The organism is Pedobacter suwonensis, assembly GCF_007833675.1.
Lineage (GTDB): Bacteria > Bacteroidota > Bacteroidia > Sphingobacteriales > Sphingobacteriaceae > Pedobacter > Pedobacter suwonensis.
In genome coordinates, this window is the sequence record NZ_CP031708.1 from 461,373 (window position 1) to 576,715 (window position 115,343).

At 39.9% G+C, this 115,343-nt stretch carries 90 protein-coding genes, 1 pseudogene and 1 riboswitch (1 of these 92 only partly in view); of the genes and pseudogenes, 31 read left to right on the top strand and 60 right to left on the bottom strand.

The genetic code is table 11. The features are described from left to right. The 6 genes from DV942_RS01820 to rpsO all read right to left on the bottom strand — a co-directional run. Positions 1-1,269, bottom strand: the 5' portion of a protein-coding gene (locus DV942_RS01820) for a TonB-dependent receptor (protein ID WP_145854779.1). 1,152 nt of this gene lie to the left of the window's left edge; 1,269 of the gene's 2,421 nt are visible here — the first part of the coding sequence; its start codon is at positions 1,267-1,269; its stop codon lies beyond the left edge, outside the window. 149 nt (positions 1,270-1,418) lie between these two features. Then, complete coding sequence (gene rpe, locus DV942_RS01825; protein WP_145854782.1) at positions 1,419-2,090, bottom strand: ribulose-phosphate 3-epimerase; 672 nt, start codon at positions 2,088-2,090, stop codon at positions 1,419-1,421. After that, positions 2,091-2,288: a hypothetical protein gene (locus DV942_RS23615; RefSeq protein WP_222431146.1), complete on the bottom strand. Its 198-nt coding sequence runs from the start codon at positions 2,286-2,288 to the stop codon at positions 2,091-2,093. A gap of 281 nt (positions 2,289-2,569) precedes the next feature. After that, positions 2,570-2,749 carry a hypothetical protein gene (locus tag DV942_RS01835; protein WP_145854784.1) on the bottom strand — a complete coding sequence of 60 codons (180 nt, stop codon included), beginning with the start codon at positions 2,747-2,749 and terminating at the stop codon, positions 2,570-2,572. A 120-nt stretch (positions 2,750-2,869) separates the two neighbouring features. After that, positions 2,870-5,005 (bottom strand): polyribonucleotide nucleotidyltransferase, encoded by a 2,136-nt coding sequence (gene pnp, locus DV942_RS01840; RefSeq protein ID WP_145854786.1) that lies wholly within the window; start codon positions 5,003-5,005, stop codon positions 2,870-2,872. A 176-nt stretch (positions 5,006-5,181) separates the two neighbouring features. After that, positions 5,182-5,466: a 30S ribosomal protein S15 gene (rpsO, locus tag DV942_RS01845; RefSeq protein ID WP_090979643.1), complete on the bottom strand. Its 285-nt coding sequence runs from the start codon at positions 5,464-5,466 to the stop codon at positions 5,182-5,184. A gap of 149 nt (positions 5,467-5,615) precedes the next feature. Between rpsO and DV942_RS01850 the strand changes: the two genes are divergently transcribed. The 7 genes from DV942_RS01850 to DV942_RS01880 all read left to right on the top strand — a co-directional run bounded on the left by DV942_RS01850 (position 5,616) and on the right by DV942_RS01880 (position 12,744). After that, the gene (locus DV942_RS01850) at positions 5,616-6,170 is read left to right on the top strand and encodes a hypothetical protein (RefSeq protein WP_145854789.1); all 555 of its coding nucleotides are present in this window, start codon (positions 5,616-5,618) and stop codon (positions 6,168-6,170) included. Positions 6,171-6,456: 286 nt separating this feature from the next. After that, on the top strand, positions 6,457-6,876 hold the full coding sequence (locus DV942_RS01855) for an acyl-CoA thioesterase (protein WP_090979647.1): 420 nt from the start codon (positions 6,457-6,459) through the stop codon (positions 6,874-6,876). 297 nt (positions 6,877-7,173) lie between these two features. Then, positions 7,174-8,598, top strand: a complete 1,425-nt coding sequence (locus DV942_RS01860) for an MATE family efflux transporter (RefSeq protein ID WP_145854791.1) — start codon at positions 7,174-7,176, stop codon at positions 8,596-8,598. Between the two features lie 305 nt (positions 8,599-8,903). Beyond that, positions 8,904-10,691, top strand: coding sequence for a translation elongation factor 4 (gene lepA / locus DV942_RS01865; protein WP_090979653.1), 1,788 nt, complete (start codon positions 8,904-8,906; stop codon positions 10,689-10,691). An 84-nt stretch (positions 10,692-10,775) separates the two neighbouring features. Beyond that, complete coding sequence (locus DV942_RS01870; protein ID WP_090979656.1) at positions 10,776-11,657, top strand: bifunctional 5,10-methylenetetrahydrofolate dehydrogenase/5,10-methenyltetrahydrofolate cyclohydrolase; 882 nt, start codon at positions 10,776-10,778, stop codon at positions 11,655-11,657. A 403-nt stretch (positions 11,658-12,060) separates the two neighbouring features. Continuing rightward, on the top strand, positions 12,061-12,321 hold the full coding sequence (locus DV942_RS01875; protein WP_145854794.1) for a DUF6364 family protein: 261 nt from the start codon (positions 12,061-12,063) through the stop codon (positions 12,319-12,321). Between the two features lie 3 nt (positions 12,322-12,324). Further along, positions 12,325-12,744, top strand: a complete 420-nt coding sequence (locus DV942_RS01880; RefSeq protein ID WP_145854796.1) for a PIN domain-containing protein — start codon at positions 12,325-12,327, stop codon at positions 12,742-12,744. 216 nt (positions 12,745-12,960) lie between these two features. On the opposite strand, the gene DV942_RS01885 is transcribed toward DV942_RS01880, so the two are convergent. Then, positions 12,961-13,296 (bottom strand): Rieske (2Fe-2S) protein, encoded by a 336-nt coding sequence (locus DV942_RS01885; protein ID WP_145854798.1) that lies wholly within the window; start codon positions 13,294-13,296, stop codon positions 12,961-12,963. Between the two features lie 106 nt (positions 13,297-13,402). Between DV942_RS01885 and DV942_RS01890 the strand changes: the two genes are divergently transcribed. The 4 genes from DV942_RS01890 (at position 13,403) to DV942_RS01905 (ending at position 17,365) form a co-directional block, all read left to right on the top strand. After that, positions 13,403-14,026 carry a 7-carboxy-7-deazaguanine synthase QueE gene (locus DV942_RS01890; protein WP_145854801.1) on the top strand — a complete coding sequence of 208 codons (624 nt, stop codon included), beginning with the start codon at positions 13,403-13,405 and terminating at the stop codon, positions 14,024-14,026. Positions 14,027-14,063: 37 nt separating this feature from the next. Then, positions 14,064-15,950 carry an OmpA family protein gene (locus DV942_RS01895; protein WP_145854804.1) on the top strand — a complete coding sequence of 629 codons (1,887 nt, stop codon included), beginning with the start codon at positions 14,064-14,066 and terminating at the stop codon, positions 15,948-15,950. Between the two features lie 148 nt (positions 15,951-16,098). Then, a complete protein-coding gene (locus DV942_RS01900; protein ID WP_145854806.1) occupies positions 16,099-16,515 on the top strand; it encodes a DUF6526 family protein in 417 nt (138 codons plus the stop codon). A 205-nt stretch (positions 16,516-16,720) separates the two neighbouring features. Further along, complete coding sequence (locus DV942_RS01905) at positions 16,721-17,365, top strand: YceH family protein (RefSeq protein ID WP_145854809.1); 645 nt, start codon at positions 16,721-16,723, stop codon at positions 17,363-17,365. 181 nt (positions 17,366-17,546) lie between these two features. Here the strand turns inward: DV942_RS01905 and fabF are convergent, their stop codons facing one another. The 3 genes from fabF to DV942_RS01920 all read right to left on the bottom strand — a co-directional run bounded on the left by fabF (position 17,547) and on the right by DV942_RS01920 (position 20,459). Further along, complete coding sequence (gene fabF, locus DV942_RS01910) at positions 17,547-18,797, bottom strand: beta-ketoacyl-ACP synthase II (protein WP_145854812.1); 1,251 nt, start codon at positions 18,795-18,797, stop codon at positions 17,547-17,549. 218 nt (positions 18,798-19,015) lie between these two features. Then, positions 19,016-19,786 carry an SDR family oxidoreductase gene (locus tag DV942_RS01915; protein WP_145854814.1) on the bottom strand — a complete coding sequence of 257 codons (771 nt, stop codon included), beginning with the start codon at positions 19,784-19,786 and terminating at the stop codon, positions 19,016-19,018. Positions 19,787-19,871: 85 nt separating this feature from the next. Then, the gene (locus DV942_RS01920) at positions 19,872-20,459 is read right to left on the bottom strand and encodes a TetR/AcrR family transcriptional regulator (protein ID WP_145854816.1); all 588 of its coding nucleotides are present in this window, start codon (positions 20,457-20,459) and stop codon (positions 19,872-19,874) included. 147 nt (positions 20,460-20,606) lie between these two features. On the opposite strand from DV942_RS01920, the gene DV942_RS01925 reads away from it, so the two are divergent. The 3 genes from DV942_RS01925 to DV942_RS01935 all read left to right on the top strand — a co-directional run bounded on the left by DV942_RS01925 (position 20,607) and on the right by DV942_RS01935 (position 23,779). Next, on the top strand, positions 20,607-21,518 hold the full coding sequence (locus DV942_RS01925; RefSeq protein WP_090979678.1) for a helix-turn-helix domain-containing protein: 912 nt from the start codon (positions 20,607-20,609) through the stop codon (positions 21,516-21,518). Positions 21,519-21,606: 88 nt separating this feature from the next. Further along, positions 21,607-22,440: an SDR family NAD(P)-dependent oxidoreductase gene (locus DV942_RS01930; protein ID WP_342354896.1), complete on the top strand. Its 834-nt coding sequence runs from the start codon at positions 21,607-21,609 to the stop codon at positions 22,438-22,440. Between the two features lie 493 nt (positions 22,441-22,933). Continuing rightward, positions 22,934-23,779, top strand: coding sequence for an SDR family oxidoreductase (locus tag DV942_RS01935; protein WP_145854821.1), 846 nt, complete (start codon positions 22,934-22,936; stop codon positions 23,777-23,779). 169 nt (positions 23,780-23,948) lie between these two features. Here DV942_RS01935 and DV942_RS01940 read toward each other — a convergent pair whose 3' ends face one another. Next, complete coding sequence (locus DV942_RS01940; RefSeq protein ID WP_145854823.1) at positions 23,949-26,234, bottom strand: GH92 family glycosyl hydrolase; 2,286 nt, start codon at positions 26,232-26,234, stop codon at positions 23,949-23,951. Positions 26,235-26,552: 318 nt separating this feature from the next. Here DV942_RS01940 and mnmA point away from each other — a divergent pair, with 318 nt between their 5' ends. After that, positions 26,553-27,644, top strand: a complete 1,092-nt coding sequence (gene mnmA, locus DV942_RS01945) for a tRNA 2-thiouridine(34) synthase MnmA (protein WP_145854825.1) — start codon at positions 26,553-26,555, stop codon at positions 27,642-27,644. Positions 27,645-27,836: 192 nt separating this feature from the next. Here mnmA and DV942_RS01950 read toward each other — a convergent pair whose 3' ends face one another. The 3 genes from DV942_RS01950 to DV942_RS01960 all read right to left on the bottom strand — a co-directional run bounded on the left by DV942_RS01950 (position 27,837) and on the right by DV942_RS01960 (position 30,258). Further along, positions 27,837-28,151 (bottom strand): hypothetical protein, encoded by a 315-nt coding sequence (locus tag DV942_RS01950; protein WP_134203646.1) that lies wholly within the window; start codon positions 28,149-28,151, stop codon positions 27,837-27,839. Positions 28,152-28,851: 700 nt separating this feature from the next. Next, complete coding sequence (locus DV942_RS01955; RefSeq protein WP_145854827.1) at positions 28,852-29,448, bottom strand: FMN-dependent NADH-azoreductase; 597 nt, start codon at positions 29,446-29,448, stop codon at positions 28,852-28,854. 120 nt (positions 29,449-29,568) lie between these two features. Further along, a complete protein-coding gene (locus DV942_RS01960; RefSeq protein ID WP_145854830.1) occupies positions 29,569-30,258 on the bottom strand; it encodes a DUF4142 domain-containing protein in 690 nt (229 codons plus the stop codon). Positions 30,259-30,420: 162 nt separating this feature from the next. Between DV942_RS01960 and DV942_RS01965 the strand changes: the two genes are divergently transcribed. Continuing rightward, positions 30,421-30,723 carry a hypothetical protein gene (locus DV942_RS01965; RefSeq protein ID WP_145854832.1) on the top strand — a complete coding sequence of 101 codons (303 nt, stop codon included), beginning with the start codon at positions 30,421-30,423 and terminating at the stop codon, positions 30,721-30,723. 121 nt (positions 30,724-30,844) lie between these two features. Here DV942_RS01965 and DV942_RS01970 read toward each other — a convergent pair whose 3' ends face one another. Beyond that, positions 30,845-31,696 (bottom strand): SDR family oxidoreductase, encoded by an 852-nt coding sequence (locus DV942_RS01970; RefSeq protein WP_145854834.1) that lies wholly within the window; start codon positions 31,694-31,696, stop codon positions 30,845-30,847. 318 nt (positions 31,697-32,014) lie between these two features. Between DV942_RS01970 and DV942_RS01975 the strand changes: the two are divergent. From DV942_RS01975 to DV942_RS01990, 4 genes and pseudogenes are all read left to right on the top strand, one after another. Beyond that, positions 32,015-33,228 (top strand): annotated as a pseudogene (locus DV942_RS01975) (alpha-L-fucosidase). 128 nt (positions 33,229-33,356) lie between these two features. Beyond that, positions 33,357-34,076 (top strand): DUF481 domain-containing protein, encoded by a 720-nt coding sequence (locus tag DV942_RS01980; RefSeq protein ID WP_145854836.1) that lies wholly within the window; start codon positions 33,357-33,359, stop codon positions 34,074-34,076. Positions 34,077-34,411: 335 nt separating this feature from the next. Further along, complete coding sequence (locus DV942_RS01985) at positions 34,412-34,612, top strand: hypothetical protein (protein WP_090979701.1); 201 nt, start codon at positions 34,412-34,414, stop codon at positions 34,610-34,612. 645 nt (positions 34,613-35,257) lie between these two features. Further along, positions 35,258-35,839: a DUF4142 domain-containing protein gene (locus DV942_RS01990; RefSeq protein WP_145854838.1), complete on the top strand. Its 582-nt coding sequence runs from the start codon at positions 35,258-35,260 to the stop codon at positions 35,837-35,839. A 494-nt stretch (positions 35,840-36,333) separates the two neighbouring features. On the opposite strand, the gene DV942_RS01995 is transcribed toward DV942_RS01990, so the two are convergent. Next, the gene (locus DV942_RS01995) at positions 36,334-37,008 is read right to left on the bottom strand and encodes a competence protein (RefSeq protein ID WP_244950801.1); all 675 of its coding nucleotides are present in this window, start codon (positions 37,006-37,008) and stop codon (positions 36,334-36,336) included. 497 nt (positions 37,009-37,505) lie between these two features. On the opposite strand from DV942_RS01995, the gene DV942_RS02000 reads away from it, so the two are divergent. The 3 genes from DV942_RS02000 (at position 37,506) to DV942_RS02010 (ending at position 41,493) form a co-directional block, all read left to right on the top strand. After that, positions 37,506-37,724: a DUF6965 family protein gene (locus DV942_RS02000; protein ID WP_145854841.1), complete on the top strand. Its 219-nt coding sequence runs from the start codon at positions 37,506-37,508 to the stop codon at positions 37,722-37,724. Between the two features lie 482 nt (positions 37,725-38,206). Further along, complete coding sequence (pta, locus tag DV942_RS02005) at positions 38,207-40,294, top strand: phosphate acetyltransferase (protein WP_145854843.1); 2,088 nt, start codon at positions 38,207-38,209, stop codon at positions 40,292-40,294. 2 nt (positions 40,295-40,296) lie between these two features. After that, on the top strand, positions 40,297-41,493 hold the full coding sequence (locus DV942_RS02010) for an acetate/propionate family kinase (RefSeq protein WP_145854845.1): 1,197 nt from the start codon (positions 40,297-40,299) through the stop codon (positions 41,491-41,493). Positions 41,494-41,557: 64 nt separating this feature from the next. Here the strand turns inward: DV942_RS02010 and DV942_RS02015 are convergent, their stop codons facing one another. Both DV942_RS02015 and DV942_RS02020 read right to left on the bottom strand, forming a co-directional pair. Then, entirely contained in the window at positions 41,558-41,941 is a 384-nt protein-coding gene (locus DV942_RS02015; protein WP_145854847.1) for a VOC family protein, read from the bottom strand. Positions 41,942-42,033: 92 nt separating this feature from the next. Continuing rightward, complete coding sequence (locus DV942_RS02020) at positions 42,034-42,513, bottom strand: DinB family protein (RefSeq protein ID WP_244950802.1); 480 nt, start codon at positions 42,511-42,513, stop codon at positions 42,034-42,036. A 109-nt stretch (positions 42,514-42,622) separates the two neighbouring features. Here DV942_RS02020 and DV942_RS02025 point away from each other — a divergent pair, with 109 nt between their 5' ends. Further along, entirely contained in the window at positions 42,623-43,696 is a 1,074-nt protein-coding gene (locus DV942_RS02025) for an aminotransferase class V-fold PLP-dependent enzyme (RefSeq protein ID WP_145854850.1), read from the top strand. Here the strand turns inward: DV942_RS02025 and DV942_RS02030 are convergent. The 5 genes from DV942_RS02030 to DV942_RS02050 are packed head-to-tail and all read right to left on the bottom strand — an operon-like array spanning position 43,693 to position 49,730. Then, entirely contained in the window at positions 43,693-44,667 is a 975-nt protein-coding gene (locus DV942_RS02030) for an L-histidine N(alpha)-methyltransferase (protein ID WP_145854852.1), read from the bottom strand. The two genes, DV942_RS02025 and DV942_RS02030, sit on opposite strands and share 4 nt — an antisense overlap. Before the next feature lie 7 nt (positions 44,668-44,674). Beyond that, positions 44,675-45,823: an ergothioneine biosynthesis protein EgtB gene (gene egtB / locus DV942_RS02035; protein WP_145854854.1), complete on the bottom strand. Its 1,149-nt coding sequence runs from the start codon at positions 45,821-45,823 to the stop codon at positions 44,675-44,677. Continuing rightward, a complete protein-coding gene (locus tag DV942_RS02040; RefSeq protein ID WP_145854856.1) occupies positions 45,823-47,394 on the bottom strand; it encodes an ABC transporter permease/substrate-binding protein in 1,572 nt (523 codons plus the stop codon). Before DV942_RS02040 ends, egtB begins: the two co-directional genes overlap by 1 nt. After that, positions 47,387-48,346, bottom strand: a complete 960-nt coding sequence (locus DV942_RS02045) for an ABC transporter ATP-binding protein (protein WP_145854858.1) — start codon at positions 48,344-48,346, stop codon at positions 47,387-47,389. Before DV942_RS02045 ends, DV942_RS02040 begins: the two co-directional genes overlap by 8 nt. A 1-nt stretch (position 48,347) precedes the next feature. Beyond that, the gene (locus tag DV942_RS02050) at positions 48,348-49,730 is read right to left on the bottom strand and encodes a mercuric reductase (RefSeq protein WP_145854860.1); all 1,383 of its coding nucleotides are present in this window, start codon (positions 49,728-49,730) and stop codon (positions 48,348-48,350) included. 175 nt (positions 49,731-49,905) lie between these two features. Here DV942_RS02050 and DV942_RS23945 point away from each other — a divergent pair, with 175 nt between their 5' ends. Then, complete coding sequence (locus DV942_RS23945; protein WP_280525549.1) at positions 49,906-50,040, top strand: hypothetical protein; 135 nt, start codon at positions 49,906-49,908, stop codon at positions 50,038-50,040. Positions 50,041-50,376: 336 nt separating this feature from the next. On the opposite strand, the gene DV942_RS02055 is transcribed toward DV942_RS23945, so the two are convergent. The 9 genes from DV942_RS02055 to DV942_RS02095 form a co-directional block, all read right to left on the bottom strand. After that, entirely contained in the window at positions 50,377-52,938 is a 2,562-nt protein-coding gene (locus DV942_RS02055) for a M1 family metallopeptidase (RefSeq protein ID WP_145854862.1), read from the bottom strand. Positions 52,939-52,949: 11 nt separating this feature from the next. After that, the gene (locus tag DV942_RS02060) at positions 52,950-54,134 is read right to left on the bottom strand and encodes an NRAMP family divalent metal transporter (protein ID WP_145854865.1); all 1,185 of its coding nucleotides are present in this window, start codon (positions 54,132-54,134) and stop codon (positions 52,950-52,952) included. Further along, positions 54,131-54,892: a 5-oxoprolinase subunit PxpA gene (locus DV942_RS02065; protein ID WP_145854867.1), complete on the bottom strand. Its 762-nt coding sequence runs from the start codon at positions 54,890-54,892 to the stop codon at positions 54,131-54,133. Before DV942_RS02065 ends, DV942_RS02060 begins: the two co-directional genes overlap by 4 nt. Next, the gene (locus DV942_RS02070; protein WP_145854869.1) at positions 54,889-55,887 is read right to left on the bottom strand and encodes a 5-oxoprolinase subunit C family protein; all 999 of its coding nucleotides are present in this window, start codon (positions 55,885-55,887) and stop codon (positions 54,889-54,891) included. Before DV942_RS02070 ends, DV942_RS02065 begins: the two co-directional genes overlap by 4 nt. Further along, positions 55,868-56,575, bottom strand: a complete 708-nt coding sequence (gene pxpB / locus DV942_RS02075; protein WP_244950803.1) for a 5-oxoprolinase subunit PxpB — start codon at positions 56,573-56,575, stop codon at positions 55,868-55,870. Before pxpB ends, DV942_RS02070 begins: the two co-directional genes overlap by 20 nt. A 222-nt stretch (positions 56,576-56,797) precedes the next feature. Continuing rightward, complete coding sequence (locus DV942_RS02080) at positions 56,798-58,081, bottom strand: ATP-binding protein (RefSeq protein WP_145854873.1); 1,284 nt, start codon at positions 58,079-58,081, stop codon at positions 56,798-56,800. Between the two features lie 495 nt (positions 58,082-58,576). Next, positions 58,577-59,449 carry a cysteine synthase CysM gene (gene cysM / locus DV942_RS02085; RefSeq protein WP_145854876.1) on the bottom strand — a complete coding sequence of 291 codons (873 nt, stop codon included), beginning with the start codon at positions 59,447-59,449 and terminating at the stop codon, positions 58,577-58,579. 11 nt (positions 59,450-59,460) lie between these two features. After that, positions 59,461-60,273 carry a serine O-acetyltransferase EpsC gene (gene epsC / locus DV942_RS02090; RefSeq protein ID WP_145854878.1) on the bottom strand — a complete coding sequence of 271 codons (813 nt, stop codon included), beginning with the start codon at positions 60,271-60,273 and terminating at the stop codon, positions 59,461-59,463. 391 nt (positions 60,274-60,664) lie between these two features. Continuing rightward, positions 60,665-63,271 carry a DUF7133 domain-containing protein gene (locus DV942_RS02095; protein ID WP_145854880.1) on the bottom strand — a complete coding sequence of 869 codons (2,607 nt, stop codon included), beginning with the start codon at positions 63,269-63,271 and terminating at the stop codon, positions 60,665-60,667. A 355-nt stretch (positions 63,272-63,626) separates the two neighbouring features. Between DV942_RS02095 and DV942_RS23375 the strand changes: the two genes are divergently transcribed. The 3 genes from DV942_RS23375 to DV942_RS02105 all read left to right on the top strand — a co-directional run bounded on the left by DV942_RS23375 (position 63,627) and on the right by DV942_RS02105 (position 65,583). Further along, on the top strand, positions 63,627-63,797 hold the full coding sequence (locus DV942_RS23375) for a hypothetical protein (protein WP_159435178.1): 171 nt from the start codon (positions 63,627-63,629) through the stop codon (positions 63,795-63,797). Positions 63,798-64,201: 404 nt separating this feature from the next. After that, complete coding sequence (locus DV942_RS02100; protein ID WP_090979746.1) at positions 64,202-64,789, top strand: GDSL-type esterase/lipase family protein; 588 nt, start codon at positions 64,202-64,204, stop codon at positions 64,787-64,789. Between the two features lie 65 nt (positions 64,790-64,854). Next, positions 64,855-65,583, top strand: coding sequence for an esterase family protein (locus tag DV942_RS02105; protein WP_186462396.1), 729 nt, complete (start codon positions 64,855-64,857; stop codon positions 65,581-65,583). A gap of 19 nt (positions 65,584-65,602) precedes the next feature. Here DV942_RS02105 and DV942_RS02110 read toward each other — a convergent pair whose 3' ends face one another. Continuing rightward, positions 65,603-66,130 (bottom strand): hypothetical protein, encoded by a 528-nt coding sequence (locus DV942_RS02110; protein ID WP_145854895.1) that lies wholly within the window; start codon positions 66,128-66,130, stop codon positions 65,603-65,605. Between the two features lie 367 nt (positions 66,131-66,497). Here DV942_RS02110 and DV942_RS02115 point away from each other — a divergent pair, with 367 nt between their 5' ends. Next, positions 66,498-67,280 carry an HAD-IIA family hydrolase gene (locus DV942_RS02115; protein ID WP_090979750.1) on the top strand — a complete coding sequence of 261 codons (783 nt, stop codon included), beginning with the start codon at positions 66,498-66,500 and terminating at the stop codon, positions 67,278-67,280. Between the two features lie 591 nt (positions 67,281-67,871). Here the strand turns inward: DV942_RS02115 and DV942_RS02120 are convergent. The 9 genes from DV942_RS02120 to DV942_RS02160 all read right to left on the bottom strand — a co-directional run bounded on the left by DV942_RS02120 (position 67,872) and on the right by DV942_RS02160 (position 85,412). Further along, entirely contained in the window at positions 67,872-70,082 is a 2,211-nt protein-coding gene (locus DV942_RS02120; protein WP_244950804.1) for an alpha-galactosidase, read from the bottom strand. 43 nt (positions 70,083-70,125) lie between these two features. Further along, positions 70,126-72,174, bottom strand: coding sequence for an alpha-galactosidase (locus DV942_RS02125; RefSeq protein ID WP_145854897.1), 2,049 nt, complete (start codon positions 72,172-72,174; stop codon positions 70,126-70,128). Positions 72,175-72,180: 6 nt separating this feature from the next. Next, positions 72,181-74,514 (bottom strand): glycoside hydrolase family 95 protein, encoded by a 2,334-nt coding sequence (locus DV942_RS02130; RefSeq protein WP_145854899.1) that lies wholly within the window; start codon positions 74,512-74,514, stop codon positions 72,181-72,183. A gap of 166 nt (positions 74,515-74,680) precedes the next feature. After that, positions 74,681-75,901 (bottom strand): DUF4998 domain-containing protein, encoded by a 1,221-nt coding sequence (locus tag DV942_RS02135; protein WP_145854902.1) that lies wholly within the window; start codon positions 75,899-75,901, stop codon positions 74,681-74,683. 33 nt (positions 75,902-75,934) lie between these two features. Beyond that, positions 75,935-77,170, bottom strand: a complete 1,236-nt coding sequence (locus DV942_RS02140; protein WP_244950805.1) for a DUF5000 domain-containing lipoprotein — start codon at positions 77,168-77,170, stop codon at positions 75,935-75,937. A gap of 17 nt (positions 77,171-77,187) precedes the next feature. Then, positions 77,188-79,119 (bottom strand): RagB/SusD family nutrient uptake outer membrane protein, encoded by a 1,932-nt coding sequence (locus DV942_RS02145; RefSeq protein WP_186462397.1) that lies wholly within the window; start codon positions 79,117-79,119, stop codon positions 77,188-77,190. Further along, positions 79,119-82,418: a SusC/RagA family TonB-linked outer membrane protein gene (locus DV942_RS02150; RefSeq protein ID WP_145854904.1), complete on the bottom strand. Its 3,300-nt coding sequence runs from the start codon at positions 82,416-82,418 to the stop codon at positions 79,119-79,121. The genes DV942_RS02145 and DV942_RS02150 overlap by 1 nt, the downstream gene beginning before the upstream one ends. Before the next feature lie 369 nt (positions 82,419-82,787). Further along, complete coding sequence (locus DV942_RS02155; RefSeq protein ID WP_145854906.1) at positions 82,788-84,380, bottom strand: solute:sodium symporter family transporter; 1,593 nt, start codon at positions 84,378-84,380, stop codon at positions 82,788-82,790. A gap of 9 nt (positions 84,381-84,389) precedes the next feature. Next, positions 84,390-85,412, bottom strand: coding sequence for a GntR family transcriptional regulator (locus DV942_RS02160; RefSeq protein WP_145854909.1), 1,023 nt, complete (start codon positions 85,410-85,412; stop codon positions 84,390-84,392). 260 nt (positions 85,413-85,672) lie between these two features. Here DV942_RS02160 and DV942_RS02165 point away from each other — a divergent pair, with 260 nt between their 5' ends. Continuing rightward, positions 85,673-85,873, top strand: coding sequence for a YtxH domain-containing protein (locus DV942_RS02165; RefSeq protein ID WP_145854911.1), 201 nt, complete (start codon positions 85,673-85,675; stop codon positions 85,871-85,873). Positions 85,874-86,016: 143 nt separating this feature from the next. Here DV942_RS02165 and DV942_RS02170 read toward each other — a convergent pair whose 3' ends face one another. Together DV942_RS02170 and DV942_RS02175 are read right to left on the bottom strand one after the other, a co-directional pair. Continuing rightward, a complete protein-coding gene (locus tag DV942_RS02170) occupies positions 86,017-87,450 on the bottom strand; it encodes a SusD/RagB family nutrient-binding outer membrane lipoprotein (RefSeq protein ID WP_145854913.1) in 1,434 nt (477 codons plus the stop codon). A gap of 12 nt (positions 87,451-87,462) precedes the next feature. Beyond that, positions 87,463-90,627 (bottom strand): SusC/RagA family TonB-linked outer membrane protein, encoded by a 3,165-nt coding sequence (locus tag DV942_RS02175; protein WP_145854915.1) that lies wholly within the window; start codon positions 90,625-90,627, stop codon positions 87,463-87,465. Between the two features lie 319 nt (positions 90,628-90,946). Beyond that, positions 90,947-91,053: riboswitch (SAM riboswitch) on the bottom strand. Positions 91,054-91,190: 137 nt separating this feature from the next. On the opposite strand from DV942_RS02175, the gene DV942_RS02180 reads away from it, so the two are divergent. Then, on the top strand, positions 91,191-92,459 hold the full coding sequence (locus DV942_RS02180) for a peroxiredoxin family protein (protein WP_145854918.1): 1,269 nt from the start codon (positions 91,191-91,193) through the stop codon (positions 92,457-92,459). 1,373 nt (positions 92,460-93,832) lie between these two features. Here the strand turns inward: DV942_RS02180 and DV942_RS02185 are convergent. The 16 genes from DV942_RS02185 to DV942_RS02260 form a co-directional block, all read right to left on the bottom strand. Continuing rightward, positions 93,833-95,509 (bottom strand): S1C family serine protease, encoded by a 1,677-nt coding sequence (locus DV942_RS02185; RefSeq protein ID WP_145854920.1) that lies wholly within the window; start codon positions 95,507-95,509, stop codon positions 93,833-93,835. A 26-nt stretch (positions 95,510-95,535) separates the two neighbouring features. Next, positions 95,536-96,669, bottom strand: coding sequence for a TlpA disulfide reductase family protein (locus tag DV942_RS02190; protein WP_186462398.1), 1,134 nt, complete (start codon positions 96,667-96,669; stop codon positions 95,536-95,538). Positions 96,670-97,057: 388 nt separating this feature from the next. After that, positions 97,058-98,476: a PKD-like family lipoprotein gene (locus DV942_RS02195; protein ID WP_186462399.1), complete on the bottom strand. Its 1,419-nt coding sequence runs from the start codon at positions 98,474-98,476 to the stop codon at positions 97,058-97,060. Between the two features lie 10 nt (positions 98,477-98,486). Beyond that, the gene (locus tag DV942_RS02200) at positions 98,487-99,296 is read right to left on the bottom strand and encodes a DUF4843 domain-containing protein (protein ID WP_145854927.1); all 810 of its coding nucleotides are present in this window, start codon (positions 99,294-99,296) and stop codon (positions 98,487-98,489) included. A 30-nt stretch (positions 99,297-99,326) separates the two neighbouring features. After that, on the bottom strand, positions 99,327-100,817 hold the full coding sequence (locus DV942_RS02205; RefSeq protein WP_145854928.1) for a RagB/SusD family nutrient uptake outer membrane protein: 1,491 nt from the start codon (positions 100,815-100,817) through the stop codon (positions 99,327-99,329). Positions 100,818-100,851: 34 nt separating this feature from the next. Further along, positions 100,852-104,184 carry a SusC/RagA family TonB-linked outer membrane protein gene (locus tag DV942_RS02210; RefSeq protein ID WP_145854929.1) on the bottom strand — a complete coding sequence of 1,111 codons (3,333 nt, stop codon included), beginning with the start codon at positions 104,182-104,184 and terminating at the stop codon, positions 100,852-100,854. A gap of 276 nt (positions 104,185-104,460) precedes the next feature. Beyond that, positions 104,461-105,579 carry a FecR family protein gene (locus tag DV942_RS02215; RefSeq protein ID WP_145854930.1) on the bottom strand — a complete coding sequence of 373 codons (1,119 nt, stop codon included), beginning with the start codon at positions 105,577-105,579 and terminating at the stop codon, positions 104,461-104,463. A 146-nt stretch (positions 105,580-105,725) separates the two neighbouring features. Continuing rightward, positions 105,726-106,340, bottom strand: coding sequence for an RNA polymerase sigma factor (locus DV942_RS02220; protein ID WP_244950806.1), 615 nt, complete (start codon positions 106,338-106,340; stop codon positions 105,726-105,728). A gap of 362 nt (positions 106,341-106,702) precedes the next feature. Continuing rightward, positions 106,703-107,287 carry a biliverdin-producing heme oxygenase gene (locus tag DV942_RS02225; RefSeq protein WP_145854932.1) on the bottom strand — a complete coding sequence of 195 codons (585 nt, stop codon included), beginning with the start codon at positions 107,285-107,287 and terminating at the stop codon, positions 106,703-106,705. A gap of 27 nt (positions 107,288-107,314) precedes the next feature. After that, on the bottom strand, positions 107,315-109,675 hold the full coding sequence (locus tag DV942_RS02230) for a TonB-dependent receptor (RefSeq protein WP_145854934.1): 2,361 nt from the start codon (positions 109,673-109,675) through the stop codon (positions 107,315-107,317). A gap of 32 nt (positions 109,676-109,707) precedes the next feature. Then, positions 109,708-110,988, bottom strand: coding sequence for a S41 family peptidase (locus DV942_RS02235; RefSeq protein ID WP_145854936.1), 1,281 nt, complete (start codon positions 110,986-110,988; stop codon positions 109,708-109,710). Between the two features lie 5 nt (positions 110,989-110,993). Beyond that, positions 110,994-111,971 carry a DUF5018 domain-containing protein gene (locus DV942_RS02240; protein ID WP_145854938.1) on the bottom strand — a complete coding sequence of 326 codons (978 nt, stop codon included), beginning with the start codon at positions 111,969-111,971 and terminating at the stop codon, positions 110,994-110,996. 185 nt (positions 111,972-112,156) lie between these two features. Next, on the bottom strand, positions 112,157-112,744 hold the full coding sequence (locus tag DV942_RS02245) for a hypothetical protein (RefSeq protein WP_145854940.1): 588 nt from the start codon (positions 112,742-112,744) through the stop codon (positions 112,157-112,159). An 88-nt stretch (positions 112,745-112,832) separates the two neighbouring features. Then, the gene (locus DV942_RS02250; protein WP_145854942.1) at positions 112,833-113,798 is read right to left on the bottom strand and encodes a hypothetical protein; all 966 of its coding nucleotides are present in this window, start codon (positions 113,796-113,798) and stop codon (positions 112,833-112,835) included. A 29-nt stretch (positions 113,799-113,827) separates the two neighbouring features. Continuing rightward, entirely contained in the window at positions 113,828-114,586 is a 759-nt protein-coding gene (locus DV942_RS02255; RefSeq protein ID WP_145854944.1) for an HmuY family protein, read from the bottom strand. Between the two features lie 5 nt (positions 114,587-114,591). Continuing rightward, complete coding sequence (locus tag DV942_RS02260; protein WP_222431147.1) at positions 114,592-115,320, bottom strand: HmuY family protein; 729 nt, start codon at positions 115,318-115,320, stop codon at positions 114,592-114,594. Positions 115,321-115,343: the final 23 nt, after the last annotated feature.

Below are 115,343 nucleotides of genomic sequence, written 5' to 3' on the forward strand. Positions count from 1 at the left end.
TGAAGCAAAAACCTGAGTATTTAAACTGTTCCGGCCATAATTGTAGTAAGTGCCTATACCTCTGCTTTTGCTAACCTGTCCAAAGTTTTCACCATTAAAATTCTTATCTACCTCAGCAAAAACATAGCTTCCATTAATATCGAAACGCTCGCGTTCAATGGTATTAAAATAACTGTTTATAAATTTAACCACTAAATTGGGTTTGGGCGAATAAGCAGCTGTAATGGCATTTCCAAAAGTTTGGTAGTCATCTATTTCCTGTCCGGTATAATCAACATCCAATTTCAGCGTGGTACTTAGCGTGCCAAACTGTGTTTCGCGATTGGTAGGCAATAACTTAAACTGACCAATATTGAAATTGCTTAAAAAGCTGATGCTGAATTTAGGGGAAAAATCGTATTGATAAAGCACCTGCGCATCGGCATAATTAGGATTGTAGCTTCCCTTTTCATCCTGCTTAACCAGAACACTGGTGTTATTCTTGTACCGCAAACCCGCCAATAGAAAACTGCGTTTAAATACCCGCTTAGTACTTAATGACGTATTTAATAAACTTGTACTCAATATGGTTTGATTGCTATCTGGCTTCTCATACCTGATATCCAGAACAGAGGAAAGTTTGTCTCCATATTTTGCTTCGAAACCACCTGCTGAAAATCTCGCTTTACTCACCAGATCAGCATTGATAAAGCTTAACCCTTCCTGCTGCCCGTTACGGATCAATACAGGTCGGTTAATTTCCACATCATTAATATAAATCAGATTTTCATCAAAATTACCTCCGCGAACACTGTACTGAGCACTTAATTCATTATTTGTAGATACACCGGGCAGGGTTTTAAGCATGGTTTCAAAATTTCCGGAAACCAATGGAATGGAAGAGACATCGCCTATATTGATTGTAGTGGTATTGCTTAACTGGTTCTGTTTATTGGCAATATTGACCTGCTCCAATTCATTAATATTGGCAGTTAAGCTAACCTGCCTGGTAATTCGCGCACCGGAGCGCTCACTAAATTCAATTATTTGAGGCTGGTAGCCCAAAAGCGAATATTTGATACTAAATGTTTTCGATTTTGAATAAATCGTATAAACGCCAAATTCATCTGTAACGGTAGATTGTGCTTGCCCCACCACCGTTACAGTAACTTGTGCCAGGGGCAACTTTTCGTCACTATAAACTATTCCTGATACCCTAACCAAAGGTTGGGCTACAACAAAACTGCAACCGGTAACTAAAAGGAATAGAATAAGCCGAAATTTGAGCATTTTTAGTATCAAGCCGTAAGCGTATCAAGATAGAAGTATGAAGTATCAAGATAATAGTATCAAGTATCGAGATAATAGTATCGAGATAAGGGTATTAAGTATTAAGATAACTAAACTCTTATCATTTGAACAATTTAGCAATAAAACAATTAAATGTTTATGCTAGTAATTAACTGTTGTTTCATTTCAGCAATCGTTTCTGTCGGATCATCTGTGGCAAAAATTGCATTTCCAGCTACAAAAGCATTGGCTCCTGCCGATACCAGTGCAGCAATATTCTGTAAGCCTACTCCACCATCAACCTCTATAATCAAGTTTTCATTTACACCCTGGATTAAAGTTTTTAAGTCCTTTATCTTTTTGTAGGTATTGTGAATGAAGGCCTGTCCGCCAAATCCGGGATTAACCGACATAATTAACACCAGATCAAGATCTTCAATTACATCCTGAAGTAGTGTGACCGGTGTATGCGGATTTAAAGCTACACCTGCTTTACAACCTGAAGACCTAATTAACTGTATGGTTCTATGTAAATGCGTGCAGGCCTCATAATGTACCGTAATTCTATCTGCACCTGCCCTGGCAAATTCCTCAATGTATTTATCCGGCTCTACAATCATTAAATGTACATCCAATGGTTTAATGGCATGTTTTTTTACAGCCGCCATTACCGGAAAACCGAAAGAGATATTCGGAACGAAAACGCCGTCCATTACATCAACATGAAACCAATCGGCATCACTTTGATTAATCATTTCAATGTCGCGCTGCAAATTGCCAAAATCGGCAGAAAGTATGGATGGGGCTATGATGTATTTCATTTAATCGTTTCTTAATTTTTTAATATTTTCTAATTCAATTATATCAATATGGTCTTTCGGGCGATTTGCAGCTTTCTTCGAATCAATTAATTGATTAATATGCAGAAAAGGAATTTCCAATTCATAAATTGTTGCTATAGATGCATATTCTAAACACTTATCAAAACCAAATTCCTCCAAACCTTTAACAGTAGTCATGATATCCATCCGTAAACTATTATCCAAATAAAAATCCGTTCAACCTGGAATAAAAACTAAAGTTTCTAAATTTTTGAAATCTCCCAAACAATATTCTTTAAATGCAGCTCGTAAATTCTGTCTGTTCTCAAGATTATCTTTAATCCAAATATCTATACGTCTGTTGTTCTATGTAAGCCATGCAAATTTGTTGCAACACCACCAATCACAATAAAACGAACATTATTATTCAGCAATGAATGCCACAATTTTAAAATCTCATCATCAAAAACCTCCATTTATTATTCGATTTTTTTATGAGTAATTTTTACAAATTTTAATATCATATTTAGCTTCATCAATCTTGCCATGGTGTGAAAACGCTCTGTATAAGTACTTGATAAGCCTTTTTTCAGTAAATCTTCTTCAGCCTTTTTATAATCAGCAATAGGCTCTTCAACGATGTGAATATCTTTTTTCATCTGTAATGCAAGTTACAAAATCATTGTTAAACAAAATAGCCATCAACAAAAAACCCTTTCAGTAACCTGAAAGGGCTTGTATTTGAGCTGCTGAAACAAGTTCAGCAAGCCGATTACCAATTAAGCTTTTGGCGCAGCTGGTTTTTCTGGTCTTGGCAATAAAACTTTACGTGAAAGTTTCATTTTACCCTGTTTATCGATGTCTAACAATTTAACTTCGATTTTATCACCTTCTTTTAATACACCGTCCATAGTTTCTAACCGCTCCCATGAAATTTCGGAGATGTGTAATAAACCATCTTTACCTGGCATTACTTCAACAAATGCACCAAACGGCATAATTGATTTTACTTTACCCTGGTAAATTTCACCTATTTCCGGTTTGGCAACAATATTACGGATACGGGTAACTGCTGCATCAATTGCCGTTTTGTTATCGGCAAATACTTCAACGATACCTTTACCGTCAACTTCTTCAATTGAGATGGTAGCTCCGGTTTCGCGTTGCATTTCCTGGATAATTTTACCTCCAGGGCCAATAATGGCACCAATGAATTCTTTATCAATAGTTAAAGAAACAATACGAGGTGCATGCGGTTTGTAATCCTCATTAGGCTGACTGATGGTTTTCTTCATCTCGTTTAAGATGTGTAAACGACCTTCTTTAGCCTGTAATAACGCTTTGGTTAATACTTCGTAAGATAAACCATTGATTTTTAAATCCATCTGGCAGGCAACAATACCATTTTCGGTACCGGTTACTTTAAAATCCATATCACCTAAGTGATCTTCATCACCTAAAATATCAGAAAGGATAGCGTATTTACCCGTTTTTTCATCGGTAATCAAACCCATCGCGATACCAGAAACCGGTGCTTTAATTTTAATACCTGCATCCATCAGTGCCAATGTACCTGCACAAACAGTTGCCATTGATGATGAACCATTAGATTCTAAAATATCAGATACGACACGGATGGTGTAAGGATTTGCCTCGCCTTGAGGTAATACCTTTTTCAACGAACGCTGAGCCAGGTTACCGTGACCAATCTCGCGACGGCCGGCGCCTCTGTTTGGTCTAACTTCGCCAGTAGAAAAACCTGGGAAATTATAATGTAACAAGAACTTTTGGTAACCATTAAAGAAAGCACCATCAATCATTTGCTCATCATCTTTACCACCCAAAGTAACCGAAGTTAACGATTGGGTTTCTCCCCGCGTAAATACAGCTGAACCGTGTGCAGCAGGCAAATAACCCACTTCACTCCAGATCGGACGGATTTCGGTAGTTTTACGGCCATCTAAACGGATGCCTTCATCCAACAACAGGTTTCTGATTGCATCATACTGAACATCATGGTAATAATGTTTAGCCAATGCTTTGGTCAAATCGGCAGTATCTTCAGGCATGGCCTCAAAGAACTCGTTGATGATCGCTGTGAAACCTTCTTTACGCACATCCTTATTACCGCCAGCTTTAGCCACGGCATAAACTTTATCATAAGTATCAGCGTAAACCTTTGCTTTTAAATCGGCATCATGGTCTTCATGATTGTATTCACGTTTAACGGTTTTACCGGTTGCTTCGGTTAATTCAACCTGAATAGCGCATTGAACTTTAATCGCATCGTGTGCAAATTTTAAAGCTTCCACCATTTCATCCTCCTGAATTTCGTCGCATTCGCCTTCCACCATACAGATATCGTTGGCAGAACCTGCCACCATAAATTCAAGTGTTGCACGCTCTAAATCGCTGGCAAATGGATTGATTACCAGTTTACCATCAATTTTAGCCACACGTACTTCAGAAATTGGCCCGTTGAAAGGAATATCAGAAACGGATAATGCAGCCGATGCGGCTAAACCCGCCAAACAATCTGGCATGATATTTTTATCAGCAGAGATTAAAGAAATCATTACCTGTGTATCGGCATGATAATCTGAAGGGAACTGTGGACGTAAGGCCCTGTCTACCAAACGGGAAATTAACACCTCATAATCAGATAATCTTGCCTCACGACGTAAAAAGCCACCTGGAATACGGCCGGTTGCCGCATATTTTTCCTGATAATCAACCGATAACGGTAAAAAATCAGTACCTGGTTTAGCACCAACAGTAGATACAACTGTTGCCAGTAACATGGTATCGCCCATTTTTACTACAACCGAACCATCTGCCTGTTTAGCCAGTTTACCTGTTTCAATTTCTACAATTCTACCATCGCCCAAATCGAACGATTTTTTTATTACATTCATTTAATTAGAATTATGGTGCGTTTTCCTCTTTCTACACACCGTTGTTTATATATGTTTTTGTTTTTGCAAACGAAGATAGGATTAAAAAGGCCTATCATAACAAATCCTGTTAAAAAAAATTAACAGGAAATTAAAAAGCCACTCCCTTAAGAATGGCTTTCGTTGATAAAATTCGCTTATTTTTGTTTAATGATATCACGAAGCGATAAAGCTTTGATGATAGCACGATAGCGCTCAATATCTTTTTTGTACAGGTAAGCCAAAATACCGCGGCGTTTACCTACCAATTTTTGAAGTGACAACTGTGTAGAGAAATCTTTACGATTTTTCTTTAAGTGTTCTGTTAGGTGCGCAATACGGTATGTAAATAACGCTACCTGACCTTCTGCAGAACCAGTGTTGGTTTCTACTTCGCCGTGTTGTTTAAAGATTTCGGCTTTCTTTTCTGAACTTAAATACATTCTTGAATAATATTAAAGCAATAAATTAATTAATTGTGGCGCAAAGATAATGCTATTTTTAATGATAAGCAAGCGTGTTGTGACAGAAATATTTATCTTTCTAAAATCCTTTTTTTTATTTTAGATTGAATTTTAAAAACAGCTTAGCGATGCATAAACCTAAAACCCAAAATAATAATAAAATTTCACTTGATACAATTGTTGGTTTGTGCGCTATCGTAACCAGTATTTGTGCCATTATTATCACTTTATACCAAACAAGACTGCAAAAGGTGCAACAATATGCATCGGTAAAGCCTCTGCTCATGAATTATTCGCAGAGTTTTTCAGGTGGTGATGGTAAAAATGGCAAATCCTATCATTATGAATTTATAATCGTAAACCAAGGCTTGGGTCCCGCAATAGTTTCAAATTATTCTTACTCCTACAACTCCAAACGTTTTGAAAACATAGCAGAAATCCTACAACAAATTAAAAAAGAAAACCGATTGGATTCTACAAAGTCAGTGGCATTGGCAAATATCTGGAAGAATGAAATTTTACCTGTTGGTGAGAAGTTAAGTTTAATCAATATAGACGATGACCGTTTAGCTCCGCTGGTAGAAAAGGCCGATATTAAAATTACGATTGAGTATAAATCGCTCTACGGTCAAGAATGGAGGTTTATCAGTAATGATAAATCCGAACCTCAGGAAATTGACTAGCATCTTTTTTGTCAATATTCAATTTTATCAACTGTTCTGCTGCCGCGTTCCAACTCTAAAACATTGTTCATGGCAACTGAAATGTGATTGAGTTTCAGAACGCAAAAAAAAACGCTGTTCAGGGGTATTGGCTCAAATAAATAGCAGCACGCTCCTCAATGATGGTTCGCGTGGAATATTAATATCATATAACTTAAGCTTTCCCATTCTTCTGAAATATACAAAAAGCAAGTAATACTTGACATTGCAAATATTAAATCCCTTAATTTGCACAAAACTTCAACCTTTGGAAAAGAATCAATACAGCATATTTGAAAGCGAATTACGTGTCCGTCCGGATGATATAGACATGTTTAACCATGTACATAACAGCAAATACCTGGATTATGTACTGGCTGCCCGTTATGAGCAGATGGAAAAGTTCTACGGCATGCCCTGGGAGCATTTTACCCAGCAAGGTTTGGGCTGGGTGGTCAGCCATGTGGATATCAATTTCAAGCGCCCCTTATTAATGAACGATTTAATGTTGATCCGGACAGGCATTTTAATGATGCACGATAAAGGCTGCTCGGTTCAATTCGAAATCATCAACAAAAAAACTGGCAAGGTAGCTTCAGATGGCATTTTTGATTATGTACTTATCGATTTAAATACAGGCAGAGGAACCAAAGTTAGCGAAGAAATGATTGTAGCATATAGCATATAACTTTATTAAGCCGTCGTTTCGAGCTAAGCCGGAAAATCTTTATTAGGAACTGCGCTTCAGTCGAAAGGATAAAATTCGCGAGTTCTGTGTTTCTGGTGCAAAAATCTGAAAATCAATGCTCAAAATTTGATAATAAAAATTTTTACTTATCTTTGCCACATCAAAACGACCAGAACCATGATAGTATCTGCAATCCGTTTGAGGTTCTAAGCAACCGAGGATTCCCTCCCATTTTAATTAGATATGTACGCTTAATGGCGTATCATTGGTTTATACACTATTCATTATTATAATTATATGTCACAGTCTACAAAGACACAGGGCAAACTATCGGCTTTTTTCGATATTCTCGTTCAGTCTTTAAAAGGTCATGAGGTTGACTTAACTTCAATCAGTATTAAACGCGCCATTATCTTACTGGCCATTCCAATGATGTTGGAAATGGCTATGGAATCGGTTTTTGCTTTGGTGGATCTTTATTTTGTTGGCCACCTGGAAAATAGCAGTCATGCTATCCAAACAGTGGGATTAACAGAATCGGTTTTAACCATTATCTATTCATTAGCCATTGGTTTAAGTATGGCTGCAACTGCGGTAGTTGCGCGGAGAATCGGCGAGAAGAATCCAGAAGCAGCATCAAAAGCTGGTATTCAGACCATTTTGATAGCCGTTTTTGTCAACATTATCATCAGTATCCTTGGTTTAATTTACGCCAAAGATATCCTGTTGCTTATGGGAGCTTCAACAGAAACAGCCGGGCAAGGTGTTGCATTCGTTCGTATTATGATGGGCGGAAGTATCATTATCGTCCTGCTATTCTTAATTAACGGGATTTTCCGTGGCGCAGGTAATGCGGCGATTGCTATGCGCAGTTTATGGATCGCCAACATTGCTAACATTGTCCTCTGCCCTGCTTTGATCAATGGTTTAGGCCCGATACCCGCATTGGGTTTAACAGGTGCAGCCATTGCCACTACCATTGGTCGTGGTTTAGGTGTTACCTATCAGGTATATCATCTGTTTAATGGTAAAAATGCTTTAAAAATCCGCCTTAGCCACTTTATTCCTGATTTGGAACAGGTTAAAGCCATTATAAAAATTGCTGCTCCAGCTATTTTTCAATTCGTTATTGCCAGCTGCAGCTGGGTATTTCTGACCGAACTGGTTGCTACCACAGGTGGAGATACCGGCTCGGCAGGTTATCAAACTGCACTGCGCCTGATGATGTTTTTTATGCTACCGGCATGGGGTTTAAGTAATGCCGCTGCCACTTTGGTTGGGCAGAATTTAGGTGCGGGCCACGTAGACCGCGCAGAAAAATCGGTATTCCAGACCTTAAAATACATCGTGATTTTTATGGGCGTGGTAACTGTATTGTTCTTAACCTGCGGACATTTGTTCGCAGCATTTTTTACTGAAGATGAAAATGTGATTGCCGTTGCCGGTGAGGCTTTAAAAATTTTAAGTATCGGCTTTGTGATTTATGGAGCCGCAATGGTATTCAATAGCGCATTTAACGGTGCCGGAGATACCTGGACGCCTACCAAAATTAATGTATTCGCCTTTTGGCTCTTCCAGATTCCTTTAGCATATTTTTTAGCAAAGTATTTAGAAATGGGTCCAACAGGCGTTTTCATTGCCATCCCTGCAGCCGAAGCAGGTATTGCGGTAGCTGCATTTATTTTGTTTAAAAAAGGAAAGTGGAAGAAAACGGTTGTGTAGACAGTGAAAGAGTATCCGGAGATCAGATTTTGTTTTCGGCAGGGAAACCGACCCAAGAACCACTGTCTGCTGTTCAATAAACCTGACTACAGCGACATCCTTTTTGGCCAGGCAATTTTGATAACTTTGATCTCATTTTACCAAAAAGATATAGCGAAAGGCAGGACTGACTGATGCGAAAAGCAACTGCCTTTGTTTTTCGGATCAAACAAAAACATCTCCGCTTTAAACCGTATAAAAATTCAGGAATATCACTTTCAGTAACAACTTACAATTTCCATTAAAAAACATATCTTTGCGCAAAGATGAAGCATATACGTAATTTTTGCATTATTGCACATATTGACCATGGTAAAAGTACCCTGGCTGATAGGTTATTAGAATATACAGCGACGATTTCGCAGCGTGAAGCGCAGGCGCAATTGCTCGATAATATGGATTTGGAGCGCGAGCGGGGCATTACTATTAAAAGTCATGCCATACAAATGAACTATAAAGTTGGTGGTGAAGAATATGTTTTTAACTTAATTGACACTCCTGGACACGTAGATTTTTCGTACGAGGTTTCGCGATCAATAGCGGCCTGCGAGGGTGCTTTACTCATTGTAGATGCTTCGCAAGGTATTCAGGCACAAACCATTTCGAATTTATACCTGGCTTTAGAGCACGACCTAGAGATTATCCCGATCCTGAATAAAATGGACCTGCCAGGCGCCATGCCAGAGGAAGTTAAAGATCAGATTATTGATTTAATCGGCTGTGACCGTGACGATATTATTCCCGCTTCAGGTAAAACAGGAATGGGCATACCCGATATTTTACAGGCGATTGTTGATCGGGTTCCGGCTCCGGTTGGCGACACCGAAGCGCCATTACAAGCATTGATTTTCGACTCGGTTTTTAATTCATTTAGGGGCATTATTGCTTATTTCAAAGTGGTAAATGGCGAAATTAAAAAGGGAGACAAAGTAAAATTCATCAATACCGGCAAGGAATACCTGGCTGACGAAGTTGGTATTTTAAAACTGGATATGGCTCCGCGCAACGTGGTAAAAACCGGTGATGTAGGCTATATTATTTCAGGAATTAAGGAAGCACGCGAGGTAAAGGTTGGTGATACCATCACAACCGTTGGCAGGCCGGCAGACAGTGCAATTCAAGGTTTTGAAGAGGTTAAGCCAATGGTATTTGCCGGTATTTACCCGGTTGATACAGAGGATTTCGAAGAATTACGCGAAGCCATGCACAAGTTGCAGTTAAATGATGCCTCTATCGTTTTTGAACCTGAAAGTTCTGCTGCTTTAGGCTTCGGTTTCCGTTGCGGTTTCCTAGGCATGTTGCACATGGAAATTATTCAGGAGCGTTTGGAACGCGAATTCGACATGACCGTAATTACGACGGTACCTAACGTATCGTATGTTGCACACACCACCAAAGGTGTCGAAATTACGGTAAACAATCCGTCCGATTTACCAGACCCAAGTAAACTGGATTCGGTTGAAGAGCCTTTTATCAAAGCCAATATTATTACCAAAGCAGAATTTGTCGGTCCGGTAATGTCACTTTGTATTCAAAAAAGGGGGATTATTGTCAATCAATCCTATCTGACCTCTGATCGGGTTGAACTGGTTTTTGAAATGCCAATGGGCGAAATTGTATTTGATTTTTATGATAAATTAAAAACCATTTCTAAAGGTTATGCCTCTTTCGATTACCATCAGGTTGGTTACCGTAAATCGGATTTGGTTCGTTTAGATATGCTTATTAATGAAGAACCTGTTGATGCCTTATCTTCATTGATTCACCGCAGTAACGCCTACGATTTCGGCAAGAAAATCTGCGAGAAGTTAAAAGAACTGATCCCGCGTCAGCAATTTGAAATAAAAATTCAGGCTTCGATCGGTGCTAAAGTTATTGCCCGCGAAACATTGAGTGCCCTACGTAAAGATGTAACCGCAAAATGTTATGGTGGTGATATTTCCCGTAAACGTAAGTTGTTGGAGAAACAGAAAAAAGGTAAAAAACGCATGCGCCAGGTGGGTAACGTAGAAATTCCACAATCTGCATTTATGGCGGTTTTGAAATTAGATTAATATAGATTTGAGATGTTAGATTTGAGATTTGAGACAAAACCGTTAATCTCAGATCTAACATCTCGTATCTCACATCTCATAAATATGAAATTATTAGACGGTAAATACGTATCAGAAAAAGTTAAAGTTCAGATTGCTGAAGAGGCAGCTGAGTTTTTGAATAAAACCGGTCGCAAACCACACCTTGTAGCCATTTTGGTTGGTAACGATGGTGGCAGTGAAACTTATGTGGCCAGTAAGATGAAAAACTGCGAAAAAGTTGGTTTTAAGTCTTCACTACACCGTTATGATAACTCGGTTACCGAAGCCGAATTACTGGCGAAAATAGAGGAAATTAATCAGGACGCTGATGTAGATGGTTTAATTGTACAATTGCCGTTACCTAAACACATTGATCCCGAAAAAGTGACCGAAAAGATTGATTATCGAAAGGACGTAGATGGTTTCCATCCGGTAAACCTGGGAAGGATGATGCGTAACCTGCCTTGCTTTATTCCCGCAACTCCTTACGGCATCTTGTTAATGTTGCAGGAATACAATATCGATACTACAGGAAAACATTGTGTGGTAGTAGGCCGAAGTAATATTGTGGGCAGTCCTATGAGTATTTTAATGGCTCGTAATGCCAATCCGGGCAACTGTACGGTAACACTCACCCACTCACGTACAAAAGATTTAAAAGAACAGGTTTTGCAGGGAGATATTGTAATAGCGGCAATTGGTAAAAAGAACTTTGTTACCGCTGATATGGTTAAACCTGGTGCCATTATCATTGATGTAGGCATTAACCGTGAAAATTCTACCGAAACCAAATCGGGTTTTAAATTGTATGGGGATGTAGACTTTGAAAATGTTGCACCAATATCATCGTACATTACTCCGGTACCAGGTGGTGTGGGTTTAATGACGATAGTTGGTTTATTGAAGAATACACTGGCTTCTGCAAGGAAAGAAATATACGCTTAAAGGTAGAGGGTGGTGCGGCGAAGGTAGAAAGGCGGAAGGTTAAAGGTAAACCCCACAACTGAAAATTATAGAAAGCAATTCCTTTTTGGATTGCTTTTTTTATTTAAAGACATTAAAGGTAGAAGGTAGGAAGGCGGAAGGTTAAGTAAACCCCACGACTAAAAAATATTGAAAGCAATTCCTTTTTGGATTGCTTTTTTTATTTCAAGACATCAAAGGTAGAAGGTAGGAAGGCGGAAGGTTAAGTAAATACCACAACTGAAAAATATAGGAAAGCGTAGGGCGCTTCAAGATTAGATCAGCAAATTGGTACTGTTCTTCAATGCATTAGCTTGCTTTTATTACGTATAAAATTTTAAATTTACACGTATATATGTAATTTTGTTTTTATAACGATAAGATAATGGATGCGAAACTCACCTTAAGCTTTAATCAGGATGTTGTTGCCAAAGCGAAGAAGTATGCAGCAGACAATAACATTAGTTTATCACGTTTAGTAGAACACCTGTTAACTCAGGTTACCGCTAAAAAATATAAATCTTTAGAAGATTTCCCGGTTGCTGATTGGGTAAGCATGGTTGCTGAAGGTGAGGTAATATATAAAAAAACTTCAAAAAAAACGGCTAAGCAATCCAAAGAAGAATTTTTTAATGCTCAGAAATAATTAATGAGGGTATTTTTGGATGCAAATGTGTTGGTTTCTGTATTAAATAAGGAATATCCTCTTTTCACTTACTCTTCGAGGATTTTAAGCCTGGCAACACATCCAAAATTTGAAATTTATACTTCACCGATGTGTCTGGCGATTGCTTTTTATTTTGCTGAGAAAAAACATAAAACACAGTTGGCCAAACAAAAAATCGATTTGCTTTGCCAATATCTGAAGATCGCCGGTCATTCATCAAAAGGTGTATTAGATACATTATCGAATAAGAAAATACATGACTTTGAAGATGGTCTGGAATATTACGCTGCACAATCTGTTGATTGTAAATGCATCATTACAGAAGATGTGGAGGGCTTTTATTTCTCTGACATTGAGGTATTAAGCTGTCAGGCGTTTTTTAAAAGATATTTGCTTAGTTAATATAATCATAAATATTTACCAGAATTGTCATCCTGAATGCAATGAAGGATCTTTATAGATGATAGATTTCTCTCCCGAACGTTCGGGACTGCGCTTCAGTCGAAAGGACGAGTTTTCTTTCTCCATAAAAGTACGAAGGCACAAAATTTATTTTTACATCTGCTAAGAAGACCTAATTTCTCTGTATACCAATGACAAATGAACTAATGAACCTAACTATCCCCACAATTTACTCCACCAGCTTTCCTCAAAGCCAATATACAGGCCATCTTCACGTAATGCTGTTGGATAGATATTGATATAATCGCCCTGCCCTTCCGCTCCCCTTCCTGTTTTCAAATTGTATTCGTAACGATGAATCGGGCAAACCAGGTTTCCGTTTTTACACCAGCCACCACTAAAATGGCCACCCGCGTGCGGACAATGTGATTGCGTAGCGATAATTTTATCCTCATGATGAAGTACACAAATCTGTTTGCCATTAACAGAAATGGTTTTAATGTCATCAGGATTTGGAATTTGATTGTTATTCAAAGCTTTAAACCACTTCATACAGCTAAATAGGGGAAACAAATATCAGTATTATTTCATCTTTCTGCTAAATTTAGAAATAGAAACTGCTTCCCCATATTTTTTTAGGATATTTGCATCCTCAAAAATGAAACAGGCAATACCAGAAGACGGCACATTACTTCCTTTGATGGAAGAATTTTACACCATACAGGGGGAAGGATTTAACACAGGTAAAGCAGCCTATTTTATCCGCTTGGGCGGTTGCGATGTGGGTTGCCACTGGTGCGATGTTAAAGAAAGCTGGGATGCGGAAATGCATCCGCTTACTGCTTCGGATGTTATTGTGGAAAATGCGAGTCGATTTCCTGGTAAGGCTGTTGTAATTACCGGTGGTGAACCTTTAATTTATAACCTTGATTACCTGACCAATAAACTTAAAGAAAGAGGAATACTCACGTTTATTGAAACATCAGGTGCCTACCCCCTTTCAGGCAACTGGGATTGGATCTGCCTATCGCCTAAAAAGTTTAAAGCGCCAAGGCCAGATATCACGCCTTTCGCTAACGAGTTAAAAGTAATTGTTTTTAATAAAAGTGATTTTAAGTGGGCTGAGGAATATGCGGCAATGGTATCTCCAAACTGCAAACTATATCTTCAACCTGAATGGTCCAAATCAAAAGAAATTACACCGTTGATTATTGAGTATGTAATGGCTAACCCTAAATGGGAGATTTCTTTACAAACACACAAATTTTTAAATATTCCTTAAATTAGTTTACATTAGCTTTGATACCAATGTTAATGTAATGAAATTTTGTTTAATCCTCTCCTTTAGCATACTAAGCTTTTATTGTTTTGGACAAAGTTCTCCAAATAAAAAAGCGCAGGTCTATTTTGAAAAAGCAGGTCCGTTTATTGATAAATTTGATTACTCCTCTGCTGAGCAGCTATTAAAGAATGCGGTAGAATCAGACCCGCTATTCCAGAACGCCTATATCTTACTTGCTGGTGTTTATAAAGCTCAAAAAAAATACCAGGAAGCCAGAATGACTTACGAAAAGGCGATATTAATTAATAAAACGGTTGCTCCCGACGTAATTTATGGACTCGCAGAAACTGTATTTGCTACGCAGGATTATGTAAAAGCAAAACAACATTTTACTGAGTTTTTGGTACTGGATTCTTCATCTGAAAAAGCGAGAAGAGCAAAGAAATACCTCCTGGATTGCGATTTTGCAGATTTAGCAATAAAGAAGCCTGTAAAGTATAACCCCATAAATTTAGGTGAAGGCGTGAATACACCTGATGCTGAATACTTTCCTGCGATAACTGCTGATGGTGAAACATTGGTTTTTACCCGCCAGGTAAATGGTAATGAAGACTTTTGGACCGCCCAGTTTAAAAATAATGCGTGGGGCCTTGCTACACCATTATCCAACAAGATAAATACAGAAAAATATAATGAAGGTGCACAAACCATTTCTCCTGATGGAAAGTATTTGTTTTTTACCGGATGTAACCGACCTGATGGCTTAGGCAGATGTGATATTTATGTTTCTCACCGTGAAGGAAAAGATTGGGGTGAACCCTATAATGTTGGTCAGCCCGTTAATTCGGAGTTCTGGGAATCGCAGCCGGCTATAAGTCCTGATGGACGTACATTGTATTTTATCAGCAACAGACCTGGCGGGTTCGGGGGGTATGATATCTGGAAAAGCACCATTACCGATGATGCAAAATGGGGACCAGCCATTAATCTGGGACCTGAGATCAACACCCCTTTTGATGAAAATACTCCTTTTCTGCATGTAGATGGTAAAACACTATATTTTTCATCAAATGGCTGGCCAGGGTTTGGGAATAAAGATATTTATTTTAGCAGACTGGGTAATGATGGCCAATGGCAAAGGCCAATCAATATTGGTTATCCGATCAATTCTTTTGAAGATGAAAGCGGCTTAATAGTAAGTGCTGATGGAAATTTAGGGCTGTTCTCTTCAAATTTAAAAGGTGGTTACGGCATGCAGGACATTTATAGCTTTGGCATTCCAGAAACGGCCAGACCTTTAAGGATTTCTTACGTAAAAGGAATTGTAAGAGACCGTGATACCAAAAAAACAATCGAAAGCAATGTGCAGGTAATAGATCTGAAAACGAATAAAACTGTTTTTGATGATTACACCGATTCCGAAACCGGTCAATTTTTGGCGGTAATGCCCATAGGGAGTAATTATCTGTTTAATGTAAATGCCGAAGGTTATCTATTTTACTCGGAAAACTTCGAACTTAAAAGTGGCGATATTAATAAACCTTACCAAATTGAAGTCTACATTGAAAAAATAAAACAAGGCGGAAACGTAACCTTAAAAAATATTTTCTTCGACACCAATAAATTTAATCTTTTACCTGCTTCTATCCGCGAACTTGACCTGCTGATCGAGTTTTTGCATCAAAATGAACACGTACAGATTGAGATTCAAGGCCATACAGATAATGTCGGCGATGATCAGTTGAATGAAAAATTATCTTTTAATCGGGCTAATGCTGTTTACGAATACCTGGTTAAAAACAGCATAGATTCAAAACGGCTTACTTTTAAAGGCTTTGGAGCCAGTAAACCCATTGCAGATAATAAAACTGAAGCAGGGAGAAAGATTAACAGAAGAACATCATTTGTAATTACGAAAATATAGCATACTGTGAAGGGCTATTATATTAAATGCAGGTGACCAATTAGTAAACCGGTGTGAAAATATTCAAGGTGCAGCAGTTGTGAGGCCCTTTAAAAATGGGCTTAAATTTCAAAAAACAAAAAGAAGTAATAGAATTTAATCATTAAATATGTCTCAAAACTACGAAAACCATAAAAGATTTTATCCGCCGTTCCATTTCTTCGCGGTACCGCTAACAGTTATAGGACTGTGTTTTTCCATATATTCCTGTATTGCCATCCCTACTATCATTACGGGCTTGTTGGTGCTTGCATTTTTCCTGATTGCGATTATAGCGGTAATGGCCAGGATGTTTGCACTTAAAGTCCAGGACAGAGCAGCAAGGGCTGAAGAGAATCTGCGTTATTATATGCTGGCCGGCAGTGCACTTCCAAATGAACTAAGCATCAGCCAGATCCTCGCTTTACGTTTTGCAGGAGATGAAGAATTTTTAACCTTGGTTGATCAAGCTGTTAAGAATAAATTATCTCCAAATGAGATCAAAAAAAGCATAAAAAACTGGCGGGGTGATTATCACCGGATATAATTACCCGCCTGGGATCAGGAACTACCGAAACCTCGCTTCTGATATCTTCAATATCTGATAAAAACTGCTTTTGGATTAGCTTACTAAAAGCTTATTTCAATAGCTGATTTCTTCCTCTATATCAACATTTTTTGCCATCAAATGCATAGCGCAGCTTATTACAAAATAATTTTCAAAATGTTCCGCCAATTGATACTTTTATAATATGGATAATGTAAAACCCCTACCCGATTTATCAGCAGAAGAACAACGAGTTTTAGGCGCCTTAATAGAAAAAAGCCGCACCACACCTGATTATTACCCAATGACATTGAATAGTTTAACTGCAGCGTGCAACCAAAAAAGTTCAAGAAATCCGGTAGTAAATTACGATGAGGAAACCGTAACCTTAACATTAAACCAACTTAAAATTAAAGGTTTAATTGCTACAGCTGCAGGCGGATCAAGCCGGGCAACTAAATACAAACATAATTTAGCGATCGTTTATCCGCTATTGCCTTCAGAGTTAGCTATAATCTGCCTTTTGCTGCTACGTGGCCCTTTAACGCCCGGGGAAATTAACAGTAATTCAGGAAGGTTATATGAATTTGAAAGTATAGAAGAGGTTTTAGAACAACTCCAAAAACTATCGAATGATGAACCTGCCTTTGTAAAACAATTGACAAAGAAAGCAGGTCAGAAAGAGGCCCGTTTTATCCATCTTTTAGGCGAACAGGCTGAAATCACCGTCGAAACTGAAACATTTACAGCACCACAAATCGATACCACTGCATTGGAAAATCGCATTGAAAAGCTGGAGTTGGAAGTGGAAGAACTTAAAGAACTGGTAAATTTGTTGATGGACAAGTAGATTAGCCTGTTCATTTGCATTAGTTTAATGGTTTTCTACCATTAGCTTTAACTAAAGTACTTGTAGATCTTAGTGTAGTCGAAGAACCTTAAAAATTAATTTTCCTTGCTCCTATATTTCTTTGGCAAAAATTAGGTCTTAGCGAAACGCTAAGACCAGTACCAGATTTTTTTTGAGACAATTAAGCTTCGTACTTTTTAAAAATAGTACTCGCCGTGTGACCACCGAAACCAAAAGTATTGTTTAATACATAATTGATTTCCTTTTTAATCGGCTCACCCAAAACAATATTTAATCCCTTTGGAATATTTTCGTCCAGATTTTTGGTATTAATGGTAGGTGGAATGATATTATCTCTGATCGCAAGGATACTGATTACACTTTCAATTGCACCTGCCGCCCCCAATAAATGCCCGGTCATTGATTTGGTAGCCCCAATAATTACGGGCAAACCATTAAAAACAGTATGAATACCCTGCAACTCACTTAAATCACCTAATCCGGTTGAAGTAGCGTGTGCATTAATATAATCAATTTTATCCGCGGTTATTCCGGCATCTTTCAATGCTTTCGTCATACCTAAGGCCGCACCAATCCCATCGGGAGGTGTTCCGGTAAGGTGATAGGCATCTGCAGCCATTCCACCACCAACAATTTCCGCATAAATATTTGCGCCGCGCGCTAAAGCATGTTCCAACTCTTCCAAAACCAAAGCACCTGCGCCTTCGCTCATCACAAAACCATCCCTATCTTTATCAAAAGGCTTAGATGCACCCTGAGGATCATCGTTGTTTTTTGATAAAGCCTGAGCGGCATTAAATCCGCCAACAGATGACTTTGTTAGCGCTGCTTCTGAACCGCCCGCTATCATAATATTTGCTTTGCCTAAACGGATGGTATCAAAAGCATTTACGATTGCGGTATTGGACGACGCACAGGCCGAAACCGTACAGTAATTTGGCCCACGCAACTTATGACGGATGGAAATGGCACCGGCAGCAATATCAACAATCATTTTTGGAATAAAATATGGGTTAAATCTCGGCGTTCCGTCGCCGGCATGAAACTCTTCCAACTGTGCTTCGAAAGTGCCAATACCACCATTTCCGGTTGCCCAGATAACGCCGACTTCTGCCAATTCCACATCATTCATTGTTGTGAAATTCAATTCTGCATCTTTTATCGCCTGATCGCTCGAAGCAATAGCATACTGCGTAAAAAGGTCGTATTTTTTTATTTCCTTTTTCTCCAGGTATTCTTCCGGATTAAAATCCTTTACTTCACCTGCAAACTGCGTTTTAAATTTACCGGAATCAAATTTGGTAATGGGTCCAATTCCACTTTTTCCGGCCAATATCTGTTGCCAAAACTGTTCAACCGTATTACCAAGAGGGGTTATCGCACCTAAACCAGTTACTACTACTCTTTTCATTTTTAATATTTTTTAGTCAATTCCCTTGGATAAAATCAACTGTTAATTATCCAAGAGATATTTAATATAGCTGGAAGAGCTAAACACAACCTATCATTTTATTAAAGTTGATGTAAACCCAGGATTTACACTTAATGCCGCGAAAGTAACAATTCCAACATGGAAAACTGTCATCTAAATGGAAACAACAAGTTCTTTTGTTTTCCAACTATATCATTTTAGTGCTCAACAGCATCTATCCTGGCTTTTCGATTGGCGTTCATTACGTTTAAAGCATCAACTGGCGACTGTCTGAACAATTCGTAAATCTTGGCGGTATCACCTACCCTGATTTCATACTCATCATTGGCTAAAGCCGCCAGGAGCTCATCGGCCACAACTGATGGTTTAATCCCATTATGGCCACCGATTTCTTTAGAAAATTCAGTATCAACCAATGGAGGCATTAATTCAAAAACCTTAACAGCAGTTTCTTCCAGACTCAATCTTAACGATGTGCTGTATGAGTGTAATGCTGCCTTACTAGCTGCGTAAGTAGGCAATGTAATGCCCGGAACATAAGCTACTATAGATGAAACGTTTACGATAGCTGATGTTTCCTGTTGTTTTAACACAGGCAATAACTTTTGATTTATCCTAACGATAGACAGGTAATTGGTCAGCAGTTCATCTGCTGCATTTGTAAATGCATCCTGGTTTGGATCGGCCAAATTGTAGAGCAACGCTCTTCCAGCGTTGTTGATCACCATGTTTAATTCAGGAAACTCTGATTTAATTTTCTCTACCAAAAGATCTACATCATCAGCCTTACTCACGTCAGACACCACAGCGGTTACATTAGGTAATGATGCAGCTGCTGCATTTAGCCTTTCCTGGTTCCTACCTGTAATAATTACGTGGTTATCCAAAGCGGTTAACTGTTTTGCGATTTCTAAACCGATACCAGCTGTTCCGCCGATCAATAAAACGGTATTTTTTGAAGTTTTCATTTTTTATATTATTTAAATTTTTAAGATTAACAATTGCTATTTAACCCTGATAAATACCGATCGGTATATTTTAATTCAAATTTTTTTAGCCTAGGCTATTGACGTATTTTTTTAATGAATCCATGATTAAATTCCAATATGCAGGTTTCGCAGTCAATCTGGAGATCATAATTCCTCCTTCTATCATGGCAATAATGGTAAGTGCAATTTGCTCGGGATTGTGGTCTGTGTTAATTTCTTTGGAAGCAATACCTGCTTCAACCAGCTCCATAATCCTGTTCTTCCAACCAGACACCGCTTTCAGCGCCCGTGCCTTCAATTCAGGGTGGGTATCATCTGCATCAATGGCCGTATTTAAAATCGGACACCCCCCTTCTGCTACCACACCGCTAAGAAGATGTTGGTAAATATTAACGTAAACCAATAATTTACCCTTTACCTCTTTTTGTCTGTTGATTTCCTTTTCTACTCTGGATACAATATTATGTAGGTTATAATCGAAAGCAGCTAATGCTACTTCATCTTTATTGGAAAAGTTGCCATAAATACTGCCTTTGGTTAAACCTGTAGCGGCAGTAATATCATTTAAAGAAGTACCTGCATAACCCTTCATATTGAAAATGGGTGCTGTTTTCTCTACGATAAAATTTCTTGTCTTCTCTGCCTTGGTCATACTCTTTTAAATTGCCGATACAAATATATACCAATCGGTATATTAATGACAACTATTTTTATCATAGCAATCTCCTTTTAATTTATCAGAAGCTTTCCTTCAGTTTTCATTAATTTGCTTTAAGTTTGAATTTTGTAACTTTGACTTATGAACAAGCCAGAAACCATTGAAGATTTTTACCAAAACAAATTCAAGTTCCTACCTGATAACCTCCAGAATGGCGTAGGCCATTTTAACGTTTTCAAACTGGAAGATTGTTTAAGGGATGATCACAAACCAATGAGTTACAACCGCAGGGATTATTACAAAATCTGCCTGACGCGTGGCCATAACGTTTACCACTATGCGGACAGGAGTATTGAGATTAATGGTACGGCTTTAATCTTTTTTAATCCGCTCGTACCTTATACCTGGGAACTGGGCAGTGGCAAGCAAAATGAGGTAACGGGTTATTTTTGCATTTTTACAGAAGCCTTTTTTACCGAAAAGATTCGTGGAAACATTGGCGATCTGCCTATGTTTACCCATGGAGGAAAACCAGCATATATTTTAAATGAACAGCAAGACAGGCATATCGAAGCTATTTTTGCTAAAATGTTTGAAGAAATCAATTCAGATTACGTTTACAAATATGATCTGCTTCGCAATTACATTACAGAAATTACTCATTTCGCTTTGAAAACCGAGCCTTCCGAAAATTTATTCAAGCATACGGATGCCAATGCCAGGATTACTGCTGTTTTTACGGAGTTATTAGAGCGGCAGTTTCCCATTGAAACCACTACCCAAAGGTTTACCATGCGCTCCGCAAAAGACTATGCATCACAACTTTCGGTACATGTAAACCATTTAAACCGTGCGATAAAGGAAACTACGGGTAAAACCACCACCCACTACATTACAGAGCGTTTATTGAGAGAAGCTAAAGCTTTATTAAAACATACAGACTGGAATATCTCAGAAATTGGTTATTGCCTGGGATTTGAAGAACCTACCCATTTCAACAATTTTTTTAAAAAATTAACCAACCATACCCCAACTTCTTACCGGATTGTTTGAATTTCGTAATAATCAGTTTGATTAACGTAACAGCTTAAATTCATTTGCACCGTAATTTTGTCTTAACAAAAAGGATAAAACTATGGGCATGAAAAAAGTTTGGTTTATTACCGGAGCCTCAAAGGGCTTGGGATTAAGTTTAGTTCATCAACTATTGAAAGCTGGCCAATCCGTTGCGGCCACTTCAAGAAATATAAATGAACTTAAAAAAGCAGTAAATAACAATACGGAAAAATTTTTTCCACTGGCCGTTAACCTGGCTGATGAAAAAAGTGTGGAGGATGCGATACAAGCAACTATTGCAAAATTTGAAAGAGTTGATGTTGTGATCAATAATGCTGGTTATGGCATTGGGGGCAGTATAGAGGAACTGACTGATGCGGAAACAAGAAACAGTTTTGACGTAAATGTTTTCGGAACAATAAATGTCATCAGAGCCGTTTCACCTTATTTAAGAGCTCAACGGGCTGGCCACATCATCAATATCGCATCAATTGCAGGCATTGCCGGCGCAACTGGCTGGGCGATATATTCAGCAGCAAAAGCGGCAGTGATTGCGTTGTCTGAGGTTTCGGCAGACGACCTTAAGGAATTCGGGGTAAAGGTGACCGTGGTTGCTCCTGGTGCATTCAGAACAAGTTTTTTAACCCCCGATTCATTGATTTTGGCAACCAATCCAATTGCCGAATATGAAGAAGTGCGGGCAATACACCAAAAATATCTTAAAATGGACGGTCAGCAGATCGGCGACCCTGAAAAGGCCGCAGCAGCCATGATCTCATTGGCCAGTATGCCCAATCCACCTGTTCATTTACTCCTGGGAAAAGATGCTTTTCAAAGAGCCAACAGCAAAATTGACGCATTAACAAAAGAGTTTAACGACTGGAAAGCCATTACGATTTCTACAGATTTCGACAATTAATCAAATGTTAATGGCGAATTAGCAATTCAAAAAGAAGCTGTATGATAACAAAATTTCTCTAGAATTTGTCACGTTGAGCCTGTCGAAACGGCTTAAAAATCTTACGGATGGTCATTCGACAGGCTACCATTGACGTTATTTTATAATTGATTATTAATGAGCAGATTGTAGCATCATGCATTTCCGTATAGCTAGGCCATAGCACCGTATTACCGTTCTACTTAAAACCGGCCTAATAAATTTTTCGGACTGCACTGTTCTAGCCATAACACTGCCTTTGAAAGAAAAATTTTCAGCCGGCATTTTTTGTTACTTTTTGATGCCAAAAAGTAAGAGCCCTTCGGTGGCGGCGAGCCGAGGCAAGACTGTGCTGTATGACATAGGAAATCTGTTACGTCATTTATACTGATTTTTATACAATAAATTATCCCTCAGGATGACAATGTTATCATAATAAAACCCAATTAATTTATTTCATTCTAAAAACAATATCATGGAAAATCAAAAAGTTTGGTTTGTAACAGGCGCGTCCAAGGGTCTGGGATTGACCTTAGTCAAAACATTATTAAACAACGGCGTTAATGTTGCCGCAACTTCAAGAAATTTAAAAGATTTAACCAAAGCCGTAGGCGAACATGAAAACTTTTTACCTTTGGCAGTTGATCTGGTTGACGAAAACAGTGTAGAAGCTGCAGTTAGCCAAACCATCAGCAAATTTGGCCGGATAGATGTTGTGGTAAACAATGCAGGCTATGGGATGCTCGGCGCACTGGAAGAGTTAAGCGATAAGGAGTCGCGCCAAAACTTCGATGTGAATGTTTTTGGTTCACTAAATGTAATCAGAAAGGTATTGCCACAATTGCGGAAACAACAATCGGGACATATTTTTAATATTTCTTCCATAGGAGGTTTTTCTGGTAATTTCCCGGGCTTTGGGATTTATTGCGCCACCAAATTCGCAGTAGTAGGCTTTACCGAATCATTGGCTGCCGAAGTAAAATCAATGGGGATAAAAGCCACTGTAGTAGAGCCGGGTTATTTTAGAACTGAATTTCTGACAACAGGTTCTTTAGCAGTACCAGATTCTCCTATCGATGCCTATAAAGAGGTACGCGATTCGCAAGCGGCACACCAGAACGACATCAATAACCAACAGCCGGGGGATCCGGCCAAGGCAGTTGAGGTAATTATCGAAGCTTCGAAAAGCGAAAATCCACCACTTCATTTGTTCTTAGGCCCAGACGCCTATCAAATAGCTGATGCAAAAATCGCAGATGTACAGAGGGATATGGCCAACTGGAAATATTTAGCCACAGCTACCAACTTTGATCAGGAATGATTGAGAGTAGCACCTCACTGAAACAAACCTCACCTAGGGTCGTCAATCCTGAACCTGTCGAAGCATCCCTTTGGAAAGTTCCAAGGGCGTTTCGACAGGCTCATCGTGACACTGGAGATGAAAGACAACCTATGTTGCACAGGCCGTCTTTATACCAGATGATAAAAAATTATCTTTTAGGTTTTGAGCTCATGTAAAAAGTAAGCTTTCCACCGTTGGTAATATCAGCATGTTTAATCTTATGATCAGTAATCTCTTTACCATTCAATAAAACTTTTTCTACGTATACATTTTTCTCACTTTGCTTAATGGCCTCAACCGTAAAGCGTTTACCATTCTCCAGATTGATTACCGCCTGGTTTACCAATGGACTACCTAATGAATATACATCGGCACCTGGTGCTACCGGGTAAAAGCCTAGTGAAGAAAACATGTACCAGGCGCTCATCTGCCCGCAATCATCGTTTCCACCTAAACCATCAGCAGTAGGTTTGTATTGCATATTCAGGATGTGACGAACCTGTGCCTGTGTTTTCCATGGCTGATCGGCCCAGTTATAAAGGTATACAATATGGTGTGCCGGCTCGTTTCCGTGCACATAGCCACCAATAATACCCTCGCGGGTAATATCTTCTGTGTGTGCGAAAAACTCATCAGGCAGATGCATGGTAAACAAAGTATCTAATCGGGTAGCAAATTTCTTTTTACCACCCATCATTTCAATCAATGTAGCAGGATCCTGTGGCACAAAAAAGCTATAGTTCCAGCTATTGCCTTCAATAAAACCTTGTCCTTCGGTATCTTTCGGATCAAATTCTTTCTTAAAGGTTCCATCGGCCAATTTCGGACGCATAAAACCCGTTGCACTATCGTAATTATTTTTCCAGTTGTTAGAACGTTTGATAAACTCATTATAAACATCCATTCTATTTAATTTTTTAGCCAATTGTGCAATCGACCAGTCATCGTAAGAATATTCCAAATTATTGGAAACCGAAATGCCGGATTTTTCTGCAGGGATATAACCTTTATCCATGTAATAGCCAATACCTTCATAATCGCGGTGTTTCGCTGTCGCCACACAGGCATCTAAAGCTTTGTTTGCATCTCCGCTGTAAGTACCTTTAATAATGGCATCAGCAATTACCGAAACACTATGGTAACCACTCATACACCAGTTATCATTGGCATAATGCGACCAGATCGGCAACATATGCAAACTGCTCTGATCGTAATGTGCCAACATCGATTTTACCATATCGTTACTTCGCGCAGGCTGGGTAATATTAAAAAATGGATGTAAAGCACGGTATGTATCCCAAAGAGAAAAGGTGGTATAATTGGTAAACCCTTCTGCTTTGTGCACGCCCTGATCTAAACCTTTATATTCTCCATTTATATCAGTATAAGTGGTCGGGTTAATATAAGCATGATACAAAGCAGTATAGAAGTTAATTTTATTGTCGCTGGATGTATTTACCTGGATTTTGTTTAGCTCCTTATTCCAGGCGGCTTGTGCCTGTGCTTTTACTTTTTCAAAATCCCAGCCCGAAATTTCTGCCCGCATATTTTGCAGGGCATTTTCCTGACTAACCGGCGATAAAGCGAATTTAATTTTAATCTTCTCTCCTTCCCTAGTATCGAAATCGAAAAACATTTTTAACTTTTTGCCTGCAATTTCAGGGAAATTTTGTTCCTGGTTGAACTTGCCCCAGAAGCCCCTGTAAGCCTGTTTAGCATCATAGCTTTTGCGTCCATAGCTTTTAAAAGGTTTGGAAAAGCTCATTGCAAAATATACGGTTCGTGTTCTGGCCCATCCATTGGTCTGACGGTAACCGGTAACCAGGGTATCGTTTACCACACGAACATAGGTCCACACCGTTTTTTCATCGTAATTATAAATACCAGCCATCAGATCCAAAATAATGTGCGATTGATCTGATTTGGGAAAAGTATACTGGTGCATCCCTACCCTGTTGGTTGAAGTGAGTTCTGCCATAATGTTATCATCATCGAGTTTTACTTTGTAGTAACCCGCTTCAGCAACCTCATTATTGTGTGAATAGGCAGAACGGTAACCACCTTTAGGATTTGAAGCCACACCTGGGTTTAACTGCAGCTTCCCTTGTGTAGGCATAATGAGAAAATCGCCCAGATCAGAGTGACCGGTACCGCTAAAATGGGTATGACTAAATCCCGTGATGGTTTTATCTTCATACTTGTAGCCTGCACAATATTTGTATACATCGCCATTGTATTTTCCGTTTACTTCATAGGATAGGGTATCTGTTTCAGGACTTAACTGCACAGCTCCAAACGGAACAGTTGCCCCGGGATACGTATGCCCCATTTTTGATGTGCCTATAATGGGTTTAACATACTGCACCAGATTCTGCTGTGCCGATGCCATCATTGATGAAAGCAAGAAACAAGACAGGATAACGCTTTTAGTCATATCTTTTTAAGATTAGCTTGTTGATTAAAATTCTAAGGTATAAATTTATCTCCAAATATGCATAAAGCAGACACTAAAACGTTTAAGTAAATAAAAAAATACAATCTAAGCCCGGGAAATAACCTATCCTGGCGTTAAACATGATATCCGTAAATTGCGCAGGTTTAATGTTGAGCGAACAGACGCTATATATAAAAGTGATAAAAGGGAAAGCACGTGGCGAGGAAATGTTTAGTCGCCGCTTTTTACAAGTAACTGACTTCCTCTAAATAATTTCAGCTAAATAAACCTTATTTTTGCATCCTTATATTTTTTAAGATGAGTAAACACGGTAGAATTCTGGTGGCCATGAGTGGCGGGGTTGATAGTTCGGTAGCAGCTGTGATGTTGCATGAACAGGGTTATGAGGTTATTGGATTAACCATGAAGACCTGGGATTATGCCACCTCTGGCGGTAGCAGTAAGGAAACCGGTTGTTGTTCATTAGATAGTATTAATGATGCCCGTACACTTGCCGTAAATTATGGATTCCCACATTATATTCTGGATATAAGGGATGAATTTGGCGATTATGTGATTGATAACTTTGTGGACGAATATCTTGCCGGAAGAACCCCAAATCCTTGCGTTTTATGTAATACGCATATTAAATGGGAAGCACTTTTAAAACGCGCTAACAAACTGGATTGTGAATTTATTGCAACGGGGCATTACGCCAATATCCGCCAGCAGGATAGTGGTCGTTATGTGATTTCGAAAGGTAAAGACGAAAATAAAGATCAATCTTATGTACTCTGGGGGGTGTCTCAAGAGAACCTTTCGCGTACTAAATTCCCATTAGGCAGTTTTGCAAAGTCTGAAATCAGGCAGATGGCGCTGGATATGGGACAGGAAGAACTGGCCAAAAAATCAGAAAGTTATGAAATCTGTTTCGTACCCGATAACGATTATCGATCTTTCTTGAAGCATAAAGTAGCCGATTTAGAAGATCGGGTGGCTGGCGGTAATTTCATTTTAAGTAATGGAATGGTTGTTGGCCAACATAAAGGTTATCCTTTTTATACTATTGGTCAGCGTAAGGGATTAGGTGTTGCCTTTGGAGAGCCTATGTTTGTAACACAGATCCTGCCGGAAAGCAATACAGTGGTTTTAGGTAAAGCCCATGAGCTTGAACGTGGTGAAGCTATGGTACGCAATATTAATTTAATTAAATATGCAAGCATTGAAGAACCAATGAGTGATGTGATTACCAAAATACGTTACAAAGATGCGGGCATGTTGAGTACAATTGTTCAGGAAAAAGACAAAATGCGTGTCGTTTTCGATCATCATGTGTCGGCAATTGCCCCTGGTCAATCTGCTGTATTTTATGAAGGCAATGACTTATTGGGTGGAGGTTTTTTAGTTTAATAGGTTGTCAGTTCTTCTTATTGAGCATTAATATAATAAAGTTACTCCACATCTAAACGGTCGTCATTTCGAGCGGATTGCAACGCAGTAGAGAACCCGAAGGCTCAGCGAAGCTAAATCTGCCTAAATAGGTCTCTCTATTCCGCTGCGCTTCAGTCGAGATGACGATCTTTTCTATAAAGTATTTTATAACTATTCACTTCCCTTAAAAATATTAATCGATGCAGTTTTCCAGTGAATGTAACCTAAATTTCCGCAGGTTTGGGCTACAAAGTTTTCTACGTCTTCCGGCACGTCATTAACTACACGCCACCTGATTTTATATTTTGGATTATAACTGATATAAACCACTAAATCATCACTGCGTTGCCCAACGGCATGCAAAGGTTGTAAATGAATATCCTGCAGATCTGCAGCAGCATTCCTCAGTCTTTCATTCATAATTCTACCTAATGAAAGATCCGGTTTAAAATCTGTTTCGAGTATGGCTAAAACGGTAACGGTCATAGAAAAAATAAATATATTAGCAAACTAACCAAGAAAGAAGCCTTTTGTTTAAAATCATCCATTATACATCGCATAATTTCGATGATTTTCTCTTTAGTGTGTCTCTCCAAAAGCAAATCTATACTAAAAAAATTAGTATCAAAATTTATTTTTATCTTTTTTTTAGCCGAAGTAATAATTATAGAAACGCATGACATGAATTAAATCGCGGTTAGTCAGTCATAGATTGCGCAAAATGACTTAAACACCTGACAACTAGAGTTCTTACCACATACCAAGATTAAGTACATAAAAATTGCATCTATGCAACGAAGACCTGATCAAAGAGAAGAGAATTCATAACGTTTTATTATCGAAGACTCTTGCTAACTTGCCACATTTCCTGACGGAAACATGCTGGAAATCTTCAATGCTTTAAAACGAAATATCAAAACATGTCTGCCAATGCTGATATTGGCTAATAATGCGATGCGGAAGGTTACATTAACAAACCTGCTGACCTGAACGCGTTGGCCAGCAAGGTGGTTAGGTGTCTGAAAGCTCAGTTCAATAAAAAGTCATTAGTCCACAAATTAGTCTTAAGTCCTAAATTATACAGCCCCAAGTTAAAGTTTTCATTAGCATGAAAGACTTCTATTTAATGGCGGTGAAAGTAGTGAAAATAGACCAATGATCAGTGAACTAATGACTAATGCACTATCTAAATGGCTATACTTTCAATTGCTTTATCTAAAGCTAAATCCTTTAGACCGGGAATGCTTACACCTTCTGCACGATATACGGTTACATCAGTCATACCCATAAAACCCAGAACCGCCCTAAGATAAGATTCTGTAAAATCATAAGGTTTCATCGGCCCTTCTGAATAAACACCACCGGAAGAAATAGCCAAATACACTTTTTTGTTTTTCACCAAGCCTTCAGGACCATTTTCGGAGTACCTGAATGTTTTACCGGCACGTGCAATATGATCGATCCATGCTTTTAGCGTTGATGCAACACCAAAATTATACATTGGGACACCGATTACAATCACATCTGAATCTTCAAGTTCGGCAATAGCCTCGTCAGAATGTTTTATAGCTGCTGTTAATTCTGCAGTATGATTCTCTTTAGGTGTAAAAAAAGAATTGATGTGCACCTCTTCCAAATGCGGAAACGGGGTATTGGTAAGATCGTGTACGGTTAAAGTGTTTCCGGGATTTGCTTCCTGTAACTTTTCTACAATGGCATTTCCCAATTTAATACTGAAAGATGCTTCGCCCCTGGGGCTGGATATTAGATGTAATATTTTCATTTTTTTGCCTTTTAAATGTCTGGCAAAATTATAGATACACCGTATCAAAAAGCTATTACTATACTAAAGGATAGTGCTATCCTTTAGTATAGCTGCTTATTTTTTTTTAGAAAATAAAACCTATTTACCCAATTTACCAGATAAAGCATTGACCTGCTTTAAATGTTTTTTAAGGATCGGTAAATACTTTCCTGCATATTTTTTAACATCAATATCAGAAGATTGAGCAGCTTTTTCAAACAAGGCAACAGCTTGTTGATGATCGGAAACCATCATCTCTGCATAAGCTTTATCAAATGTGCCTCCACTCAGGCTGTTCAACCGGCTGATCGCATGAGTCACTTCCGCTTCCGCGTTACCTGTTTTTGGAGCTAAGCCTGTGTTACCTGCTTCGCCTCCGGCGTTCCTGGTACGGGAAGTGTCTTTCAAGTTTTCAGGAGCAGAGTCAACTCTGCCATCAGGTCTTAAACCACCTTCCGGAGTGCTCATCGGCAAGGTTACTTTTTTAAGTTTCGCCAATGCCCTCAATTCCTCATTGGCCTGGTTATGGTCGTCAACCATCATCTGTCCAAATGCCTTAATTTTTTTGTCAGTTGCTTTATCTGCAGCAAGCTTGCCGGTTAAAACTTCCTTCATTCCTGCAATTGCAGCCTGCTGCAAAAATTGCTCGGTAGTAATGGTGTCTTGCTGACGACTGTAACCAGTTAAAGTTGCATAATGCCAATCGGCATTTGCAATTGCATTAAATGAAGTAGCTGAAATGATCATTCCCACTACGGCTATTTCACGGGTTTTAAAACGTTTTTTCATAATAGATCAGTTAAGGTATAACGCACTAATAGAACCATACCGGTAATTAAAAAGTTTGAACAACCTCATCATTTAAAACCCTACAACAATAGGGTTTAAGATTTTAAATTTCTACTAAACTTAATCCATTTTTATCCTGTTCTATTATAAAAAACATAAACTATGGAAAATCAAGAAAACAACCAACCGGAAGAAGAAATTCAAAATATCGAACAGTTCCAGATTAACCGTTCGCAGGGAAATGCATCTGAAGGACATGCAACGCCCCAGCCAGATGGCGATAATGACTACACAGAAGATGAAATACCATTTGCGGATGGTGAAGGGACACAATTAGATGAAGAAATTGAGGATCCCGAAGATGATGAAGCGCTGGAAGAAAAGGATGACTACAATGAATCTGACATAGAAGAATTGGATAACGATCCTAATGCCTATGACGAGGAAGATAGCGAAATGCTATAACACATTATTATTTTACAAAAGATGCCAGACTTGCAATAGCCTGGCATTTTTTTATTTAACTACACCTCCCTAAACACCTATTTCATAAGGCATTAACATGATGAACTTTATGTTCAAATAATTATCCATTCACCACTTCTCCGCCATTAACATGCATCACCTGTCCGGTAATAAATGAGGCATCATCTGAAGCCAGGAATACGTAAGACGGACCAAGCTCCGACGGCTGCCCTGCTCTTTCCATTGCGGTTTCAGACCCGAATGACTTAATCTTTTCTTCATCAAAGGTAGACACAATGAGCGGTGTCCAAACCGGGCCAGGTGCCACGGCATTTACACGGATACCGGTTTTGGCTAAATTTGTTGCCAGTGAACGGGTAAAAGATGTTATTGCTCCTTTCGTTGATGAATAATCGATCAGGTTTGGAGAAGAACGGTAGGCGGTCACCGAGGTCGTATTGATAATGGTATCACCCGCCTTCAAATGGTTCAATGCTTCGTGGGCGAAATAGAAATAACCAAATATATTGGTCCGGAAAGTATCTTCTAATTGCTTGTCATCAATCCCTTTCGGATCTTTCTGCGGAACCTGCATTCCAGCATTATTTACTAAAACATTAATCTTTCCAAATTTTTTAACTGTTGTTTCCACAGCTTTTTTACAAAAAGCAGGTTTTTTGACATCGCCTTTAATCAACAGGCAGACTTTCCCTTCAGCTTCAACCATTTTCCGGGTTTCTTTTGCATCTATATCTTCATCCAGGTAAACAATGGCTACATCGGCTCCTTCTCTGGCAAAATGAACAGCTACCGAACGACCGATTCCACTATCTCCACCGGTAATCAATGCAACCTTATCAGCTAGTTTGCCCGATCCTTTATAATTTGCTTTAATCACTTCCGGCCTCGGATCCATTTCTGCCTCGATACCAGGCTGTTTGTTTTGTTTAGCAGGTGTTTTCTGTGTTTTCATCGCGTCTTATCTCATTAAATTTCACTTTAACCATTAAACAAGAACATCTTCTGCAAAGTTTTAAGAACCTCTCCCTTTGGCATTAAAACTAATTTAACTTAATATATTGCTCATATTGGACTATTTTTAAAGGATATACTGCAGTAAATTAGCGTATTAAATACTAACCAAAAGAAACCGAAAATGAGAAAAACTATTTTATCAGCGCTATTTATACTATGCTTAATCTTTCCTGGCCTTGCCCAAAAAAGACTGGGCAACGAAACGGCTGCCCAAAAGACAAAAAGAATGGAATGGTGGACGGATGCCCGTTTTGGCATGTTTATTCACTGGGGCTTATACGCACTGCCTGCCCGCCACGAATGGGTTAAAAGCTATGAACACATCACCAACGAAAACTACCAGAAGTACTTTGATCAATTTAACCCTGATTTATTTGATCCTAAAAAATGGGCCATGGAAGCTAAGGCAGCAGGAATGAAATACGCTGTACTCACCACTAAACATCACGAAGGGTTTACCTTGTTTGACAGTAAATACACCAATTATAAAGCAACAAATACGCAGGCAAAAAGAGATTTGGTAAAAGAATTTGTTGATGCTTTTCGCGCAGAGGGCATTAAAGTAGGCTTTTATTATTCACTTATTGATTGGCACCATCCCGATTTTACAGTGGATAGGTATCATCCCTTAAAACCCAAAAATGACAACGAAGCTGAGTACGCGGCGTTAAACAAAAACAGGGATATGGCCAGATATCGTAAATATTTATACGACCAGGTAACAGAACTGTTAACCAAATACGGCAAAATTGATATTCTCTGGGCAGACTTCTCCTATCCTGGCAAAAATGGCAAAGGTCGCGACGACTGGGGTTCGATAGCTTTACTTAAGCAGATTAGAAAACTGCAGCCAGAAATTATCGTAGATAACCGCTTGGACCTGAATGATTACGAAGACGGAACCGACTTTGAAACACCTGAACAGGTTAGTGCGAAAGAATTGGAAAAATACCATGGTAAAGTTTGGGAAACATGTCAAACCTTTTCAGGATCATGGGATACCATCGGGATGAAAACACGTGGAAGAATAACAGAACATTATTGAATCTTTTAATTACTTCGGTAGCCAACGGAGGAAATCTACTATTAAATGTTGGTCCTACCGCACGAGGTGAGTTTGACAACAGGGCAAATGTTGCGTTAGACAGCCTTGCCATTTGGATGCATGCCAATTCGAAATCTATATACCATTGTACATTTGCACCTGAAGAATTTAAAGCAGCTCAAGGAACAAAACTGACCTACAATAAAGATGCTAAAAAACTGTATATGCATCTTTTCGAGTATCCAAATACCGGATATATTAAGTTGGATGGTTATAAAGATAGCGTGAAGTACATACAATTTTTACATGACAACTCTGAAATACTGATTGATACAGAAAAATCTACCGGAAACACACTTATATTAAAACTACCTAAGAAAAAACCGGATTACGAAGTTCCTGTAATTGAATTGGCATTAAAATAATGTTATCTGCAATCATCAGCAAGTGCCTGCGAGTTCACTACTGCAGGCATTTTGTTGAAACAGTTTTTATAGTCACCCTTAATTAAATACCAGCTAAACATAATGATGGCCTGAAATGTTAAGCTTGTATGAAGTTTATTGCATTACCCTTTTGTTTTTTCCTTTGCTATCTCAAATCATATGCTCAATATACCGACAGCGTAAATTACCACGTATTGCTTACTTCAACCGGATCCATTAACAGAACAAATGAAGACAGAGCCTACCTATTAAATAATGCACTTAATTTTGGTCTGAAAAAGAAAAGTTTTGTATTAAATTCCACTTCGGCGTGGTTGTATGGAAAGCAAAACAGCAATTTAACCAACAATGATTTTTCTACCACGTTAAACTTTAACCTCTATAAAACCTTTCCGCATTTTTATTATTGGGGTTTAGTGAATTATAATACCAGTTATTCGTTAAAGTTAAAAAATCAATTGCTTGCCGGCGGCGGCATTGCCTACAGCATATTAGACAAACCAAACGCATACATTAACCTGAGTGACGGCGTATTATTTGACCAAAGTAGCCTGATTGTGGGCGATAGCTATCATACTTATCGGAATTCGCTCAGAATGCAGTATCATTTTGCTATAAAAGAACTCATTACGATTGACGGAAATCATTTCCTGCAAAACTCGTTTGACAGAAACGGGGATTATATTATCCGCTCTACCACTACACTCGGCTTGAAATTACGCAAATGGATTAGCCTCACCACCGCTTTGAATTATAACAGACTCAACATTACCCGCAGCGAAAACCTGAACCTGACCTACGGGTTAACGTTAGACAAGTATTTTTAAATCTTTTTCAGTTGATCAGCCAGTAATAAATATTGATTCTTAGTTTTTAATTATTCTCTTTTATTGTCATCCTTGAACAAGCAAGTATCTTTATCTATTCGTAAAACTGCTTTAGCAAGTACATCAAATCATCAATTAATAAGCCTGGGGTTGAGTGTTTACCGTGTTAATTAACAGCTAAATTAAATGTAAGCATGGCAAATTCTTAGATGCTTAACCATTGTTGATAATTTTATAAAAATAAAACCCACTGAAATAGAACACTTAGCATTTTTTATGGCTACAAGCGACAAAAAGAAGTTCGAAGATATGCCATCAAATGATAATTTTGTGTTATGGCAAATATGAACGTTAGAAAATCGATCCAAAATAAAATCGAATCATTAGCTAAGGAAATTGAAACCTTACAGGCAGAACTAAAAAGGTGGGAAAAAATTGCAGCAGATTATGAGATCAATTCAGAGAGTATTGATTTGATTTTATCAATCCAATTACCTGAAAAACCTGAACCCAAAACTAAAAAGGTAAAATCTTAAAACATTTAGATCACTGACTGTATCGTAATTGGTTTAAGCAACCTGCTGAGCTTGAAGAAGTATCAAAACGAGCCTTTCTCAGAACGATTTTTTAGATTTTTGGCAGAATAATATTTCGAAAGGGCGTCATTCCCATGAAAACGGGCATCTTAATGCAATAACGGCAACTAAACAAGTCCATACTAAAGCATAAAGATGCCCATCGATAGATCAAGCTGCGCATGACAAACGTCGCCAAATTTAATGCTCTTGCTACTACTGAATCTGCTATTTTGAGGCATGCCCTCTTCAACAAACTCAGCATAACAAGTGCTGCTTGATATGTTCCCTGATTTTCAGGTCCTTCGCTTACGGTTTGTTTCGATAGCTATCAAAAAGATATTGAAAAATTTCAGCATGATGGTTAAAAAGATATTGCATTACCACCTCTTCTACCCTTTCAACGGAATTCTGGCATATGGCTTAAAATTACTCCATCGCTTTTCAGTTAAAACAGTTACTTTCTTCGCTGTTCCATCGTAAACTTCCCGACTTAAGAAAGATAGTTTTCTAAACAGCTGCTTGTTATACGATTTAGTTATTCTCAAAAGCTCAAAACCCTTTCCTGCCGGATCGTGTTATGCATATACAACAAAAACAATGTATATGAAAAAGTTTATTTATGTTATGGCTATTTCCGCCCTCGCCTTTCAGGCCTGTAATGGCGGGAACAAAGATGCCAAAGAAAGTGCTGATAGTTTAAATATGGCAAAAGACACGACTACCAATGCTGCCGCTACCGGAGGAATTGCAGTAGAAGAAGCTGATGCCAAATTTACCACAGAGGCAGCTGTTGGCGGAATGGCAGAAGTAGAATTGGGAAAAATGGCCCTCGAAAAAAGCAGTAATCCGCAAGTTAAAGAATTTGCAACAATGATGGTTAAAGATCATGGTATGGCAAATACAGAGTTAATGGCGATTGCAAAACAAAAAAACATTACCCTTCCTAGTACTGTAGATGATGAGCATAAGAAAAAAATGGAAGACCTGAGCAAAAAGACAGGTACTGATTTTGATAAAGCTTATGTAAGCGCCATGGTTGAGGGACACAAGTCTACCTTAAAATTAATGGAAGATGAATCAAAAGATGGTAAAGACGCAGATCTTAAAGCTTTTGCAACTAAGACCGCACCAATTGTTCAAAGCCACTTACAAATGATCAATAAAATTAATGATAGCATGAAATAACATGCTTTAAAAGTTATCATGGGAGAAGGAACGGTATATCGCACCTTCTCTGCATGATGATTTCTTTGAAAAGCCTTCTAAACCGGCTGTAGTAAATTACTTAAAACCAATACTCTATCCCCAACTCATTTCTAATTTTCGTTACATCTTTCCATTTATTAAAATTATTAATAGCCTGAGTTCGATCCATAATGTGCTTTAATTTGGGTTCATTGGTACTTTGCATGAACGTTCGTCACCCTGAACTTGTTTCAGGGTCTTTATAGCAAGGCGTTTTAACGGAAAAGATGCTGAAATAGTTCAGCATGACGAAAAGGCTAGCAATTTGTCCTAATAAAGCTCATTAATTTTTAAATATTAATCAAACCTAGGTTAATAAGCCCATTTTTAGACTATTCTAATTTAGAAGATTTCTCGACTTCACTGCGTTTCGCTCGAAATGACGTCCTTCACATCCTTGAAAAGAATAATTTCACTACTACATCTACAAATTTCTAAAGCTCTGGTGGCGTATGCCAATCAATAAATGATTTTCTGCTCATCATTTTCAAATAAGGATAATTTCCATTCAATTGTTTTCGCTGTTTGAGCTCATATAAAAAATGTCCACCTAAATCAACAATGATTCTCGCAGTAGCAGCATACCATACACTATGAGGCTGTTTCCAACAAAAAGAATATAAATCGGAAGTGAGTTTAATTCCTTTCAGTTCGGGATGGTAAAAGTTAAGTATTTTTGGATTGGCTAATCCCTGCATAACCTCCGCTTTCCGAACCATTGAAAGGTGATCGGAATGACAAAACTCATATCCTGATAACTTGGGATCATCCACATCAGGAAGGTGCTTCAATATTTTAAAGCCCTTAAATTTCTTACCATTCAATACCCATATCAGATTTGGATAAAAAGACTCCCTGCTGTTCAGTTCTGCAAGTGTTAGCGGCGAATTTTGAAACTCGATGGTATAACCGGATGGAGTAAATATATCTGCCCGGTGAAGATCGGAATTGGCAGCATCATAAAAGGCAACTTCTCTAAATGATGGTGGAAAAGCCAGCTTCCAATCGCGGTGCCAGGCCGTTTCCTTTCTGTAATGTTCCTTTTTAACTAATGGAATACCCGGAACCACTTCATCAACAGAAATATCTCTTCTGACTGCGTTATCCATTCTCTGCATTTACAATAAAAAATCAATTAGGGAAACACAAAGCTAAACTAAAATTTTTAGTACAACAAGCCTCATTTACGCTTTATTAACAGGCTTGAGCAACTATTCCTTGAAACTTGTCCCCAGAACTTCGACTTCGGAATCTATCTTTTCTTAAACCGCGAATTACGCAAAGTAATACGCCGAGGGCACAAAGAGTTGGATACATATCTTTAAAAACCTTGATCGTCGGACCTCCGACACCAGACTTTGGACTTTTACTAACCACAAAGGACACAAAGTAAAGGCACAAAGCACACAAAGTTAGGTGCCTATTATCTGAAACCCTTTCTTCTGACCTCCGACACTCGACTTCGGACTTTTATCAACTACAAAGGACACAAAGTAAGGGCACCGAGCACACAAAGTTGGTCGACTATTACCTGAAACCCTATCTTCGGACCTCCGACACCGGACTTCTGACTTTTAGACTTCAAACTATTCGTTAACTTTGCAGTATGACCATCCAAGAAATACAGCAGTTAGAAGATTTTTTTGCCCAGGCAGGCAAGCAGCAGGTTCCTATTTATCTGAATGAGGCCACAGTAATTACCGATTATGATCATTTTTTGGAAAGCCATCTGATGCCGCTAAAGCTCAATCCCGATGCAAAAGTAAACCAACCGCTTATTCACAGACTGAAAATGCTAAAGCTGCTGATTGAATCAAATAGTTAGGATATTAAATTAAGGTAAATCATCTGATAGAATTGTCATCTTGATGAATAACTTATTGTATAAAAATCAATATGATTGACATTTTTTTCCTTCGCACAATTCTTGCCTCGGCTCGCCGCCGCCGAAGGGCTCTTACTTTTTGGCATCAAAAAGTAACAAAAAATGCCGGCTGAAAATTTTTCTTTTGAAGACAGTAGTATGGCTGGAACAGTGCAGTCCGAAAAATTTATTAGGCCGGTTTTAAGTAGAACGGTGATACAGTGCTATGGCCTAGCTATACGGAAATACATGATGCCGCATTCTGCTCATTAATAGGAGGTTAAAAATAACGTCAATGGTAGCCTGTCGAAGGATCTGTTACGGTATCCCCGATAGGCTAAAGCATACCAGGCGGTAATAACTTCACCTACTTAGTTTTTAAAATAAATATTTCCAACTATATTGGGCATAATTCGTTATTGATATGCATTTGCGCCTTTATTATGACTAAAAATATATTCATTGCTTCAGCCGAACCCTATACAGGCAAATCAGTAATTGCTTTCGGCATGATTAACATGTTGCTGGCTAAAACCCAAAAAGTGGGTTATTTTAAACCCATTATTGCCCAGGATGATCCTAATAAAAAGGACGAACATGTAAAAGCCATGTTGGATTATTTTTCACTCCCGGTAAACTATGAAGATGCTTTTGCTTTTACCCGCCAGGAAATGCTCCACCAGGCAGAAGACAGTGGAGGAATTATCAATACCATCATCAGTAAATATAAAAAGCTTGAAGATAATTACGATTTTACTGTAATTGAAGGAAGCGACTTTTTAGGTGAAGGTATGGCTTTTGAGTTTGAATCGAATGCGTTAATGGCCAAAAACTTAGGTGCGCCTGTTTTAATAGTTGTGTCTGGTAAAAATAAAACGGCAAGTCAACTTTTTAAATCAGCCATCAATATCTACCGTAACTTTTTATTGCGCGATGTGCAGGTATTAGGCGTCGTGGCGAATATGGTAAATCCCGAAGAGGCTGACCGTATTAAGCAAGCTTTAAGCAATCAATTACCGGCTGAATTATTGATTGCAGTAATTCCAACCGAAACTGGACTGCAAAGTCCGACCATGAATGAAATTACAGCTGCATTAGGTGGCGAGGTACTTTTCGGCACAGAACTCCTGGATAATCAGGTTGATAATTTTGTGACCGGTGCCATGATGTTACCTAATTTTTTACGGCATATTAAAGACAATTTGCTTATTGTGACGCCTGGCGATCGTGGTGATATCATTATCGGAGCACTTCAGGCGAATTTGTCAGCCAATTACCCAAAAATTGCCGGCATTGTGCTAACCGCAGGAAGTTTGCCGGATGAACCAATTATCAAACTCATTGAAGGTTTACAGACCATTATCCCCATTATAGCCGTACAAAAAGGAACTTTTGAAACCACGACCACTATTGGGGGGATCCATTCAAAAATTACTATTGAAAACAAGAAAAAAATTACGCTGGCCATAGAGCTTTTTGAAAAATATGTAGATATAAAAGCATTGGATGATAAAATCATCACTTTTAGCTACCAGGGCATCACCCCGCACATGTTTCAATATCAACTCGTTAAATGGGCCAAACGCGATAAAAAACACATCGTTTTACCCGAAGGTAAAGATGACCGGATTTTAAAAGCGGTAGAAAAACTCATCGCGCAGGATATTGTAGACATTACCCTTTTAGGGGATCCTGTCGAAATAACCAACAACATCAAAAGGCTTGGATTAAACCTCGACATCAATAGCTTAAAGATACATAACCCTGCCCATTCAGTTCATTATGCCGATTATGTAAATACCTTACATGAATTGCGTAAAAACAAAAATGTAAATCTGGAAATGGCCAGAGACATGATGACCGATGTTTCTTATTTCGGAACCATGATGGTATACAAAGGTGATGCGGATGGAATGGTCTCCGGTGCCGTTCATACCACTCAGCATACCATCAGGCCCGCTTTACAATTTGTTAAAACAAAGCCAGGTGTATCCGTAGTTTCTTCTATTTTCTTTATGTGCCTGCCAGAACGCGTAGCCATATTTGGTGATTGCGCGGTTAATCCCAATCCTTCAGCGCAACAACTGGCAGAGATAGCCATCTCATCAGCAGAAAGCAGTGCCAAATTCGGTATTGAGCCACGTATTGCCATGTTATCTTATTCTTCAGGCACATCGGGCGAAGGTGAAGATGTAGAACGCGTAAGAGAAGCCACCGCTATAGTTAAAGCGAGGCATCCTGAATTAAAAATTGAAGGGCCAATACAATATGATGCTGCTGTAGACCCGCTTGTGGGTAAACAAAAACTCCCTGGATCTGAAGTAGCAGGCAGAGCCAGTGTATTGATTTTCCCTGATTTAAACACAGGGAATAATACCTATAAAGCCGTGCAACGCGAAACCGGCGCATTGGCCATAGGCCCAATGTTACAGGGCTTAAACAAACCGATAAACGATCTGAGTCGCGGTTGTACCGTAGACGATATCTTTAATACTGTTGTGATTACAGCAATTCAATGTCAAGACATTTAAATATGAACATTTTAGTCATCAACTCAGGAAGTAGTTCCTTAAAATACCAACTTTTTAAAATGCCTGAAAAAGCGCCTGTTTGCAGTGGGCTGGCAGAACGTATTGGCATTGAGGGTTCTTTTATCAAACATACCGTTTACAACAAAGGCGAAAAACAAAGCACTGAATCGCCTGGTTTTGTTGCCGATCATGGCGAAGCCTTAAAGCAGGTTTTAGCTTTATTAACCGAGGGAGATTATGCCGTAATTGCAAGTCCTGATGATATTGCAGCTGTGGGTCACCGGGTAGTTCATGGCGGTGAACATTTTTCCGGCCCGACAATAATTACAGAAGAGGTAAAACATCAGATCAAAAAACTTTTTTCCCTTGCGCCATTGCACAACCCTGTGAACTATAAATGTATTGAAGTAGCAGAACAGACTTTTGTAAACGCAAAACAGATCGCGGTATTTGATACAGCTTTTCACCAAACTATACCCGAACAAGCCTACCGTTACGCCATTCCGGAATCGTATTACAAAGAAGATGGCATTAGGGTATATGGGTTTCATGGCACGAGCCATAAATATGTAAGTGAGCAGGCGCTTAATTGGCTGGGGCAAAAAGAAAGTAAAATCATCAGTGTTCATTTAGGTAATGGTTGCAGCATCACAGCTATCAAAAATGGCCAATCAGTAGACACCAGCATGGGTTTCGGCCCTTTGAGCGGGTTAATGATGGGTACGCGGTCCGGAGATATTGATCCATCTGTTATTTTCCATTTAATGGAACATTCGGGATATACGTTGTCACAATTGAGTACGCTGGTCAACAAACAGTCTGGCCTTCTTGGCGTGGGCGGCTCAAGCGATATGCGCGACATTAGAAAAATGGTAAATGAGGGCAAAAAAGCTGCTGTTTTAGCCATTAAATTATATGCCTACCGGATTAAGAAATTTATCGGGGCTTATGCAGCTGTTTTAAATGGCATAGATGCTATCGTATTTACTGCAGGTGTTGGTGAAAATGACAGCCAGATGCGGGAAGCGGTATGCTCGGAACTCGAATATTTGGGCATTGAATTAGATCAGGAACTTAATGCCACTTATAAAGGCGAATTAAAAGAGATTAGCGCTGTAACCGCCAAGGTAAAGATATTGGTAATTCCAACTAATGAAGAATATGAAATTGCCCATCAATGTTTTGGGCTCGCGGGCTAAACACAAGACTTCCGAAGCTTATGCAATCGTTTTATGCTTTGCCAACTTCGGAAGTCTGACTAATTCAGGTGTTTTGCAAAACAGACAAAATGTTACCTGACGGATCTCTGAACCAGGCAATAGCCGGTCCGCCGTTTCCACGAGAAATACCCTTTTGATCGGTTTTGATCGATTCCTGATGGTAAATCTCGAACTTAACTCCTTTGGCAATCAATTCGTCAACAGCCTGATCTATATTTTCGACCGGAAAGTTGAGGACTGTAAAAGTTGCCGGAACATGATTCGGTTTTGGATAAAGCAAGATATTTGAAGAACCGGAAACCACCACCTCAATCACTCCCATTGGGTTATCTTTAACTTCAAGGCCCAATACGTCCTGATAAAATTCTTTTGCTTTCTGTATATCATCTACAGAAAAGGAGCCGAATGCTTTTGAGTTTTGTAACATAACTTAATTGTTTAATTATTTTGAAGAACGGACGGATTATTTTGTCAGATTAGCATATTCATATCAACTGATATAGCATACATTTCACTATATTAATTTTTCCATGCTCCCAACAGGCGCCTGATGATGATGATTTCAGCAATATGGTAAGCATTATGATCAGCAATCTGCAAAGCTTCAGTCAAAATACGCTGCCCATCACCATGTGGTATATGGCTGTATAGGTCTGAAGAATCCAAAAGCGCTATAAATGCCTGCAGATCGTTATCGATTTGCCTTAATGCGTTACTCCAGGTTGCTTCATCTTTTGGCGCAAGTTCTTTTGGCCAATATCCATCAGGCCATTTTGGCGATTGATGGCTGCCGTCCCTGCTAAATTCCAGCATATCCCACTGGGCAATTCTAATATGTTCTACCAATTGCCAGATGCTGTACGGCAAATGATCGGGCTTTTCACCTAAACGATCAAAAGGCAGACCGGCTACAGCATCCTTAAACCCTACATGTGCTCCGCCCCCTTGTAAAAGTTTTTTTAATTCAGTAATCAATATTGCGGTTTCATTTTCCATCATAATGCACTTCTTTAGAAAAAGAACAATTCTCATTCTCATAGGTTTGTATAAAAATTGATTTTGGATAACAGCATTTACTTTTTAATGCATAATTCCTTTAATTTGGGTCATGAAGCGATCATTCCCCATTTTAGAAAAGTACACTTATCTGAACACCGCCAATTCTGGTATTTTATCGGAAAGCTTAGCAGAATGGCGGGTAAAGCACGACGAAGGATTTATGGCTGATGGAAGCATTTTCAGAATGCAAAATCTTGCTCTTATCGCTAACCTCAAAAATAACATCGCTACACTTTTTGGATCAAAGCCCGAAAACACCTATCTCGTTCAAAATTTTTCAACAGGCTTCAATACACTACTTAACGGGTTGGATCGAACTCATCGTTTCTTGCTATTAGCAGACGAATATCCCTCGGTGGGTTACCCCATAATGAGTATGGGTTTTGATTATCATCAGGTAACCATTGATGAAAAATTAGAAGGGAATATCATTAATGCCATTGAAAAATTTAAACCAACTGTTATGGCTTTTAGCATGGTACAATATATCAGCGGTTTAAGAATGGATGAAGACTTTATCAAAAAAATAAAAACTACCTATCCTGATCTGTTATTGGTCGGAGACGGTACTCAGTTTTTAGGCACTACTGCCTTCAACTTTGAGAAATCGGGTTTAGATGCGTTGATTGGCAGTGGATACAAATGGCTTCTGGCCGGATATGGAAATGGTTATGTCATGTTATCCGATCAGATGAAAGATGTAATCTATATAAAAAATAAGGCAGTTAGCCTACCCTCAATGCCGTTTTTAAATGAAAAAGATCCTTTATCAATGTATTTTGAGCCTGGACACCTGGATACCTTAAACTTCGGCTCCTTAAATAAGAGTTTAAATGACCTAGGTGCAGTGGGTTTCGACGCCATTGAAAAGAATACGCAAACACTTAGTAATCAGGCAAGATTAGCATTAAACTCCAGAGGCTTAATTCCCGATTGGATGCTTGACCGAAAGTATCAGTCTGCTATCATGAGTATGCCCCTAGATCAGGAAGTGGTAGATAAATTGGTGTCAGCTAAAATCATTTGCTCTGCAAGGGGTGCCGGCACCAGAATTTCTTTCCATTATTATAATACGGAAGAAGATTTAAACCGGCTGCTTGAGGTTTTAGATGACGGCCGTTAATCTACCCTCCAAATGGCGTCCACAAAATAATGTTTCTGATCAAAAAAGCTTTGAAGCGGCTTAAAACCGGTTTTTGCTGCCAATTTATTAATGTCTTCCAAGGAATACTTTTGTGAAATTTCCATATGTATGTATTCATTTTCCGAAAAATGAATCACCTGCCGACCTATGTTCACGATCTGATTTTGCAAACTGATCAGATAACTTTTACAGGCTCCTGATGCCGGATCGTAACTGGCGTAATGCTCAAATTGATCTATGTTAAAATCACCATCGAGTTCTTTATTGATGCGACGAAGCAGATTAAGATTGAAAGATCTGGTAATTCCACCTTTATCATTATAGGCCGCAAGGATCTGCTGGGGATTTTTTTTAAGGTCAAAGCCGATAATGACGAGGTCGTTAGGAGAAAGCAATTGCTTTAGCGAAAGACAGAAACTTTCAGCATCAGCAACAGTCATATTACCAATATTTGCCCCCATAAACAATACTACTTTTCTACGATGGGAAAGTTCGGCAGCCTTTTGCAGCATGTCAAAATAATCGCCATTTAATCCCGTGATATCCAAAGAAGGCAGTTTTTTGGGCAGGTTTTCTTCCAGATCAGAAATAACGTGTTCAGAAATATCAATAGGAAAATAGCGAAATTCCATTTTGGCATCCAACAGGGACTTTAATAGATGAATAGACTTGGTAGCATCGCCGGCGCCCAATTCGATCAGATCAAAAGCCGTCCCGTCTGCAGATATGGCCTGTGAAAGCTGTGCAGACTGATTTTGGAGAATCTCCATTTCGGCATTTGTTAGATAATACTCTTCCATTTCCATAATCTGCTGAAATATGCGGTCTCCGGTAGCATCATAAAAATACTTGGAAAGCATAAATTTAGGTTCAGACTGTAGCCCTGCCAGGGTTTCATGAAGAAATTGCGCTTTGTTGCTGGTTGGTATTTCAATGGTAGTTGTGCTCATAACATTTTTATTTTACCAGGCGTATGCCTGTATATTGCCATCTTAAATGGGGATGAAAAAAGTTTCTATACGTAATGCGTGAATGATTTTGAGGTGTAGCGATGGAAGCGCCACGAAGTACTTTTTGATTGACCATAAACTTGCCATTATATTCACCAATGGCACCTGGCGCCTTGCTGAAACCAGGATAAGCCAGGTAAGCGCTTTCGGTCCATTCCCACCTTTCACCCCAATTAAAATGTTTCGCCGCCACTTCCCATTCAAATTCGGTGGGCAAACGCATGCCTTTCCAACTGGCATATGCATAAGACTCATAATAGCTGATATGGCTAACCGGCGCATTTAAATCAACGGGCAAAAGTCCGCCTAGAGTATAATTAAACCATTCGCCATCCACCAGATGCCAGTACATGGGTGACGCGATGTGGTTACTTTTCACCCAATCCCAACCTTCTGAATGCCAATAGTTAAAATTTTCATAACCACCTGCATGGATAAATTCCAAAAAATCTGCATTGGTTACCAATGTTTTACTGATGGCAAAATCGTGTAGATAAACCTGATGTCTGTTTAATTCATTATCGAAACTGAAACCTGTTCCATCATAACCGATTTCGTAAACCCCTGCCGGAATGTCAATCCAGCCCGGCTCATTTTGGATGCCTGAAACTTCTTTCTTATCTTTAACATAAGCCGGGAATAAAGGGTTATTGCCTAAAATATATTTAATATCGGTTAACAGTAATTCCTGGTGCTGTTGCTCATGATTAAAACCTAAAACCAATAATTCTCTAACCTCGTCATTTAACACGTTAGCTAAAAAATTTACCATGGCTTCATCTACATACGCCCGGTATTGATAAATTTCATTCACACCAGGGCGGCTTAAATTGCCACGATCGGTACGGATTACCCTATTGCCAACGGTTTCATAATAACTGTTGAAAACAAAATTATAATCATCATTATATACCTGATAATTAGACGAAAACGGTTTTAATATAAAGGTTTCGAAGAACCAGGTAGTGTGCCCTAAATGCCATTTTGGTGGACTCACATCTACAACAGGTTGTACTACATAATCTTCAGTTTGTAAGGGTTCACAAACCTGTTCGGAATATTTCCTAATCTGTAAGTATTCTTCTACTAATGTCATTAATTTTTATCCAGGTAGTTTTTAAGGTCTGTGATGGTATTAACATTCAGCGCTGTGGATTGTTTTCTCCGCATCATTAAAGCGTAAGAATTATTGAAACCAATGGGCTTAAGCCATTTGATTTTAAACCTTTTTTCAAATTCTGCACTTACATAACGGTAAGTTTTCTCTTTATCATGGGCCATTTCCTTTGCAATTAGTGGATCTGGCTGCAATAACACCAAAAGGCCAGTACCCGTGTATTCTGGATAAAAATCGATCTGATTATTCACAAGTGCGTCGAAACAGATCTTCGTTCCGCCCAGACCAGTTTTGGTGGAAACATTGTAATCCGTATAGCCTTTAATCAGCATGCTGTATATTTCAGCAAGAATATATTGCTCACCGAAAATCTTCGAACCGATCCGCACAGTGCCCCTATTTCCATTTTTAGATGTTTTATATAAGCCCCTGCTGATCAGGAAGTCTTTAGCCACCTGCTCAGGCTGTTGATGAAGATAATCAGTTCTATAGTTCAGATCGGTCATGACCGAATCGGTAATTTTACCGGAGAGCAGATTCAAAGTTTTTTCCAGTTCCGGAAATTGTTTTAACGCTTCATTTCTAACAATGGGCGCAGCAAAATAAGGCGGAAAAATGTTTTTGTCATCCTTTAAGATCCTCAGGTCAAATGCCTTTAAACGTCCGTCAGTAGAATAACCGCTGATGACATCCAGTTCTTTCGCGTAAGCGGCCTTATACATCACGGCATCGCTGATCACAATGGTATGGATTTTTAAGCCATAAGTTGATTTCAATCCGAGGTCTCCATCCTGCCTGCCCATAAATTCGGGTGTAAACCCAGCTGTTAAAGTTGATCCATAAGCTGAGGGTAACGCATAAAACGCGCCTAATGCCAAAATCACCACAGGAAAAATGTACAAAACTTTCCTCAATTTTCTGACATCCATTTTTTGAACAAGCGAAAGTAAAGCATCAAGTACAATCGCCAATAAGGCAGCCGGAATGGCTCCGCCCAAAATCATGTTGGTGTTATTGAGTGAGATGCCGCCAAAAATAAATTCACCCAGGCCTCCTGCAGCGATAAATGAAGCTAATGTAGCCACTCCTACATTAATTACAGTCGCGGTGCGGATGCCTGCTAAGATAACGGGCATGGCGAGGGGTAACTCCACTTTTAACAAAACCTGTCTTTTACTCATCCCCATGGCCCTGGCTGCCTCTTTAACATGTAAATCGATACCGATAATGCCCGTATAAGTATTTCTGATAATCGGTAGCAAAGCATAAATCAGCAGGGCCACAATCGCTGGTTTGGCACCGATGCCCAAAACAGGAATCATAAACCCCAGAAGAGCAATACTCGGAATGGTTTGTAATATACCGGCAACACCCAAAACCATTCCTGAAAGTTTCCGCTTTCTCGCAATGAGTATGCCTAATGGTAAACCGACGGCAATAGCAAGGGTTAAAGAAATAAAGGTTAGCCCTACATGTTGTAAGGTTTGGCTGAACAATTTATCAGACTGCCCAGACATAAACTGCCATAAGGTCTGCTGTTGCTCAGTCATGCTGTTGTGCGTTTCGATATTGGTTGAATGCCGTTGTTAACTGCTCGAAATTGAAGGACTTGATCGTATTGTTCGCGTCTGATACAAACAGCTCATCCCTATCCTTTTTCCGTAATAATTCCATAGCATACCAGATACTTAAACAAGCGGTTTCACTTTTTCCTTCGTAAATTATTTCTTCAGGTAGATAACACCAAATATCCTGTATATTAACTACTTTAAATTCTAACACCAATCTTTGTCCGGCAAGAAAATTCTTTGCAATATCATTTATCGGCTGGAATAATAATTCTTTTGGTGTACCGATCTGAACCACCTCACCCTTATCCAACAAACAGATCCGGTCTGCAAGCTCAAAAGCTTCCAGTACATCATGTGTTACCATCACAATCGTTTTCCTTCTCAACTCTTCTAAAGCTTTAAATTCTTTTTGGATACTGGTTCGGGTAAGATTATCTAAGGCTCCAAATGGCTCATCCATCAACAATACCGGTGGATCGGCAATCAGCGCACGTGCCAGGCCTACACGTTGTTGCTGTCCGCCACTTAATTCATGCGGATACATTGCTAAGGTATTTTCCGGAAGATGAAGTTTTTCAATGAGTTCCTGTGTGCGGCTTATAATTTTTGCCTTATCCCATTTCAGTAGCTTTGGCACAAGCGCAATGTTTTCGGCAATGGTATAGTGTGGAAAAAGACCAATATTCTGCATCACGTAACCTATTCCCTTTCGCAGCACGTCTGAATCCTGGTCGGTTACATTTTCACCATTGATCAGAATCTGTCCTGCGTCGGGTTCAATTAAACGATTGATGATTTTTAAAGTTGTGGTTTTACCACAGCCGCTGGTACCCAGCAATACCAGGGTTTCTCCGCTGGCTACATTAAAAGAGACTTGCTTTACCGCCTGGGTATTGCCAAATTTCTTGCTTATCTCTTTTAATTCAATCATATTATCTATCGAGTTTCATAAATAGGTTATTCAGCGATTCGGTATACGTAGGATGAGCAAAAACGCAGTACCTGATCCTGTCATAAGTGATATCTCCTTCCATGGCCATTTGCAAAACAGACATGATTTCACCGCCTTCTGAAGCCAGAATAGCTGCTCCTAAAATCTTTTTCGTCTCCGGATCTACAACCGCTTTCATCAAGCCCAATGTCTCGTTGGTTTCTATCCCGCGTGCCACCTGCGACATTGGAATCACCGCTACTTCGTAATTTAATTTCTTTTCTTTTGCTTCCTTTTCCGAAATGCCGATTCTACCCAATTGCGGGTCGGTGAACATGCAATAAGGTACCGGGCGATCCTGAATAGAATATTTAGTCCCTTCAATCAGGTTACGGTAAACAATGGTGTAATCGTTATAGGCAATATGCGTAAAGGCAGGCCCACCTTTTACGTCTCCTAATGCGTAAATTCCTTTAATATTGGTTTCCAGTTTTTCATTCACCATTACATGGCCTTTATCATCCAATTTAACACCACAATTTTCTAGTCCCAGATCAGCGGTTTGAGGTACACGTCCGGCTGCAACGAGCAAATGACTTGCCGTTATATCCTTTTTAGTTTTACCGGAACGGACTGTTATATGAAGCTGTCTTTTATCCTGATCGATTTTTTCAACCTTTACATCCGTAATAATTTCGATCTTCTCATCAGTTAAAATTTCTGTTAACGCTGAAGAGATGTCTTCATCTTCTTTTGCCAGTATACCCGCTGACTTTTCCAGAATGGTAACTCTACTACCAAAACGGCTAAACATTTGCCCAAACTCCAAACCAATATAATTACCACCAATTACGACTAAATGCTCCGGAACCGTTTCCAAATCAAGGATTGTTGTTGAGGTAAGATAATCAATTTGATCCAATCCTGCTATATCGGGTATAGCTGCTTTTGCACCGGTATTGATAAAAATCCAATCTGCAGTTACCTTTTCTTCTCCGCCATCATTAAGGGTAATGGTTAATTCCTGTTCTGCACTGAATTTTGCCGTTCCGAAAATAAGCTTGAGTCCATTTGTTTCAGTAATTCCTTTTTCTGATGAAGACCTGAATTGTTCTACAATATCGTTTTTTCGTTGGACAATCTTCTTAAAGTCTATTTTAACAGATCCAATATCAACGCCTAAAGCTGAAGCTTTTTTAGCCTGGTGTACAGCCTTTGCAGAGGCAATCATTGCTTTGGTCGGTGTACAGCCATCATTGATACAGGTACCGCCAACCAATCTTTTTTCAATAAGAGCTGTTCTTTTACCGGCTTCGGCTAGTTTTTTAGCCAATGGTACACCGGCTTGCCCCGCCCCAATAATTATTGCGTCGTAATGTTTCATTGATGGAATTTGTTTTGTTGTAATAATAAACTACATAAACCAATCAATGTTTGCTAATTAATGATTTATTGTTGATTAACTATTGTAGATTATTTAAAAAAGTTACAAACTATCTTCGAAAATTAGCGTTAAATGAGGTAGGTAATTAAATTGACAACCGTAAAATCCCTAACTCATGCAAACACAAACAGCAGAAAATACAAACCTTACCGTTTTTATTCAGGATGATACTTCTATTGAAGATAAAAGAGAATTTTTATTGAATGGTTTATTGGAAGATCTGAATAGCCAGACGGAATCTTTTAATTAAATTAGAAATAGCAGCCTTTGCTGTATTCCTCAAAATAGTCTTTCATATTAATTAATTATGGATTTATATCAAATATTGGAATAACACATTTATTTCAGGATTAATGAAACAGTTTTATTTTTCAAAAGAGTATTTGGAAATATTAATTTCGGCAAATTAATTAAATAATGAAAAGATCTTTAATGACAGAATTGAGATTAAAATAACCATTAAAAAAGAAAAGGGCAAACAAATTAATGCTTACCCTTTTCAAATCTAAATTAACGCTCTCGCCACAAATGTATAAATTCTTTTCGAATCTGTATACAACAAATTTAATTGCATAAAGCCTGAAGGTTATTTCACGATCTGTTGTGCCCGCCGAAGGTTATCGGTTGTTTGCAAAATCTTATCTTTTAGATTTGGATTGTAACCGGGATGAGATTTTAAGAAATCCTGTACCAGTTGGTTTGCTTCTTTACTGTTATAAGCAGAAAATGACGCTGCTAACCAGGATTGCGGAAAAAAGATGTCTCCTGTTTTCTGTATTTCGGCCAATAAATCCAAACTTTCTTTCAGGTAACGAATAGATGTTTTTTGCCTGATGGGATGATGTAAATAGGATAAAGCAGTGGTTACCCAGGCTTCTTTCTGACGGTTTTTTCTATCTTTTAAGCCATTAAAAAAAAGATCCCTTTCATTCACATCCAAAGATAATGCAGGCATTAAATACATTAGCCTGTTTTTTCTGTCTTCGTTTTTAGTACGTTCCAACTGTTCTTTTAAGATGGTGTTTGCCGTATCTGTTTTAAGCGCCAGCGTTAAAGCAAGTGCGCTATAATCATCTTCTAACAATTTAACGCCATCTGGCGCTGTTTGCTTCTGCCAGATAGCATACATTCTTTTTCCAGCCTCAGCACTTAAATAAATATTTTGATAAGCATTAAACAAAATCTTCTTATTGTTCGGCATTTGCTGTTGCTCCATTGCGCTCCATATGGTACTCTCCACACTTTCGTACCTGGTATTCCGTACTTCACCACTAAGAAAAACCCAATAAATATTCGTAAGATATCCGGTGATCAACCTTAGGTTCATTTCATTTTTCTCAACCGCTAATCCCTGCAGTAATAAGCCTAACAGTTCGTTTGGTTTATTGTCTTTGCCCGAAAGCATATTTTCATAGGCGTTGATATAAGCCGAGGCTCGTTCTAAAGGATCTTTGATGTGAAAAAGATTTCCCATCATCTCTTTCTCAATCGGGAAAAGGCCATATCCGGCGCCATTTGCATTAAATAAAATATATTGGGGTTTAGGTAAACCTTTTGCCTCGACTAACTCTGTTTTAGCAGTTTTGGCATTTACCACAAGAATCTTATCACCAGTTGGGTAAACCAGCTTTAACGTAAAAGATTGCGGCCACACCCTCGGCTGTCCCATCTCACTGTTTTGGCTCAGGCTAAAATGGCTTATTTTATCTTTCTCGTATTCAATATGATAACTAAAAACCGGTCTGCCGGGTTCGTTTACCCAAACTTTATTCCAACTCAAGAGATCACTTTTACTGTGTTTGCTTAAAATGGCAATCAGATCGTCCCAGGTAGCATTGCCATAACTATATTTTTTCAAATACTCCCTTATTCCCTTTTGAAAATCGTCTTTACCCATCAATAATTCCAACTGGCGCATCATAATCGGCGCTTTATGGTAAATGATATTTCCATACATGGATCCGGCTTCCTGTAAGTTATCCAGTTGCTGCCTAATGGGATTAGCCCCCAAAGTCCTGTCTACCCCATAAGCTGCCGGATAATGATCTTGTAAAAATTTAAGATCGAAAGTGCTTTTACCCATTAACTTTTCGGTTACCTTATCAGCCATAAAATTGGCAAAAACCTCTTTCATCCATACATCATTAAACCATTTCATGGTGACCAGATCGCCAAACCACATATGCGCAGTTTCATGCGAAATAAGATTAGAACGCGAAATAAACTGATCTTTAGTCGCACCCTGATCTAAAAACAATGAAGATGCTTTATATTGCACCTCACCCGGATGCTCCATTCCTCCAAACTGAAAATCAGGAATGCTTACAAAGCCAATTTTCTGAAAAGGATATTTAATTGCTGTCCAGTCTTCCAAAAAGTCAAGGGCATCACGGTGCGCAACGAAAACAGAATCTACACTAAATTTAATCTTTGCTGAATCGGTTTCACGGTGTAGAAATTCCATGTTGTGATTTTTCATTTTCCGATTGATGAGTGTGTATTTACCGGCTGTAAATGAAAACAAATAGGTGGGCAGTTTATCAGAACGATCAAAATGGTAAGTAATTGCTTTTTCCTGTACCACAGAATCTTTTTTAACCGCATTAGCCATTACTTTCCAATCTGTTGGAACGGTTAATGAAAGTAAAAAATCAGCCTTTAAATCGGGTTGATCGAAACAGGGAAAGACCGTCCTTGCATGATCAGGTACAAAAAGGGCATACAAAAAATCTTTGTTTCTATTTAATGATTCATTGCCGGCTATGAATGCTATTTCAATACGGTTGTTCCCAATCTTTAAATACTCCTGTTTAATTAAGATATGTTCAGACTTAAAATCGATTGCGATATTTTTTCCATTCACCGTTACCCGCTTGATATGATCTTCATTTTGCTTAAAGTCAACTTGCAGATGGAGTAACTTATTTAATTCAAAATCAATATTTTCAACTGATTCAATTGAAGCTTTTTGTTCAGCTGGTATCGTAAGATGAAGCTTATAGCTAATGTTACTGATTGCAGCACTTCTGGCATTTGCCAATGCAAGCGATACCCCTGGTTCTACAACTATTGGTTTCGGCTGTTGCTGCGCAAAACAGGTTGCAGCTAGCAATGGTAAAGCACAAAAATATTTGACTATTGTATTCATTTTATAAAAATTTATTCTCCATTTATCATTTGTATAACCGTACCATAACTCATCCAAACCATGGTTAATACCACGGCCAGACCAGCCAAAGTTAACCATAACGGCTGCTTGTAACTTGAAATAATCCTGGTTTTGTAGGCTGCAATAAGCATAATTCCCAATGCGATGGGTAAAATAAAGCCATTTATGGCTCCTACGGTAAGCAGCGTTTTAACCGGTTTTCCGACAAGGAGAAAAATAATGCAGGAGATGGATATGAAGATGGTGATAATTTCCCTGTTAAACTTTAATATCAGCGGGTGAAAACTCTTAATGAAAGAAATGGAGGTATAGGCAGACCCTACCACAGAGGAAATCCCCGCAGCCCAGATAACCACACCAAAAATTTTATACCCTATCTGGCCACTGGCCAGTTTAAAAACTGAAGCGGCCGGATTGGCCGGATCCAGCGTAAAACCCTTGCTTACTACGCCCAAAGCGGCAATAAACAATAACAAGCGCATAATTGAGGCGATGCCGATGGCACTTAACGCTCCTTTATTTACAGCATCCAAATTTTCAATACCGGTTTGCCTGGCATCGAGTAAACGGTGAGCGCCCGAAAAAGTAATGTAGCCGCCAACAGTTCCACCAACGATGGTTAATACAGCGGCAAAACTAAACTGTGTAGGGTTTACAGCCCTTAACGCAGCTTCTGCCAATGGTGGTGAGCTGGTGTAAGCTATAATCAAAGCCAGTACAATTTTAATCAGTCCCATGGTTTTGGCAAAAACATCCATCGCTTTACCAGCTTCCTTGTAAAGGAAAATTCCTATGGCCATAATTGCACTAATTACAGCGCCCTGCCCTACACTAATGCCAAATAGCACATTTAGTCCTAAGCCAGCGCCGGCAATATTACCAATGTTAAAGGCCAAACCGCCTAAAAAAACCAGGAAAGAAATAAAATAGCCTAAACCGGGAAATACCTTGTTGGCGATATCTTGTGCGGGTTTATCGGCTACGGCAATAATCCGCCAAATGTTTAACTGTGCAATAGCATCTAAAATGATGGATAGCAGGATAACAAAGGCAAAACTTGCACCCAACTGCTGGGTAAAAACGGCGGTTTGTGTTAGGAATCCGGGGCCTATGGCAGATGAAGCCATTAAAAAAGCGGCACCTAAAAGTACACTCCAATTGTATTTTGGCTTCATATTAGTGGCGCTTTAATCATAATTCCTTCTTTTTTTAGCCTTCCGGCTATCAAGTTGGCAAACGCTACCGCATGTTCACCATCGCCATGCAAACAAACAGTTTCTGCCTTAACGGTAATCAGGTTTCCATTCACACTACTTACTTGCTGTTTTAAAGCAAATCCCAATACCTGTCTAACAGCATCTTCATCATTGGTAATTAAAGCATGATCTGCACCGCGCGGGGTAAGTAAACCATTATCCTGATAGCTACGATCAGCAAAAACCTCTGATGCGGTTGCAATCCCAACTTTTTCCGCTTCTTCAATCATCTTGCTTCCTGCTAAGGCATATAGCATTAAACCCTGGTCGAAATCCAAGATGGCCTGTACAATTGCTTTTGCCAAAGCAGTATCCTTTGCGGCCATGTTATATAATGCCCCATGTACTTTAACATGATGCAATTTACTGCCTGCAGCTTTTACAAAACCAGCCAATGCACCCATTTGGTATAAAGTAAGCTGATAGACCTCATTTGGCGTAATTTTCATTTCTCTGCGACCAAAGCCCTGCAAATCCGGCAAACCAGGATGCGCACCTATGGCTACCCCATTTTTTATGGCTAAACTTACGGTTTGCTGCATTACCGCCGGATCGCCTGCATGGAAACCGCAGGCTATATTTGCAGATGAGATATATTCCATCAGTTTTTCATCATTTGGCATGGCATAACTGCCAAATGCTTCCCCCATATCACAATTAAGATCAATCGTTTTCATATTTGAGTATATTTAAGGTTTATTGCCTTGGTAATCAATAACAAATCATGCTCACGTTCAAGGTAAAGTTCTTCTGCCTCATCTCTTGAAATTTCAGCAAACTCAATGGTATCACCTGGCTTAACCTGTGCACATAAAGGCAAATCGACCGCTGCAACCTGCGCAATGCGCGGATAACCACCTGTTGTCTGGCAATCAGCCATAAGCATAACCAGATCGCCACTTCCGGTTACCTGGATAGTCCCCGGAGTTACTGCCGTACTGAGCAGTTCTTTTGTAACTTTCCTTACCAATGGCTTTCCGGTTAACTGGTAGCCCATACGGTTACTTCTTAAGTTTACAGTATAAGTGTTCGTTAAAAATGAAAGAATAGATGTTGCATCGAACCAACAGATTTCATTGGCCGGTACAACCCTGATTTCGCGCTTTTTCACAGGTAGTAAACTATTGCGCGAAATGCACCAATTCGGATAGATTAACGATCTTTCAACTAATTGCTTTAAAATTTTATTTGATATTTCGTTCAGGTTAGGTCCGCTGACCAAAACATCTGCTTTTTGCAATGCCCTTCCTTTATAACCTCCAAAACCTGCGGTAAGATACGTGCTTTTGCTTTCCATTACATCAGGCACATTCCATCCACCGGCAACAGCCAGATAAGTACGTACCCCAATTGGATTACTGATCAATTTGATTACCGAACCTGCTGAAAAAAACAATGGCTTTTCTGCTGGCATTAATTCACCATGATAAACTAAAAATGCACCATCGCCGGAGTAAGAAATGAGAATGGACGTTTCAGCTTTAAATGATGCATCAGCATAGGTAAATTCAATGGTAGCACAATGATCATCATTGCCAACAGCTTTGTTGGCTAAACGATGTGCCAGCTCATCCATGGCACCGGAAACAGGTACAGCCTGCGAAAGATACCGGTACCTGCCCATATCCTGAACGGTACTTAGCAGGCCGGGTTTAATGATAGTGATTTTCATATTCTTGTTTCAACATTGCATTAAACTCTTCCTGATCAACAGCTTTGAAACTCACCCGATCTCCACCCTTTAAAAGAGATGGCTGTTTACGGTTTACATCAAACATCTTTAAGGGTGTTTGGCCGATAATCTGCCATCCGCCGGGGGTTTCCATAGGATATATACCAGTTTGATTACCTGCAATACCAACAGATCCCGCTGGAATTTTAGCAGCAGGCACCTCTTTTCTTGGTGTTGACAATCTGTTATCCATCCCTCCCATATAAGCAAAACCCGGCACAAAGCCGATCATAAAGACAGTATATTGGCCAGCGGTGTGAATGTCGATCACCTCGGTTGCAGTGAGGTTATTGGTTTTGGCTACAGTTAATAGATCCTGCCCAAAATCACCTCCATAACATACCGGGATAACGAGGTGATGGGCTATTACATTTGATTTTTCTATTATTATCGCAGCAATTTTATTTAGATGTTCAGATACCTTTTGGAAACAATTCTCGCCAGGAAGATCGGATAATTTTACTGTTAATGGATCATAAAAAACAGTTAAGGTAGTATAAGCCGGAACAGTGGTAATTAGGCCAGAAAAAGGATTTTCTAAGAGTAATTGGTTAAAACCGGTAATCAGATCCAGCAAATCATTATCGATTGATGTCCCAAATGTTACGGTGAGCGATTTTTCACTCAATCCATAAATTTTCAGGGGAATGTTTGTCCCAGAATATCTTTCCTCCTTAATCATACAAAACGGAAAGATCTATTCATTAATCATCTTCATCATACCGGTAAAATAATTAAACTACCGCTATAAAAATGGCTATATATTATCAAAATCACAACAATTTCGGCAATGAGATCGCTAAAAATTGTCTGTTTGCAAAAAAATTAATAGCCAAAGCCCAATATTAGGTCATTTTTGTTTCGGCGCAAGGCCTTTTATCAACTGTAAGAGCTCCTGCTGCTCCTCAGCTTCCAATTCAATCACATTAATAAACATTTCAAAAATTTCATCGTGGAGATTAGCACGCATTAACAGATCAATCAGGCGTACAATGGTTTTCTTTTGATCGGTATTTAAGCTACCAAACAATTTAGGTTCCAGTTCATACAAAGCTTTAATGAAATCAACCAGTGCGGGCTTTCTTAATTCCTTTTCTCTTTCGCTGCTATAAACCGGAAATATTCCATCCTGCTCATAACCTTGAATCAAGTTGTTGGCATATTCTTTTAAAAATGGTTTACGCTTGCTTTTGAGATACTCTGTTAGTGCCTTAACCAAAAACCTGTACTCGGGCGAAGATTTGGCAGCACCAAATATGGCTACCTGCCCTTCATTTTCAAAACTCTTAAAATCGAAATCACGAAAAAAATCACTTTCGATATATACACTGTGAAAATAATCGTCGCTCTTTTTGTTTAAGGTGGTGTAATCTTTATAAATTTCTTCTCCACCGGCCAAAAAGTAGTATTTAGACAGTTCTTTATGAAGATTTTCTCTCCAGTGCACATATTTGATCTTAAAAGTAACAGAAGTATCGGGATAAAAAAGCTTGAATTCTTCTATGCTTTTAATATTGCTGCTAAAATTCAATGCTTCGCCATTTACAATAATCGAATAATTTTTGTGTTTATTCAATTCGATAAACCAGCAGAATTCGTTGATTAGAAATGGAAGTACAATGGTTTCCAGGTCTTGCTGGCTGATCTTTAAATTGGAGAAAGATACAGTGGTACCAGTTGCTCCAGTCTGGCTGGTAACGGGAGAAAAATCGGAGCTGTAACTGTTTAAGCCGCCTGTATTTATGCGGATCTCGCCATCGCGAAAGCCTTGTTCTGATTGATAGGTGGTATGCCAAACGGCGTCGTGCGCAAAGGTAAAAAAGGTTAGCCTACCTACTCCGTTACGCCCATGCATTTTGGAAGTATGCTTTGGTGCTACAATCTGAACGGCTTTTTCTGATTCGAAAAAAGGATCGAATTTTTGTTGTAGGCGGTCGAAATTAATTCCATAACCATTATCAGCTATGGTTAAATGAGTTAAAAGACCTAACGGATTGGCCTCATAATCTAAACGGATGGTATTTGCATTGGCATCAAAACCATTCCAAATATATTCGGCAATCGCCTGTCTTTCATTATAATTTTTAAGTACCTTTTGTATTCCCTTTGAAGTGATATTAACTTTTACCGACATATTTACTAATGTAATTAGCAAATATATTATAAAATCTGATCATTAGCCTTATAATTTTGAAAGCACCAGGGAAATTGCTTTTAAAGCATATGTAAAACAATTGACCACTGAAACACCGAAATCACGGAGGAGATTAAAGTTTTTCCGTGTTTTTCGTGCCTCCGTGGCAAACATTATTTTCAGGCATGGGTGAAAAGATGAAGATGATTTGAAAAAAAACCTTGTAATTTTTGAAAGCATCAGGGAAATTGCTTTCAAAACAGATTTAAAACAATTGGCCACGGGAACACAGAAATCACGGAGGAGATTAAAGTTTTTCTCTGTTTTTCGTGCCTACGTGGCAAACATAATGCTCAGGATGCGTAGAAAGATGGAGATGATTTGGAAAAAGTTAAAGGGCATTTCTCCGAGGAAAGGCACCTTTTAGGTGTTCAAATTATTCAAAGTGCTGCATGCTTGTGTCAAAATAGGGCCGGCAAGCTCAACGGACTATGTTCAACCGAATAGATCGCTGCTTAAGTAGCGGTCTCCCCGATCGCAGGCAATAAAAACAATAGTACCCTGATCTAATTCACCGGCAAGCTTCAGCGCAGCTGCGCACGCACCGCCAGAACTCATACCCGCAAACAAACCTTCTTCTTTGGCCATTCTCCTCGCCATTCGGGTTGCTTCTTCCTGCGCAATATCCATTACCCGGTCTACCCTTTTGGGATCAAATATTTTGGGCAGATATTCTTCAGGCCAACGCCTGATACCCGGAATGGATGAGCCCTCTGTAGGCTGGCAGCCGACAATCTGAATATCAGCATTTTTTTCCTTGAAAAATCTCGAACAGCCCATAATCGTTCCGGTTGTTCCCATAGAACTAACAAAATGCGTAATCTGTCCCTCAGTATCCCTCCATATCTCTGGTCCGGTTGTTTTGTAATGGGCCAGGTAGTTATCCTGATTGGCAAATTGATTTAACAGATAATATCCTTTTGAAACCCCTTTTTCTTCTGCATAATCCCTGCAAGCTTCTATACTCTCCAACAAGGTTACTTTTGCGCCAAAGGCCTCCATGGTTACCTTTCTTTCGCGTGTAGAATTGGCCGGCATAACCAATTCAATATCTAAATTGTACAAACTTGCAATCATGGCCAAGGCAATTCCGGTATTGCCGCTTGTAGCCTCCACCAATTTAGTATCAGAAGTAACTTCGCCACGTTCAATTGCACTTCTGATCATATTGAGCGAAGCCCTGTCTTTAACGCTACCACCTGGATTGTTGCCTTCCAGTTTGGCAAATACGCGAACGCCGGGGTTTACATTCAACTTTTGAAGTTCGGCCATTGGCGTGTTTCCGATCAAATCGATTATTCCTGCCATATTGTACTGTATTAATGTGTTTCTTTATAATTTCTTATGGTTATAATGGGCGAATGATAAGCGGTGGAAAATGCCGGGATACTCTCGGTAAGCCATACGTTTCCTCCGATGATACTATCGTGCCCGATGACAGTTTCGCCACCCAATATGGTTGCGCCGGAATAGATCACCACCCTGTCTTCTACCGTAGGATGGCGCTTACTGCCCGCCAGTGTTTTTTTAACACTCAACGCACCAAGGGTTACCCCCTGGTAAAGTTTAACATAACGACCAATGGTGCTGGTTTCTCCGATAACAATCCCTGTTCCGTGGTCGATATAAAAATACTCGCCTATACTGGCAGCCGGATGAATATCAATACCTGTTTTAGAATGTGCATACTCTGTGAGGATCCTCGGCACAAGCGGTATCCCAAAATTGTAAAGCATATGGGCAATCCTGTAGAAACAAATGGCATAAAAACCAGGATAGGTCCTGATTACCTCGAACCTGCTCTGTGCCGCAGGATCGCCATCGTAAATGGCCATGATGTCAGTATTTAGAATTCTATAAAGTTCCGGTAAACTTTTGAAAAACTTGCCTGCAGCATCTTTGCATGCACTATTTTTAAGCTGACAACTCGCTGATATGATGTCATAAAGCTCAAGCTCCAAAGCAGCCACATAAACCTTTAGTTCGGCAATGGTTGAAAATACCTCAGCAGAATTTTCCGGAAAAAGCACCTGAATAAGTTTTTCTGCCCAAAGCGATATGACTTCATTGGGTGGAATGTTTTGTTGTTCAAGAGGATTCTTGAAAATTTGTTCAAAAAAAAGGTCTTCCATAACTGCTGGCCGATCTGCTCATCGACTAAATATATAGATTTAATGGCTAAATGTAGGTTTTGTTTTTTTAAACTGAAACTACAGCCCGGATTTTATAAATAAATATGGCGGGAAAATAACAAATTAGTCTAAGTCCAGAGTATTTTATCGGTTAATGCTTTGGGAGAGTGCGTTTGATCTTGTTGTTATTTATGTTAACGATTTCACTTAGAATCAATCGAGATAAAAGCCCCTGAAACAAGTTCAGGGTGACGACTTCCTTGGAATAAGAAAAACGTACTGTTGAAATAAGAACCTTTACTATTGGACTGAATCTTCCCTAAAGACACATAGCGGAGATTCTATAAAAACAGAAAGCTCCGCTATGGCAGAAAAAGTTATTTAGAAATTGCTATTGTTTCTGTTCAGATAAGAAAGAAACTAAGGAAGCCAGCTCTTCATATGAAAGGGAATTTGCCAAACCTTCCGGCATCATCGAAGTTTCCATTTCTTTTCTCGACAGGATATCGCCCGTTTTAATGGTAAAAACTTCACCGGCAATGTTACGTATTACCACTTTAGCAGCAGTTTCTTCTGTAATAAAGCCCATATAGGTGCGGTCGCCTTTGGCTGTAATCATTACCGAGGCAAAGCCCTGGGAAATGGAAGCATTGGGTTTTAATATCGATTCTGCAATTTGCTCACGATTCATAATAGAACCGATCTGTCCCATAAACGGACCTTTCATTTTTTCGCTTTTGCTTAAGCTATGGCAGGCCACACAACCCTGGCTATTGAAAATATTTTTTCCTTTTAGCGGATCCCCCTGTAATTTATTAATGGCCAACAATACATCTTCAATAGACGATTTACCCACCTGGCCTTTTTTGTTTTTGATTTTATTCAGATCAATTTTTGGTTCTTCAACTGCTGCAACCTTTTCTTCTACGTTGAATTCAGGAATATCCATCCTTTGGCGCTCATTTAAATCAACATAAAACTGTTTACCCTTCGCTCCTGCTTTGGTAGCCTCTTCCTTTATAAATTTCTCGATGATCGGAGAACCTTCCCAGGAAACGGCTTTAAAATATGGCCCGTGAGAATCAGGACGTGTACCCCACCACCAACTGGCATCATAAGCAATTTCCTTTTTATACAAGCGACCTAAGGTAACCAAAATCTGCTCTTTTAACTTTTCATCTGTGGCTTGTTTATAGTTCTCAATCAGCCCATTAACCGCTTTTTCGGTATGTATATAACGTAAAGCCCAGAGTGCAAGAGTAGAATTTTCGGTTTTAACCGCAGCAAGCAGTGCATCTTCTGCCTGAAGATCAACCAATGCCCTAACCGCTAAATGCGGTAAAATGATCGCTGAGTTTGGTGTTGCATGAGGTCCTTCAGTGCCTTTTGCAGGCGCAGTAAATGAGGCGGGAACTTTGGTTTGTAAAAGTACGTTGGCTACTTCAGCTCTGTCCAAACGGTTTAAGCCAATGATAGAAACTGCCTGAACGCGAAGATCGGCATCTTTTAAACCCTCTAAAAAAGGTTCAACTGGTACCTTATCTATATAAATTTTACGATCAGCCAGTGCCTTTAAAGCAAACTCTTTCATTGCTTTATCTTTGGTAAATTCAATCAGCTTTGCAATACCATTTTCTTTGGTCAGCTGTGCATAGGTGTACATAGCCGCTATACGTACATCAAGTGCTAAACCCTGATCAGAAGCAACTTTTAAAGCGGATGAAACGGCTTGTTTATTGTTACGCGAAATCAATTCTTGCGAAGCTGCCAATCGGCCTACTGCACTATTCGATTTAAGCAGCTCCGTTAGTTTTTTAACAGAAGCCTTTTTAACATCCGGAAAAGCTTTGTAAGTCCAGTTGTTGGGTACTGCGCGAACAACATAACCTTTATTCGGACTACCGGAATAACCTGCGCCATCCCAGGCCGAAAGGTATAACCTTCCTGATCCGTCTACGTCAAGATCTGTAATTTGCGGTAGTTTTATAAATTCTTCATCTTTCTGTGTAAAGGTTGGTCCGTCAGCAGTAACTCTATGAATATAAAGCATACTTCTGCCCCAATCTGCCATCATGGGCACATGGTTATATTGTTCAGGCCAGTTGGGTTCGTCCATAAATAAAGCTCCGGTACCCGATCCTCCACCTAAATCGGCAAGTGCCGGAATAATTTCTTCGGTAAAATTCTGAAATAAAACCGGGTAACCGTATTCGCCAGATTGTATATGGTGCGAGAAACGAACATTCCAGCCTCCGCCATCATTGGTATTTTCCCTGGTAAAAACATTCATATAAGGATCAATAGCCACATCATAAACATTACGTGTACCATGGGTATATACTTCCATTTCGGTTCCATCCGGACGAACGCGCAAAATTCCTCCACCCAGCATGGTTAGTTTTTTACCTGAACGGTCTACCGCATCGTGGAATCCAAAATCTCCTACAGAGATATAAATCCAACCGTCAATCCCCATCCTGATGCCATTGGTGGCATGATCAGTACCACGCTCGCGGATGTATTTGGCGTTACTGATATGCTCGATGAGCGGTTTTTCGGGGCCGTCAGCCTTTCCGTCGCCATCTTTATCTTCAAAAACAACCAGATTCATGCCGGTAGCCTGTTTTGTTTCTTTCGAAAAAGTGGTATGCAATACATAAACCTGGCTACCCTGTACAATAATTCCGCGTGGATTATCCACTTCGGCAAAATCCACGTGTTCGTCCATTTTGCCATCATTGTCTTTGTCAATTAATTTAAGGATATGGCCTTTGCCGGGATCTTTACCTAAAGATCCGATCATATCAACACCCACGTACACTTCGCCGGTTGGCGCTACCGCTAAACAGGCCGGGCTTGGTGTAACATCTGGTCCTGCGAAATTTGTAATGGTTAATTCAGGGGGTGATACGTGCTGTATCTTTGGTTCGCTAAAGAAGTTTCTTAATCCAAAAAAAACTAGTGTAAAAGAAATTAAGCTTAAAGAAAATTTAATCATTTGTGTGTTATTAATTCTGGTTAGTTTGTGCCAGGTAAACTTACATAAAATATAAATTCCTTATTGCCACATTTTTGTGCTGTTTTGAGATATTTAATTACCTGTATGGTTAAAATGTAGGTAATTTCTCCATAGAAATCCCAAAGTGAACTTTTTTAACAGCAAAACCTGCTTATATGCCTGAGATCACAAGATAAATCAATAGAAAAACTGCCAAGCTAAGTAAGCTATGGACTATTTCAAACAAACTGTGAGCATTAACATCATGTTCCGGTAAATTATTTCTAAAACAATTCGTTTTTAACAAAAATTTCGTTATATTTACTCAATTCAACATTCATAAAATCAGTACGTTATGAAAAATATCCTTTATTTCTTCCTGACTGCCCTGATCTCCTCCATTGCGTTGTTAACGACAAGGGATTCTTTTGAACCCGAACTGGTGTATAGCACGGTGGTGTTAATATGGATTCTGTACATCTGGTACCATGTTTATGCTGCTGATAAGAGGAATTACAGTGAGTAGTCCTTAACTAGTCAATTTTAAAATCCCTGCTTTAAATGGTTCGGGACGCAGAATCTTTGTGTTTAATTTTGCGATAGATAAAGTCACTTGTACGATTACAATTAGTCAATTTAAACAATTATCAGTAAGCAGTTAAGATCTTCTAACTAAACGATCCACACCAAGTGACAATTTATAGAAAAATTTACGGTGAACAACCTGTTCCGGCATACCGTGGAAATGGTGAAGGTATTTCCCTTATTATGGTGGAGTGGCTGGAGAAAGAAATTTAAAACACAAAGTTTCGGCTTTTCAGCACTGTGATCATAAAAAACCACTAATGAACCGATAAACCGGTACCTGATAACACAAACTTAACACACCACACATTTCTTCAAGAAGCAGATCTTTATATCTTTAGCGATATGTACTGGTACGAAGAAGAAGTTAAACAACTGGAAAGAGCGCATCGCCTGGACCTTGAAAATCCCGGCGTTATTTTTTATGGCAGCTCATCTATCCGGTTATGGAATAGCCTGGAAGATGATTTCGATTACATGAAGGTAACTAATTTAGGCTTTGGAGGCGCTACCTTAGCGGCCTGCGTATGGTTTTTTGAGCGGATTATGACAGATTATAAGCCAAAGGCACTGGTGGTGTATGCAGGTGATAACGACCTTGGCGATGGCAGAAACCCAGAAGAAATATTTATATTTTTCCAGCAGCTGATGGTTAAAGTGAACCAAAGGTTTGGCATATTGCCCTGTTATTTTATTTCTTTGAAACCCAGTATTACCCGCTGGCAAATGGCCGATCAGTTTAGGTACACCAATAACCTTATTGAGAGCGAAATTATTAAACTGAACAGCCATTGGAAATTTATCGATGTTTTTAAGAAAATGCTGAATAAAGATGGACAGCCAAATCCTGCACTTTATGATCACGATGGTCTTCATCTAAGTGAAGAAGGTTATCGGCTGTGGGCCAGTACTGTTAAAGAGAAATTAGGTTAATTATCACGCTTAATTAATATTGCAATAACATAGACGCATTAATTTTCCCAAAAAGAATTAACGCGATGAAAAGGGAATATCACAAATGGTTCAGTCAAAATCTTCAGCGGGATATGGAGCTTCTCATTTTCGGCCATGCGGGAAGGGCAGTGATCTTTTTTCCCACTCGTATGGCGAGGTTTTATGATTACGAAAACTGGGGAATTATAGCCTCCCTAAATGCGCAGATTGAACATGGTGAACTTCAGGTTTTCTGTGTGGATAGTATAGATGGAGAGAGTTTTTATAACGCTGATGTATTTCCCTCGGTACGGATAGACAGGCATTTACAATATGAAAAATACCTCCTTGAAGAAGTATTACCGCTTATCTATCAAGAAAACAATGGCAATTATGTTGAAACTGCAGGCTGCAGTATGGGTGCTTACCATGCCATAAATCTGGCCATGAAATATCCCTGGTTATTTAAAAAGGCCGTTGGCATTAGTGGAAGGTACGACCTCACCTATAGCATCGGCGATTTTAGAGACCTCCTGAACGGATTTCACAGTAAAGAAGTTTATTTTAATATGCCTGCGCAATACATCGCGAACTTAAACGATGCTCGGTTGTTATCAGCAGTTAGAGAAATGGAAATTATTCTTGCTGTAGGAGAAACTGATCCTTTTCTAAGGGAAAATCAATACCTGAGCAATTTACTATGGGAGAAAAATATCCCCAACCAGTTTCATACCTGGGAAAGCAACGCACACAGGCCCCATTACTGGCGAAAAATGGTACCGATGTACATTTAGCAATTTTATAAACGCCTAATTATTTTACTGCCAGGCTAAAATATTGTTTAATATGGATCGTATCTACCGGCGTTTTCGATTTTTCAGCTGCTAAAACAAGGTGGGCATCCAAAAGCCACTTTTCTGCCGAGTTATTGAGATCTGCAATCTTAACACCTTTAACCGTACCTGCGATAGGCACTAAATTGAAATAGTCGCATGCAGGACATGAAAAGAGATATTTCACCTTTCCGGCCTGAATATCAGCATCTGTTAGCAGAAACCTATCATCATCCTGCATTGGCACCTGCATGTAAATGCGGGTTGTACTGAAGCTATTACTCTTCGTAACTGAAAAAATCCGGTATTGCCCGGTCTTAACCGTGCCTTGCTCATCGGGCATTTCCGAATAATTCACATACTCAAACCGACAGTTTCCTTCTGTACAGGGAGTTAAATTTTGCGCATCAATAGAAAATTCCACCGGGTTGTTGGTTTTCTTTTTGCATGCACTCGCAATTGCTAATCCGATCAAAAAGATCGCGGTTAATTTAAAAGCGTTTCTCATAATTTAAGTTTACATGAATACGTTAGAAATCCGGTATATGCTACAATCAATCTTATTTTTTTAATAGCCTGAATTCGATAATTATTTAATTTAAATACTGCATAATAAACTACCCATCCCTAGCCGATTAGTCATGCTGAACTTGTTTCAGCATCTTTTTAGGAGGAAAGACCCTGAAATGAATTCAGGGTGACGGCCTCTTAATCAAAAAGCCGATATAAGCTAACGAGAGGCAATATTAATAATCGAACTCAGGTTAATACCCCGTAGCAAGCCCGTTTTGCATTAAAACTGACAGTTGAAAACCTTAACATTAATTGAACAAGAAAATATTAAGTTTGCAGATAAACGGATTAACTTTTAGCACATGAAACAAGGATTATTAATCGATATGGATGGGGTGATCTACAGTGGTGAGGCACTCATCACCGGAGCGGACAAATTCATTAAAAAACTGATCGACGAAGCGATCCCCTTCGCGTTTATGACAAACAATAGCCAAAGAACCCCTTTGGAAGTGGTACGCAAATTAAAGGGTTTAGGGATAAAGGTTGAAGAAAGTCATGTATACACCAGCGCAATGGCTACAGGAAAATTTCTTTCCGATCAAAATCCGAATGGTACCGCTTACGTATTGGGTGAAGGCGGTTTATTAAGCAGTTTGCACGATCATGGCATTACTTTGGTGAATACCGACCCCGAATTTGTTGTACTGGGAGAAGGCAGAAACTTTACACTCGAAATGGTTCAGCGTGCGGTTGATATGATTTTGGCGGGCGCTAAATTTATCACTACCAACAGAGATCCATCGCCGAAAAAACCAGGATGGAATAACCTTGGGATTGCAGCCACCACCGCTATGATTGAAGAAGCAACTGGCAGAAAAGCCTTTGTTACCGGTAAACCGAGTCCGGTGATGATGCGTTCTGCACGTAAATTCTTGGGCTTGGAAACGAGTGAAACCACTGTTATCGGCGATACCATGGAAACTGATATACAGGGCGGCGTACAGATGGGTTACAAAACCATTCTGGTGCTCTCGGGCATATCAAGCAAGGATACCCTGGGACATTATGCCTTTAAACCTGATATGATTGCAAGTTCAGTTGATGAGATAACATTTCCGCTAAACTGGTGGGAGAATAAATAGTTTGGAGTTGGGAGTTGGGAGTCCAGAGTTCTAGTCCAGAGTCCTCAGTCAAGAGTCTTTAGTCCAGAGTCTTCAGTTAAGAGTTTTTAGTCTTAAACTATTTGGTAGTGGAAAAAAATGAAGGGGAACTGGGATTTACAGGCTTAAAAAAAGTTAAGCGATAGTCTGTTGAAGATACAAAAGGCGTCAGGTCAAACTTAGCAAATGATTCAGCCCGATCAAGCCAATGTGATTGGGCTGAATCATTTGCAACCTGCTTATGCACCGGTATGGCCGGCGTTTTTTTATCGTTAAATTTATTTGAATTGATTAACAGCCCGGTTGCTGGTATAACCATCAATAGCGCTACGCAAGAAATCAGTCTCATATCATTTTGCTTAAATCATCTTATTATTTGGTTCGCTCTGTTAAACAAATATGATATGATGTTATTAGCTGGATGATTAGCCAGCATTATGAAATTGTTAAAGTTACAATGCAGTTTTAATTCATTATTAAGTATTTAAGTTTTATAATGTGAGATAATAATGGTTTGATAAGCTGGTTCGCATTGACACGAACCATTGCGATACGAACCAGGCGATTGTTTTATTATTTTACTTCCTCAAACTTCAGTACTACGCTCGTTCTGCTGGCAGTTAAAACCGGGTTGAATCCGATATTCATCAAAAAATCTCCTGTATAAGTTCTGTTGGCATCAATTGGCGATTTGGTGTCTGGAAATAAGTTAATTTCTCTGATCTGATATTTCTTTGCGGCATCTAATCCATTTAATTTAATGGGATATTTACTGCTTTCACCATAACGGTAATTTACCAGATAGTTAAAAATCACACCCTCCGTTTTTTGCTCATTTACATACAACATCGAAGCGACGCTGCCGGTACGCGGATCTGCCAATCGGTATTGTTCGCCATGCCAGATAATCTCCTTCATTCCATTATAGTTTTTAATAGCCTCCTGGCAAAATTGAAGTTCTTTTCCGGGTAATTTGCTAACCACAATATCAAAGCCCAGTTTACCCATCATGGCTACATCCGTCCGGAATTTTATCGGTTGTTTACCCCAATCGGTTACATGATTGGAGGTACTGATTGCCGGATAGAAATAAGAGTATTCCCATTGCATAAATATCCTTTCCAGTGGGTCGGTATTATCGCTGGGCCAAAATTCGGTAAAATACTGTAGCGCAGCATAATCTACCCTACCGCCACCGCCTGAGCATAACATCATAGGTACAGTTGGATATTTTGCACGGATGCGTTGTAATACATTGTACAAACCTTTTACATAATCAATGTAAAAATGCGACTGATTTTTCTGGTGAGCGGAATAGGCATTGTAAACTACTGCATTGCAATCCCATTTAATGTAAGCCAGTTTTGGATTTCTGGTAAATAACCCATCAACTACCCCAAATACAAAATCCTGTACCTTTGGGTTCGAAAGATCAAGTTCCAGTTGGTTCCTGAAATAATATTCAGGACGGCCTGGCTGTTTCACCACCCAATCCGGATGTTTTTCATATAGTTCACTTTTCGGACTCACCATTTCAGGTTCAATCCAGATCCCAAACCGGGTATCGGCATTATCGGCTTCTTTTACCAATGAGGCAATCCCATTTGGAAGTTTCTTTTTGTTTTCCTGCCAGTCGCCGAGTGCTGCATTGTCGCTGTTACGCGGATATTTATTGCCAAACCAACCATCATCCAGTAAAAAGAAATCGACACCCAGTTTTTTGGTATCTTTAAGCAATTCAGCAAGTTTCTGTTCGTTAAAATCGAAATAAGTAGCTTCCCAATTATTTAAAAGCGTTAGGCGGTTACCTTTACCATCTAATATCTTATAGTTGCGTGCCCAGTTCTGCAGTTTTCTGCTCGCATCGCCCTTCCCCTGGTCAGAAAAAGTATATAAAAATGCCGGCGTGGTAAAAATCTCACCTGGTTTTAAGCTGTAAGGAGATGCATAATTATTCATTCCTGCAATAATGCGCAGGTTATCCTGATAATCGAGTTCCAGGTCAATCTTAAAATTACCACTCCACTCTAAAGCACCGTATAAAACATTACCTGCATTCTCTTCGGCAGGTTTACCCATCGAAATCATAAAAACGGAAGGCTGAAAAAGACTGGCCCTTGTACCCAATTTGCTATCCAGGGTTTTAATGCCATGGGTAATTTCACTCTGCTCAGGCTGCATTTCCTTCGCCCAATCGCCATGGTATTGGTTAAGCCAAAAATGTGGTGATTTTAAGTGCAGGTTTGCCGAAGCATATTTATTTAATATCACCGCCCCTTTTTCATTGTGCTTAATTTCCGTCCACTGCTCTACCACATCCTGCTTATAAAACGATTTGTAAAACAGGGTTACTTCAAAATTGTATACCGGGTCTTTTAACCTGATTTTCAGCAGACTTACATTATCATCTATTTTAATAACAGTATGATCCACGTACTTCAGATCAAGTGAATTATTTCCATCGGCATGGGTAACACTAATGGCCGGTTCAACCAGGTTTCTCGAACCTGATGGTGTATAAGCCGAATTTAACTGTCCGGTATAATCTTCTGTCTGTTTGTACTGGCTACTGATCTGTTCATATTCCTGTTTATCAGCCAGTTTTTTTCCAAAAAATATTGTGTTTACATCTTTTTTAGCATCTGCTTGCAAAACCAGCGCATTATGAGCCGTTTCGATAGGTATTATGGCTTGAGCATTAAGCTTGGTTAGCGCAAAAAGGGAAAGCGAAATCGCCAGCACCCCATGCCTCATATAACCTTGAAATTGATCTGATCTGTTCATTTGTGCAAATAGTAATTACTGATTTTTATAGATAGAGGATTGGTTAGTTGTTAGGGTTTGAGGGTAATTTTAAAATAAGAGCATCTTTTCCGTCCAAATTGATCGTTTGATTGTGATGAAGAGACAGCACTTTTCGGGTGATCAGGTTTTCGGCTATATAAGTATCGGTTGCCTTCAAACCAATTCCGGTAAAGTCGATATGAAAAGCTTTTGCAGCATCGCTATAATTGAATATGGCGAGGTATTTTATATTGCCAGCCTGTTTTACAAATAATTGCGATGCCGATTTACCCCTGTTGCCTTCTACCGGAACAAATGCCTTTCCATTCTGCAAAACCTTCAATATTTCAGTATTGTTTAATAGGCGCTGTGCGGTACCTGCCCATTTGCCGTAAATTGAAAAATCATCGCCGGTAATGCAGGTACCCGTAACAATTGCCGATAAAAACCTGGCAGCATTTTCGCCATCTGACTGATCAGAAAAAACAACATGATCGGCATCGATATAATCATAGAGGTAAGTTTGCCACCAGCCATTACTTACACTGTTTAAAGTATACTCGGTATCTTTAATGGATTTGAAGGCATCGCAGGCAATTCGCCGTACGTGTACATACCGGCCAGAAGCCAGACTTGGAGAGATGGCTGCATAAACCATCATTTTACCATCAAGCTGTTTTAACAAAAACTCCATTCCGGTTTTATAGGCCTGCATCCCTGTTGTTACTTTTGGGTCGAAAAAATGAGCAGACTCTATTGCCGCATGTCCTAAAAAATCAATCTTGATCATTTCGAAACCACATTCTTTAAATTTCTTAATTACGGATGCCATACGCTGCTGCGTGCCGGGGTGTGTAGGATCTAAAGCCCTGGCACCGTCCAGATCATGGTAACCTGCACCAACTTTCGTCCACATCTCGCCAAAAGTGTAATCTGTTCCTTCGGCTTTTCGGTTTCCACCACCCGCAAAACCCCAATCAACAAAGGGCGCCCAATAAATTCCAGGTTTTAATCCTTTTGATTTAGCATAATCAGCAAATTCTTTCAGTTGGGCGTAATCGCCCGTTAAACCACCTTTTAGAAGCTTATCCCAATACGAATCAAGGTCGATATAAGCTACGCCACCGCTCCTGAACGACTTCAAACTATCGGCAAAAAAATCGACTACCTGCCTGGCCTTTTCGAGCGTAATTCTCTCCTGCATCACGCCCCAGCTGTTCCAGCCTACCGGAGTAGCATTATTCCACTTAAAAACAATGGGAGGTTCAGAAATCCTGTTCAGTCTGCCATAAGTTTCCATGCCCAAGCGCCAGTCATTAAAAGTACCGAAAAATACTTTTGCTGAACTCACCGAATTGCCTTTCAGGTAACCATGTGTCGTTTTATCACGGGTAATACTTTCATCCGTAAAACCACAGATCGTTTGTAGGCTGATCTTTTTATCGACATCCATTGCAGTAATGATACCGGTTTTCCAATCACGGTGTTCAATAGAACCGATCACAAAACCTTTACGCGACTGATTATGGTATAAAGCCGTAACCTCCGCACTTGGATTGTTCACATTTACAGTTAAAGGCACGGTATGATAAGAAATAAAAGTATCGTTATCGAATGGCACGAATAAACTGGTAGGCACATCAGCATATTCCTGATTAATGAGGTTGCCATTTAAAGGGACAATGCGGTTAATGGATAAATCAATACCAATTAATACCAAATTGATGATGAAATAATTTTTACCATTGTAAGTATAAAACACTTGTTGCATGGCTGGTAAACCAGGCTGCTTCAGCAGAAAAATGTGTTTGAACCCATTGCCAAATTTATCATGGATAACTTTTTTACTATAGGTTATATTTTTATAATCCTTCGAGCTAAATAGCTTTTTCTGGTATTCGGCCTGCGAAAAACCTTTTACCAACAGTTGCTTCGCACTTTCTGATACATTGAAGGTACCAGTTTTAAGATTGTAAACTATTTTACCACTCTTACCATAAGGGATAATAACGGCAGAAGCCTTTGTAATGAAAAGGAACAACACACTGAAAGTGAAGAGCGCCAGATATCTGAATAAAAATCTAAAAATCATGTGTTGCTAAAGTTTAACTGAAGTTATATTGCTCAATTGTCCATTTATTTTAACTTTCACCTTTTGGGGAATTGCTGAAGCTATTTTGTAAGATGTGATTTTTCCATCTTTCCAGTTCATATCAACAGTAAAGTTACCTCTTGCCTTTAAACCTTTAATTTCGCCGAATGCTTTCCATGCATCCGGAATGGCTGGTAGCAATTCAATAAAACCATCATGACTCTGAATCAGCATTTCTGCAATTGCAGCAGTGGCACCAAAGTTACCATCAATCTGGAACGGTGGTCCGGCTGATAACATATTCGGATAAACACCCCCACCGGCTCCATAGTTGATATCGGTACGTAGAGTGGGCTTTAAAATTTCCCTGAACAGTTTAAATGCCCGGTTTCCATCCTGTAACCTTGCCCAAAATAATTGTTTATAAGCAATCGACCAACTTGGTCCATCATCTCCCCTAACCTCAAGTGTTTTTTTTGCGGCTTCGGCTAAGGCCGGAGTCGAAGTCGGGCTGATTAAACCAGCCGGATAAACGCCATATAAATGTGAAATGTGGCGGTGCTGGGGGTCGGTTTCTTTATAATCTTCTAGCCATTCCTGTATGCGCCCGTCATTACTGATTATGCCCACTGGCGGGATCGATTTTAGTTTTTGCTTTAACGAGTCACTAAAGGCAGCATCAAGCTTAAGCAGTTTGGCCGCGGTAATGACATTAGTAAAAAGTTCCCTTACAATCTGGTTATCGATGGTTGGCCCCATTGAAATGCTTGCCGTTTTTCCGTTGGGCAGGTAAAACGTATTTTCCGGCGACACGGAAGGAGAAGTAACCAGCCAGCCTGTTTTTGGATCCATGATTAAAGCACTCTGATAAAATGCCGCAGATCCTTTTAAAACCGGATAAATACTTTTCAGGTATTTTAAATCGCGGCTATAAGCGAAATGGTCCCAAAGGTTGCTGCACAACCAGCCCGAACCGGCATTCGAGGCACCCCATGAGGCACTTTCTCCTGGTTCGGTAAAACCCCAAACGTTGGTAATCACGTGGGCAATCCAGCCATCGGCATTGTAATAAGCCCTGGCAGTTTTTGCTCCATGCCGGGTCAAATTCCTGACCAGTTCGGCTAAAGGAAGATTCAGTTCGGATAAATTGGTTGGCTCAATGGCCCAATGGTTCATCTGTACATTAACATCCAGGTGGTAATCGCCATTCCATGGCGTATTGATCTGGTTGGCCCATAAACCCTGAAGATTGGGTGGCAAAAGTCCGACTCTGGTACTGCTAATGCTTAAATAACGTCCAAATTGAAAAAACAAGGCGCTCAGCGAAACATCATTTTTGTAATCTTTGTAAAAACGATCCAGCCTTATATCGGTTGGTAAGTTAGCCGCTTCCCCTTCGCCCAGGTTAATTTTTAAACGGTTGAACAGTTTGCCAAAGTTGGCACTATGCCTGGCCAGTTCTTCACTATAAGCTTTCTTTTTTGCCTTCTGCAACTCATTTTTTACCCTTAGCTCAAAATCAGCATGTTTGAAGTCGGTTTCGGCAGCAACATAAATGATGATTTCGGTTGCATCTTTTATTTTGAGGAGATTGCCATCACTGGTAACCGAGCCATCTTTCAGTTTGGTGGTTACGCGGCTCATATACCTCATACCCTTTCCATCGGTTCCGTTATCCAGCTGTCCGAACATCAACAATTCATTCCCCTGAATAGCTATGGTCGCTTTTTCAGGTCTGCTGATGGAAATGTTGCAGTTTAATTTTTTAGGCTGATCGGCAGTAATGCGGATAATCGCTACATCATCATCAAAGCTGCAATAATACGCTCTTTTGTATTTTACGCCATTGAGTGTAAATGCTGTTGTAGCTATTGCTTTATTCAACGACAAAGTTCTTTGGTAAGCCTCAGGTTTTATTTCTTTAAGGCCCGGATATTCATAATCGAGGTGCAGATTACCCAATGTTTGATATTTACCCCAGGTTGCCCCCCCGGAGCCCTGCCCCTTACAAACGAAATCGCGGTTGACAAGTTCCTGTGCCTCATCATTTTTACCCGCTAATATCAACTGCCTGATTTTTGGGAGGCTTTTATAAGCTTCATAATTATTGGCATCCTGTTTCCCTCCGCTCCAAAGCGCAATATGGTTCAGTACAATATTTTCCTTCGTTATGCCACCATCAGGTGTCATGCCTAATTTACCATTGCCCAGGGGAAGGGTTTCTTCCCAAATTTTAGCAGGTTTATCGTACCAGAGTGACAAGGCTTTTTGCTGGGAAAAAACGTTTTTACTGATGAAAAGCAAAAAAAATGCAATACCTGTCAGTTGTTTAAAATTCATTTTTCATTTGTGTTTTGTAGCTGATTAATCTAAAACCGTCATCTCGACCGGAATGCAGCGGAACCGAGAGATTTTGCCTCGAGATAGATTTCGACTACGTTGCAATCCGCTCAAAATGACGGTCCGTCTTGTTTAAATGCTCAATCGAGTCGACCATCCAATAAACTTACTGTTTATTCCAGAACCTGATTTCGCTCATATTACTATAATTACCATCGCCGGTGGTTACATGTTTAATCCTGATGCGAATATAACGAATCGGTTTACCGCCGTTATCCAGATCTGTAGTAAAAGCATTTTTACCATCATCAGTCCTGGTCACATCTTTTAAAAGCGTCCAGCCTTTACTTACGGCTTCAGCAGGCCAGCCGCTGTTGCTTGCTGACAAGGTAGTGGTGGCGTTGGTTAAATCTGCTATTCCCCAAACCTCAAAACGATCAGGATTGTTACAGCAATCGCGTCCGGTTTCTTCTATGCGGGATAAATTATTGTAGAGCCTGCCCAAATCAAATGTAATTACATGCGGCATACCACTATTGCCTGCGCTATGAAAAATATTCGGATAACCCTGAGGGCCGACGCTCCCATCCCACAACTTACTGATACTGGTCCCCGATTCGTAGGTCTGTGCATCTCCCGGTAAATGCACTTCAGCAAAAAGTGAACGGTCGCAGAGTACATAAGTGAAAATCTGAGGAAATGTCGAAAAATCAGCTACCGGAAATACGTCTAAAGCGCCCTTACCTGGAATATACGATGACTTATACAATATGCTGGTCCCTGCTTTATAATCAGTAAGGGTAATGGCAGTATCCTTAGGCAAAAGGATTTTATCAATGCTGGTACCTGAAGTATTGGTGTATCTTACTACAGTATTGATATTAATGGTATCAGGCGTATTAAAATTTAACTGTACTGATCCGTTACTATTCACCACATAAGGATTTGTGGCATTATATGGTCTGTTTAATAAACCTGATTGGTATAGTGGACCGAAAACCCTCACATTTCTGGCTTCAATTGGAATTGATTTATGTCCCTGCCCATCATAAGAATAAACGGTAAAGGTGTAAGTATATTCCTTTAAATTCGGGATAATTACTTTCATGGTATCAAGCGGATTATGCGTAGTGGCATTAACAACTACCGAATCTGCATTATTATTCCAATACACTACATATTTGGTTACACTCGGATCAGGACTCGTATTCCACCATAACCCGGTTCTTAAATTGCCAGGTTTAGTTATAATATTGGCTACACGGCCCGGATAAACAATCTCGCCATCTTTTAAATACTCTTTAAAGGCAATATCATCTTTGGTACAGCTTATGATTACCATTGCCAACAGCAGTAGCAGACCGCTAATTTTATATATACTTTTCATATCTGAAAATTTATCTTCTTAGATTATAATTAACTATCGGGGATCGCCATAAAAGGCCATTTCCATCGCATGTGCGAAGGTACCGTTAGACCAAGTTGTACTCACCGAAAGGCGGATATAACGCACTTTTGGGTTGGCTAGCGGGAAGTTGAAGCTTACCCCAGCTTTTACGAAATCGTTATCGGCTGTTGTATGCGCCACAGGGGTTGCGCCTGATGGTGGATTAGGATAGTTATAATTACCCATATTGATCCAGTCGCCAATTACAGTACCTTCTGGTGCTGATAAAGGAAGCTGCGCATCACGCGGAGCAACAGCATCAGAGCCCCAAACAGAGAATACTTTCGGATTTCCGTGTCCGTAAGCAAATTTATCACTTCCATCCGGCCTTTCCCATAAAATGAAACGGCTTAATTTTGCACTTACACCCAAACCAAAAGTGGCAATAGCAGGCATTGCTCCGCCCGGAGCGGTATGCCAACCGTTTGAGTTACCATCAGTTTTCCCGTCCCATAAATAAGGAAGATCCCAACCATAAGCAATTACACCATCAGTAGGGAGCCTGTATTGAAAAAACTTATTTCTATCCAACAGGGTTTCGAAGAAAGGAGTAATGGTTTTATAAGTCGTATCGGAAATATTCCCAAAATTATCAGTAACATAGTAACCGATTTTTTTAGGCACAGGAGCAAATCCCCTTACAGAATAAGCAATTACACCAGCTTTATCATAATGCTGATCAATTACATCGGAAGTATTGTTATCACTTAGGCCAAGCAAAATAATCCCCAGATTACTTTTAGCTGGATTTGTAGCGCTGATTTTAATGCCACCAAAATCAGGGTCAGCATTAATAGTGGGTTTTGCCAGCAAATATGGCGGAGTATCAGGATTAACCTTCACAACAACAGGATCCGATTTAACTTCTGCTCTGCTTACTGCATACAACGTAACATCATAGCCTTGCTTTTTAGCAAAGCCATCAACCATAATCGAATCAGAATAATAGCTGGATTTAGTTTCACGGGTGGTTACGCCGTTTATTTTATACCTTGCCAGCACATACAAAAGGTTTTTAGAATTTGGCAAAGTATACGTGATATAGGCACCACCGTTAAAATTATCAACTTTAATATTGCTTACTACGCCAGGCTTAGTCATATCTGAAGAAGCAGGATCGTTATAATTTTCCATTTTCTTACAGGCAGTAATACTGGCCAAAACGGAAACGATAAGGGCGAGGTAAATACTATTTTTAATATGTTTCATATCTTTAATCTTTTAAACTACCAGTAAGGATTTTGCACCAGATTAGGATTCACCACCAGATCATAACTTCTAATCGGCCATAAATAATCTTTTAAGCCAAAAACGGGGATAAATTGTGTAGTTGGACGATAATAATTAATGGCTTCGGCATTATTAATGCTCCAACCTTGTATAGGCGCTGTTAAAACTGCCTGAAGTTCTTTCCATCTTCTTAAATCCCAGCCACTCTGGCCTTCAAAACATAGCTCAATTCTCCTCTCCTGGTGTATAATCTGCCTTAAGCCATCTTTGGCATTAAATTTATTCGGATTTTTAGAGAAGTTTGTCCATGCGGATTGTACGCCTTGTAAACCAGCCCTTTGCCTAACTTTATCTATATAAGTAAATACCTCTGCAGTCGGCCCATTTACTTCGTTTAGTGCCTCTGCATAAAGTAAGTACAAACCAGCCAGCCTAATTAAAGGCAGGCGGAACGAAGATGGTTGAAAGCCGTCGTCATAAACCGAAGCATAACTAACCAGTTTTTTTGGCCAATACCCAGTAATGTTCAGCCTGATGTTATCGCTTGGCGCCGCAAGCCCGCTTCCCCTTGCAGAAACATAATACAATGGATTAACCGGATCGTCCTGGTTATTCCTGCCATTGCCGAACCAGATACTTCCGTCAAAAGCCATGTCTGCATAAAAGCGTGTTTCTCTTGCAAAGTGACCCTTAATGGTTTCATACCCTTGTTTAATGTAATAACGACTGGCATTATCACCTGTTTTAATCGTGTTCCTACCCGCGTAATCCCACGTTTTATCTTCACTGATCGGCACACCATTAACGGTATAAAAAAGTTCTTGCGTACTTATAGGTGCAGAAAAGGTAGAGGGGTTAGAAAAGTTGTTTACAGCCGATTTTGCGGTAAGCCTCGGTGTAGCAAACCCCTGATAGTTAAACTCCGGGTTTGAGGCCCAGATGATTTCCGAATTCAGTTCCCATTTTTCGGTAACGGCATTCTGTACATCCAACTCTCTTTTTAACGAATCAGATAGTTTACCTACTGTGGTTGGTGATTGAAAGGTGTATAATTTAACACCCTGTGTTTCTGCCGCAGTAATAGCCGCCTTGGCCGCATCGGCGGCTTTCTTCCATTTCTGCGCATCATAAGCAGCCGGAAATAAACTCAGGCCATCTTTGTCTTTAAAACTGATATAATCAGGATTACCATTAAAAAGCGGACTCGCTGCTGTTGCTAAAACATCAGCCTTAACCGAAAGCGCAATAACACTTGTTACCCTGCCTAGTTCTGTTGCCTGACTGCTGATCACAGCAGGTAAACCCGGGATAGCTTCATCCAATAAGGAAATTATATAATCAACCGTTTCGTCAACCGGCGCTCTTTTTACACGCACTTCATCCGTACTGCTGTTAATGGCCAGATTGGTTTTAATTAACGGTATAGGCCCATACATTTTAAAAAGCACATAGTGATAATAGGCTTTTAAAAATTTGGTTTCAGCAATCCAACGCTGTTTTTCGGCAGCACCCAAATCAATCGGTTTATCAATATTTTCGAGCATGATATTACAGATCCGGATTGAACGCCAAAGGCTATAGCTACCTTCACTGCCATCCCATGCATTTAATCCAGGGTTAGCGGCAGTTTGTGTCCCCCTAAGCAGGTTGAAGCCTGTGGGGTTAAAACCCTGATAGTTATCAAGTGTATTCGAATAGATAAGTTCGGATGAAGTGGTAAAACCGGGATTTGAAGCCACATCATTCATGCGCTGCAGGTAAGCATAACAGGAGTACAAATAATTTTCTGCTTCATTTCTGTTTCTAAATGCATAATCAAGGGTGCCCAAGTTATCAGGTGTGATATCAAGGTACTTTTTACAGGATACAACAGTGAACAACACCGTCATGATGCAACCGAGTGTCAAATATGTTTTTATCTTTTTCATTATAGGGTTACGTTAAGACCAACATTGAATACCTTTTGGATTGGATAAGCAAATCCGTTTCCGCCCTGTTCAGGATCCCACATTTTAAATGGACTCCAGGTTACCAGATTTAAGCCATTAAAATAAATGCGGCAAGAATTAAGCTTGATTTTACTGGAGATACGCTGAGGAAGGGTGTAGCCCAGTTCAACTGATTTTAGTCTCAATAAACGGCCGTTTCTCATCCACCAGGTACTGGTTTGCGCATTGTTTTCGAGATCTGCCGCATTTACTGCCAATCTTGGATAAAGCGCATAAAGGTTCTGGTTTTCAGGCGACCAATGGTTGTCGGAAAAATCTTTAAGCAATTGTGTATTGCCATAAATATATTGTTGGTTGCTTGGCACAAAAGGACTCACTTTAGTTGGATCAATAAAAAACGTCATCCTGTCCTGTCCGGTAAAAAATGCTGAAAGATCGAAACCTTTATATGAAGAACTGAAACCAAAACCATACACTATTTCCGGCGATTGTGGAAAACCAATGTAGGCTTTATCAGCATCGTCAATTTTACCATCATTATTTAAGTCGCGGTATTTGATATCGCCGGCTCTTGGCGGTTTGCCACCGGTTGAAAAAATCTGGGTAGGCGAATTCTGTACCTCCTTATCGTCTACAAATAAGCGTTCGGCAATGTAACCGTAATTTCTGCTGATTGGCTGCCCTGTAGTATAACGGTATGTTTCAGCCCATTGAGGCTCTTCGTAATTGATGTATTTATTTTTGGCAAAAGTTAAGTTAGAACGTACCGCAAATGAAAAGGCATTTACATTAAACTTATAATCGAGTGATAGATCAATACCTCTTGATCTGGCCTTGCCAATATTCGCGCCGATATCTGGTGAACCAGTATTGGGATCAATAGCCTCCAAGCCCAATGTACTAGGTACATTTTTACGGATCATATAAATATTATAACGATCGTTATTATATACTTCTGCAATAATATTCATATTTTTAAAAAGCGTAGCCTCCAAAGCCAGGTTTGTTTGCCGAGAGGTTTCCCAGGTAATATCAGTGTTTTCGTAACTGTTAATGTAAACACCAGGACGCGTAACCCCACCATTATAACCAAATTGGGCATAATTGCCGCCGCCATTCAAGTTTACGTCAGATTGATAAAAAAAGCGTTGCGATCCGATGGCATCGTTACCTACAAGGCCAAAACTTCCTCTCAGTTTTAAGCGGTTAACGACATTGGCGATTCCACCTGTCCAGAATTTCTCGTTCGAAACAATCCACCCTGCACCTATAGTTGGAAAAAAACCAAATCGGTGGTTCTCCGAAAATCTTTCCGATCCGTTATAGCCAAAATTTGTCTCTAAAAAGTAACGGCTTTTGTATGAATAAGTTAAACGCCCTGCCAAACCTAAATTCCGGTAAGGAAGCGAATATTGTAAAGTGCGGACATTCGTTTTAGGATCTTTGGCATTATTATACAGGTTTTGCTGAGCAGTACCAATCAGTGCACCGCTAAAGGTATGATTCTGCCCGAAAGTATGGTCGTAGTTCACAGAAGCCTGTCCGTAAAGGAAAGTGCTGATGTTAGGATCGCCAGGGTAATAGCTTAAGTATTCCTGGGCGATATTGGGCGCCCCGCTGGTTACCGACGAGTTTAACCAGTTTAACACATAAGTGTTACTTGCTTTATCATATGAGCCAACATTGTAGTAAAATGGTGAGTAAGCCATCGACGAATCAAAATAAGAATACCTATTGGTACTAAAAATCGATTTGAACGAAAGACCCTCGGTAAAAAAATCCAGTTTCTGGTTAAGTTCCAATTGTGCCGACATCCGCGATTCCGTTGAGTTTTTATGTCCACGAAGCAATGCAGCATAAGGGTTATTGTATAAAATACTGTTTACCCCCGTACCACCTGTATTTCCGAATAAAATATGCTGTGCGTTCTGATTCGCAGCATCAGCAGGAAAATAAGCAGGGAATAAAACCGGACTGGTATGCACCGCAATATTATAAAGATCGGTAGAAAAACCTCCATCAGTAGCCAATGGACCATTGTATTCGCTAAAATTACCAGATAAACGCACCACCAGTTCAGTAGTTTTGCCTAAATCAATATTGATGTTGGAACGTAACTGGTAATTACGGAATTTCACGTTATTGTCGTTATTGTTCCGGTCATCCTGGTTAAGCACACCATTATCCAGGTTGTAAGAACCTGCAATGTAATATCTGGCCACACCACCACCGCCGCTTACGCTCATATTGGCACGCTGTGTGTTGGTCCGCTTTTTGAACAAAAGTCCTAACCAATCAACCGCAGGATAAACATATTCATTATAACCAGGGCTTTTATTAATTGTAGCCTGTGTATTGATAATCTGGTTAGGTGTAAATTTAGGATCCATTCCCCTACCAATAGAAGCTTCATTGAAAAGTTTCATATAGGTGATCGGATCAGCAAGTTCCAGGTTCTGGGTCGATTGCGATGAAGAATTTTCCAATCGGAAACTGATTTTAGCCTTACCTTCTTTACCAGATTTGGTAGCGACCAAAATAACGCCATTTGCTCCCCTGGCGCCATACAAAGCTGTAGCACTGGCATCTTTAAGGATAGAAAAACTTTCGATATCATCAACCTGTAAACGTGCAAGATCAGAACTGGTTAACTCAACATTATCGATCAGGATAAGGGGATCCTGTTTATAACCGAAGGTTGTTACCCCACGGATGAAGAACTGTGAGTTATCCTGTCCGGGTTGACCGCTGCGCTGATAACCAATTACACCTGCTATCTGACCAGAAAGCGCATTGGTTAAATTGCTGGAAGGTATTTTAAGGTTGCCCACTTTTACCGTGGTAACTGAACCTACTAAAGCTTCTTTACGCTGTTTTTGCCCCAAAGCAGTAATCACGACCTCTTCAGACAGCATATTTTCTTCGGTTAACCTGACGTTGATTACATTGGCCGTACCAACAGTTATCCTTTGTTCCCTGTAACCTACATAAGAAAACCGAAGTACCTCGCCGGAGGCTACATCAAGCACAAACTTTCCGTTATTATCGGTCTGTGTACCTACATTAACCTTATTCACTACGGCCACGGTTACGCCGGGCAGCCCCGCCCCTAATGTATCGGTAACCTTACCCGTAATGGTTTTCCTTACAGCCTGGGAATATCCCTTCTCGGGCCATAAAATCAGTAAAAATACAAGCAGCGAACCTATCGTTACCAATGCGTTTCTTACCCTGCCAGACACCGAAAGGTGCCCGTAAAACAAAAATAATTGCTTCATTTGCTAATCAGCTTTTAAATGATGAATTAAAAAATTGTAGATAGATGTTGATCGGCAGGAATTATGCCTGCACAAGATCATGTAAACCTGCCGGCCATGCTTTAACTACCGAAAGAAGGGTTTGCATTGCTACACAATAAATGGTAAAATTTCTCATATTTTAGGATTATTTGGTTAATTAAAACTAGTTCAGCTACAGGAATGGTTTAATGTTGTTCATTTCCATTTTAAAGAACAATAAGGATTAAATGGCCCTAGACCAACTATACTATCCTATACTATCCTAGTATTTTGGAATGCAATTATAAAACAAAATATTTAACAATCCAAATGGTACAACAAAAATATATAAGCAACTGAAATACAGCGCTAAGCAAGCAGATAACGAGAGAAAATTAAAAAGACAAGTGCCATCATAAAAATGAGTATCATATGATAATAGTATCTATTCTGCCAGGGAATAATCTCAATTTTATGGTCAAGGACCAAATGGTAGGCATTTTGATTAGGGTATAATTTCGAAATGCCCAGCATCAATAAAACCGTAATGATAAATATGATGGCCAGGGTGTGAAGATAATGCAGATGGATAGAAAACACCCACTCGCTCATTACATAACAGCAAATAAAGAAAATCATCCCGATTTTTGCGGCAACGGGCGGCATCTTTTTTGTAATAAAACCAATAAAGATGATGGTAAAAATCGGCAGGCTAAAAATAGCACTGATTTTCTGCAAATACTCATAAAAACCATGTCTGGAAAAAATAATAAATGGCGCAAAAAACACAGCAAACAATGATACCGAAATCTGGAACAGGCGTCCGGTCCGCAGTAAACTTTTGTCAGTTAACACCCGGCCCTTTCTCTCCATAAAGGGCTTATATAAATTAAGCAAAAACAAGGTACTTGAACTGTTCAGGCCTGCATTAAAGGTGGTAATGGCCGCACCAAAAAGCACACAGGCTGATAAGCCCATTAAAACAGGTGGCAATACATCCTTAATCAATAAGGGAAATACCTGGTTGGTATTGGTTAAAACCGGATATAAATGAACCGCAATTAAACCGGGAATATTGATCAGCAAGGGGCAGAGTAATTTGGCAAAGCAGGTTAATGCAATTCCTTTCTGGCCCTCCGCTAAACTTTTGGCCGCCAGTACCTGCTGAATAATATACTGCTCCATGCCCCAGTAATAAAGATTTACAATGAGCATGCCGGTAAATAGCGTAGAAAAAGGAACAGCATCCTGATTACTGCCAATAGCATTGAGGTGTTCTTTTTTGGTAGAAAGCACCGTTGAAAGTCCGTTGAAAAAATCGCCTTTCCCAAGGTAACGTAATCCGTAATATGGCAACGCGATTATGAGTACCAACAAGCCTGCACTCAACACCGTATCTGAAATGGTAATGGCCTTAAAACCACCCACAATGGTATAAACGGAACCGATTAATCCCATTATCCATACAAATATCCAGATACTCTCCCAATAAGAAAGGTGAAAACGGGAAAGATCGATCAGGTTGCTAAAGGCAACTGCACCACCATAAAGTACCGAGGGCAGCAGGTTAATGATATAACTAAAAAGAAAAATCACCGAAACGAGTGTTTTGGTCTGTTTATCGTAACGTTTCTCCAGAAAATCGGGAATGGTGCGGATACCGGTTTTAAAATAAATGGGAATGAAAAATTCTGAAACAATAATCATAGCCAGAATAGATGAAATCCCCCAGCCAATTACCGACATGTTATTGATGTAAACCGATTCGTTTTCGCCGATAAACTGATTGGCGCTGATGTTGCTGAAAAACAATGAAGCACCAATAATAATGAAGCCGTTGGTTCGGTTGGCAAAGAAAAAACCATTGACGGTTGACCGCTGCGCCTTCCGGGTTTTGAAGTAAGAAATCATGGCGGCCAGTACCGTGAACAAAATAAAACTGATAATGGCTAAGGTTCCCACGGAATGGTATTAAAGTGAATTCCTTCTGATCAGTTTATTCTCCATTACATGCTTAATGGGCTTCAGGCTGAGTACAAATTCGGCAGCCAGGCGGCCCATGTGTGCAAAATCTATAGAAAAGGTGGTAATCCCATCAAAAATGATCTCTTTAACATTATCATCATTGTGTGAAAGGATCCCCAGATCCCTGCCTACTTTTAGCCCTTTTACCTTGGTATCCTTTAACATTTCCCAAAGTTCGAGGTTGTGTATGGTAAAATAAACCTTATCGGGTGCGATACTCCCGGCCTCGTAACTGTTTTTAACCACCCCGTTAATGTTAAATTCCTTAATAAAGCGCTTAAAAGAAGTCAATACTTCGCTGGGTTCGGCAGATGAAGGTTTAAAAAAGAAAACAAATTCTGAAAATTCCTTAATTCTTGGTGCCAGTTCCAAAAAAGCATTGTAAGAAGCCTTTTCAAATTCCTGAACAATGTAGGAATATTCACCTTTCAGTTTTACATAACGGTCAACGATCAACAGTTTTTCTTTTGGCAACTGCTCCAGTACATCTTTAGCCTCTTTACTTTCTATTGGTGCAATTACATATAAGCCGTATTGCCCCTTATTGCTGTTGATGATCGATTCGAAAACATTAAAATTATTATGGTGGAAATATACATCAACCTGGATGTTATCGCCTAAATGATTACGGAAATTTTGGTAAAAAGTCTCCTGAAAGGTATCAAAAGCGTAAATCAGTAAACATACTTTAAGGTGCTGTTCGGTATCATCAGTGGCTACAAAATAGCCCATCCTATTTTTAGACTCTAAAATCCCCCGGTTAATCAGCTCTTTATACGCTTTACCAATGGTTTCTTTGGCAAAGCCGGTTTCGCGCATCATCTCATTAACCGAAGGCAACATATCGCCTTTGGTAATTAATTTATGATTAAGGCTATTGATAATTCCCTGCACAAGCTGTTCGTGTTTCGAGAAAGAATTTATGATGCTCAATTCTTTAATTTCATTGAACAGCTTTTCCTTATTCATGTAACGATATTAGGTTTAATCGATTTATACGCAGTTAATTTGCCCGAAATATATAAATTTAATGGAGATAATTGATAAAAATTTAAGAATGATCGCCCTTTCTACTTTATTGTTATTGTAACTGCTTCACCGAAAGAAATTATTTAAGCATCAGTGATCTGCCACATGGTAACATCCGGCAGCACTTAAACAACAGTTATTTAGCATTGGCTAAAACTTTTAACGATGTCAAAATGTTATTTTAAAAAACTGAAAAGAACATGGGAATTTTAAGAACAGCCATCATTGGCGCAGCAGTATATGCAGGCGTAAAATATATCACGAAAAAAGATCCAATTACCGGACAATCAATCGTTGACGAATTATTAGATCGTACACCACAGTGGGCCGACAAAGCAAAAGGTTATACAGAAGACCTGAAAAGCAGGGTAAGTAACGCCGCCGAAGATTTGGCGAGATGAATACCTGAGAAAAATAAGGAGCCCGAAGAGGCTAAATATTTATTTCTCTGATCAATAAAAAAGTCCCGATTCAAAACCGGGACTTTTTTGTTTTAGTGTCAGATGGTAAAATCCGACACCACAGATCGGGTGAGATTTTGGGATTAAAAAGCATCAAACCAAAGTTTGGTGGTTAATAAGTCTGCTCCCTGACTGCTTACCGCATTTTTATAATTCTGCCCGTTTAACGATTGCTCTGTTCCGGGATAGATAAAACGTACAGGAATTTTACCATTCAACACCGTATTTACAGAAGCCGTTAACTGTGGATAATCTAACCTCCTCTGCTCTGCCCAGGCTTCTAATCCCTGACCAAATAATGCTATCCATTTTTGCTCCCCGATTGATTTTTTATAATTGGTAGCATTATAAACTACTCCAGATTGCCTGATGTAATCTTCAACTACAGTGCCACCAATATTATACTGTAAAAAAGATGCCCTGATGGCCTGCTTGTATAAATCTTCAGCATCTTCGGCAGTGAAACCTCTTGCTGCTGCCTCTGCCCTATCAAAAAGCAATTCTGCATAACTAAAAATTACCGCCGGAGCCTTGGCATCTAAAAAGTAAGCACCAGGTTTTGAAGAATTTGCCAAACCTATTGCACTTGCTTCAGAGTTGGTAGAACCATTTGGAATCCCCACATAAACCTGCGGCGTAACGTTTTCCGTTTTACTGGCATAAACGGGTAACCTTGGGTCGTTCAGTGAAAAAAGTTTATCAACAATGGTTTTACTGATCCGGTAATCATTTCTGGTTTCGAATGAAGCGGCTACCGGGTTCTGCTGAGGCGATACATCATATTTAAATATGGCATTTTCTGAATTGCTGCTGATGTAAGCACCGCCTTCTGCCTGTATTTCATCAATTACCTGTTTGGCTTTAGATGGATCTCTATCTGCAATACGCAAGGCGATACGAAGCCTCAATGAATTGGCAAACTTTTTCCACCTGGCAATATTGTTGCTATAAATCACATCACCGGCAATCACCTTTCCTGCAGGGTCTAGAGCCGCTTGCGCCGATTTCAAATCGCTTAAAATACCATAATAAACATCCTTTTGCTTATCATAAACCGGGGTAACAAACTGTTTTATTTTCCCTGCCTGCGAGTAGGGAACATCGCCATAAGCATCCGTAAGCAATAGAAATGTCCATGATCTTAAGACAAGTGCAACACCTTTATAGTTCGAATTTCCCTGTGCATCTCCCAATTCGATAATTTTATTAAAACCGGCAATACTTTGGACATAACCTGTTGACCATAGTGCGGTAAAACTACTATTTGAGTAAATAAAACGGTCTTCTTCTGTATACTGTACCTTGGCCCATTGCTGCGCAAACAGCAAACTGGAATTCATGTTATTGGTTACGCCCCAATAGGTATCTGCTGTTGCCTTGGTAGTTCCTGTGAGCAGATAATCTGGCTGCGCAATTTCTGGTGCATTGGGGTTAATATTCACCTCATCCAGCTCTTTTTTGCATGATACAAAGGCAATTGCCAAAATGGCCAGTATATATAGTTTTTTATTTTTCATGATGGAAATATTTTAAAATTTAACATTGAGGTTGATACCATAACTGCGGGTGCTTGGATTGGATAAGCTCTCTAAACCCTGACCATTACCAGTATTAAAGGCCACTTCCGGGTCGATATCAACCGTATTGCGATGGATAATCCACAGGTTACGGCCAACAAGCGATACCGAAACGCCTTGTAAACTTAACGGACGCAGCCATTTGGCAGGCAGGTTATAGCTTAATTTCACCTCACGGAGTTTTACATAAGACGCATCGAAAATATTTGCTTCATCTATATTTCTAAAGGTTTTGTAATACTGCTGAGCAGGTAATATCTTCTCGTTGCGTTTGCCATCAGCCGTTACGCCATCAAAAATAATCCCATCATCATACACCGTAACGCCTGCAGGGGCGGTTCCAGTTACCCTCACTGTTCCATTGGCTTTATCGTTACCGGGATAGTAATAGGAAATACCGCCATATTCAGCTGCCCTTCCCGGAAGTGTGGAAGCCAAAACGCCGGTATAAGTTCCTGTGGCGTAAGTTCCATTGTAAATAGAACCGCCAAAACTGGCATCAACCAATACACCTAAACTGATGCCTTTATAACTAAAAGTATTGTAAACGCCCCCAATCCAATCCGGCGTATATTTGCCCAACACCTGCTTGGTTGGATTGGTGGCAGGTGCGCCCGTAGCGTTAACAATGATGTTGCCATTGCCATCTCTCAAAAAAGCTGTCCCGAACAACGATCCATAAGGCTGACCTACCGTTGCAATTACCTGGGCCGAATTTGTGGCCACCACATAATTGGTCAGCAGTTTTTCAGCATCGAGTTCAATTACCCTGCTTCTGTTTGCCGCAAAATTGAAATCTACATCCCAGGTAAAGGCTTTTTTAACAGGGGTGATGCCTAATTGTGCTTCAATCCCTTTGTTGTTGATCTTACCGGCATTGAGCAATTTAGAGCTAAAACCGGTACTCTGGCTTACATCAGCAGCTAAAATCTGGTTGTAACTATTGGTATTGTAAGCACTGAAATCAAAACGTAATCTTTTATTCAAGAAAACTGCTTCCAGCCCTAATTCTGTAGCAGTAGTTGTTTCAGGCTTTAAGTTCGGGTTTAGGTCAATAGAACCAGTAGTGAGTTGAGGATTACCATAAAACGGCGCACTAAACACATAGGTATTAATTAAGCGGTAAGGATCTGCATCTTTCCCTACCTTAGACCATCCTCCGCGTATTTTTAAATAGTTAAGGGCTTCACTTTTGATATCAAAAGCCTCTGTTGCTACAAAGCTGCCATTAAATGAAGGATAAAAATATGATCTGTTTTGTGCAGGCAAAGTAGAAGACCAGTCATTACGCGCCGTGATGTTGGCAAAAAGGTAATTTCTGAAGCCGATCTGTCCGGAAGCATAAACACTATACGATTTTAAGCGCGATAAATTATTGGATGAAACCAGGGGATCGCGAGAGTTTTTCAGGTTGTAAAGTCCTGCAATGGCCAGTTTAGGCGCACTCTGGTCGTTTTGCTCGATGTACTGCCTACGGATATTGCCACCTCCCAATAATTCTAAGCTAAAATCTTCATTTAATTGTTTATTGAAGTTTAATGTTGCGTCGGTGTTATTTTCGTTTACGGTAAAGGCACTTTCGGTATAAGAACCAAAAGGTGTTCCATTGGTACCATAGGCGATTCTAACCTTACGCCTGTCATTGTAGTAATCCGTTCCAGTTCTGAAATTGAAATCAAGTCCATCGATAATTTTATAATTAAGCGCTAAACTCCCAATAATCCGGTTACGGTTTTGCGACACGGTATTTTCATAAGCTACCCAATATGGATTGCTGTAATAGCTATTGTTCCAGTTAAATGTTTTTCCATTTTCATCCAGATAGTTTTTCAGCTGGTTAATATCTACCTGACGGCCAAACCAGGTAAATTGCAACATGGTACTGGTTGATCTTGAACCGCCTGTACCGGGCAAATTATCAGAACTCAGCTTGCTGTAATTCGCATTGGCCGTTAAAGTCAGTTTTGGCGTTATCTTCAGTGAAGTATTTAATACAAATGAATTTTTACCTTGCCCGGAATTAGGCACAATACCTACTTGTTTCAAGTTATTGTAAGAGATCCGGTAATCATATTTTTCCCCTGCATCTGCTACAGAAACTCCGTTATTTAACGAATATCCTGTCTGAAAAAAATCGCGTACATTATCTGGGTGGGCTACAAATGGAACCGCCACTCCTTTTGAAAAAAACTGTGGAATTAATCTGCCATCCATTTTTGGTCCCCAGCTCTCATCTACCCCATCATTAATGCCTTTACCAGCACCATCCACGTAACTGAATTTACCTTCCGATCCCTGTCCAAAAGCATTTTGATAAACCGGCAGAGTAAGCAAAGTTTCCAGTACGGCATTGGAGTTAACCTCAATGCCCAATCCTTTTTTCGATTTACCAGTTTTAGTTTTGATAAGAATTACCCCTGCGGCAGCCCTCGAACCGTATAGTGCAGCCGCATTTGGCCCTTTTAATACACTGATTGTTTCTATATCTTGCGGATTGATATCTGAGATGGCATTTGCATAATCCCTTGCACCTGCAGAATTTAACTGCGAATTATCTACAGGAATTCCATCAACCACAAATAAGGGCTGGTTATTTCCAGCTATAGAGGTTTCCCCTCTGATGACCACACGGGATGAGCCCATGCTCCCCTGACTATTGGTTACCCTTACACCCGCGATTTTTCCGGCCAGTGCATTGACCAGATTGGACTCTTTAGCTTCAGACAAATCCTGCCCTTTTAACTCCTGAACAGCATAACCGAGTGATTTTTTCTCTCTGGAAATGCCTAAAGCTGTAACCACCACTTCATCTAACGCATTATCGCTCGATTGAAGAATAACTGAAACTGGCCCGTTTTTACTGATCTGTATTTCCTGGGTTTTAAAACCTATGTATGAAAATACTAATGTGCCCTTTTCAGGTGCATTTATCGAAAAAGCACCTTTGGCATCAGAAATGGTGGTTTGTTTGGTTTCTTTGACGAATATGGAAACACCAGGCAGTGTTTCTCCATCTGCTGATTTTACTGTTCCGGTTATAGCGGTATTTTGAGCAAATCCCGGTTGTACAGCAAAGAGCAGTAAAATAAATGCTATTGATTTTAAAAGTCTGATCATGTATATGTTTAATAATTAGTTAATAGATAAAATTTGGGCAAAACGATTCCTAACGGTGAATCACCGTCTTTTATTAAAAAATAAAATGGAATGGTTAGATCAAAAACGCCTGTTAAAATGGAACCATCCTAACAGGACTGGCGCATTCGTAAGTTAGCAGAAAGGTTTACAAAAAGTGATGTAGCTCGTCTGTTTTTTTCCATTTGAATGATTTTGTTTAATACATATTTCACTTTCAAGAAAGCATTGAGGCAACAAAAAAGCACCCCTTAAATCAGAAGTGCTCCGTATATGTTAGATAAGGATTATGCAAACAACTGACTTAACTACCCCAGATTCATCCGGGATGGAATTAGCACCATTTCTAAAAATTAGATGGTTGCTAAGGCTTCACAGGGCCATTCCCTCCGCCTTTCTTGATAAGTATTTTAAAATAACTGGGGCAAAGGTATAATTAATTCCATTTATCCTATAGTTTTTATAGATATTTATTAAAATATTTTTTCTTTGACTATTCCATCCGTATATTTGTCGACTAAATTAGTAGATTAACATACATCCCAATGAATATAAAATCCTTATTAACTGCCGCACTGGCCATATCAACCTCCATAACCTTTGCTCAGGATCAGGCAGTTTTAGCCAATAACCAACAGGCAAAGGCCAAAGAAAAAAAAACAAAGGCATTCGTTGCGCTGGGCAACTGGCGCGGTGTGGCGAAAGTAAAGGAGGGACTTGAAATCCCTTTCAATTTTGAGATCAATGAAAAAAGTGGTCAGCAGAAATTGTATTTCCGCAATGCGGAAGAAAGTTTTGAAGGTGGTGTGGTCAAACAAACAGCCGATTCAATTTTTGTTAAACTGGATCAGTTTGATAACGAACTGGCATTTGCAATAGATGGCGACCGGTTAACAGGAGCTTTACGCAAACAGGATAAATCCGGAAAACCATTAATCATTGATGCCGAACGCAAAAACTATCGTTTTAAAGCAGACAGACCTGCATCAGCCGACTATTCAGGAAGCTATGATGTAATTTTTACCGCTCCAAATGGCAAAGAAGAAAAAACAGTAGGCCTGTTTAAACAAACAGGAAACAAACTAACCGGAACTTTTCTCCGTGTAACCGGTGATTCTCGCTATCTTGAAGGTATTGTAGAGGGGAATGGATTTCAACTTTCGAGTTTCATCGGCTCCTCTCCTGCTTACTACAAAGGAACTTTCGGTGCAGATGGTACTTTAAAGGGCGAGGTTTTAAGCGCAAGAGGCAGCCAGCCTTTTAGCGGGAACAAAAATAAAGATGCAGCCCTGCCTGATCCTTATCAACTCACCTACCTGAAAAAAGGATACAAAACACTCGATTTCAGTTTCCCTGATGTAAATGGTAAAAAGATTTCGTTAAAGGATGAAAAATACAAAAACAAAGTAGTGATTTTAACCATTACCGGAAGCTGGTGTCCTAACTGCGTTGATGAAGCTACTTTTATGGCGCCATGGTATAAAAAGAATAAAAACCGCGGCGTAGAAATTATCGGTTTGCATTACGAGCGTTCTACTGAACCTGAATATGCCAAAAAAGTAATGGGCCGTTTCCGTGAACGATTTGGTATCGAATACGATCAGGTTTTGGCCGGAACAGCCGATAAACAGGCAGTATCTGAATCATTGCCTGCACTTGATTCTTTTTTATCTTTCCCAACCACCATTATAATCGATAAACAGGGAAATGTGGCCCAAATCCATACCGGTTTCAACGGCCCGGCTACTGGTAAATTTTATGATGAATTTGTGAAAGAATTCAATATTGAAATTGATGCGCTGTTGAAGAAATAAGCATCATAACTCACTCACTATATGCCATTCTGGACGAAGTGAAGAATCTTTTAATATAAAATATTAACATTGGTCGGTGAGACACCGACCAATAAAAATTAATAGAATGATCGTCATTGCGAGAAGGCTTTTTCAGCCGACGAAGCAATCTTTTTAATAAGGATAGCCACTAGCTTGAAAGATTTCTTCGGCGATCCTTTACTCAGAACGATTTTTGAGATTTTGATCATTTTTTGGAAAGCAGTTGTAGTGTCTTTTGGTTGCGGCAGTCCTTCTTTTCGCTTCTATCTTTTTGTGAGCATACCTCTATAATAAAAAACCGCTGCAGCAAAAAGGATAGCCGCTACAATAAGGTTTATTGAACAAAGGTCTTTACAGGGAATAAAATAACGTTTCATACTTTATTGCTTTGTTCCTTAGCACTAACCGTGTCTTTAGCCCCGGGCGAAGCGGCATACCTGAAGCGCAGCGAGGGGATATAGCGAAGCACGGGAACAATCTTTAATCGTCGCGAATGGCCCTGCGCTCCAAAAAATGTATGATTATTTCTATTTAAACATTGGTCGGTGAGACACCGGCCAATAGAAATTCTTAAATTATTCCTTAGCTGTCATTCTGAACGCAGTGAAGAATCTTTAACGTAAAAAGGCGTGACGTTTCGTTTTTGGAAAGCGGGTGTAGTACTTTTCGGTACCTGCAGTCCTTCTTTCCGCTTCTATCTTTTTGTGAGCATAGCTCTATAATAAAAAAACCGCTGCAACAAAAACAAAAAGGATAGCCGCTACAAAAAGGTTTATTTAACAAAGGTCTGTACAGGAAACAAAACAACGTTTCCTACTTTGTTGGTTTGTTCTTAGCAATAACCGCGTTTTTAGCCCCGGGCGAAGCGGCATCCCTGAAGCGCAGCGAAAGGATATAGCGAAGCACGGGAACAATCTTTAATCGTCGCGAATGGCCCTGCGCTCCAAAAAATGTATGATTTAGTCTTTGGTTGGTGAGACACCGCCCAATAGAAAAATTTAAATGAAGGTCCTTCGACAGGCTACCATTGACGTTATTTTGTAATTACCTATTAATGAGCAGAATGCGGCATCATGCATTTCCGTATAGCTAGGCCATAGCACCGTATCACCGTTCTACTTAAAACCGGCCTAATAAATTTTTCGGACTGCACTGTTCTAGCCATAACACTGGCTTTGAAAGAAAAATTTTCAGCCGGCATTTTTTGTTACTTTTTGATGCCAAAAAGTAAGAGCCCTTCGGCGGCGGTGAGCCGAGGCAAGAATTGTGCGAAGGAAAAAACGTCAATCATATTGATTTTTATATCATAAATTATCCCTCAGGATGACAGTTTTCAGTTAATTTAATACAGGCTATCTCACATGCTTTAAAACAAAATCAATAATTGTTTTCTTTGGAACCACAACTGTAGTCGTGCGGCTGAACCTGGCAATATTGATTCCGTAAAAATGACCTTCCCAATCAAAAACAGGCGATCCACAATCGCTGGCTTGAATAGCGGCATCATGTGTAAAAATAGCATTGAAACCGTCTCTTCGCTCCGATTTACCTCCTTCAAATTTGTCTGCCGGGTGATTGGAAAGGGATTGTCCCCTTCCGTCAAGCTTGAATGCTTTGCTCATTTTACCAGATGCATGCTCCCATTCGAAGGTAACTTCGTCACCTGCCCAATATTTTAAGATTTCGGGCGCAAATTCATTCGCTTTTCTAATCATTTTTCCATTAATGCTGATGAGTTCATCGCCAACTTTTATCCCTGCTCTTTCTGCCGGGCTACCTTCTTTAATTAAGGAAAACTGTACAGGACTAGAATTGTATACCACCATGGCCCCTAAATAAGGCTGACTATTTATTTTTGGTAAGCTAAACAGCTTACTACCTAAAACACTGCGCATTACCTTGCTAGCGGGAGTCATACTATAAAGCAGTTTACCCATTTCTATTTTAAGGGTATCTGCATTGGCAAGATTCAAATCAATTCCTCCGTTTATATGCTGTTCAAGCGCAAATAAGACCAAATCATTTTCCTGATCTTTTCCAATGACCTGAATGGGAATTCTGGTTCCATTCACCTCAAATTTTGCCTCTTCGCCAGCCATCGTATTTTTACTCAGCAAAAACTGTTTTTTAATGCCGCCTGCTGTTTTAACATTTAACAAACAGCCATCAATCTGCTGCTGTTGTCCCTTAAGTATGCTTGTAATAAGGAAACAGGCATTTATAAGTTTCGGAATACCAAAATCAGGATGTAAGGCTTTTTGTCTGCTTTCTTTCTGCAGTTGCGGAGACAAAGAATCGACTTCAACAAAATTCGTTTCTTCAGGAAAAGAAGTGTAAAGCGTTTCGTTTTTCAGGGCTGTCCAATAACGGCGATAGAGATCAACAGGAATTTCGAAATTCATATCTTCTGAAACATCAATGGCGCTGTGCAGCCCGATTACGCGGCCATGATAATCAAACAAAGGTCCGCCGGAATCACCCGGTTCCATTTTGCAGGTTGAGCGGATAAAACCATATTCATTTTTCACTTCTGCAACATGGCCCAATCTTAAGGTTGGCAGGGCCTGGTTCAGGCTTTCGGGGTAAGAAATACTAATGCAAGGTTCATTTTTGATTAAACTAGCCGAATATCCCATCTCCGCAAACGGATAGGTACCTTTATCGGTAATTTTCATCAGACCGACATCGGGAATCCCCGGGCTTTTTTTATCCTCTATTTTACCCAGTGCTATTGCGATGCATTCCTTTCCAGACGGAAAAAAAACTTTATAATTTTTACCTGGCAAAATGGTGTGTGCAGCTGTCAGGATGTAACCGTCTGCACTTACTACCACGCCACTAAACTGTGCACTTGTTCTTTGGTTCTGCTGTACATCAAAACCCCACATCCGCACGCTGGCCGGGTATGCTTTTTTAACTGCCCGGGTAATGGTACACTGAAATTTCGATACCTGCTTCTTTTGGGCAGTAACGTTTAGGCTAAACAGCAACCCGAAGGTTGCTGTTATGGCCATTAGATAGTTATTCATTATTTTTTATGATTTTGGGCGGTGGCTTAGTTGAAAATTTCAGCAAGCTTTTTGTTTAACGGTTCGCCACGAAGACCATTTCCGATAATCTTGCCCTGTGCATCTACCAGAAAACTGGCAGGTACTGCACGTACGCCATACAAACGGCCCACTTCGTTGTTCCAGCCTTTCAGGTCAGAGACGTGGATCCAGTCTAAACCGTCTTTTTCTATCGCTTCCAGCCAATTCTCTTTCACATGATCCAATGAAACCGAAATAATCTCAAAGCCCTTATCTTTATAAGTTTGATATTGCTTCACCAGGTTCGGATTTTCTGCCCTGCATGGACTGCACCAGCTTGCCCAGAATTCAACCAATACCACTTTTCCTTTAAAACTGGCCAACGAAACGGGCTTGCCAACCACATTGTTCTGGGTAAAAAGAGGTGCTGGATTTCCGATAGCAGTGATGCCACTTGCGGCAATGCGCTGTGCCAATTCTTTACCCATATCAGTTTCCCGGTATTCTTTGTTTAATGCATTAAAAATCGGTTGAACTTTGGCTACATCTACCTTGCTTCCTGCTGCTTCTGAAAGTGCCACCAACGCGAAATAGGAAGTCGGATGTTCTTTAGCAAATTGAAACTGTTTGTCGGTTCTGTTCTGAATATTTTTTCTGAAACGAAGATCTACCGCTTTCATATAGGCGGTATCTTTCTGCTGCTCGGGCGTTCCTCTGTTAAAATCGATATTAACCGCTTTGGTAAGGGCCATAATGGTACCGCCAATGGCTTTATTATAGGCATCGTATTCCTGGTATACCTTTGAACCCGTAAAAACAGCATTATCTAAAGAGTCTTTTGAACTAATGGTAACCTGCTCTTTCCCAAAGTAAAAGTAAATTACATCACCCGTATAAACGGCCTTGTTTTTACCCGCACCAGTATGATCCAGGGCCATGCGGGCATAGGCATTGCCTGAAATATGTCCGGAAAATTTGAAACTTCCGTTAACCAGCGCCACAGAATCTTCATGACTGACACCATTATCCATGTAATCGATATAGGCTTTTGCCGGTGCACCGAGCGTTCCTATTTTGCCGGTTAAACTAAAGTTTGGCGTTTGCGCCCAGCTCAAAGCTGGGCATAAAAGGGCTAATAAAATTATTTTTATATTTTTCATTTGTATTTTTTTTATAATTCTGTTAGGTTGTATTGTTAATTTTAATCAATTGAAAGTGTTAGTTTGAGCTTAGCCTGTACTGAGTTTGACGAGGTATAGAAATGCCTAGAAATACATTTAAACATTTCCTTCGACAACATAACATTGACAGAAATCCAATAGAGTAGCCGTCATCTCGACCGGAGCAACGCGAAGTGGAGAGATCTTTGGAACAGATTATTTAATCAAATTTAAAAGATTTCTCCGTTACGCTACCGATGAAAATCGGTTAGCTTCAGTCGAAATGACGATACTATTCATTTAAATTTACCCGTCAATCATATTTATTTATATAATAAATTACTCAGGATGACAATGCTATATTATAAAACATCCTCAAGGACAAAGGTTATTTTCTAATTGCGATATCTACAGGAGCGCCTGGAATACCTTCAATCTTTTTAATGAATGCGCCGTTCATTCCTGTTGCTATATTCAAAAAAGTAACGGTTTCTTCTGTTCCTACCATTAAGCTTTCTTCATCTTCGCTAAGTTTTAACATCGAAATTGTTTTTCCGGTAAAACTGGTCACCAGTTCCCTTAACTCTTCGTTTACAGGATTATATCGATAAACTTTGCTGCCATTGGCCATGTAGATAACGCCATTTTTGGCGCCACTCCATTTGGTGTTTTCATTAATCAGGTCCTGGCGTACAAATAAGCGCTTATGTTGCGGGGTAAAGGTAAATGGCCCGTTAAACTGGACGTTAAACTTGAGTTCATAGATTTTACCATCTGTTCCTTTGCAATAAGCAAAACAATCAGCGTTGTTCAGTTGCTCCAAATGAACCAGGTCCATCCCCACATTCAGCGGATCAAAAACACTGGTAGTTACTGAATATTGGGTACCAAAATATACAGGGGCGCCATACAGATTGATCCGCACAAATTGTTTTCTATTGCGGTCAAATCCGATAAAATAAGTGGCTGACTGCGTGAAACTCATCACAAAAGATGGAGCAAGTTCATAATCACCATCAGCAGGTAAACCGAACATACCGTAAGTGGCTGCCTGATCCCAGGTACTGGTGGTACCGCCAAAAAATTTGCCGTTTACAACACCCATCATTACCCCTTGCGGATGAGAGATCAGTGAACCCACTTCCAAACCATCTGGTGGCGTAAAGAAATTATCCTTTAACGTATTTGGATATTTAGGATCCTCCTGCATGGTATTAGGCTCCAGCCTGATGCCGCCGTTTTTGGTAATGATCCAATAACCTAACAAAGTACCACCGGTAAATGTATTCCTTAGCAGGAACAAATTGGTAGGGTTTGGTGGCAAATCTTTCCCTTGCATGGCACGGTACAAACGCGCCTGTACACTACCATCTGGTTTTACAAACGAAAACTGAGTGATTCCATTTTCAATGCTTAATACCGTTGTGCCTTTGGCAAATTCAGTTCCCCCGTCAATGTAAAATTTATGGAAATACTTCATCCCGTTTGCTTTGTTGTAAACCGTAAGGCGGGCAGGATACCTTTTGGCCTGCAAACCGAAAATGATCCTTAACGCAGGGCCGGTATATAAAACATCATTCCCCTCAATTACGCTAATTCTCCATTGAAGCTCTACATTTGCTGCATCAACACCTTCTATTTTGGGTTTGATAATTAAACTGTCGCCAACATTAGCAGTGTAAACAGAATCGAGGTTGGCCACTTCAGGCGCTATCGGCATATCGATATCGTAATTGCCCAGGTCTTTATGACATGCGGCCATAGACAGTACACCAATGATGAGTATGATTAATTTTTTAATGTTCATGTTCTTCGAATTAAATAACCTCATTGCCATTTTCATCTATAAAATAATATTTACCGTTCTGCATGTTTTTTCTTAAAAGCGTTTTTTTAGCCGGATTGCTCTTATTGTAGAAGTAATAGCTATTGGTATCGCCTGGGGTCACTTCTTCGATAACATAACCTTTGGTGGCATTTTTAGCTACCCAGTTAAATGGATTGTTTAACATGGTGGTCAATAAACCGATATAATACAGGTTTTTCGGGGCATCAAGTCCATCGGTAGTAAGAGAAGTCTGCGCAGTTACCAGAATAAACAATTCGTGTTTGGTTCTTGAGTAAGGGGGTAACGGCCAGGTATCCCACCAGCCTGGTTTTTCCAATTTGGATGAGAATACTACTTTTGCCCTGATTAAGTAAGGGTTTTCGATACCCAGATCCGGCGTTCCGGTTAGTTTGATCAGTATTGAAACCGATCTGTTTTCCAGTTGCCGGTCTTTATTATAAATCACCACCGGAATATAACCTATTCCTTTATTCGGAAGAATAGAATATTGCGGTTTCAAAGCCTCATAATGTAAGCCCGGCGTAGCGGTAGAAGAATCGGCCTCTACGCGCGCACTGAATTTGCGATCTGCATTGGTTCTGATGCCAGATAAGCGTACCGGCAGCCATACGGTATCCTGCGCCAGTGTAGGGTTATAGGCAAATGTTCTTACGATGCTGTCTTTATCTCCGTTGTAAATATCGAAGTACACATTTGCGCTATGATCGAAACGCATTTCTTCTGCTTTTTTGCAGGAAGCCAGACAAATGATTGCGAATATTAATATGTATATTTTCATAATTTTCGATTAATAAAAATTCAAATTGTTTTACCTTCCTCCATAAACCACCTCATCGTTAGGGAGAGGAAGTACAAAAATGTTATCGGAAGCCGGAATGATTACCCCGGTCTGGCCAACAATACCTCTATTTAGCCTTTTATACATGTAAAACAACTGGCCTTCTGCCAACCATTCCTTACGTGCATCTTTAAGCAGTTCTTTTAATAGGTCTTCTTCACTATTGATGGATAAAGGATCGCCAATCTGTCTGGCTTCGCGAACCTGCTTAAGGTAATTTACAGCCTCGGCTGGATTACCTGCATATGAACATTCGGCGGCGATATAATACATTTCACTAAGCCTGATGGCAGGAGCCATTAAATAATGTAGGTTTGCATTTGCTTCAGCGCTTAGCGGATTTCGACGGTATTTAACAATATCATAAGATCGTGATGATTGGTTCGAGGTAGCAGACAACCAATATTTATAACGCGAGTCGCTTGCGCCAGCGGTAGCCTTTTCATAAATATAATCCGCAGCATCTTCAATAAGGTAAAAGCCCCTTGTACCACTTTGAAACCAATTGTCTTTGATTTCTTTTGCAGCGCCCGGTATATACCATCCGAAAACAAGTTCTTTGTAAAGAATCCGGTCTTTTTTGGAATCTTCGAATGCCTCAAAATCACTCTTTGCCGTCCAGGGGAATTTTTTGGAGTCAATTACGTCTTTTGCATTCTGTAAGGCTTTAGCTTTATCATTTTTATAAAGATATACCCGGGCAAGCGTACCACATACGGCAAAATAATTTAAACGGTGCCTTCTGTTCTGTAAAAACAGACTTGGGTTGCGCTCTTCCGTATTTTTGAGTGTATCCGTAACTAAAGGATAGTTTACAATATATCCGGCACTGCGAATCGGATCGGCCGTTAACAATTGTTTAGCCTGCTCCAGATCTTTAATAATGAGATCGATCGTTTCTGATACAGTTGAAACTGGCGTAATCTCTTTGGTATATTTATTTGCATACGGAATGCCTTTAGCGGTGGGATTTCTAAGGTAAGAAGGAGCAAAAAGACGTAATAAGTCGAAGTGCAGATAAGCGCGTAATGCGAGCGCCTCTCCTTTTACAATGGCATAATTACTGCCGCTAAAAATGTTCTTTTTTGCATCCACATTTTCCAGAATCAGGTTACAGTTTACAATTGCATTGTATAAACCAGCCCAAATTTTGTCCTTCCGTTTAATAAATTCGCCATGTTTATAGTTGTACAGCGAGGTTTGCCTGTAATCCTGACCATCATCACGCATCGAAAAATTTTGTGCAAGTACTTCGGTTGTACCAAAGGTAAGTTCCTTGCCATACAAATCTGATTCGGTACTGCGGTTGTATACGCCGTTTATGGCTTCCATAAAACCACTTTCGGTACTGAATAAAATGGGTGCCGCGATTTCTGATTCCGGCTCAACTTCCAGCCATTTTTTGCAGGAACTCGCTAATCCTGCTATTACGATGAGGCAGATCAACAATCTAATCTTCATATTTTTATATTTTAAATCCGTTAATTAATATCGCTTAGAAAGCTGCTCTGATAGAGAAGGTTAAACTCCGGGTAAATGGATAGTTAATCCCTCTTTCTTCCTTTACCGATGACCAACGCAGCACATCATTTGCGGTTACCTGGAACATCAGGCTCGACATCGACAATTTGGATGCGATTTTTTTATTCATATCATAAGAAAGGTTAACTGACTGCAGGTTGATCAGGTTATCAGGTTGTATGAATCTTGAGCTGACATCTGTTTCGCCGTTATCTGCTATGTTCTTATAAAAAGATAAGTCGCCGGGCTGCTTCCATTTTTCTTCAAACACCCTTTTATCTACATTATATCTTGGGTCGGCATTTTCAACACGTTCTACCAGGGTGAGGTTATATTTATCGCCTCCAAAAAACGTTTGGAACTGCACATACAGGCTAAACCTCCTGTAGTTAACGGTTCCGCCAAAGTAGCCGCTTACTTTCGGGTTAGGATCGCCAATTACCACATAATCTCTTTTATCATAATCGTACGTCAACGTACCATCTTTTTTGATGTATAATTCCCGTCCATTCTCCGGATCAATGCCTAATGAGCGTACCCCATAAATGGCATTAAATGGCTGCCCTTCACTAAACCGAAGCAATGGAATCCCACGGTAACCTCCGTCACCCGGCTTTAACGATTGCAGTTCATCTGCCCTATCGTTGTATTTCTTTAAAGCGTTTGAGATTCTGACCACCTTATTCCTATTGGTAACCATATTGGCATTCAGGTTTACCGACCACTCTTTGCTTCTTACCGCCTCAACGTTTATACCCAGCTCAGCGCCTTTGTTCTCCATGTCGCCAAGGTTTTCTTTATAAGACAAAAACCCTGTTGACGGTGGCAATGTAATATCGGCCAGAATATCTTTGGTAAACTTTTTATATATCCTAGGCAAAATCATTACGCGGTCTTTAAACAAGCCAATGTCAACACCGATATCCGTCATCCTGGTTTTTTGCCAGCCCAGATTTTCATTACCATAACTGTTTACATTGGCGCCTATGCCTGATGAATACCAGTTTCCGGTGTTATACTTATAGATGGTTTTGGATAAATAAGGATCAAATTCTACCGAACCGGTTAGCCCTGTAGATGCCTTTATCCTCAGCTGGCTGATTACTGGGTTATTCTTCAGAAATTCTTCCTGATGTACGTTCCAGCCTAATCCGAACGACCAGAACGGAGCGAGTTTATTATTTACACCAAATTTTGACGAACCATCAATACGAACGGTCCCGTCCATCAGATAGCGGTTTTTGTAGGAGTAGTTTACTGTAAAAAACGAACCGAATAAACGGGCCTTTTCCAGCCTGCTCTGTGGTTTTCCATCTTCAGCATAACCTTTGGCAAAGCCAATGCTGGTAAAACGATCGTTGGCAAAGCCTACAGCCGTGAATTCTTTTTGATCGCGCAATTCTGTACGGGCATTCACACCCACCAGGGCATTAAAATAATTTCCACCGATCTGTTTTAACCAGGTTAACCTGATGTTACTGTCCCAATAGGTTTCTTTCATTTCCCTGTTGGTATACTCCCCTTTTTCATCAATTTTATCGGTGGTATACAGGTAATATTTATTGGCTTGCGGCGAGGTGAAGATATCATCAGAATTCGCTCGTGTAGTTAAACTCATTTGCGCTCTCAACCTCAGGTCTTTTGCCACTTCTAAATCGGCAGAAAGGTTATCAATAATTTCGGTGTATTTGGATTTATTGAAACTGCTCAAACTGGCATCGAACAACGGGTTAAATACATATTCTTTTGATCTGTCCTGCTTTTCGTATACGTCCGAAATCCTCATGGCCATACCATTGGCATCTTTTAAGGGATAATAAGGATTCATCCTTACATAATTGGAAAAATCGCCATAGGGAGATTCTGTAGCACCCACTTGTGTTACGGATAATTCATTTCTGAACTGAAGTTTTTTTACATTGTATTGAAAACTCATTCCACCCGAATACTGATCTCTTTCAGAGCCTTTCATCGCTCCAGGCCTGTTTTGATAGCGAAGGTTTACATTGTAGCGAAATGCCTGCGAACCGCCGTCCAGGTTGATCGCATGTTTATGGCCTACGGTGTTACGCAACGGTTGTGACAACCAGTAACTATTTACCCCACCAACAACATTGGCTTTTTTATGGTAATAAATTTCATCCAGCTGATCTTGAGGCAGCTGTTGTTTAGAAGAGCTATATAATCCGGCCAAAACTTCGTAATCCAGTTTTTCAGCCGCATTTAAAACCTGGTAATCGGTCAGGTCTGCCGCAGTAAGATTCAGTTCGTAGTTATATTCTACACGCAGTTTACCCTCCAGTGGCGTTTTAGTGGTAATTACAATTACACCATTGGCCGCGCGCGAACCGTAAATTGCCGTTGCAGCCGCATCTTTTAATGAGGTAACTGATGCAATCCGGTTCACGTCCAGATCAAATACTTTTTGCACGCTCACTTCATAGCCATCCAGCATAAAAACCGGCATGTTCGCCGTTCCAAGAATATCATCTCTTCTCAGCACCTGCCCGTCACCGCTGGGCAGCGCAGAAGCTCCCCTCACATTAATGGAAGGAATCCGGTTGGGGTTTGAACCTGCGAGGTTATTGTCGATCAGTTTAAAGGAAGGATCGAATGTGCCGATACTTTGCAGCAAATTCTGTGGATTTACCCTTCTCAACTGTTCTCCGGATATGGTTACTGCATTACCGGTGTAGTTGTCCTTTTTAATGGTTTGATAACCGGTAACCACCACATCGTTCATCTGGGTCATCTTCGAAGTAAGCTTAACGTTTAACGTTTTAGTACCTGAAACCTTGGTTTCAAATAACTCATAGCCTACATAACTAAAGACCAAAATGCTTTCATCATCAACATTGACTTTGAATTCACCTTTTTCATTCGTGATGCCTACACTGGCACCGTTTTTAACCGAAACATTAACGCCGGGAAGGGTTTCGCCAGTAGCCTTATCAGCAACCACACCCCTTACCTCGATTTTTACTGCAACCCGCGTTGCAACAACCGGTAAATTTTCTTTCGGGCTGATTACGATGGTTTTGTTAACAATGTTAAAACTCAGATTTTGATCTTTTAAAGAAGCATTCAGTGCATCGGTGAGTGATGTGTTATTAAACTCAACCGTTACATCAGGTTTATCCTGCAGCAATTGCCCCTTATAAAAGAAAAAATAGCCTGTTTGCTTTTTGATCTCTTTAAAAACCTGTTTAAGCGAGGTTTTTCTTCGAGAGAGCGTTACTGTTTGCGAATAGGTGGCTGCCGACAAATGTAAGGCACCTACCAATAGTAAGATTGCAGTCAATTTCATGACCAATAAAATTTTAGTCTTTACCCTCCGCATGTCGCACACGGGGTTGTAAAGGGTAGTTAATTTCATACCTTTGTTATGAATGAGGTTAAAAAATAGCAGCTGGGTTTCGAAGCAAGCTGCTTGTCCAAATTTCTACCGGAAGCGTTGCTGCGCTTTCGGTTTTTTTTAAGGTATTCCGTTTAAATTTCTGGTAGTTTTTTCATCATAAAGTTTAGTTAGTTTGTAAATTGGTTGGTTGATTTTTGTGGCTGTTTAAAGAAAAGCCATTCTTATTTAATTTCCTGTTATGGTAAGCACCTTGCCTCTAACATCAATATGAACGTGGTTAAGTTCCAATATTTGAAAAACCTCCGCCAGGTTGCTGTTTCTTGGTATTTCTCCTACATACTTTTCCGATGTAATTTTGCCCTGATAAACTACATCTACATTATACCAACGTGAAATCTGGCGCATAATGCTCTGCAGATCGTCGTTATCGAAAGCGAAAACATTATTTTTCCAGGCCATTTCTTTATCTATATCTACCTGCTCATTCAGCGATAACCTGGCACCGGTTGCATTTAATAGCGATTGCTCGCCCGGGTGTAGATTTACCGAACCCGATGGTGTACTCACTTTTACGGCGCCTTCTAACAGCGTAGTTTTTACAACAGTTTCATCTCTATAAGCGTTGATATTAAAATGCGTACCTAAAACTTCAACCGTTTGTGCCGCTGTTTTTACCCTGAAAGGACGTGCACGATCCTTTGAAACCTCGAAATAGGCTTCGCCATTTAACTCCACCAGTCTTTCATTTTTTGCAAAAGCATAGGGATATTTTAATGTTGTGGCTGCGTTCAACCAAACTTTCGTTCCGTCAAGAAGATTTACCTGATATGTTCCCCCGCGTGGTGTAGCAATCATATTCGATCCGGTTACCGTTGCATTCGGGATTTCTTTAATGCTGTATTCGAGCTGACCGTTTTTTGCTTTCCTGATCACAATGCCACTCTGATCCGCAATCTGACCGTTTTTAGCGTCATCCAGGTTAACAACAGTTCCGTCTGCCAGCGTAAGCACCGCTTTGTTTCCACCTGGAAGTATATTTTTCAATTCGGTCTTTGCCGTTAAAGGAGCAGCATTATGCCGCGTAACAAAATATAACCCAACGCTAAAGCATAAAATGATGCTTGCAGCGACTGCAACCCATTTAACAGTAACCAATTTTAATGATTTTCGGCCACGGTTTAAGCGGTTCCAAACTTCCTTTTTGCTTGCTGCTATAAGGGAATGTTGGGGTACATTTTTTTCAAATGGTAATTGTTGATACCAATCTTCCACTACAGTCATCTCCTCCGGCGTACAATTACCTGAAATGTACTTATCTAAAAGCTTTCTAGCATTTTTTTCCATTGAAAAAGATTTGTTTGGTCTGATTAATGTATATACGGCTAAGGTATAGGCCTGGGGGTATCAGTAAATTATTTTTTTTTAAAAATAATTTCTTGGCAGCCTCAATTAAACAAAAAAAGGTATGGATTAATTATACTAAAAGAACATTAGTGATAATTTTTAAATAAAAAAGCCACATAAATAACCAGTCCTAATCTCGATTTAAGAATCCGAAGTGCTTTTTTAACCTGTGTTTTAACCGTTAATTCAGAAAGACCTAATTCCAGGGCAATTTCTTTATGAGATTTATTTTCTTTACGGCTCAGAATAAAAATCTCGCGCATTTTGGGCGGCAAAGCATCAATTTCCTGTTCTATTAACCTAGCCATCTGTTTTTCACGCACCATATAATCGGTCAGCACATGATCCTGATCGATATAATCCTGCAAAGAATCAACGTATCTGTTTTCTACTTTTTGATGTGCAAATACATCCAGCACACGGTTACGTACTGCGGTGTACAAATAAGCTGAGAGGTTACCATCAGGCGCTACCTGCATACGTTTAACCCAAAGCGACTCGAACAACTGGTGCAAAACATCTTTCGCTTCTTCTTCATCATTTAAACGCCTGCTGGCATGGATAAAAAGTAATCCATAAAAGCGGTTGTAAATTTCGGTAAAGGCAAGCTCATCACCCTGAGTTAACAAGTATGCCAATTCGCTGTCAGAATATGAACGGTAAACACCCATAGAGATCAACACAAAGATAGTACAATACAATCGGTTTCATCGTATCACGCTGGCTGTTATCGCTCTAATTAGCTTTTGTTTTCATTTTTTTACATGGCATCTCCCTATTTTGGGACAGGCACTAAATGAATCCGATTTAAAATCAGGATACTGCTTCTTGGGTTTAGGAGCAAGTTTATTCACCCTTCCAACTTTAATATAAAACGCAGCCGAGGCCACTTAGCCCCGGCTGCAGCATTACCCTGCAGCAACGAGGTACGAGGCAGCGAAGCGTAAAAGCAAAAGACGGGAACACACTCCCCTACATATAAAGGCCTTGCGCTCCCATCATTAGTGCTTTTAAAAGATTATTATTCAACTACTGTAAATGGGAGAATCAATTTTCTTCAGGGCTATTTCATCACTTTAGATTCAACCGTATCGGCCTTTTCTTTTTCGAAAACATAGGCAAAATGTTTAAAGGTTTCATTTGCAGCGTTGATGGCCTGTTCTTCTTCTTGTTCAGTTTTGGCATGCGCATTTAAAACAGCAATAAAATTGCCCCACATCATTCCTGTAGCTTCACCATAGCCGGAAAAGAAAGAAACGCCCTGGTTAACCCCTCCTTTTTCGAGCATTTTTACAATGATGCTTCCCCCCATGATCGAACCTTCCAGTACATATAAAGCGCCTAATGCCTGCACCGTGTTTTCGATTTTTGGTACCGTTGTATAAGGTAGCCCGGAGATATCGCTACCAAGTTCCAAAATATCAGCTTTGATATACTCCGAATTTCTACGCTGCGCATAATCAGGCAGGACGGATTCGGTAATATATGGTTTGATGGTTTTTTCAATATGGCTGAAATAAGCATAAAAATGTTTCAGGAGATCCGCATAATCTACATTGTTCCTGATGGCTCTTAACTTCAAAACAACCTGTTTCTCTAAGTTCTGATGTGCAACTTTGGTAGCCTCTTTAATATTGGTACTTAACATGTGCTGTAATTAATGGTAATTGAATAATTAATCTTTATATAAACGATAGGTTAATCCTGCCAGTACAATTCGTCCGGGCTGCCCCGGCATAAGCGGATCGGTATAATTTAAAATATTATCTACGGTAAGCCTGATGCTTAAATGTTGTTTCATAAGCTTCTTTTCAAAAGCCGCATTGAGCATCCAAAAGCCATTTACGAAGGTATCATAACGGTCGATAAACTGGTTTCCATTAAGATCCCCAAATGGATATTTACCCCTATAATTGATACGGATATTTAAACCGGTATCCCAGGGGCGGTAGTTATAAAATGCTTTGAAGTTGGCCATGTGCCGCGATCGGTTCTCGATCCCCCAATAATCAGCAGGTTTTGGTGCATAAGAATTTCCGGTTGCCGGATCATGGATGTTCTGGTTGTATGGGTAATGGCCTGCTTTAATGCTGTCGATTACGCTGAGGTCTCTGGCAATCAGGTACTGGTAACCTGCACTCAGCTCCAGATTTTTAACCAGACTAACGGCAAAAGACAAATCTACTCCCTTATTCACAGCCTTTGGCAGGTTTTGATAGGTAAAGATATTACGATTTCCGGTACCGGTTGCTACCTGTATACTGTTGATCTGATTCCGTAAACTATGTTGAAAAACACCTGCCTCCAACTTGATATTGTCTTTAGGTTTCCATTCCAGACTCAGGTTTAAGGATGTACTTCGTTCTGCCTGCAAGTTCTGATCGAGCTGGTTAAGCAGAAAACTCCTGATCTCACTGATCTGTCCCTGCTTATCTAAGTTGTTTAATGTTTGCCTCAGCACTTCATTGCCTATTACCAGATAATTGGCCGCCGGATTATAAAACACCAGGTATCTTGATTTAAAATCCGGCGCTTTAAATCCTGTACCGGCGCCCGTCTTCAACGTTAATGTCGGTATAATCTTATATTGCAGGCCTAAACTGGGGTTCAGCTTACTGCCATAAGCATTGGTTAAATCGTAGCGTAGTCCTGCAACCCATCCAAGGTTCCTGTTCAGTTGCCAATCGCCCTGTAAAAAAGCAAAAGCGTTGTTGACCGAACCCGGATTAGTTAGTGAAAAATCGTTCATCGTTTCGACGCTTCCCCCCAAACCACCTGTAAATTTAAGATCATTATTCACGCCATAGGCAAACTGCTGTTCAAAACGATGTAGGTTCTGCACAAAAACATCTTTGGTAATGCCACTATGCGTTTGCTGCCAATCTACGCTTTGATCTGATCGGAAATTGGTATAATAATAACGACTTATGCTGCGCAACCCTGACCGGAAATGATGATCGAAAGTGGCTGAAAGATTTAAATCCTGCTCGTCCTGACTGTCGCCGGAGATAATGCCCAAACCAAAATCTTTAGACATAAACGATTTCCTTAAGCCATACCTGGCGCTAAACGCCAGCGTACTGCCTGGAGTTAGACGGTACCTCACCCTCCCTTGCAAAGCATAATTATCATAAGGCGGTGCTGTGGTTCCCTGCCGGATGTACTTTGGATTGGTATTAAAACCATCGGTACGGTAATAATTTGCAGACAGGTTGGCCGAGCCCCGTTGCGATGCAAATGGTGTTTCGCCCTCCAGGGTTATATCAGTTATATTTAAACTTCCGTAACTGGCTGCAATCAATGCCTGCGGCTGTAGCGCACCATAGCGGGTAACAATGTTGATCGCCCCGCCAAGGGCCTCGCTGCCAAAGAGACAAGACGAGGCACCTTTAACGATCTCAATCCTTTCGATATTGGAAACGCTGATCCTGGATAAATCAAAATTTCCGCTGTTGCGACCAACCATAGGCTGTCCGTCAATTAATATCATCACATATTCGCTACTAAAGCCCTGCATCTGCACCCCAACCGAACGGGCGCCGCCGCCAATGTTGTTTACAATGGCAATGCCTGTTTGCTCTTTTAATACCTCATCCAATCTTCGGCTGCCCATTAGTTCGATGGTGCGCCTGCTGATTACTGTAACCGGCATGGCACTGCGTTCCAGTTTCAGCAGATGGTCAGGAGCAACACGATTTTCAGATACGGCCACCTCGTTAAGTTCTTGCTCTTCATCTGATAGTTTAATCATCAGGTGATTAACAGCTTTGGTAATTTTAATATTGGCCTGGTAACTTGCTTTGCCAACCATGCTTACCGTCATCAGGTAATTACCGATAAATAGCTTCGTGAAACTGAAATTTCCCTGCTCGTTTGTCTCGGTGTTATGTCCATCCGGTTCGAGGCGTACGGTTGCACCAGCTAAAGAATTACCTTTATTGTCGGTAACGGTGCCTTTTAAAATTCCATCATCCTGTGCGGCCAATTTAAACTGGCAAAACAGAAGAAAAAATATAATAGCGTATAGTTTAAGCATATTTATTGTGGCTAAGCTTTTTTTGCCTTACCTTATTGTTTTCTTAACCTTAACCTGTTTTCGAACATAATACTTTCTTTTGCAACAGGTTGCGAAAGATCATTTTTAACTGTAATCATTTTAGCTGTTGTGCCCGTTAGGTTTATCGATTGTTTTGTTGTCCGATTAATCAGTTGCAAGGCCGCACTTAAACAACTTTCAGCCGGGTCACCCAAAACAGGATTATCTGTACCCTTCACAGCAACGTCCGGTGGCATGCCTGTAAAATAATCTGACCAGCCATTGGCATTTTGAATCAAAAAACTGCTCAGGTACACACTGTATTGATCGATGTTGATGCCGAAAAAGCCAACGGGCTTGCCATAGGTTTTCTCTCCAATCAGTTTGACCTCAAAATAAGGTTTTAAACTGCTGATCAGCATTTCGCTGGCCGATGCAGTATTGCCCGAAACAATAAAATAAACAGCCTGGATAGTCTGTAAATTTCCCTTTTTATTAAACTTATACGTATTGCCCGCTATAGTATAATCTACATCAGCCATCGTAGCCATGCGGCCGCTGTAAATGGTTGTTTTTCCATTCGCATCCAAATAAGGTTGGTGTTTCAGTATTTTTGCGCTGCCGTTCTGCATGGATGGGTTAAATACCTCACTGTACATCACTTTACCATTCAAACTGGCTGGTACAATTAAATCAGCTACATATTCTGCAGTTTCCAGATAACCGCCACCGTTGCTTCGGAGATCAATTACCATAACTTTTGGATTGGCTGCTGCAAATTCAGAAAACACCTGGTCCAAAGCTGCTTTACTATTATTTAGTGAAGGAAACGAAGCCAAAGCCAGGTAAGCCACCGTTGCATTGGCATTGGCAATTATTGTACTGGCAAGCACAGCCGTGTTTGGCTTTGTAACGCCGGCAGTACTGCCGGGAATATTTTTCCCCACCTGAAGATTGGAATATTTTGGATTTTCGAAATATACGGGCAACTCGTAAGGTTGACCAGTAGCCGGGTTTATTTTAAGCTGCGATATATCAAATAGTTCTTTCCTGAAAGTGGTGATGTCAGAACCGACCCCTGCATATTTTTGCCTTGGGTTAAATTCGGCATAACCAGGCAGTACATCGTTCCATAAGTATACCTGCTTAGCGTATAAAAAGATAGAATCGAGCGTCAGCTGGCTTCGCGTACCTGTTGTAGGCGAAATAATCTCATCGGCCTCATCAACAGCAACATTTGGCTTTTTACAGGCAGAAGCTGCTATCAGCATCAGCGGGAGTAGCGTAATATATAACTTAATGTAACGTTGCATTACAGCTAGTTAGTAATGGTAATCGCGTCGTCAAAATAATCTGATATTCTACCTGCAGCATAATATTCTCCTGCCGGATAATCATAGATAAATAGATCATACTGACCAACAGGCAGGTGTTCCGGCACCTTTAAGGTTAACTGACCTGTTTTGGTTTCCTTGATCATCAAGTCGTAAATTTGTTTATTGGCAACATTGCGGATAGAAAATTTATTGATTAGTTCAATCCTGTTTGCACCAGTAAGCACAAACTCCTCCCCGAGTTTTAACGTGAGTTTTATGGCACTTAATTCTACAGGTGTAATGGTTGGACGGCCATTAGCAACACCGAATGAACGTTCTAAAACCACACTTCTCAGCCCTGATACAATCTTCAGTTGATAAATACCATCTGGCACAGTATTATCGACCGTTACGCTGAGTGCGATTGGTGTTATTGTTGCAATTGCAACTTCTCTTTCCGTATTGTTGGCAATATTTACTAAAAAAGCTTTGGTTTGTTCTTTATCGGCAATAATATTATCGCCGGTAACATTAATATTGCTACCTCTGTTTACAAAGTTTTTAGTGTTATAAACCAAAACACCTGATGAAATATTTATTTTGAGCAATGGTTGATTGATCACCTTTTTGATCAGGTACGCTTTGGTCGTGCCGTTTTGTGCCGTCACCACAAACTTAGTCGTTTCCTCAAAAGCCACACGCTGGCCTGAAGCCGGACTTATACTTGCCCTTTCGGATACCACAATATTAGGCGTAATGTGATCTGGTACAGGCTGCCCCGACGGCCAGTATATAATCAGTTTTTTTTCATCGATTACGGCTTTAACGGGTTCTCCATTGGCATCTTTTACCGTAAAACTCACAATGTCGGCGTAAGGATAATCTTCATATTCCTTTTTGCACGCACCGAATATGCTGAACAGGCATAAAATTAAAAGATAATATGAACTGACAGAGAAGCGTTTATATATTGTATTCATAATCAATAATTATTAGATTTGCATTTTTTAAGACCCGCAGATATGGTCTAAGCCAAGGCTAATATTTTTAAAACGATTTGGGATTATTCCCTTATTTGGGTTTATTTATGATTTTTAGGGACGATAAGTCGTGTTTTCGTCCCTTTTTCTATTCAATCAAGGATTTCCCCTGATTGATTTATTCCTTATTTTAATCGCTTAGTATGGAAATCAACGGTGGTATTATAGGTACCAGAGGTGGTTACCCCATCAAGCTGAACCACATAAAGCCTGGTAGAACCGGCAATTGTTGAACCGTTACCTACTACAGCATATCTTTGCGCCACAGGTGTAATGGTACGGGTAACCCTGTTGTAATTGTACCAGCCCACAGTTGTACTGGTATTGTTGCCCAAAGTAGTTATTGCACCCAACGTAACGGAAGAAACATCAGCTAAAGTAATGCCGCTAACATTGGTTACTGATGGAGAATCATAATAACCCAGGTTATTGGTACCTGCAATGGTAATGTTTCCGTTAAAGTTGCTGTCGAAATTAACCTGGTTGCCGGTACTTGCCACCACATTGTTCAGTAAATCGTATCCAACCGGAGTCCATGTAGTAGGTGAAGTTGATGAATTGGTGACCACACCCGCTTCCGTAGCACCTACAGCCAGCGTAGCAGTTGTATTTTGTAAAGCAAGTTTGTTATCGGGTTGAACGGCATCTTTTTTACAGGCAGTTCCTAATATGGCTAAAGTTGCAACAGCGAACGTTAGTTTTAAAAATTTCATTTTCATTTTTTTTAGATTTATGATTTTTGTTATGTAAATGGGAATAATCTCCCCAATCGTTTTTCAAGTGGATAATGGTAAATGGATGTTATTTGGCCGTAACAGTAACTGCCCAGTTCAGGCTAAGCAATGGCCACGTCCCAAAAGCTGCCGTTGGTGTATACACGCCTGGCGGCACGGTATCAGGAACACGGATCGTAGCTTCGTTACGGGTGTAAGAAACAATGGGCAATAACGTTTTCTGTCCGTTTACCATGATATAAAATTCTTTGAAATCATGTAATATCGTCTGCGAAGAATTGATCTTGAACGTCTCTCCCTGTTTAACGGTAACCGGTCCGTAATTAATTCCAGGCCTGCCATAAACAACTTTTACCGGATATTTCATTTCTGCAGTTAAGGCCTGTACTTTTACCCTCACCTTATAAGTTCCGGTATCCAGAGTTTGCGGAACCTGTAAATAACCATAAGTATAAGTTTTAACAGCACCGATCATGGCTACCGATACGCCTGGTGTACCCAATGCCGAACTAGGCGCCAACTCATATTCCTTATTGGTTTTATCTACCAGGTAGGCCTTGATCTTTTTAACATCAGCGATATTAAAATTACCTTGTACCCGTACATCATACGTGCCAATTGCCATTGTATAGGTGTTGGTGACTGTGGATAGTTCGGTGAGTGCCAACGGAGAAATCTGATTAAGTTTAATGATCAGTTTGTAGGTAGAAGTACTTTGATCGGCTGCAATGACGGTATATGTTTTTTGGGCATCCAAAACCGCCACCGGAGCAGGCGTTTCACTCAACTTAGCCCCTGCCGAAAGTTTGATAACCGGCTCTATCACGTCCAGTTCGTAGTAATAGGGTAAATAGAGCGTTATCGTTTTGTCGGTGTCATCAATGGCACCGAAAATATCTCCGTCGGATACGGCAACTTTAAACTCGGTGATTTTATTTGCAGGGATGGGCTCCAGACCTATTGTTTTTTTGCAGGCAGCAAGCGTGGCAACGGTTAATGCGATACAAAGCAATTGCATTAGTTTATTCTTCATTTTAATATGGATATTGATGGCGTGTGTGTTTATTTAATTTCGAATTTTGTACTTCCCTTTGGCACCATTACAAATTCGAAAGTGAAATACATGTGTGGCGTGTTTCTAAACCATTTATCTGCAGTAAAGGCATCCTTATAGCAGCTGATCATTTTGATCTTCGCATAATCGCCTTTGGCTGTACGGACAACAATGGTACGTTTCTCGGGCATAGCATAAGCAACATGCTGTTTGTTGTAACTTCCGTCCCCTCTCCTGGTACCGCCAAAATCATATAGGTACCATCCCGTTCCTTCACCAAAATCACCTTCATCGTCTGTACCAATGCTTTTACTGATGCTTAATGTAGCATCTGCCGGCACATCGGTAACCTCCTCAAAAGGCTTTTGCAATACGGCAATCGCCCCCGTACCTGTACTTCCTGCGCCTAAACTATTTGAAGACTGACCATTATTGCTACTTAAAAAACTGTTGTAAAGTCCATTAAAGCCAATATCCCAACGGTTGGTTTTGGCATACAATAAAGGAACAACGGCCCTGGTTTCTAAACTGAACAAAACAGCAGTTGGCGCTACCGTTGGATTCGCATCATCCGTTTCTACGGCTAAATTTTCTATCCGCTGCAGTTTATAATACGGTGTACCGCCTTCGGTATGGGTTGGCAGTTCTTTTTCCGGCCCAGGCGAAACGATTGCTTCTTTCTTGCAACCGGTAAAAAGTGAACCCCATATTAAACAGGCTGAAGCCCATTTAAGCGTATTTTTATTTATGTTAATCACTGTATTCATCTTCTCTATCTGGTCTGTAAATTTTTGCTTCCATCCTGCTGCACGTAATACCTGAAGGTATAATAAGGTGCAGGCCAGTTTAAATCGGTAACACTTGGCGGATTGCCCTTATAGGCATTAATTAACTGGAGTTTGGCATATTTGCCATCGGGCAGCCTGATGGCGTAGGTACGGTTGGGAATGGCCTGCATAATATGTGTATTGAGGCTGTAAAAAAACCACCCGTTGGAACTGGATGATGAAGCCCAACCAATTTTAGTTAAATCGCTGGTATCAAAAGCCTCATCAGTTGGCGCCTGGACTACTGTATCATAGCTTTTCTCTAACATGATCACAGCACTATTAGCCATTCCGCCAAAACCAGGGTTATATGGATAAGCTTTATCGTTTACATAAACCTCACTGTTGTATGGCCCTGTAAAAGCTAAATCCCAATCTTTTGTTTTTAACCATTGTAATGTATCAGCTGCATTCCGGATCCAGATCTGTTTCTGATCCCTCAATCGGAAAAGAAAAGTATGAAAAGGCCGGACTGCTTTACCGGGAGTCCCACTACCCATTGCCGCCTGCGTATCGCCAGCCAGATCGGTAATCACGATGCTTTTACCATCCTGTAAAATATTATTTTGGTCTATTTCATCTTTCTTGCAGGAAGCAAAAGCCCCTGTTAAAAGCAACAGGCCTACCGCAAGCGTATTCTTGCTAACCTTATAGGGATATACTTTATTTTTCATCAGCGTTATTATTTTTAATCATT

Bases quoted from the DNA above. Each gene is read 5' to 3' on its own strand.
- DV942_RS02200 (WP_145854927.1), bottom strand. From the start codon at position 99,296: ATGAAAATATACATATTAATATTCGCAATCATTTGTCTGGCTTCCTGC.
- DV942_RS01995 (WP_244950801.1), bottom strand. From the start codon at position 37,008: ATGGATAACGCAGTCAGAAGAGATATTTCTGTTGATGAAGTGGTTCCG.
- DV942_RS02055 (WP_145854862.1), bottom strand. From the start codon at position 52,938: ATGAATACAATAGTCAAATATTTTTGTGCTTTACCATTGCTAGCTGCA.
- DV942_RS02180 (WP_145854918.1), top strand. From the start codon at position 91,191: ATGAATATAAAATCCTTATTAACTGCCGCACTGGCCATATCAACCTCC.
- DV942_RS23945 (WP_280525549.1), top strand. From the start codon at position 49,906: ATGCAAACACAAACAGCAGAAAATACAAACCTTACCGTTTTTATTCAG.
- rpsO (WP_090979643.1), bottom strand. From the start codon at position 5,466: ATGTATTTAAGTTCAGAAAAGAAAGCCGAAATCTTTAAACAACACGGC.
- DV942_RS02215 (WP_145854930.1), bottom strand. From the start codon at position 105,579: ATGGAAAAAAATGCTAGAAAGCTTTTAGATAAGTACATTTCAGGTAAT.
- DV942_RS02050 (WP_145854860.1), bottom strand. From the start codon at position 49,730: ATGAAACATTACGACGCAATAATTATTGGGGCGGGGCAAGCCGGTGTA.
- DV942_RS02000 (WP_145854841.1), top strand. From the start codon at position 37,506: ATGACCATCCAAGAAATACAGCAGTTAGAAGATTTTTTTGCCCAGGCA.
- DV942_RS23375 (WP_159435178.1), top strand. From the start codon at position 63,627: ATGAAAAATATCCTTTATTTCTTCCTGACTGCCCTGATCTCCTCCATT.
- DV942_RS01895 (WP_145854804.1), top strand. From the start codon at position 14,064: ATGAAATTTTGTTTAATCCTCTCCTTTAGCATACTAAGCTTTTATTGT.
- DV942_RS01935 (WP_145854821.1), top strand. From the start codon at position 22,934: ATGGAAAATCAAAAAGTTTGGTTTGTAACAGGCGCGTCCAAGGGTCTG.
- DV942_RS01880 (WP_145854796.1), top strand. From the start codon at position 12,325: ATGAGGGTATTTTTGGATGCAAATGTGTTGGTTTCTGTATTAAATAAG.
- DV942_RS02140 (WP_244950805.1), bottom strand. From the start codon at position 77,170: ATGAAACATATTAAAAATAGTATTTACCTCGCCCTTATCGTTTCCGTT.
- DV942_RS01980 (WP_145854836.1), top strand. From the start codon at position 33,357: ATGAAGTTTATTGCATTACCCTTTTGTTTTTTCCTTTGCTATCTCAAA.
- DV942_RS01870 (WP_090979656.1), top strand. From the start codon at position 10,776: ATGAAATTATTAGACGGTAAATACGTATCAGAAAAAGTTAAAGTTCAG.
- DV942_RS02025 (WP_145854850.1), top strand. From the start codon at position 42,623: ATGAAGCGATCATTCCCCATTTTAGAAAAGTACACTTATCTGAACACC.
- DV942_RS02070 (WP_145854869.1), bottom strand. From the start codon at position 55,887: ATGAAAATCACTATCATTAAACCCGGCCTGCTAAGTACCGTTCAGGAT.
- DV942_RS02060 (WP_145854865.1), bottom strand. From the start codon at position 54,134: ATGAAGCCAAAATACAATTGGAGTGTACTTTTAGGTGCCGCTTTTTTA.
- DV942_RS01960 (WP_145854830.1), bottom strand. From the start codon at position 30,258: ATGAAAAAACGTTTTAAAACCCGTGAAATAGCCGTAGTGGGAATGATC.
- DV942_RS02195 (WP_186462399.1), bottom strand. From the start codon at position 98,476: ATGAACATTAAAAAATTAATCATACTCATCATTGGTGTACTGTCTATG.
- lepA (WP_090979653.1), top strand. From the start codon at position 8,904: ATGAAGCATATACGTAATTTTTGCATTATTGCACATATTGACCATGGT.
- DV942_RS01915 (WP_145854814.1), bottom strand. From the start codon at position 19,786: ATGAAAACTTCAAAAAATACCGTTTTATTGATCGGCGGAACAGCTGGT.
- fabF (WP_145854812.1), bottom strand. From the start codon at position 18,797: ATGAAAAGAGTAGTAGTAACTGGTTTAGGTGCGATAACCCCTCTTGGT.
- DV942_RS01985 (WP_090979701.1), top strand. From the start codon at position 34,412: ATGGCAAATATGAACGTTAGAAAATCGATCCAAAATAAAATCGAATCA.
- cysM (WP_145854876.1), bottom strand. From the start codon at position 59,449: ATGGCAGGAATAATCGATTTGATCGGAAACACGCCAATGGCCGAACTT.
- pnp (WP_145854786.1), bottom strand. From the start codon at position 5,005: ATGAATGTAATAAAAAAATCGTTCGATTTGGGCGATGGTAGAATTGTA.
- DV942_RS02065 (WP_145854867.1), bottom strand. From the start codon at position 54,892: ATGAAAACGATTGATCTTAATTGTGATATGGGGGAAGCATTTGGCAGT.
- DV942_RS02115 (WP_090979750.1), top strand. From the start codon at position 66,498: ATGAAACAAGGATTATTAATCGATATGGATGGGGTGATCTACAGTGGT.
- DV942_RS02185 (WP_145854920.1), bottom strand. From the start codon at position 95,509: ATGAATAACTATCTAATGGCCATAACAGCAACCTTCGGGTTGCTGTTT.
- DV942_RS02095 (WP_145854880.1), bottom strand. From the start codon at position 63,271: ATGATTAAATTTTCTTTAAGCTTAATTTCTTTTACACTAGTTTTTTTT.
- DV942_RS02235 (WP_145854936.1), bottom strand. From the start codon at position 110,988: ATGCAACGTTACATTAAGTTATATATTACGCTACTCCCGCTGATGCTG.
- DV942_RS02250 (WP_145854942.1), bottom strand. From the start codon at position 113,798: ATGAAGAATAAACTAATGCAATTGCTTTGTATCGCATTAACCGTTGCC.
- DV942_RS02170 (WP_145854913.1), bottom strand. From the start codon at position 87,450: ATGAAAAATAAAAAACTATATATACTGGCCATTTTGGCAATTGCCTTT.
- DV942_RS02175 (WP_145854915.1), bottom strand. From the start codon at position 90,627: ATGATCAGACTTTTAAAATCAATAGCATTTATTTTACTGCTCTTTGCT.
- DV942_RS02020 (WP_244950802.1), bottom strand. From the start codon at position 42,513: ATGATGGAAAATGAAACCGCAATATTGATTACTGAATTAAAAAAACTT.
- DV942_RS01850 (WP_145854789.1), top strand. From the start codon at position 5,616: ATGCATAAACCTAAAACCCAAAATAATAATAAAATTTCACTTGATACA.
- mnmA (WP_145854825.1), top strand. From the start codon at position 26,553: ATGAGTAAACACGGTAGAATTCTGGTGGCCATGAGTGGCGGGGTTGAT.
- DV942_RS02190 (WP_186462398.1), bottom strand. From the start codon at position 96,669: ATGAAAAATATAAAAATAATTTTATTAGCCCTTTTATGCCCAGCTTTG.
- DV942_RS01925 (WP_090979678.1), top strand. From the start codon at position 20,607: ATGAACAAGCCAGAAACCATTGAAGATTTTTACCAAAACAAATTCAAG.
- DV942_RS02015 (WP_145854847.1), bottom strand. From the start codon at position 41,941: ATGTTACAAAACTCAAAAGCATTCGGCTCCTTTTCTGTAGATGATATA.
- DV942_RS01835 (WP_145854784.1), bottom strand. From the start codon at position 2,749: ATGAAAAAAGATATTCACATCGTTGAAGAGCCTATTGCTGATTATAAA.
- pta (WP_145854843.1), top strand. From the start codon at position 38,207: ATGACTAAAAATATATTCATTGCTTCAGCCGAACCCTATACAGGCAAA.
- egtB (WP_145854854.1), bottom strand. From the start codon at position 45,823: ATGACATTAGTAGAAGAATACTTACAGATTAGGAAATATTCCGAACAG.
- DV942_RS02105 (WP_186462396.1), top strand. From the start codon at position 64,855: ATGAAAAGGGAATATCACAAATGGTTCAGTCAAAATCTTCAGCGGGAT.
- DV942_RS01965 (WP_145854832.1), top strand. From the start codon at position 30,421: ATGGAAAATCAAGAAAACAACCAACCGGAAGAAGAAATTCAAAATATC.
- DV942_RS02125 (WP_145854897.1), bottom strand. From the start codon at position 72,174: ATGATTTTTAGATTTTTATTCAGATATCTGGCGCTCTTCACTTTCAGT.
- DV942_RS02210 (WP_145854929.1), bottom strand. From the start codon at position 104,184: ATGAAATTGACTGCAATCTTACTATTGGTAGGTGCCTTACATTTGTCG.
- DV942_RS02100 (WP_090979746.1), top strand. From the start codon at position 64,202: ATGTACTGGTACGAAGAAGAAGTTAAACAACTGGAAAGAGCGCATCGC.
- DV942_RS02240 (WP_145854938.1), bottom strand. From the start codon at position 111,971: ATGAATACAATATATAAACGCTTCTCTGTCAGTTCATATTATCTTTTA.
- DV942_RS01955 (WP_145854827.1), bottom strand. From the start codon at position 29,448: ATGAAAATATTACATCTAATATCCAGCCCCAGGGGCGAAGCATCTTTC.
- DV942_RS01890 (WP_145854801.1), top strand. From the start codon at position 13,403: ATGAAACAGGCAATACCAGAAGACGGCACATTACTTCCTTTGATGGAA.
- DV942_RS02225 (WP_145854932.1), bottom strand. From the start codon at position 107,287: ATGTTAAGTACCAATATTAAAGAGGCTACCAAAGTTGCACATCAGAAC.
- DV942_RS02110 (WP_145854895.1), bottom strand. From the start codon at position 66,130: ATGAGAAACGCTTTTAAATTAACCGCGATCTTTTTGATCGGATTAGCA.
- DV942_RS23615 (WP_222431146.1), bottom strand. From the start codon at position 2,288: ATGACTACTGTTAAAGGTTTGGAGGAATTTGGTTTTGATAAGTGTTTA.
- DV942_RS02245 (WP_145854940.1), bottom strand. From the start codon at position 112,744: ATGAAATTTTTAAAACTAACGTTCGCTGTTGCAACTTTAGCCATATTA.
- DV942_RS02205 (WP_145854928.1), bottom strand. From the start codon at position 100,817: ATGAAGATTAGATTGTTGATCTGCCTCATCGTAATAGCAGGATTAGCG.
- DV942_RS01905 (WP_145854809.1), top strand. From the start codon at position 16,721: ATGGATAATGTAAAACCCCTACCCGATTTATCAGCAGAAGAACAACGA.
- DV942_RS02130 (WP_145854899.1), bottom strand. From the start codon at position 74,514: ATGAATTTTAAACAACTGACAGGTATTGCATTTTTTTTGCTTTTCATC.
- epsC (WP_145854878.1), bottom strand. From the start codon at position 60,273: ATGGAAGACCTTTTTTTTGAACAAATTTTCAAGAATCCTCTTGAACAA.
- DV942_RS01900 (WP_145854806.1), top strand. From the start codon at position 16,099: ATGTCTCAAAACTACGAAAACCATAAAAGATTTTATCCGCCGTTCCAT.
- DV942_RS01990 (WP_145854838.1), top strand. From the start codon at position 35,258: ATGAAAAAGTTTATTTATGTTATGGCTATTTCCGCCCTCGCCTTTCAG.
- DV942_RS02260 (WP_222431147.1), bottom strand. From the start codon at position 115,320: ATGAAAAATAAAGTATATCCCTATAAGGTTAGCAAGAATACGCTTGCG.
- DV942_RS02080 (WP_145854873.1), bottom strand. From the start codon at position 58,081: ATGTCGGTAAAAGTTAATATCACTTCAAAGGGAATACAAAAGGTACTT.
- DV942_RS02145 (WP_186462397.1), bottom strand. From the start codon at position 79,119: ATGAAAAAGATAAAAACATATTTGACACTCGGTTGCATCATGACGGTG.
- DV942_RS01940 (WP_145854823.1), bottom strand. From the start codon at position 26,234: ATGACTAAAAGCGTTATCCTGTCTTGTTTCTTGCTTTCATCAATGATG.
- DV942_RS01950 (WP_134203646.1), bottom strand. From the start codon at position 28,151: ATGACCGTTACCGTTTTAGCCATACTCGAAACAGATTTTAAACCGGAT.
- DV942_RS01885 (WP_145854798.1), bottom strand. From the start codon at position 13,296: ATGAAGTGGTTTAAAGCTTTGAATAACAATCAAATTCCAAATCCTGAT.
- DV942_RS02135 (WP_145854902.1), bottom strand. From the start codon at position 75,901: ATGAAAAGTATATATAAAATTAGCGGTCTGCTACTGCTGTTGGCAATG.
- DV942_RS02255 (WP_145854944.1), bottom strand. From the start codon at position 114,586: ATGAATACAGTGATTAACATAAATAAAAATACGCTTAAATGGGCTTCA.
- rpe (WP_145854782.1), bottom strand. From the start codon at position 2,090: ATGAAATACATCATAGCCCCATCCATACTTTCTGCCGATTTTGGCAAT.
- DV942_RS02120 (WP_244950804.1), bottom strand. From the start codon at position 70,082: ATGAACAGATCAGATCAATTTCAAGGTTATATGAGGCATGGGGTGCTG.
- DV942_RS01920 (WP_145854816.1), bottom strand. From the start codon at position 20,459: ATGACCAAGGCAGAGAAGACAAGAAATTTTATCGTAGAGAAAACAGCA.
- DV942_RS02150 (WP_145854904.1), bottom strand. From the start codon at position 82,418: ATGAAGCAATTATTTTTGTTTTACGGGCACCTTTCGGTGTCTGGCAGG.
- DV942_RS01970 (WP_145854834.1), bottom strand. From the start codon at position 31,696: ATGAAAACACAGAAAACACCTGCTAAACAAAACAAACAGCCTGGTATC.
- DV942_RS01860 (WP_145854791.1), top strand. From the start codon at position 7,174: ATGTCACAGTCTACAAAGACACAGGGCAAACTATCGGCTTTTTTCGAT.
- DV942_RS02165 (WP_145854911.1), top strand. From the start codon at position 85,673: ATGGGAATTTTAAGAACAGCCATCATTGGCGCAGCAGTATATGCAGGC.
- DV942_RS01930 (WP_342354896.1), top strand. From the start codon at position 21,607: ATGAAAAAAGTTTGGTTTATTACCGGAGCCTCAAAGGGCTTGGGATTA.
- DV942_RS02045 (WP_145854858.1), bottom strand. From the start codon at position 48,346: ATGATTGAATTAAAAGAGATAAGCAAGAAATTTGGCAATACCCAGGCG.
- DV942_RS02010 (WP_145854845.1), top strand. From the start codon at position 40,297: ATGAACATTTTAGTCATCAACTCAGGAAGTAGTTCCTTAAAATACCAA.
- DV942_RS02030 (WP_145854852.1), bottom strand. From the start codon at position 44,667: ATGAGCACAACTACCATTGAAATACCAACCAGCAACAAAGCGCAATTT.
- DV942_RS02230 (WP_145854934.1), bottom strand. From the start codon at position 109,675: ATGCTTAAACTATACGCTATTATATTTTTTCTTCTGTTTTGCCAGTTT.
- DV942_RS01875 (WP_145854794.1), top strand. From the start codon at position 12,061: ATGGATGCGAAACTCACCTTAAGCTTTAATCAGGATGTTGTTGCCAAA.
- DV942_RS02040 (WP_145854856.1), bottom strand. From the start codon at position 47,394: ATGACTGAGCAACAGCAGACCTTATGGCAGTTTATGTCTGGGCAGTCT.
- DV942_RS02160 (WP_145854909.1), bottom strand. From the start codon at position 85,412: ATGAATAAGGAAAAGCTGTTCAATGAAATTAAAGAATTGAGCATCATA.